Genomic DNA, 109,727 nt, shown 5'->3' with positions numbered 1-109,727 from the left:
CTTGCCAGCTTCATTGAAGAAGACGGTCCCTGGAGTGGCGCGGAGCCAATTGCTGTCGTCCAGGCAAACTTCGCCACCGGACAGAAGCAGGAATACACGTGAATGAAACTGCACGTGATCTGGGAAACGGCTATAGGGGGCCATTAAGGTCAGCCCGAGGCGCACGTCACTGCGTTCCTCAAGGCCACGAGGTCCGACAACGATCGCATGAGCGTGAGATTGCTCAAATCTGAGGCTTGCAAATGGGCCGGTCCGGCCGCTTCGCCAATTGAGCTGTTCTTTCAATTCCGCCAAGCCTCTCGCGCCGGCAGCAAATCGCGGCAGAGAGGCATGCAGATTAAAGAGTGCGCGCTCAAAATGCTCTGGTTTCAGCGGGGTGGCGGTATCGACGCGCCTGGCAGCACCTCGTTTTTCGAGTCTCTGGTATATCTTGCCCGCAATGTAACTTGCCATGACAGGAGCCTGGGACGACAAAAGGACGTCGCCAATTGCGTTGAGAACCTCCTGCAGAGCTCGGGGACGAAAACCTCCGCCAAGCACGGAGACCTGTCGTCGTATTGGCGCGCTGTCGTCATTGAGTAGCAGGTCCGCGCTCCGATTGAGTGGTGTCGAGACTTGCGGCATGTTTTTCTCCGCCGTGGATAAAACCGGACTGCGACTGAGGCAGCACGTTCATGGGTTGGATCGTCGCGGCTGTTAACACGAAAAAATAACTACGATCAAATTGAACTCTGCAGTTCCGGCAGGGCTTCGAAGAGATCGGCGACGAGTTCGTAGTCTGCGACCTGGAAGATCAGGGTCTCCTCGTCCTTGAGTTGCCTGAACTTCTTGGACGAGCCGAGTGCCCGGCCGCCCAAGATGATGATCTTTGACGAGGTCAGCTCCGGACGGTCGGAAGCCGACAGCGCGTCCTTGGAAGGTCGAAAGACCCGGATCGGAAATGGCCGGCATCGCCTCGACCGGGTCCGACCCGTTGGTCTCGGTAGCGGCGAGCCTGCACCGTCTGGATGGCGTTGCCGGTATAGATCGGCTGTTTGAAGGTGTCGGGCAAGCCTTGGCGCCCTTGCCGGCTACAGCACCGACGGCACTGCGTGAAGGTTGGCTGTCCGACATTTCGGACCGCTTTTCGTCAGAGGTCCTTGGCGATGCGCAACCCATCATAGATGGCAGCATGGGTGTTGCGAGCGGCCACAGCATCACCGATCCGGAAGAGTTGGAATCTCCCTTCAGGATTGCGCACAACTGCCTGGGGTTCGCCGGAGATCAATTGCTGTTGCGAAATTTCGCCGAGATTGGCGGAAAAGGGTTTTAGCTCGAAATAAAGTTCATCGAGCGGGATTGTCCCGTGGTTGATGACGACCTGGTCCACTGTGCGCTGCTTCGCGACACCGCCGTAGTCGCTGCCGACATGGGCAATGAGCTGATTGCCGTCCTTTTCGACCGCTTCAAGCCTGAAGGTCACGGTGAAGGTGACGTCGAGGTTCTGAAGCGACCGCATATAGGGCACCAGGTTCATCGCCATGACTTCCGGAGCGAAGGACCGGTCAGGTGTCATGATTTCCACCTTGGCGCCCGCCTTGGCAATGAACTCGGCAGCCTGCAGCCCTGCGTGGTCGCCCGCGTCGTCGAAGATAAGAACGTTGCTTCCTGGTTTCACGTCGCCTGAGATGATGTCCCAGGCCGAGACGACCAGTTCATTACCCGTGGAGAGGACGTCTGTATGCGGCATGCCACCGGTGGCGATGATCACCACGTCGGGCCTCTCCGTCTCCACCGTGTCGGCTTCCGCCCAGGTGTTGAAATGGAAGACCACCCCGTTCTTTTCGCACTGGTTCATCCGCCAGTCGATGATGCTGATCATTTCCCTGCGGCGCTCGCTTTGGGCCGTCAAGCGGATTTGGCCGCCGGGATCGTTGGCCGCCTCGAATACGACGACATCATGTCCGCGCTCGGCTGCAACCCTTGCAGCTTCAAGCCCTCCTGGGCCTGCGCCGATGACGAGAACTTTCTTACGAATATCCGCCTTTTTGACCACATGCGGCATAGTCAGCTCGCGACCGGTCGCGGCATTGTGGATGCAATAGGCCGCCCCACCCTGGTAAATGCGGTCCAAACAGTAGTTGGCGCCGACGCAGGGCCGGATGTCCTCTTCGCGCTTTTCCATGATTTTGCGAACGATATGCGGATCCGTCATATGAGCACGAGTCATACCGATCATATCGACCTTGCCCGACGCAATCGCATGGCGGGCGGTTGCAACATCCGGGATTTTGGCGGCGTGGAAGGTGGGGAAATCCGTCGCGGCGCGAATTTCACCTGCAAAATCGAGGTGCGGGGAGTTCGCCATTCCCTGGATCGGGATGACATCTGTGAGGCCGGCGTCGGTGTCGATATGACCGCGGATCACATTCAAGTAGTCAATGAGGCCGCTTTCCTTGAGGCGCTTGGAAATTTCGAGGCCGTCAGCCTTGCCGGTGCCGCCGGGAAGACATTCATCAGCAGTGTAGCGTATTCCTAGAATGAATTCCTCTCCGACCCGTTTGCGGATCGCTTTTAGAACATCCAGACAGAAGCGCATGCGATTGTCGAGCGAACCACCGTAGGGACCTTCGAGTTCGTTTGTCAGCGGGGACACGAACTGGTCAAGCAGGTGTCCATAGGCCTCCAGTTCGACTCCGTCCATGCCCCCGGCCTTCATGCGTTCTGCAGCGTCGGCAAAATCCTTGATGATGCGCTCGATGTCCCAATCTTCGATCTTCTTGGGGAAAGCCCGGTGCGAAGCCTCGCGCTGATGCGACGGTGCGACAATGGGAAGCCAGTCGCCCTTGTCCCAGCGCGTGCGACGGCCGAGGTGAGTGAGCTGGATCATGATCGCTGCTCCTTCTTCATGGACCGCATCGGTCATTGCCTTCAGCCACGGCACGATCTCATCCTTGTAGGCGAGCAGGTTGTTGAAAACGGGCGGACTGTCTTTCGAAACAGCCGCAGAGCCGGCCGTCATCGTCATGGCGACACCGCCCTTTGCCCTTTCCACGGTGTAGGCGAGATAGCGCTCCTTGGGCATACCATCTTCAGGGTATGCCGGCTCGTGCGACGTCACGATGATGCGGTTGCGAAGCTTCAGGTGCTTGAGCTGATACGGCTGAAGGAGAGGATCGTTCGACATCTGTCGGGCTCCGGACTAGTACGGTTGTGCCTAGACGCTAAGCGGAAATGTACACATGTGTCAACCAACAAAACACTTAAGTCGTTTTTGTTGACATATGTGTACATTTTTCTTGTGTCGGATTTTATTTTTTGTTAGGAGGTCAATCATGGAGCAGGCTTTGAACGATACCGGTTGGCGCGGATCGCAGGAGGGATGGCTGGAAGCGGCCTACGAATCTCTGCTGGAGTCGGGCGTTGATTCAGTGAAAATTCTCCCCCTGGCCAAGAAACTCAACCTTTCTCGGACGAGCTTCTATTGGTTCTTCAAGGATCGAGAAGAATTGCTTGTCGGCCTGATTGGGCGATGGCGAGAAAAAAACACAGGAAACATAATAAAGCAGAGTGAAGCCTACGCGGAATCACTTGCCGAGGCCATGCTTAACGTTTTTGACTGCTGGATCGATCAGAACTTGTTTGACTCCAAGTTCGAATTTGCAGTGCGCAGTTGGGCGCTGCAATCCGAAGAGATTCTTTTGGAAGTCCAGAAGGCAGATCAAGTTCGGCTTGAGGCGCTCAAGCGGATGTTCGTGCGCTTTGGATACGAGGAAACACCAGCCGACGTCCGAGCCCGGACGACCTATCTCGTTCAGATTGGCTACATCTCGATGCAGTCCCGCGAAGAGATCGCGGTACGAATGAAGCGTATTCCCGAATATATCGCGATCTACACCGGCCAGATCCCCCAGCAAAGAGAGCTTGACCGCTTCTTTGCCAGGCATGGCTATAAACCGAAATGAGAAGAAGCGGATGCAGGACTCAATCAGGATCGGCGTGATCGGTGGCGGAGGGTGGCTTGGGAAAGCCCTTGCCAGCGCGATCCTCAACAAGGACGTTGTTGAGCACAAGGCACTCACGCTCTCCTACCGGCATGAGAGGCCCGCGTCTTTTCCGAACGTTCCCTGCACGCAAGACAACCAGGAACTTGCGGATCGATCGGACGTGATCATCGTTTCTGTCCGTCCGGCCGATTGGCCCTCTCTATCGGTCGACGCCCACGGCAAACTCGTCATCTCTGTTATGGCGGGAATCCGCCTGCATCAGCTTGCGGCACATCATCAAACGAGCCGGGTTGTCCGCGCCATACCCAACGCCGCCGCTGAAGTTGGCCGATCCTATACGCCCTGGATTGCATCAGGTGGCATGGACGAGACCGATCGAAGCATCGCACGTCGCATCTTTCATGCTTTTGGCGTCGAAGACGAAGTGATTGGCGAAAGCGATATTGACTATTTGACTGGCTTGTCCGGGTCGGGGCCAGCGTTTCCGGCGCTGTTTGCCGCCGCGATGATGAAAGATGCCGTCGACCACGGTCTTCCCATAGATATCGCACGGCGCGCCGTGAACACGGTGCTGATAGGGGCCGGAGCTTTGCTCGAGCATCGAGATGAGTGTCCGAACAACGTCGTTAATTCGTTTCTCAATTATCGAGGCACGACCGCAGCGGCGATCGAGGCGATGCGCGCTTTTGGCCTGGAATCCGCCGTTTCGGAAGGACTTTCGGCAGCATCCAAAAAATCGGTGAGTATGGGAGACGTCTCCTGACGACCGCCTGCGCGAGCTAACGCAGCGCCCCGCTTCAAAAAAGCGCCGCTCAACAAAGGGAACGATAATGAACAAACTCCTTGCATCAACATGCCTGATGTTCGGCCTTCTCGGCGCAACATCGCTTGTCAGCGCCGCAGAATGTGGAAGCGTGACGATTGCCAGCATGAATTGGCAAAGCGCAGAGGTTCTTTCGAACCTCGACAAGATTATTCTGAATGAAGGCTATGGATGTAACGTTGACATCACCGTTGGTGACACGGTTCCGACCATCACTTCGATGGCGGAGAAGGGCCAGCCGGATATCGCGCCCGAAGCTTGGATCGACCTTCTGCCGGATGTCGTGAAGAAAGGAACGGAAGAGGGTCAGATCATTCAAGTCGGCTCCCCTCTTCCTGATGGCGGCGTTCAAGGCTGGTGGATACCGAAGTATCTTGCCGAGGCTCATCCCGACCTCAAGACAATCCCCGACATGCTGAAGCACCCCGAACTTGTCCCAGATGCGGAGGATTCGAAGAAGGGCGCGATTTTCAACGGGCCCCAGGGTTGGGGAGGAACGATCGTCACTTCGCAACTCTACAAGGCTTTCGACGCTGACAAGGCGGGTTTCACCCTTGTTGACACTGGTTCGGCCGCCGGCCTCGATGGGGCGATTGCAAAAGCCTATGAGCGCCAGCAGGGCTTTGCGACATATTACTGGGCTCCCACTGCGCTTCTGGGCAAGTATGAAATGGTAAAGCTTGATGCCGGTGTGCCCCATGATGCGCCCGAATGGAAGCGATGCAACACCGTGGCCGATTGCCCTGATCCGAAGCCGAATGCCTGGCCTGTCGACAAGGTCGTAACCCTTGTGGCGAAACCATTCTCGGAAAAGGTCGGTCCTGCAGTCATGAGCTATCTCGAAAAGCGCTCCTGGAGCAATGACACGGTCGGCAAGTTGATGGCCTGGATGACTGAAAATCAAGCGTCCGGCGAAGATGGCGCGAAACACTTCCTGAAAGAGAACAAGAACCTCTGGAGCAAGTGGGTCTCGCCTGAAGCAGCAAAGAAAATCGAAGCTTCTCTATAAGTCCTGTGTGCGGTGCGTATCCATGCGCACCGCATACGCTCGCCACGATCTGCGTAAGACAATGTTACGCCGCTCGGACTGGACGTCCGCGTGTCGAAGTGGGCGATGTTGGCGCCGTTTCAATGGCGCTTTTTGCGGTATGGAACGCTCTGCATCGAGTTCGAGCAAGCCGCAAGAAAGCGTGTGTCGCCAAGCGAAAGCCAGGGCCGGTTTCGAACCGACAACAAAGACCGATCCTTATGGTCCATGAACGCTGGTCGGAGCCAGCACCCTTGGGCTGCCGAAGTCTGTGATCACGTTCGGTGGTCTTCGGCCTCACAAAGAACACGTTGGGCCGATTGCAGGTCCGATGTCGCGAACCCTTCGGTAAACTTGTGATAGAGGGGCGCGAGCAGGTCATGAGCTTCGCCGCCCCGATTCTCCCCGATCTGTAGCCGGCCGAGACTTGTCGCCGCGCGCAACTCCCACAAGTCGGCGTGTTGCCCTCGGGCGACATCAATCGCGTGCCGGAGCCGTGCCTCCACCCTGGCTCGATCAACCATCGGCAACTGCAGCATCAGTTCGCCTGACAGCCGATGGAGCTCCGCCTCGAACCACCGCTCGCCAGTTTCGCGCACCCGACCCAGCGCGTCGGTCAGCAAATCCAACCCCGTCTTCGCTTTGCCGGCTCGGGTTTCAAGGTGCGCGAGCAAGCTTAGAAAAAATGGAACCAGGAATCTCGCTCCAGTCATCTGCCACGACCCCAAACCTTCTTGAACCTGAGTGATGGCCGCCTGTAACTCGCCTGTCTCTCCCAAGGTCCAGCCTCGAATGACCATTCCTGCCCCAAGAAAGTGTGGAGAGCCCTGCGCTCCCGCGAGTGTGATCAGTGAGTCTGCTCGGTCCCGTGCCTCTCGCCAGTCGCCGCGAAGCTGCGACAGGATGCAGCCATAAAGCAGGGCATAGCCGAGGGTGTTGCGGTGGGACAGTTCCCTTGCGTCCGTCAACGCCTCGTCGCTCTTCGTCTGGGCCTGAACGGGATAGCCAAGAGCGAACAGCGTCCATGATAGGACGGACGCCCCTGCTACCCGGGGGTCCTGGGCGAACAGGAAGGCGAGGGAGCGGTGTTGCTGCGGGTCATAAAGGGCGAGCGACCTCTCCAGATATTCGCGGGCGATGACCAACTCGCCGCGAAGGAATGCATCGGTTCCAGCGATGCGGTTGCCGACAGTTTCAGCCGATACATCCCCTTCTTCTCGGGCGCGAAGGAGCAGCTCCTCTCCTGCCTTTCGCCCCGCCTCCAACTCCGCGCGCACGACGTGGAAGGCCCAGTCCCCGTAGAGGACGGGCAAGAGCCGATTTGAGCCACCGAGCTGCCCGCATAATTCGCGCGCTCGCGCGTTGCTACGCCCGACCTCCGGCGCTGCCCAACCCTTGGCAATCATCAGGGCTACGCCAAGAGCGACTTGCAGCTCGAGTTCCTGCCGGCGCCGTGCAGCATCATCAGGTAGGGGTTCAAGCAGTTCCAGCCCTCTTGTCAGATGGGTAATCGCTTCCGCCGTTGCGGAGCGCGCAATCGCGGCTTGCCCGGCCCTGATCCAGTAACCGATCGCCAGTGCAGGCAGTCCCGCCTCCGAGTAGTGCTGGGCTAAAAGTTCTGGTTGCCCCTGGACGATCTCCGGGAATCCATGCTCGATCGCCCTGGCGATCCCGGCGTGCAAGCGCAGCCGTTTCGTCCGCACAAGCGTCGCATACGCCGCATCGCGTACAAGCGCGTGCTTGAAGCTGTAGGTCGCCTGCGAAGAAACCCCGTGGCGGAACACCAATCCCGACGCAATAAGGGCGGCCAGCGCATCCTCCACCTCGCTCTTCGGCAACGCCGCGGCTGCCACAAGCAACTCGTGTGAGAATTCTCGTCCGATTGCGGCTGCAAGCTGCGCTACCTCCCTAGCAGAGACGAGTCGGTCGAGCCGAGCCAAAAGCGACTCCTGAAGCGTGGCTGGAATTGGAATAGCTGACAGCGGACTGGCAAGAGAGTAATGGTCGCCCTCGTCCTTGAGCATGTTGGTCTCAATCACGGCCCGCGTCAGCTCTTCCAGGAACAGAGGCACGCCGTCTGTCTTTGCGATGATGTCATCCAGTACTTCGGCGGGCAGCTCCCTGCCACCGGTCAGCCTCTCGACCATAGCTGTGCCCTGCCGTCGGCTCAAACGACTAAGCGTCAGCGCAGTGACATGGGCATAGCCCAGCCACGGTGGCAGGAACTCAGGACGAAACGTGATAACCACCAGTACCCGCGAGCCCTGCACGCGGTCAATCACCCGATCGAGCAACTCCAGCGAGGTTGGATCCGCCCAATGAATGTCTTCATACACGGCCAAGACAGGCTGATGTGCCGCGAGCCCCATGAGTTGATCGACTAACACCTCCAGCGTCTGCTCCTTCTGCAGATGCGGATTCAACTCCGAGGGTGGATAGCGATCACCTGCTGGAATCGACAGCAGCGCCGCGAGCAAAGGGGCAACGCCGGCGACATCTTCAGTTGAAAGCGCGAGCAGCCCCTCGAGTTTGTCCAGTTTCACTTCGGAGGGATCGCCTGCAGCGAACCCGGCCGCCCGCTTCAGGAGGCCAATCACCGGATGAAGCGGGCTGCTCTGATAATACGGCGAGCAATAGTGATTGACTGTCGTATGCGGTTCGCTTTCCACTCGCCGCCGCAGGGCCCGGACAAGGCGCGACTTGCCGATGCCGGGCTCGCCCGCAAGCAGCACAACCTGGCCTTCGCCTTCCTTAATTGCTTCCCAGTGCTTCAGCAGGAGTCCAATCTCACGGTCGCGACCGACCAGCGGGGTCAGGGCCGACCCGTGCAAGGCTTCGAAACGGCTTTCCACAGCGCTTTCACCGAGCACGCGCCAAGCGCGTACGGAACCAGGGAAACCCTTCAGTGGTTGGAAACAAAGTTCGTCAAGATCAAAAAAAGCACCGATTAACTGCCTCGTACGGAATGCCACCACCACGGTTCCAGGTTCGGCCAGACTTTGCAGCCGCGCCGCTAGATTGGGCGTGTCGCCGACGACTGCCTCCTCACGTGCTACACCTTCACCAACCAGCTCACCGACAACCACCAGGCCGGTGGCGATGCCGACCCGAGCTTGAAGCATCCCACCATGCGGTGGTCGCAGATCCCGAACTGCCTCGACTGCCGCCAGCCCCGCCCGCACGGCCCGTTCGGCCTCATCCTCGTGAGCACGCGGATAACCGAAATATGCAAGGACTCCATCGCCCATATACTTTGCAACGTGCCCCTCGAACCGCGCAATTGCGCCCGCCACCGCCCTCTGATAGTGGCGCAGCAATTCGCTCATCTCCTCTGGGTCAAGCCGTAGCGAGAGCGCAGTCGACTCGACGAGGTCGACAAACATCACGGTGAGTTGGCGGCGTTCCGCTCCGGTGGCGACTGATCTATCGCCGGCTGGCCTGGATACCTGTTGAACGGTCTCGCGCAGCTTTGCAATCGAAGCGAGTAGTTTGCGGCGGTGCCCTACTGAAATGACTCCGAGCCCAATCAGGTCTTCGGCGGTAAGGTCCCGAAGTATTTCCGCGTCGATGTCATTTTGCCGGAACGCTTCCTCGTACTGTTCCAGGCCTTGATCGCGCAGCCAGGAACCGACCTTCATGGCTCCTCCTCCATCTGCTCGGACCACATGTCCTACAGCATACGCCAGAAGCCTTTGAGCGGCACGGAGAAACTATTTTGAGACGTTCGGATATATACGAAGGCGACCTGATGAGGCCAGAACCTGCTGTTGGTGGTATTTGCTTATGCCGGAAAAGTGCGCTTCATGTTTTTCAGGGAGCGCGGAGCTTGAGACATGCCGGTGGCGTCAGCTTCGAGCAGGCCTCATCGTGTCGTCATGCTCGCGACCAGATCGCTGAACCTCTCGCCTTGTATTCCGACATGTACCCGCAATAGGCGGCGAGCCTCCTGGCCGTTTCCGGCGAAAATTGCATCGACAATGGCGCAATGTTCGCAAAAGGACGTCGACAAGCGGTTTCGCACGCGTAGCTGAAGCCGCCGATAGGGGCGCAGACGCCGATGCAGTTGCAGGCACTGCTCCTCGAGGAATTCGCTGCGGCTTGCTGCGTAGATGGCCTTATGGAATTCCTCGTTGTCGTAATAATAGGCGTCGCTGTCGCCGGCCCCGGCCGATAGCTCACAGCGCCTGTGGGCGGCCGTGATTGCCGCACGGGATTCGTCGTCCAGCCGGCGGGCGGCGAGCGATCCAGCAAGACCTTCGAGCTCCGCCATGACCTCGAACATCTCGAAAATCCTGTGCGGCGCCGGATCGATGACGACCGCCCCGCGGCGCGGGCGAATCTCGATAAGTCCAATCGCATTGAGCTGCATCAGCGCTTCACGGACGGGTGTGCGCGATACACCGAAGCGGGTGGCGAGCACCATTTCATCGAGCCGTTCGCCTGGCGCGAACTCATTGGAAAGAATAGCATTTTCAATCTCGTCTCGCAGCCATCTTCCAACATTTTCAGACATGTCTTTCCACCTCATAATACCTAAACCAATTTCTTGTATACACGATCATTGACATTGTACGCGATATGCGCCAGTTTAAATACTATAGCTCGAAGTCTTTCAAATGAGAACCGTGGCGACCGGGTCGCTTTGCAGCCACGAAGCAGGAGGAGAACGGCATGCCTGGAACCTCATTTTTCAGCGACATGCTGCAAAACATCACCGATCGCGGCCGCAAGCTTTTGTTTGCGGATTCACGCAAGCCAACAGATGCAACAAAAGTCGATTTCGAAACGCTCTGCGAAATGCTGATGTCGAGCCGGGGCGAGGCGTCCGGTATGGCCATTGCTGCCGAGATCCTCGATCGGTGGAGCAAGCTCGATGCCGACGGCGTGCGGCAGTTTCTGCAGATGCTCTATGACAAGTTCGGGCCAGACACGGCCAAACTCGATCAGGCGATCAAAAACTATCTTGCGGAAAAGAACTCCGCGACGATCACGGCGCTCCATGAGGCAGCTGAACCGCGGCGCCAGGAACTCCTGCGTCGGTTGAACCAAGCGCCCAATGGTACGGCCAAGCTGGTCCAGATGCGTCAGCAACTTCTCGCTTTAACCGCGCAAGCGGACGAATATCGCGCCATCGACGCTGATTTCGTCCACCTGTTCGGCTCCTGGTTCAATCGCGGCTTTCTCACTCTTCGACCCATCGACTGGTCGACGCCGGCGCACATTCTCGAAAAGATCATCAAGTACGAAGCCGTGCACGAAATCGCCAGTTGGGAGGAGTTGCGCCGCCGACTGGCGCCAGCCGACCGTCGCTGCTTTGCCTTTTTCCATCCTCGCCTCGCCGACGAGCCGCTTGTCTTCGTCGAGGTTGCACTCACGCGGTCGGTACCAAACACCATCGCGGACGTGCTCGACGAAGGCAGAGAGCAGATCAACGCCGACGAGGCGACGACGGCTGTCTTTTATTCGATCTCCAATTGCCAGGACGGCCTGCGCGGAATTTCCTTCGGCAATTTTCTGATCAAGCAGGTCGTCGAGGACTTGCGGCGAGACCTGCCCGGATTGAAGAATTTTGTGACGCTGTCGCCCGTGCCAGGCTTTGCCCGCTGGCTTGCCAATCAGCGTGCCTCGACCGCCAGCCCCTTGCCGTCGGATGCCGATCAAAAGGCACTTGCGCGACTTGACGACCCGAAATGGGCAGACGACAAGGCCAAGGCGGCCGAGGTGGAGCGCGTATTGCTGCCTCTTGCGGCACGCTATTTTTTGATCGAACGCACGCCGCAGGGTCGCCTGCTTGATCCCGTCGCCCGTTTCCATCTCGGCAACGGAGCGCGATTGGAAAGATTGAATTTTCTCGGCGACCGCTCGGCCCGGGCAATGGCTCAGGCGCACGGCCTGATGGTCAACTATCTCTACAAGCTCGACGACATCGTAGCCAACCACGAGGCCCTGGCGCAGCGTGGCGAAGTTGCAGCCTCACCGGCTGTCAAAAATCTCCTCGACCGCAGCGGGGACGCCACAAAAGTCGTCAGGCTTCGCGGACTTTCACGCGAACCGTAAAACAGCAATGGAGGAGCGCGACATGAGCAACCATCTTTTCGACGCCATACGGGCCGCCGCACCCGGCAATGCGCCATTCATCCGCATCAATGGCGGACGGATTTGGACCTACGATGAGGCGCTCGATCTTTCAGGACGCATCGCCAGTGCGATCGACGCCCTCGGTATTCGTCCCGGCGATCGGGTTGCCGCGCAGGTGGAAAAGAGTGCCGAAGCCCTAATCCTCTACCTGGCCTGCCTTCGCTGTGGCGCCGTCTATCTGCCCCTGAATACAGCTTACACGCTCGCCGAACTCGACTACTTTATTGGTGATGCCGAGCCGCGCCTGGTTGTGGTCTCGCCGGCTCAGCGTCAGGCGGTGGCAACAATTGCAAAGGCTCATGGCGCAATCGTCGAAACGCTTGACGCCGACGGTACGGGCTCGTTGCTCGATCTTGCAAGGGACGAACCAGTCGATTTCGTGAATGCGTCATGTTCAGCAGATGATCTGGCAGCGATCCTTTACACCTCAGGAACCACGGGTCGCTCCAAGGGGGCGATGCTCACGCATGGAAATCTCCGTTCAAACGCCACGACCTTGCGCGATTGCTGGCGCGTGACTTCCGGCGACCGTCTGATCCACGCACTACCCATCTTCCACACGCACGGGCTGTTCGTTGCCACCAACGTCACGTTGCTTGCCGGTGCCTCGATGTTCCTGCTGTCGAAATTCGATGCAGACGAGGTCGTGGCGCTGATGCCGCAGGCTACCATGTTGATGGGTGTCCCGACCTTTTACGTGCGCCTCCTGCAGAGCCGTCGCCTCGACAAGCAGGCGGTCGCGAATATGCGCCTCTTCGTTTCTGGCTCGGCGCCGCTGCTTGCCGAAACGCATGTCGAGTTCGAAAAACGCACCGGTCATGCCATCCTTGAGCGCTACGGGATGACAGAAACCAACATGAATACGTCCAATCCCTATGACGGAGCGCGGATCGCCGGTACAGTCGGCTTTCCCCTTCCCGGAGTGACGGTGCGCGTTACAGATCCTGCCACCGGCGCCGGGCTGCCACCCGATGAAACCGGGATGATCGAAATCAAGGGGCCGAACGTCTTCAAGGGCTATTGGCGAATGCCGGAAAAGACGGCAGCCGAATTCACTTCCGACGGGTTCTTCATCAGCGGCGACCTCGGCAAGATCGACAAGGACGGCTATGTCCATATTGTCGGTCGTAGCAAGGACCTGGTGATTTCCGGCGGATACAACATCTACCCCAAGGAGGTCGAAGGCGAGATCGATCAACTCGATGGCGTCGCCGAAAGCGCCGTCATCGGAGTTCCACATCCTGACTTCGGAGAGGGCGTCACGGCCATCGTGGTGCGCAAAACCGATTCGGCGCTTGACGAAGGCGCCATTCTTCATGCGCTCCACGACCGGCTCGCTCGTTACAAGCAGCCCAAGCGCATTATCTTCGCCGAGGACTTGCCGCGCAATGCCATGGGCAAGGTCCAGAAGAACGTCCTTCGGAAGAAATACGCCGACCTTTACGCAAAAACCTGATCCGCCTGTGCGCCTTCTGGGAGGACGGCGCGCAGACATTTTCAATTGTTGCAACCGAAAAGCTGCCGGCGCGAGAGCGCCGGGAGGGAGGGGAATCATGAGCATCGAAATACTATCCATACTCTTGCTGATCGGCATGTTTGTCGTCGCAACGATCCAGCCAATCAACATGGGCGCACTTGCCTTTGCCTGCACGTTCGTACTCGGAACGCTCATGATCGGGATGAAAGCTACCGATATCTTCGCAGGCTTTCCAAGCGATCTGTTCCTGACCCTGGTCGCCGTCACCTACCTTTTTGCGATTGCGCAAATCAACGGCACCATCGACTGGCTTGTCGAATGTGCCGTCCGTCTGGTGCGAGGACATGTCGCATGGATTCCCTGGGTGATGTTCATGGTCGCAGCGATCATCACCGGCTTTGGAGCACTGGGGCCGGCAGCCGTGGCCATCCTTGCGCCGGTGGCGCTGAGCTTTGCCGTGCAATACAGGATCCACCCTGTGATGATGGGCCTGATGGTCATCCATGGCGCACAGGCCGGCGGCTTTTCGCCGATCAGTGTCTATGGCGGAATTACCAACCAGATCGTCGCAAAAGCGGGCCTGCCCTTGGCTCCGACGTCGCTGTTCCTCTCCAGCTTCTTCTTCAATCTGGCGATTGCCGTACTGGTGTTCTTCGTTTTTGGCGGTGCGCGAGTGATGAAGCAGCAATCGGTATTGTCCGGCCCCTTGCCCGAACTGCACCCTGAAGGCGTATCGGCATCGATCCGGGGCCATGGGGGTACGCCCGCAAAGCCGCTCAGAGAGCATGCCTATGGCACGGCCGCCGACACAGCTGCAACATTCCGCCTCACCAGCGAACGGATATCCACCCTGATCGGCTTGACGGCTCTTGGCATCGGTGCCCTGGTCTTCAAGTTCAACGTGGGTTTGGTCGCCATGACTGTCGCTGTCGCTCTGGCACTGCTGTCACCAAAAACTCAAAAGGCGGCAATCGACAAGGTGAGCTGGTCGACCGTGCTGCTGATTGCCGGCATCATTACCTATGTCGGCGTCATGGAAAAGGCCGGGACGGTCGACTATGTCGCGCACGGCATTTCAAGTCTGGGCATGCCGCTCTTGGTTGCGCTGCTGCTATGCTTCACAGGCGCCATCGTCTCGGCCTTTGCATCCTCGACAGCGCTCCTTGGTGCCATCATTCCCTTGGCGGTGCCATTCCTGCTGCAAGGTCATATCAGCGCCGTCGGCGTAGTAGCGGCAATCGCGATCTCGACAACGATCGTTGATACCAGCCCGTTTTCCACCAATGGCGCACTCGTCGTTGCCAACGCCCCGGATGACAAACGCGAGAAGGTGCTGCGTCAACTGCTGATTTACAGCGCCCTGATCGCGATCATCGGGCCTCTGGTTGCTTGGTTGGTCTTCGTCGTGCCTGGACTCGTCTGACGCAGCGCGCCGCAGCCGAAAGGAACCGCCTGCCGACGATGAAACGACCGGCGCCCGTCAGATCCCATGGGCGCCGGTAAAGCGTGCCTGGTGCATGACTACGGCCCAGCCGGCCGCAATTCGGCTGTGCAGCCCACGCCAACCGCAGCTACACGGAATGCGGCTCGGTCAGATCGCCGGATCGTCGAGGCATGTAGCGGAATACATAAGTCGTTAACGCAAGCAGCGGCCGGCTACTATGACGAGGCGGTCTCAAATGCCCCCATGTGCGCTCAGATCAAGATACGATCGAGTGCGTCTTTCACTCTTGGCATGTCGGCCGGCTGCAGGGGCAGGATTGGCCGTGGAGGCGCGGGGCGGCAAAGGCCAAGGATGTCAGCTATCGCATACATTACGCGGAAGCTGCCGAACTCCTTGAAGAGCCTCCATAAGGGTTGAAAGGCCTGATCGAGGCGCTTGACCTCGCAGACATCTCCTGCTTGGGCTGCACGCGTGAGAGCAACGGCTTCGGACGGCAACAAGCCTCCGATTACGCTGTACCAGGCGTCGCAGCCCGCCAGCAGTGCATCAGCTGCGCCCCAATCGCCACTGTAGCCGATTGCGAAACCGTCCGGTGTGGAGCTTCGCAAACGCGCAAGTTCAGCCTTAACATCCCCATCGGCGGGAAGCGGCATTTTCGCGGCGACAATGTTCGGTGCGCTCGCCAGACGGACGATCAGATCGTCGGTGAAGGTGAAGCGCGTGGTGCTCGGGTTGTTGTATATGCACAAGGGCAGCTCACCCGCGTCCGCAACCGCCAAAATATGCTGAAACACTTCCTCTTCCGTCAGGGGAGTATAGGACATGGGTGCCAACAGAAGACCATGCGCTCCCGCCTTCCTGGCATCACGGGCATGCGCCTGAGCCTCGTCGGTTCTCAACGCGCCGACACCGACGATGACAGGTATCTTCCCGCCAACGCACGCCATTGCCGCCTCAACGGCACGCTGCCGCTCGTGTCTCGAAAGAAAAGCGTAACCGCCGGTGCTTCCCAGCAGTCCGATCGAGTCGACGCGAGCCGCAGAAATGCGTTCGAGGAGGCGTGCAAGCGCAGCCGTGTCGACACATCCGAAGGCATCCGTGGGCGTGATGGAAAAGGCCGAGAGGCCAGCGAAGAGCTTCATGATGTTTCTCCCATACCTTACGTGCGCGCCAGTAGCAGCCGGAGACCGGCAACGCCGAAAAACAGGGCCAGTACTCCTTCGATCCAGCGCCTCGCCAGGCGGTACAAGCGCACCATGGGTGCGGTCGAGAAGATGACCGCATAGCCGCAAAAGATGGTCACGCTCAACACCGCGCAACCGCCAAGGATCGCTGCAAGGGTGTGCCATGACGAATTCGGGCCGAGACCCAGCGTTACCAAGGCGATCCACGCAAGGATCGATTTCGGATTGCTCAGATGCATGAGTAAGCCGCGCCGGTAGAGCTCGGTTCCCGACACTGCGGCGCCATTCGCCCCCTTGTGCGACACAGTCTGATCGCCCGAGGCAAGCGCGGCTTTGCCTGCCTTGAAGGCAAGATAAAGAAGATAAAGACCGCCGAAGATTTTGAGTACAATCAGCGCTTCCGCATAGCGGGTCAGGACTGCTGACACACCTGTTGCAGCCATCGCACCCCAGAAGATCGAGCCGCTGACCACGCCGGCAGCAAGTATGAGGGCTGCACGCCGGCCGTTATGCATCGCCACCCCCATGATGCGCATATTGCTGGGGCCCGGGCTTCCGGCGGCTATTACATAGGCGGTGTAGACAATCAGGAGATGGTGGAGTTCGGAAGACAAGCTGAGGCCCAATCACTGTTGGTTGTTAGGGAAGGTCGATCGAAGCGTAACGTGCAAATCGGGCGCCTGTCTCTATCTTTGGGCGAACGATCGAATTTTTTATGACGTCGCCGAAAGCAGATAGCGGGCGGTGCAATCCCGGCCTATGCGGACCTCGCGGCAGATCGGCGGCTACATTTCCCTCAACAGGTTAAAGGCAATCAGCCACATCGTAAAAGTAATGAGCGCTTCCAGAATTCGCCACGATGCCGGCTTCGAGAAGATCGGCCGTAGCCAGGTCGCACCGTAGCCCAGCGAAAAGAAGAACAGAAACGAGCCGGTTGCGGCTCCCGCCGCGAACGACACCTCGTATCCAGGAAACCGGGTCGAGATGGTGCCAAGCAGCACGACCGTATCGAGGTAGACGTGCGGGTTGAGCCAGGTAAGAGCAAGACAAGTCGCAAGGGTCGCTCGAAAATTCGGTAGAGCCGCCTCCTGCACCGTGAGCGCTCCCGACGAGCGAAAGGCAGAATAAAGGCTTTTTGCGCCATACCAGATCAAGAACGCCGCTCCTCCATAGCGCATTGCCGGATCGAGCCAGGGCAGCAACGCGCTGATCTGCCGGAAACTGGTCACCCCCAAGATAATGAGCAAGGCGTCCGACAGCCCACATGCGAGGCAGACGGCGAATACATGCTCGTTGCGCAGGCCCTGGCGCAGCACGAACGCGTTCTGCGCACCAATCGCAACTATCAGGCTGAGCCCCATCATGAGGCCGGTCCCAAAAACTGGAAAATTCAATTGAAACGCTCCCGAAATATCGAGACTTTCCGCTATCGCATCCCGTCAATTTAGTATAATTAATGCTGCTAATCCTGATTAAGCAAAACTAATGATCGATTACTCCGCTCTCCGCGCCGTTTCGGCGGTCGTTCAAACAGGCAGCTTCGAAAAGGCCGCAGGCATTCTCAACGTGACGCCCTCGGCCGTCTCGCAGCGGGTGAAACAGCTTGAGGAACGTCTTGGCATCGTCTTGGTCGCGCGCGGCACTCCCTGCACTGCAACGGAGAAGGGAGAATGGCTCTGCCGGCACATGGAGAATGTCGGAATGCTCGAAGCCGACCTGTTCAAGCATCTGCCCGCCCTCGTGGATCCGGCAAAACCCGAGCCGAGGGTGACGCTGCACATTGCGACGAATGCCGACAGTCTTGGAACATGGTTCCTGACCGCCATGTCAAGTTTCGCCAGACGCTCTGCGTATCTCTTCAATATTGCGATCGATGACGAGGATCATACCGCCGAATGGCTACGGCGTGGGCAGGTAGTCGCTGCCGTCACCAGCCTGGAGAAGCCGGTTCAGGGCTGCCGACGAATGTTTCTCGGCGCGCTCCGCTATCATGCAACGGCGAGCCCCGATTTCGCCGCCCGGCATTTTTCAAAGGGCGTAACGGCAGGGGCCATCGGCAATGCGCCCGCGTTGACCTTCAATCAAAAGGACCGGCTCCAGAGCCGTTGGATACGTCAGGTGCTCGCAGAAGACCTCAGCCCTCCGACCCATTGGCTGCCTTCGACGCAGGCGTTCGTCGAGGCCAGCCTTTCCGGCATGGGATGGGGCATGAATCCGGCCCACCTCGTGCGCGAGCACTTGGAGTCCGGGCGTCTCGTAGAACTGATTGCAGAAACGCCACTGGACGTTCCTCTATACTGGCAAATGAACCGTCATGCAGCAGATCGGCTGGTCGACTTGACGCGAGAAGTCACGACCGTAGCCAAGCATCATCTGCTGGGCTGAAACGCGCGCTAGTTTAAAATCGGGAACTTCGCGTCCAGAGGGATCGGAAGCGGCGAAAATTGTCCTTTCTAAGCCCGAGCGACTTGCGATTGGCTTTGTGCCAGTATCCACGCCCTGAAAGCATCCATGGCAGGTGTCGGCTCCTTGCTCTGAAGCCTGGTGAGCCAGTAGCTGCCGGTAGAAATCAAATAGGGAAAAGGCTGAACAATTGTGCCAGCTGCCAGTTGACGATCGAACATAAGCGGTGGCGCCAGGGCGACGCCAGCGCCCTGAATTGCGGCCTCCATCATCGAGAGCGAAGAATCGAACACCATTCCTCTTAGTGGCGAGGGCGGATTTTGAACCCCGGCGGCTGCAAACCATTTCGGCCATTCATCACTGCGATAGGACATCAACAGTGTGTGCCGCATCACTTCGTCCGGCGATGATAGCTGGGCTGCGATATCCGGATTGCACAAAACCGATAGGCGAGCCACGAAAAGCTCGCTTGCGTCCAGACCATGCCATGCGCCGGATCCGAAGCGGATTGCAAAATCAAGTCCTTCTGCCGCAATGTCGACACGATTGTTATTGGTCGAGAGCCGAAGATCGACGAAAGATGCGTGGCTGGCAAAGTCGGTGAGGCGTGGCAGCAGCCAGCCGACTGCAAAGGTTCCAACCGCCCCAACCGTCAGGACCTCTCGGGCCTGGCCGCCTTCGAAGCGGTCAAGCGCGCTTCCGATACGGTCGAAGACATCCCGCACGACCGGAAGCAGTGACAAACCTTCCTCGGTAATGAGCAAGCCGCGCGGAAGCCGGCGGAAAAGTGATACTTTCAACATCTCTTCGAGACGCTTTACCTGATGACTGACAGCTGCCTGCGTGACGCAGAGTTCAATTGCTGCTCGGGTGAAACTGAGGTGTCTGGCCGACGCCTCGAAAGCGCGAAGCGCGTTGAGCGGCAATCGAGATCGATCCATCGAAAACCCAAAAAATCTAATGCACAGTCGAATATCATCGTTTGCTGCAACAAAGCTAGGTCCCTACAGTCGCGCTAGCGAACCTGATGAAATCATCGAGGTGGCGTGTCGGTCTGCACCTCGTGAGGCCGACGCCGGTAGAGATTTTCAGTTGCACGCGGAAACCTTAGGGTCAACGCGGTGCGAAGGATTCGTATCCTGCGCGTCTTTCAATGGCAGGCAAAATCGCCTGCTGAGATAGGAGAATAGGTGGGCTTTTTATCCCAGACCGGCGGCGACGTTGCCATTCGAAAATATGCGGTCTTGCTCTTGTCGCAGCCTCCACAGCTCGGAACTTGCATCGATTTCGACGTCACCACATAAGATCACGTTTCCCGCCGATACCGGTCGAGATAGCCTGCGGTTGGCGGCGAGATAAAAAGGCACCGGGCTTTCGGCCGACATCGCCTGCGCCGGCACCATCCTGCCGGAAACGTTGGTAATCGAATGATGGTGGCCGCTTGCCGCAAGCAGCGTCCCCGCGGGCAGGTCGGCATCGGCATGCGCAACGAGGTCAATGACCGGCTTCGGCTCCTCGGCCCCGCTCGACACGCCCTTGAGACCAACCTCCAGGATGCTGCTTGCCGCCTCGATGCCCAGGAGGTGGCGTGGCAGGTAGAGCATTGCGGTGCGCCCCGACCTGCTGACCACGTGCCCCTTTTCAGCAAGCATGGCCCATGTCTGTGCATCGTTGCATTCGACGGTAACGAAGACGCCACCGGCGAAGCTGACTTCGCCAGGGCGCCGAAGGCAATGAAACACGTCAAGACTTGTCTTGCGAGTGAGCAGGCCACCCTCCTCCACCGGAGAGAAGAAGTCTGCCACTTCGCCGATCCGAGCGATGGGGGCGTGCAGGTCCAGCCGATCCACTGTGAAGCCGGTCGCATTGGCAACAAGAGTCAGTTCGCAAAGGTCGGGCACCGTCCTCTGGGGCAGCGCTGCGGCTGCTTGCGCCCTGCCCGCGGCAACATCTGCGGCAGCCAGGTCACCCAGCTCGAGCCAAGCGGCAAACTCCGGCACGCAGACCGACGTGCCGTTGCAGGTCAGCACGTTTTCGGCCGGATCATAGACGAAGTCGTATTCGCTGGATTTGCCGGCAGCGATGATGTTCAGACCGAGAACCTGGGCCCAGCTGATGAGCCCCATGAGAAGGCTTGGCTGGTCGCCATCGACAGGGGTTACCAGCACATTATTGCGGCGTGCCCGCGCAGCGAGACCAGGGCCTACCACGCTGTCGACCTCCTTTGAAACGAGCGCCACATGCTTGCTGGCATCGATGGCAAGGCGCGCATGCCGCGCGCCGGCTTCTGGATGGCCAGTCGCCTCGACAACCACGCTAAACGGCAGACCAAGCACTGTCTCAAGGTTGTCCGTCGCGATGAACAGATGCTCGGCCCAGGCAGCCGCGGCCTCCTCTTTTGTCCGGCAAAGGGCGATTTCATCGGCAGGTACCCCGATCGAATGGAGTGCAGCCACTGCAGTCTTCGAGGAAAGATCGACCGCGACACGCGTGCTGACGAGCGGCGTTCTGCGGCTCTGGGCAAGGAAGCTGCGCCCGAAGGCGCCGGTGCCGACGATGCAGCATTCAACGGGGGCGGCGCCTTTGGCAAAGTAGCTATGGTAGTTCATGATCACTCCAACCTCGTAAGAAATAGCGGCGGCCGGCCCTAGTGGGCCGAGCCTGCCGCACCCCGTCGCCGCAACCGGGAGAGCAGTTTGACGGCCTGGGGAATGACGACGAGCGCCAGCGCCAGCGTGGTGATGGTCCCGACAAGCGGATTAGAGAAGAAGACGCCAAGGGAGCCGTCCGAGATGATCATCGATTGATGGAAGGCATTTTCAGCCTTATGGCCAAGCACCATGGCAAGCACCAGCGGGGCAATGGGGAATTCAAGCTTGTTGAAGACGAAGCCTAGGACGCCGAAGACGAGCACCAGCCAAAGGTCGAACGTCTCGCTGGAGACGGTATAAGCGCCCACGAAGCAGATCGCGACGATGACTGGCCCGATGATCGAAAACGGAATGCGCAGGAGCGCTGCAAACATCGGTACCGTGGCAAGGACTAAAATTACGCCGACGATGTTCGACACATACATGCTGGCGATCAAGCCCCAGACGAAATCGGGCTTCGTTGTGAAGAGCATCGGTCCGGGCGTGAGGCCCCAGATCATCAGTCCTCCCATCATTACGGCAGCAGTCGCCGAACTCGGCAAGCCGAGCGCCAGCATTGGCAGCATCGCGCAAGTTCCCGCCGAATGATCGGCCGTTTCTGGCGCAACGATCCCTTCGGCACGCCCGCTGCCAAAGGCCTGGCCCGGCTTGGAGCACTGCCGTGCGATGCCATAGCTCATGAATGACGCCGCAGTTGGCCCCCCCGGAGTAATCCCCATCCAGATCCCGACCGCGCAGGAGCGGATGACTGTGGTGAGGTATCTGGGCAGTTCAGCGATGGTGCGGAGCACGTCGCGCAGATCGATCCTTGACGAGAGGCCGCGAAATTTGTGGCCGTCCTGGACCGTCGCGAGGATTTCGCCAATCCCGAAAAGTCCGATGACGACCACAAGGAAGCTGATGCCGCCAATGAGCACGTCGAGCCCGAATGTCAGACGAAGCGATCCGGTGACGGTATCCATGCCAACTGTCGAGAAGAGAAGACCAAGTCCCAACGAAACCACCGTTTTCAACGGAGCAGCGCTGCCCATCCCGACGAAAGCGCAGAAGGCAAGGAAATAGACGGCGAAATATTCCGGTGCGCCGAATCGCAAGGCGAAGCCAGCTGCCCACGAAGACAGCAGCGTAATGACAACAACCCCGGCAAGCGCACCGATGCCCGCCGACATGAAGGCAAGTGTCAGCGCGCGCGTGGGCTGGCCTGCGCGGGCCATCGGATAGCCATCAAACGTCGTGGCGACCGAACTCGGCTCACCGGGAATGTTGAAGAGGATGGAGGTCGTCGCCCCCCCGAAGAGGGCACCCCAGTACATCGACGCGAGCAGGATGATGGCCGACACCGGATCCATCGAGAACGTCAGCGGAATGAGCAACGACACGCCATTCGGCGCACCAAGGCCCGGCAGTACGCCGACGATCAAGCCAAGCATCACGCCCACCACCATGAGCATGATGTGGTAGGGCGTCAAAGCGATCTGGAATCCGTCCAGCAGCAGCCCAAAATTTCCCATCCAAGCCTCCCTGTCGTTCAGTAAACGCCGAACATGTTTTCGAGCGGGCCTTTGTGCAGCGGGATCTGGAAGACGATCTCGAAAATTAGATAAAGTGCCACCGCAAATCCCAGGCCAAGAAACACGGCTGCAAAGGGATGATATCTGCCCTGTCTCCACGCGACGTAGAAGAGATAGAGCGCGCTGCCGACGTAAAGCCCAAGCTGGATGGCAACGACCACGAAGATCGCCATCGGCAAGAAAAACGAGGCCAGACGTCTGACCTGTTCGGCCTCCAGGAAGATCTCTTGGCGCTTTTGTCCGTGTCGTCGGAGCGCAAGAAGCGTCTGCGCGGCGGAGGCGACGCTCGCCAGGAGCACGATCAGCCCGACATAAAAGGGAAAATAACCAGGTTGCGGACCAGAGCTTTCCCAACCCACTCCAAGATCGAGCGAGCCCGTCGCAGCAAGAAGTCCGATCCCTGCGGTCAGTGTTGCGGCAACCAGCTCCATGTGGATGCGTCTAATGTGCATTTGCTATCCTCCCTATGAGAAAGAACCGGTCCGGCGGCGCCCGCCGGACCGATCCTCTCACTGGACGAGCCAGCCTTCGGTCTTGAAGACCTTGACGGCATTCGTCTCGCTGGTCGCGATGAAGTCGCCGAGCGCCTTGCCGGTCAGGAAATCACCGGTCTGCGACGTCTTGCGCACATACTCTTTCCATTCGGAGGTTTCGCTCACCTTGCGAAGGACCTCGGTGTAGTAGGCGAGTGCATCCTCCGGAACATCGGCTGCAGTCCAGACAGTGCGCGGCATCTTGTAGGATTTAATCGGAATCCCAGCCTCGATGCAGGTCGGAATATCCTGCCAGCCCTTGCCGTCATGGATCGGCTCGCTTCTTGCCATTTGCGTGGACGAGAAGACACAGAGAGGTTTCACGGCACCGGCCTGCCACTGGCCGACATTCTCGTTCGGGTTGTTGACGTTTGCAGCCACGTGACCACCGGCCAGTTGCACGCCGACTTCGCCGCCGCCGTTGAACGGCACGTATTTGAAACTCGCGCCGGTCTGCTGTTCAATCAGGGCGACAAGCGTCTCGTCCGTATCCTTGGACTGGCTGCCGGCAAAGGCAATCGTTCCAGGCTTTGCCTTGGCCGCCTCAACAAGGTCCGTAGGCTTCCCATATGGGGAATCGGACTTTACCCAGATCAGGAATTCGTCAAACGCAAGAGCTGCAACGGGCGTCAGATCCTCGGTCGAGTAGGCCATCTTCGCTACATGGGGCAGCAGATAGGCGTTGTTCGTTCCGAAATAGAGCTTGTTTGCGTCGCCCTTGTTCTGCCTTGCATAGAGAAACGCTTCCGCGCCGCTGCCGCCACCCTTGTTCAGGACGACCATCGACTGATCCATCAACTTGTACTTCGTAATGATGGACTGGATGGTGCGAGCGAAATTGTCAGTGCCGCCGCCGGCACCCGAGGCGACGACGAACTCGACCGGGCGGTTCGGCTCGAATGCGAATGCCTGAGTAGCCGTGCTTAGCGCGGCCAGGATAGTGCATGCAATGGAAAAAGGCTTCTTCATCATTACTCCTCCTTTGTACTCATCCGGCACGAACCCTCCTCCGTGCCGGGCGATGCTGCAGATTTCTGAAGTCAGGCCGCAGCAGACAGTGCTGCAGCCCTCCTGGCCATGCGCGCCGCCAGAAGCAGCGCCTCGCGGCTGGCGCCTACATCGGCGATGCCCTTTCCAGCAATGTCATAGGCCGTGCCATGGGCCGGCGTGCACAGCGGGAACGGCAGGCCCCCTATCATTGTCACCCCTTTGTCGAAACCGATCAGTTTCATCGCGATCTGACCCTGATCGTGATACATGGTCAGGACGGCGTGGAACTCTTCCTTGAGTGCGCGCAGAAAGACGGTATCGGCAGGGAACGGGCCCGCGACGTCGAGGCCAGCCTTTTGCGCGGCTGCCACGGCCGGCTCGATGATCTCAATCTCTTCCATCCCGAAGTTGCCGCCGTCACCAGCATGCGGGTTGAGGCCCGCGACGATGATTCTCGGATTTTCGTGACCGGCGCTTTTCAGGCATGCCTGCGTCAGCGCCAGCTCGGCGACAATCCCCTCCACCGACAGAGCTGACGCAACCTCGGCGAGAGGTATGTGCGAAGTCACGCGTGCGTTCCAGACGCGCTCGAGAACATTGAATTCACGCGCCTTGCCAGTGAAACCGATGACGTCGGCAACGAAACGGATTTCGTCGTCGTAGCCCGAATAAGCGTAACGCATCGCCTTCTTGTTGAAGGGGGTAAAGCAGACGGCGTGCGCCCGGCCGCTGTCAGCAAGCTTTAATGCAGTGCGGAAGTTCGATGTGGCGAAAATGCCGCCTGCAAGTGTCGCCTCGCCGCGTACCACGTCGGCGGGATTGAGATGAGCAAGGTCGATGAAGACGTGGCGATCCTTACCCGCCTGCTCGAAACTGTCGAGCGGCGCGCTGGCAAGGCTCAAATCGAGCCCCGCTTGCTTGGCTCCGTCCTCGAGAATACGGCGGTCGCCGATCACGACAAGGTGCGCCGCCTCGCGAATTTCCGGAAGCGCAATGATGCGCGCGGTGAGTTCGGGGCTGATGCCGGCCGGATCACCCATCGCAAGGGCGATTACTGGACGCGTTTCGGTGGCGCCGTCTTTGATCATGAACCTCTCCACATGTTTCTCCTCGAAGAAGCAGATACACCGGTTCGGCATTCAATATCAAGAGCTCTGCATGCTGTATGCAGAATATTTCGTTGACTTGATCACTGCGGAGTCATTAGGTGGCTTCAGCACCCTCATATGGAGAATCAAGGTGGCTCGGATGAACTCAGTCAAGGTGGATGCGGGTGATGTCAGCAGCGTTGCGCCGCTGCAACGGACAGCCTTGCACGACACGCTTGTGAACCACCTGCGCGACATGATCATCGAGGGTAATCTCGCACCGGGAAGCCGCATCCATGAAGGCCAGCTCGGTGAGCAGCTTGGCGTTTCAAGAACGCCGTTGCGTGAGGCGATAAAGTATCTGGCGAGCGAAGGCCTTGTCGAACTCGTCCCCAGTCGCGGAGCAGTCGTGAAGCGATTCAGCCCCAAGGATGTCGAAGACATGCTGACAGTGTTGCAATCAATGGAGGAGCTAGCCGGGCGGCTCGCATGCGAGGTCGGCTCCGCCGAGGAGATCGCACATGTTCGCGCCCTTCATGATGAAATGCTGGACAAATACAGGTCGGGCGACCGGCTGAACTACTACAAGCTCAACCAGGCAATCCATACGTCAATCGTCCAGATGGCGCATAATGCAACGCTCTCGAACATGCATACGACGTTGCAAACGAGGCTGAAGCGCATCCGTTTCGTCGGCCACGAAGGCCCTGAGAAATGGGCTGCCGCAGTTGCCGAGCACGAAGAGATGATCCTCGCCCTGGAACAGCGCAACAAGCCGGCATTGTCAGAGGCGCTTGGGCGGCATCTGAAAAATGCGTGGGAGCGCGTCAAGGACGGTGTGTGAGGCCGTTATGCCGGCGCTCAAAGTCTGCTGCTGTGGCGCCCACGCGGCAGTCAGCTGACCTTTTGGGCGGCCCGATGCGCTGGAAGTGTGACGACGAAGCAGGCGCCGCCATCCGAGGGGGAAACATAGCGGACTGCACCGCCATGGCGCTCGGCGATCTGGCGCACCAGCGCCAACCCCAGGCCCCAGCCGCCCGTGGCCTCGCTTCGCCCCGGGGGGCGGTAAAATGGTTCGAAAACACGGGCGCTCTCGCCGTCGGGTATGCCCGGGCCCTGGTCGCGGATCCTCAGTTCCACCGTACCGTCTAACAGCTCAACACTGGCCGTTACAGGAGAAACGCCGTGGCGCAACGCGTTCTGCATAAGATTACGCACGAGTCTGCCGAGCAGGCGCGCATCACCTATGACAGTCGCGGGCGTGCCAAAGACCTCGATGCCGTGGCGCGCGCCTTCTTCCGAGACCAGAGCCAAGAGGTCGATCACCTCAAGCGCATCTAGCCTTTCGATATGGTCGAGCCTGCTCGCCAGCAGGATCTCCTCGACGAGCGTGTCCAGTTCGGCGAGGTTGCGCACGATCTCATCCTTGCGGTTCTCGTCCGGCGCCTGCTCATAGAGATCGAGCGCCATGCGAAGCCGGGCAAGCGGCGAGCGCAATTCGTGACTGGCATTGGCAAGCAGAGCGCGGTTTGACTTGATTAGCCGCTCGACATGATCAGCCGCCTTGTTGAAGCTCTTCGCGACCGCCGCGACCTCATCGCTGCCGTCTGCGGGTACACGCGCCACGAAGTCGCCCCTCCCCCAGGCATCCACGCCCCTGCGCAACCGCTCCAATCGGCTGGTCAGGTGGCGTACCACCGGGTAGGCGGCGAGCCCAATGACGCCAGCGATCAACACCAGATAGGCTAGCGGATTGCGTCCGGGCGGTCGCAAAGGCCGCGCCATGCGCGCCGCCACCGTGCGACCGTCGGGCAATTCGGTCATCATTGTGTGAAAGCTGCCTCTGCCGTGGCGCCAGCGCCCCTCGAGAACGTCGCGCGGAAATGCCTGGCCGGCATTCGCGATCAGCCTGCCGCGCGGATCGTAAAGTGCTATGTCGGCGTCGAATGCGCGTGAGAACTTCTCCAACATCGCCTCGGTCGACTGCAGGTCCATCTCGGGCGGAATAAGTGCGGCGACGAACCGCGCGCGTTGGCTCTGCCAGCTGGACTCCTCCTCTCCCTGTCCCAGCCACACGAAGGCCGCACTGGCAAGCGCGACCGCTGCAAGGCTCGCGAGCAGCGTCAGATAGATTTTTAGGAACAGCCGGCTGCGCATCGCTATCTCTCTTCGTCCTGGAAACGGGCGAAGACATAGCCGGCGCCGCGCACGGTTATGATGCGTCTTGGATGCTTGGGATCGATTTCGATCGCCGCCCTGATGCGCGATATATGGACGTCGATCGAGCGGTCGAACGCCTCCAACTCCTCTCCCTTGACCGTGTCCATCAACCGTTCGCGCGACAGCGTGCGCCCGGCATTTTCGGCCAACGCCACAAGCAGGTCGAACTGGTAGCTGGTCAGGACACATTCGTCGCCGTCGATCCTGACCGAGCGGGATCCCGGATCGATCTCCAGCCGTCCGAAGCGCAGGACGCGTGAAACCGCTGCGCTCCCGTTTCGGCGGCGCAGGATCGCCTTCAGACGCGCCAGCAATTCGCGCGGATTGAAAGGCTTGGGCAGGTAGTCGTCGGCTCCAAGCTCCAGCCCGACGATACGATCTGTCTCTTCACCCTTGGCCGTGAGCATCAAGATCGGCACGTCCGAAACCGCGCGCATGCGCCGGCACGTCTCGAAGCCGTCAAGGTCCGGCAGCATGACATCGAGGATCACGACGTCCGGCATCCGGCGGCCAAGGTCGGTGAGGCCCGCCGCGGCCGTCGCCGCGGCGTGGACGGTGTAACCGTTGCCGGAGAGATAGTCGGCGAGCATGGCGGAGAGGCGCGTATCGTCGTCAACAATCAAGACCCGTTCCGCCATTATCTGCCCTCCGTTCAATCGCTCGGCCCACTTAGCCTTACCACCGGCCGTGGCCCCTGCGCTCTTTCAAATGCTCGACGAGCTTAACGCGTTGTTCCGGCGTCAAAACTGCAGCGGCGTCGAGCAGAGCAGTCGTCATCTTGCGCGAGGCCTCGTCGATGGCCGCAATACGCTCGCTGCGCAGCTTCTCGGCCGCGGCCCGGTCTATAGTCGGAGCCCCAAGGAGTTCGATAACCTGCGCACGCGTCTCGCGGAAGTCCCGGAAAACCGGCCCGATCTCATCGCGAGCCTTGTCGATGATCTCCCAAAGCTTGTCTTCCTGCTCGGATGTCGCATCGAGTTCGTCAAGCACGGAGCCTAGTCGGTGTTCCATAAAGCCGCCGCCTCCCATATGTGCTTGCATCATGTGGCCGCCCATGCCGAAGCCGAAAACATCGCTCCGCGCGGCTGCAAAACCGGCCGCGCCCACGACAGCGACGGCTACCAGGCCGCCAATCGCGGCGCGCCGCCCCCATCCTTTCGAGGCTGGCTCGCTGAAAGTCAGGTCCGCCAGGTTCTTGTCCTCATTTTCCATCGTTAGTCTCCCTTCACTCCGCAGCACCTGCTGCAGTGAAGGAACGCTAACAGGGCAGTGTTTCGAGTTTTCTCGATAAATGTAAAGCAATGTAAAGCCGGGGCCGCTCGGTCTCGAAAAGGCTGGGATGCATCAATGCTTCTCAGTCGGCCGTCATGGCGCCCAGTAAAAATTTCTGGGCCCAAACAGACAGTTACAGCGTCAAAACGTTAAAGTATGCCGAAGTGTATTTTCGAGAAAGAAACATTAGACTACAGTCATACTCGCTGGGGTCAACAGCAGGTAAAAGTAGTATTTTTGGGAGGAAATAGAATGTCACACAAAGTGGCCTTGAAGAAACGCGTTCTGACTTCAAACGATCTAGACATGCTGGACGGTTTGCTCAAGGAATGGTGCGACAGTCGCCACTACGACATTTTGAACTTGGAGGCCCAAGAGGCGGCAAGGGAGTTGGTGATGTGGTTTGAGTTTGGCGTCGATAAACCCCATCAACTTCGGGAATTGCTTGCAACGCGTTAATCGATAATGCCCGTCTGGTAAGCGCCAGATGGGCACATCAATCCGGGGTTTCGCCACGGCATAAAAGCCTGAGCTGCCTGCGGCGTATTTTTTAGTTTCCAGCCCGCAGATGCTGCCTTTAGTCGGCAGGTCCCGTCAGCCTTCAGCCCTTGATCTGACTCAACAGGCGTCTTCCATGCTGCTTTCCAGGCGAAGCGGGAGAGTTTGCCACGGCGATCTGTTCAATCAAGGAAGCGTTTGGCTTCATGGATGATCCTGCAAGATCGGCGGCCGAGATCGTCGTCTTCGGAACCTACACGTCTTCTGCGGCATTAGGAGCATTTGCCGTGATTGTTTCAAGGGAGGCCAAGACGTCAGGAAAGAAGAAGAGCGTTCGCACCAGCGCCGCTCCCGTTCGGCAACATCGCCCTCGCCCGAAGCGAGGGGCCCGCTTCCGCGTGTTCCAAAAAGCCAATCGCCAAGCCACACAGATCGCCTGGCTCGTCGTTGTCACCTTCGTTGCCGCCATCGCACTGCATGCTTTGTTGACCTGATCAACATTGGTCGCACTCTCTGATGAGTCCATGTGAGCGCATTTGCGAAGTCGGACCAGGTGGCAAGTCCTTCTGATATTGCTCGTTGGTACACGCAAATCCCGCTTGGATGCCGCGGCAAAGGAATAGCGCCTCGCGCAAATGCTTGGCAGACCGTTCTCGGATAGATGATGGAGATCCGAAGATTTAGTCGGATCAGCTCATGCGACAAGCGCGGACGAATTCCCCATTCCGGCAGTTCGGGGCTTCTTGTACAAGAAGGTCAGACTCCTCCAACTGGCGAATTTATGGCAGTATTAGCGACGCCTTAAATGAAAGGGAGGAAACACTCGTGTCTCTGATAACGAAACTGCCAGCGGGCCAAACTGTCCTTGAGTTCGAGGGGCACAAGTTCTGGGTTGATATTACGGAGAAACCGAAATTCGAAATGAGGGTTGGCATGGTCCCAGAAGGTGACGATCCAGAACTGGTAGTGAAACTTATGGCCGCTCTCGAAGAAGGAAGTAAATGGAAGAAGAATAAAGACGGTTCTTGGAAGTGTGTCGATGAAAGAGGGTCGGCAACTGATGGCATGCACAGAACGAAGCACTGAAAGAGGAGACCATCCGGCTTGGCGAGATGGGCGTTCGAAAATTGCGCCCCGGCCAGAAAATCTGCAGCATCAGGGTGATGATGTCGGCGAATTTTCGCCATTGCCTAATGCATCAGAACCACTGCATGGCGTCGTTCCTTCGATTGATGATGCGCATTCTTTTGGCGAAACGTCGCGAGGCATTCGAATGTCGCCTATTCATAGCTCCCGGGCGGTAGGCTTAACCGACCGCCGATGATCGCGATCAGCTAACCCGGAAAGGTCACCGGACAAATTGAAGAGCTGCTGCGCAATCAGGCGAACGAATGACGCCCCCTGGTTGCGCCGTTTTCTTGGCGATCCGCCATGACGCGTGATATCCATGAATGTTGAAATTCCGAACTTTGTTCTAATTTGATCGAGATGACGAGAACGAGATTCCATGCGAGGCGACCAGCAAAAGGAGATGGCTTCCTGGTTGCAGTCACTGGAGCCTGTCCAACCAAGGCACATGATCGGGCTTTGGAAAGGCGTTGGCATCCCCTCGGGTCATCCCCTGGATGGCGTCCTCGAAAATTTGCACTGGTTCGGAAAGCGTTTTTATGCCGATATGCGGGCGGATGCTTTGCTCTTCCAACGGCGGTCTGGAAGGCTTGTGGCGATCGATCCCAGCTATATCCCCATCGGGCTCGCCATCAAGGCGGCACCATTGGGACGAACGGCTCTTGCAAGGATCCTGTTTCTGCATCTTCAGGAGTCGTTGCGTGCAAAAGATACAACGGCTTCGATAACGCTCCGAACACTCGAACAGGTCGAGAGCGCGGCAATGATCTACGACAAGCAGCCCATCGTGGACCACTTCCGGCTTGCAGGCCATGGCGACCTGGTAGGGATGATGTGCGTGCGCGAGGACCCACGTCGGTATTTCTTCAGGCTTCGAAGAGTGAAGGAAATAGGCACGTAGGGAATGGCTTGGGCTGCGCCGCCCGGAACATTTTTCGGGCTCCGATCGTTGGCAGGACGAGCAGCAAATCGGAGGATCATATGAGCAATCTTTATAACGATAGCGCCCCCCCGGTCTCGGGCGAGCTAGCAAAAAGCGTCCTGACAGCGTTCTTTGACTCTCAAAGCGAAGCGGAGGATGCCGTCGAGCGCCTGAAAGAAGCAGGCGTCACCGACGTCCGGCTGATGCCGGGCTACGAAGCCGATGCCGAAAAGGCCACAGTCGAAGGCTACGATCGCGGACGGTTCTGGTATCGACTTGAAGGCTGGCTTCTTCCGGACGAGGACCGTGCCGTTTATGCCGAAGGACTTCGCCGCGGTGGCTTCCTGGTGTCCGCTTCGGTGGACGAGGCCACATACGAGACGGCCCACGACATACTCGACGATGAAGGAGCAATCGACATGGACGAGCGCGCCGACCTTTGGCGCAGCGAGGGCTGGGACGTCATGCAGCCGAATCGGAACGAGCTGGGAGATGCCGACCGCGACCAGGCGGCCTTCGGCTCTCGCGACGATGTGTTCGAACCCGACGCCGCCGCAAGGTCTCGCACGAGCGCAGGTCGGTACATGAGAGGCGGCGGATCGACGCCTTCGCGCGTACGCGCCTATAAGCTCGATGAGGAAGTTCCCGTGGACGAACATCTGGACAGCGACATCCTGCCGACCGGTCATCAGCAAACGGTTGCCGAGGGGCAGGATCCTGCCGAGCGCGAACTTCGTCAGAGCCAGGACCTGGGCGGGCTGCGTCAGGAGCAGACCTTCCCGCGCAGCCGATAAATTCGGGCTCTTGACGCTGTCGGCGCAGATCGATGCTACACAGGGAGCCGGACGTTTGTGCCGTCTCCCCCACATTTTTTGAGCTGGCCGCTTGACGCTCACTGCGGGAATATCGGCATGGGCGGCAACGGCTAAAGGCGTCGCGACTCCTTGCCGATTTTGGCAGCTGCATCCGCTCGTCGATGACGCCGACGACATCGACGGAAATCTCATTCGTCCGAGGAGAATGCAAATGAAGAGCAAGGAACTTGCCGAAAGTGATCCATGGCGCGAGCGCAACTTTGTGCTCGTCCTCGAGGATGGCGAAGAGGCCTTCGAAGCAATAACGCGCTTTGCCGAAGAGCAAAAGATCGGCGGCGCGTCGCTAACCGCTATCGGAGCCTTCAGTAGCGCCACGCTTGGCTTCTTCGAGTTCGCGACGAAGAATTATAAGGAAATCCCGGTTGAGGAACAGACCGAGGTCCTAAGTGCCATTGGCGACATTGCTACCGGCGACGACGGCAAGGCCAGCCTGCATATGCATGTCGTCCTCGGCCTGCCAGACGGAGCCACCCGAGGCGGCCATCTTATCAAGGGCGCGGTTCATCCTACACTGGAGATCATCATACGCGAAGGCGCAGCCGGCTTCCGCCGCAGAAAGCGCGAAGACCTCGGAATCGCCCTTATAGACCTGTAGACGATGGTCTGGAACAGGTGGTCATCGACGAGTAGATCGGCGCTCGCTCGGTCGATGTTCGGCGATCATGCATCTCTTGTGCTGAAAGGCGGCACCTGGCGGCACGCAGGGCTCTGGCTTACCAGGATCGAATTGCGCCCACAACGGCTGGCTGCTGCCAAGCCAGTCTGACATCAATAAAGACTGTTCCGATCAATTGCATGGCCTTGTAGAGCAACGGCGTGGAAACGACGACGGTGGCCCGGAGGTATCTGGACAACGCCTGCCGCAACTCACCCGAAAGCTTTCGCTCAAACGTCTCGATGCCCTCGCCATCATGATCATCGTTGCCTGAAAGCATTACTTGCCTGTCCTTCCACAAAAGGGGTTCGTCGCTAAATCCCTGGAGACCAGCCAGCTGCCCTGAATAAACCCAATCGGACCAAAGTCTTGAGTGCTTCGGGCCAATGGTCTGAGGGAGGGAACTGCTGCTGGGTGCGGTCGTTTGCTCCCCTGTGAGGCTGCCAAGACAGCCATGGAAATGGAGAAGAAAATGTTTAGCAAAATCTTCATCTCTACCACCGCGATCGCCCTCATGTCGGGTGCTGCCCTTGCAGGGTCTTCGACGGTTAACGGCGCGGTTGGCGGTGCAGCCACAGGCGCAATCGTCGGCGGTCCGGCCGGCGCCGCAGTCGGTGGCGCAGCAGGTGCGGTCGTCGGGACGCTGCTCGATCCGCCGCCGAAGGTTGTGACCTATGTGCGTGAAGCGCCTCCTCCGGCAGACACCGTCGTCATCAAGGAGAAGGTCGTCGTCGGGCAACCTCTGCCTGAGGCCGTCGCAATCACGCCGGTGCCCGATGATCCTAAATACGCCTATACGGTGGTCAACGACCAGCGTGTGATTGTGGAGCCCTCCTCGCGGAAGGTCATACAGATCGTTAACTGACGACAAGGTTGGACCCGCATGCGCATCCAACCTGCAGACTCGAAACCAACTAGACACCACAAGGACGCCGTGCTGCGCTGCCCTGAGGCGCAGCGCGGCCTCGGCTGGGAGTTAAAGCTATGAACCGCAAAATCCTACCTGCCCTGCTCGCCTCGCTCGCGCTTGGCGCTTCGCCAATTGGTCTGCTTTCAACATCCGCGCAGGATGCCACCCCGATATTGCCCAAGAAAGGCGCGGCGCAAGGCGAGCAGCCGCAATCCGGAACATCGCAGCAGCCGTCAGACACAGAATCGCCAAGCACTGGCTCGGGTCAAGAAGCTCCGTCCGGAGGATCGGGCAACGCCACAACCGAGCAACCCGATAGCGGAGGAACGGGAACGTCCGGCTCGGCTTCACAAAGCACTGATAAGCCTGCCACTCAACAGCAAGACACAACGAAACCTGCCGGGGAATCCACTTCTCAGCAGGCGCCTGCAACCGAAAGCGAAAGCGGAAAGAGCTCGACTCAGAGCTCCGGCGAAACAACTTCGCCTGATGGAAAAGCCCCATCCGACAAGCCGTCCGACGCCACCGGATCGGGCGAGACTGGCACGACGGGGGCAAGCCCGTCGACGGAAACGTCCGGCCAATCCACTTCCACGGCCACTGAGACCGATGTCAATATCTCTGTCGAACAGAAAACCGAAATCCAGCAGGTCGTGAAGGAAGTCAATGTCGAGCCGGTTCGCGAGGTCGACTTCACTGTTGAGGTTGGCACAGCCATACCAAAGACGATCCGACTTGAGCCGCTGCCGCCGCGGATCGTCAAGATCGTCCCGCAATACGAAGGCTACCGCTTCTTCATACTGGCAGATGGCAGGATCGTCATCGTCGAACCATCGACGTTCAAGATCGTCTACATCATCGCCTGAACGGCACCGACGTCCCCCGGCGGCAAAGCCCGCCGGGGGACGAGAGAAGACCTTGTTGACGCTCGTTCGCTGTTACGGGAAAAGGCGATCGATTTAGCCCGCTCTACTTGTGCAAGAACCATCCCATCCAGCGAAGTAGATACGGCAACGCGCCGAAAAACATCGTGATTACGATCAAGGCTGTAAAGATCACCATGCGCGGGATGAACGGCACCGGTTCCAGAACGGGGAACAGGAACCATATGTAGAAGGATGCGATGGGAAAGATGCCCATCCAGATCACGATCGCCATGCGCCAGCGCGGCGGCTGGTTGTTAACCGTCAGTCCCGTCGTCGAGAACCAAAGATCGGCCGTGTTGAATGTCCGGTATTCTGGAGTGTGTGCGCAGACCTCGTTGATGCGTTCGTGCCATTCATGGGCAGCCCGGGACTGCCGCCAGGTATCAAGATCAGCCTGCGACGCGAAGGTCTGAACGACATGGAACTCCTCGCCCTCGACACGTGGAGGGATGAGCGTGGAGAACAGATAACCCTTGGCGCGCGAGCAGGCCTCGAGCATGCCCCTTGCGAGTTCCTCATAGTCTTTCTCCCGGCCGGGATCGGCCCGACGGTGCATGATGCGTGTCACCTGTTCCATGTCACGCACACTCCGTACCGACTGACACCTTAATGCCAAGGATGAAGGTATCGAGATGGGGAAAACATTCTGCGAATTTCGGATTGCCGCAATGCTTCATGGTGACCTCGGTGAGGAGCTTGAGACCGGCGCAGAATTCAAAGACTTCGGCTTCGGGAACCTCGTTGCGCCTTTCCTTCTTTGTGATCTTCGTCAGGTCGTCGTGGGTGTTGAATTTGCATTCGTACACTGTTTCTCCGACGGGATTTTCTCGCTGGCCGGAAAGATGCTTGAGCGTCAGATGGTATGTGTGCGGCAAGGCCGAGTCTCCGTTCGCGAAATAGGTTGATAAAGTCACCTACTTACGAACGATTGACATTGTCAACCTTTTCCGACATTCCCTGCTTATGAGCGAAGAAATCACCAACCTGCTGAGCGAAATTTCCAGGCAATTCCGGATGCAACTGCGCGCGGCGGCCATCGACGGCGAAGAGCCGACGCCGTTTCAGAGCGAGGTCGTGGCCATTGTCGGCCGCAACAGCGGTATCGGAACGCTCGCGTTGGCGCAGCTTTCCGGGCGCGACAAGGCCCAAATAACGAGGATTGTCGCCGAGCTGGAAACGCTGGGACTTGTCAGACGCGAACGCTCAACGCGGGATCGCCGGTTGTCATTGCTGACGTTGACCAATGCCGGAGATGACCTGTTTCGACAGATAAGCGCGAGACGGACTGCACTCTCCGCCACCATGCTGGGCCCGCTCACTCTTGGAGAGCGCGAGCAACTGCTAGTGATGTTGCTGAAGATGCGGTCTGCTCTCAAAAGCAGTGCCGAGAGCGATGACGAGACGACGGGCGTCGTCGGGTCGAGCCACTCTCGAAGCGCGCGCCCCTTGTGAAAACCACGTTCCCGTCATCGGCTGCCCTAACACACTTCGCCTTAGTGCAGCACAGCCGTCGGCAGGCGAACGATGCTCGTAATCGTCTCGAGCAGTTCAGCGAACTGGTCGAGGACCATTCCAAAATTCTTGTCATCCATCCGCGCTATCTCCGGGATCGTGTCGTAGGTGCGTGCGACGAGGTCGCCGAGGCCCGTGCTGTTGGAAAGCGGGCTGTTGGAAAAGTTGCTGCTTCGCACCGCATGCAATTCGTCCACAATCCGGCGAACCAGACGCTCGCGATCTTTGATTGACAGGCTCAACAGTTCTTTCCGCGCATCGCGAATTTCGGTGATGATATCGTGGGACATGAGCCTCCCCGACGTAACAGTGGCGGCAGCGCGCCTTGCCTGTAAACGCACTGTAGCAGCTCCTTGGCGACAGGACGTCGGACCTTGGTCTGATCGCTCCCTTCACTTGAGACCTAAGTCCCCGATACCCACGTCATTTACCCGCAGACGCACTTCAAGTCGCAGTCGCGTAGCATCTGTAGGCGTTTTCATTGCGACGTCATGCCCGTCCTATGGAGGTCTCACCGATCTTCTGGCGCACGCTAAAGAATGGTCTCAAGGAACGCGGATAATGGCGTGCAAGCGCATCACGGTACGCGGTTCCATCGTCGGCACACGGCAGGACCTGGAGGAGGCATTGGCCTTTGCAGGCGACGGCAAGGTTTCGGCCCATTTCGCTTGGGACAAGCTCGAAAACATCAACGCCATTTTCCATCGCACGGAACAGGGCAAGATCAACGGCCGTATCGTCATCGATCTGACGGCCTGATCACCTGATAGACCACCGGCGGGGTCCTACACTGAAGCGGCAGGCCTAGAGGTGCGCCGTTCATCCGCAATTAAAGGACGACGAGGCGCGCCATCGCACCGCGCAGCGTCCGCCGCCGGTATCGCATTCGACCAGGACCCCAAGCGGCTTGCGTTCGGCGAAATGCGCTGAAAGGCCTTCTGGCAATTGATGCCTATGGCCCGGGCGGCGACCTGAGCTGCGGCAGGCGTTGGGGACTTTGTGCGTCTTGAATGCACACGCAAAGGCAGGTCGTGTGCATCCATGTAGGATTGCACCCGGCTGATGTTTACCGTCATTCGGTCTTCATCGGCGATCGGCCGCGGCGTCGAAAGATCAGAAATCCCGTCGTCCACCTCGGCGACAGCGGCAAACCGGTTTTCCCGCATCTATGCGGATCCACGTTCATTTCCATGAGGGTGGGCCACCATCGGCCAGATGTTTCTCGGTGCCCGGCGATAGGGCGTCTTGGCCGGATTGTTAGGATATGGCGTCCCCGCGGAACAATAGAGGATTTCGGTGGCAATCTTCGAAAACGACGCGAAGAAGTGGTTCGTAGATTTGATGACCAGGATCTTCTTCTTGGTCGGATCAATGCCCATGACTGTAAAAAGGCTGGCATCAAAGCTCTGGGCACGCGTTGAGTTCAAGATGATGTCGAGGCCGTTGAGAACCACATGAGCAGCATCGCCGAAGGGTGCGAGGCTCTCGCCGAACTGCATTTCGGCATCTCTCACGAGCTTGACGACCGTCACTGTTCCATCGATCGGATTTCCGGTGCCGGGCGCCGATTTCGCACCGAATCGAAGCGGAATCTCAGCGCCCTCCCCTGCCGCAAAACAGATCTGCACAGCCATCGGGTCCCAGATCGTGCCGATCGCCGTATCCGTTGCCCCATGGCTCAGCAATTCTTCGAGAATGACGGTTGCATCACCTGCGGTACCGCCGCCCGGATTGTCCCAGATATCGGCGATGACAACCGGCCAGGCGGTGGCAGCCAGAGCGCGCGCGACCGCTTCCTTCTCGTTTATCTGAGGTGCCATGAAAGTTCCGCGCTTGCCAAACAGTTCAAGGCCCAGGTCGCGGGCAAGCGCTGCTCCCTTTTCCGGCTTGTCATCCGTCACCACCAGCATCTTCGTTCCCATTTCGGGAACGTCACCGACCATGAAGCCGTGGACAACGGAAATCGACAGGACATCAGGGTCGTCCCTTTCGATCTCGATGATCTTGTCGACGAAGGAGCGCATCGGTTGGCGCGACGTGGGGAAGACGTCGATCATTCGGCAATCGAAGACGGAAACGACAGGTTTTACCCTGCCTTCAAGCGTATCGACGGCGATGCGCCACAGATCTTCGGCGCGCTCGACGAAATCCGTGTGCGGGAATTCCTTGAAGTAGACGGCAAAGTCGAGGGCCGCCACGCGCTTTGCGGTCAGATGGCTGTGCGGGTCGAGCTCGGCGCAGACGAGAATATCAGGTCCCACGATCTCGCGGATGCGCGCAAGAATGTCGCCTTCGGTATCTTCGTATCCGGCCGCCACCATGGCTCCGTGCAGCCCGAGGACGACCGCGTCAACCGGCATCGCGGCACGCAGCTGAGCAAGTATCTCGTCGCGCAAATCTTCATAGGTGGAACGGTTGACGAGCCCGGCCGGATCCGCCCAGGTTGCCGTCCCTTCAATCAGGTCCCAGCCCTTTGCCGCGGCCACACGCCTGCCGACGGTGATCGGGGCAGTGCAAAGCGTCGGCGTTTCTGGGTGCTGTCCCGGTGGTGCGTAAAGCGAAGCCTCGAAAGCCCGCCGGTCGACACAAATTGGTGAGAAGGTGTTGGTCTCGGTCGCCAGAGCTGCTGTGAAAATGCGCAAGAGATTGGCCTTTACGTTTTCGACACCGCCTCAACCCATCGGATTCGGCAGATAGCCGGTGAACCCCGAGATCTTCCAGCGCCCCTCGTGAAGCCGGCAGTAATAGAGCGTCTGCCACTGCATGACATCGCGGCTGCCGTCGGTCTTGGCAATGCCGCCATCGAACTTCTTGCGCACCAGCGCCATACCGCCTTCGATTTCGATATCCTCGAGCGTCGTCGTAGCGAAAATTGCAGTGCGGGCGTCTTCCGCAAGACTTTCCTTGGCAAACGCCCTGGCCTGCCGCAGCCACTCGTCGCGATAGGCGGCAAGGCTCGGAAAGGCAAGCCGCCATTTGTCCGGGCTCAACTGCTTGCGACCATCGATCCCGATGAAACCATCTTCCACGAAGTCGTTTTCAACCATCGACCAATCGCCAGCCAAGAACGCCTCGATGTCGCGCGAAACGAGCATTTCCCAGATGGAGTGCCGGGCTGCGTCGGACGACGGGAAGGGATTCTTGAAAGGATCGCGCATGCTCGCCCTTATTTAAATTCTTTTCATAAATCGCGTTTTTCTCTGGCCAAATTCCGCTTTCTATGGTCACTTGTCAACTTATCAAGAAAATAATTTGCAAGGATCCGGAATGCACATGAAGCGCTATGGCACTGTTCAAACCGGCGCCGGCGGCAAGTCCCTGCCGTTTGCGCGCGCCGTCGAAGCCGATGGCTGGCTCTATGTTTCCGGTCAGGTTGCAATGCAAAACGGCGAGATCGTCGAGGGCAACATCATCGCTCAGACGCATAAGACAATTGCCAATGTGCTAGCGATCCTCGAAGAGGCCGGCTACGGCGTCGAGGATGTCGTGCGCGTCGGCGTCTGGCTCGACGACCCCCGCGATTTTTGGACCTTCAACAAGGTCTATCAGGAGTATTTCGGCGAGCATCCCCCGGCACGCGCCTGCGTGCAATCTTCAATGATGGTGGATTGCAAGGTGGAGATCGACTGCGTCGCCTATAAAAAGAAAGACCAGTAGCGGCGACATCACCGGGAGGATCGGTTGGATATCTTTTCCACATTGCAGGAAGACAAGGGTCGCCTCTCTCCATCGGAGAACCGCATTGCCGAAATCATCGTCAACGATTTCGAATTTGCCGTGAACGCCTCCATCATCGAGCTGGCGGAAAAAGCCGAGGTTTCGCCGCCGACCGTTACGCGCTTCTGCCGCCGGCTCGGCTGCGAAAGTTTCTCTGACTTCAAGGTACAACTCGCCCGCACGGCCCATATTGGCGTCCGCTATCTGAAGCCCGAGTCCAAAAGCAGCGATCCCGCCGACGTGGCGCAGGACATCATCACCAAGGCCCAGAACGCGCTGTTCCTCCTGCACCGCTCGCTTGACATCGCCTCAATCGGACGCGCCGCCGACCGGATCGCCAAGGCGGATATGATTTATGCCTTTGGTTCAGGTGGCAATTCCTCAATGATCGCCGACGAGTTCCAAAACCGCCTCTTCCGCCTGGGCCTGCGCATCACGGCAAGCTCGGACCACAGCATGCAGCTGATGATGGCGGCGGCAGCGCGCGCGGGCGACGTGGTGATCGGCTCGTCCTTTTCGGGGCGCAATGCCGAACTTGTTCGCGCTTTCGGGCTGGCGCGCGAAGCCAAAGTCACGACAATTGCACTGACGCAGACCGCAAGCCCGGTGGCAACGGCGGCCGAGATCGTCGTGCCGGTCGATCTGCCCGAAGGAAACAATATATTCCGCCCCACCTCGACGCGCATCGCCTATATCGCAACCGTCGACATCATCGCGAGCCTTGTCGCCTATGCCATCCAGCCAAAGGCGGCGGCAACGCTAAGGCGCATCAAGCAACAATTGGTCGCCCACCGCGATGGCGACGACCGTCAGCTCCTCGGAGACTGAGGACGTGCAAAGGGAAGGATGAAGCATGACGCAATCGGTCGCTATCGTGACGGGAGCTGCTGGAGACATCGGCGCTGCGATCGCCGCCAGGCTCGCCGACGACCATGACATCGTCCTGCTTGCCGACATCGACCTTGATGCGGCTGCGGCCGTTGCCGCCACGCTTGGTCCGCAAAGCCGTTTTATTGCGGCCGGGTGCGACGTCACCAGCGAGGAGAGCGTTTTTCGTCTTGCAACGCATTGCGCCGAACTCGGACAGTTGCAGACGCTCGTCAACAATGCCGGCGCGGCACGCGCTGTCAGCCTTCGTGATACCACGCCTGCCATCTGGCGCATGGATAATGCCCTCAACCTCGAAGCTGCATTCTTATGCTTTCGCGCTGTCGAGGACATGCTGAAGGTCTCCAAAGGCTCGGTCATCAACATCGCCTCCGTCAACGGCATCAACGTTTTCGGTCATCCAGCCTATAGCGTGGCGAAGGCGGGGCTTCTCCACTTCACCCGGTTGGTGGCCGTCGAATATGGCAAGTTCGGCATCCGCTCCAATGCTGTCGCCCCCGGCACGGTCAGGACCCGGGCCTGGGAAGAGCGCGCGGCCGCCAATCCCAACGTCTTCGAGGAGGCACGGCGATGGTATCCGCTCGAGCGGGTCGTCGAACCCAAGGATGTTGCCAATGCCGTTGCCTTTTTGGCCGGACCGCAGGCGGCAGCCATCAGCGGGGTTTGCCTGCCCGTGGATTGCGGCTTGACGGCGGGCCAGGCCGAGCTCGCCCGCACGTTCTCGCAATCCGACCATTACTGAAATCCATAATCAAAAGAGAGGAACAGGACATGAAACCGGTTTACTATCGCTTGGAAAACAGCTGGACCCCAAAGGGCGGGCCAAACGGCCAGTTCACCTTCACACTGTTCAACCTCTCCGAAAGCCCGCTTTCCGGTTTCAAGCTCGTCTTTACGTCCCTGACGCGAGTGAGCGACCCTGAAGCCTGTCAGAACGCCCAGTTCCTAAGGCGCAACGCGAACTTCCATGAATTCTCGCCGCCGCCGGGATTCCTTCTTGCGCCCGGCCAGAGCTGGATCTTCACGGTAGCCGGTCTTCATCGCAAGGCGCAGCACTGCACGGACGGAGCAAAATCCGCCTATCTGACATTGGCCGACGGCACACATGCCGACGTGGCCGTCTCCGATCTGCTTCTCGAAGGCAGCCCGAGCGAGCCGCCGCCGGTGCTGGTGCCGGAGGGCCGCCTTGATCTTCCCTTCGCGCTCCAGCCATGGCCGGCAGAGATTGATGCAATGCCTGGCGACAGCTTTCCTGTCGTGCTTTATCCGCAAGGCGCAAGCTGCGACGAGCTGCTTTCGATTTCAATGGTGATTTCCCTTTCGCGCCGGCTCTTTGAAAGTGACCATTCCGTCTTCAGCCTGTCACCATCGGCGCAGGGCCGACCGCTGGTCTTCGACCGCCAGGCCCGGCTCGATGCGGAGAGTTACCGGCTAACCTTTGCCTCTGACAAGGTCACGCTTTCCTATTGCGATGCGGCCGGGCGCCAGTATGGGCTGACCTCGCTTGCGCAGTTGCTCAACGGGGCGCGCACGACCAAGGGCAGGTTCCGTTTTCCGGTCTCCGGCAGCATCTCCGACAAGCCGCGTTACAGCTGGCGCGGCTGCCATCTCGACGTGTCGCGTCAGTTTTATCCGGTTGCCGACGTCAAGCGGCTGATCGATATCCTTGCCTGGTTCAAACTCAATATCTTTCATTGGCACCTGACCGACGACGAGGCGTGGCGGTTGGAGATCAAAGCCTATCCGCAGCTGACCACCACCGGCGTCCTGCGTGGTCCGGACGAGCCGCTGCTGCCCCAGCTCGGTAATGGCGCTGAGCCCGTCGGCGGTTTTTACTCGCAAGACGATATCCGCGACATCGTCGCCCATGCCCAGGCATTGAATGTCGAAGTCGTGCCGGAGATCGATATTCCCGGCCACAATGCCGCAACGCTGGCCGCTCTCGCGGAACTCACCGATGGTCAGGAGGCACCGGACAGCTACCACTCCGTTCAGGGCTATCCGAACAACGCGTTGAACCCGGCCGTGCCGTTCACCTACGAATTCCTGGAGAAGGTCTTTGACGAGATGGTCGAGCTCTTCCCCTCCTCCTACATTCATGTGGGCGGCGACGAAGTGGCGAACGGTTCATGGCTTGCCTCTCCGCTGGCAAAGAAGCTGATGGCCGAGGAAGGCATTTCCGGTACCTTCGGCCTGCAATCCTATTTCCTGAAACGAATTAAGGACATGCTCACAACGCGCGGACGCAAGCTTGCCGGCTGGAACGAGGTGGCCCATGGGGGCGGCGTCGCGGCGAAAGACACGCTCTTGATGGCCTGGGAAAATCCTCAGGTCGGAATCGACCTCGCAAGGGAGGGCTACGACGTCGTCATGACGCCGGGACAGGCCTATTATCTCGACATGGTGCAGGCAGAAGCCTTCCAGGAGCCGGGGGCGAGCTGGGCAGGCACGGTGCCGCCGGCACATACCTATGCCTATGAAGCGGAAGGGGATTTCCCCGAAGATCTCAAGGACAAAATGAAGGGCGTACAAGCCTGCATCTGGTCCGAACACTTTCTGTCGCGCGGCTACTTCAACCGCCTGGTCTTTCCGCGCCTTCCGGCGATCGCCGAAGCGGCGTGGACCCCGAAGGCCAAGAAGGACTGGAATCGCTTTGCGGCCATCGTCCCTCTAAGCCCGGCACTCTAGGCCCCAAACTCCAGGACGGTAGCGATGCGGATTGCGGTCGGCGGAATTCACACGGAATGCAGCACATATTCGCCGGTGCTGATGGCAATGGAGGATTTTCGCGTCATGCGCGCGGCAGATCTCCTCGGTTCTGACTATTTCAACTTTCTGAACACGGAAGGGGTCGATCACCTCCCGCTTCTCCATGCGCGTGCCATCCCCGGCGGACCGGTGTCGCATGGCGCCTACGAGGGGTTCAAGACGGAGTTCCTCGATCGCCTGCAGGCGGCCATGCCGCTTGACGGTCTCTATCTCGCCATGCACGGCGCAATGAACGTCGAGGGCGTGGATGACGCCGAAGGCGACTGGATATCGGCGGCCCGGGCTGTCGTCGGCCCGCACTGCATCGTCGCCGCGAGCTACGATCTGCATGGCAATGTCAGCCAGAAGATCGTCGACCAGCTCGATATCTTCGCGGCCTACCGCACGGCGCCGCATGTCGACGTGCGCGAAACCATGGTGCGCGCCTGGTCTATGCTCGTCGACGCGCTTACGAGCGGGAGCCGCCCGGGCGTGGCCTGGGCGCCGGTGCCTGTCCTGTGGCCAGGCGAGCGGACTTCGACTGAGGATGAGCCGGCAAAGGGCCTCTATCTGCGGCTTGCCGACTTCGACCGCCGCCACGACATTCTCGATGCCAATCTGATGATCGGCTATGTCTGGGCCGACGAGCCGCGGGCGACGGCCTGTGCCGTGGTGACGGCATCGGACAAAGCTGCTGGCGCAAAAGCCGCACAGGAGATCGCGCTTTCCTATTGGAATGCCCGAAAGGACTTTCGTTTCGGACCGATCACCGGTCCGCTCGACGACATGCTTGATATCGCGGCAGCTACGAAGACTGCGCCGGTCGTTCTTGCAGATTCGGGGGACAATCCGACCGGCGGCGGTGTGGGCGACCGGGCCGATGTCCTGAGCGCTGCTCTTTCCCGCAAGTTCGAAAACACGCTCTTTGCCGGCATCACCGACCGGCCGGCGGTCGAGGCCTGCTTTGCCGCAGGCAAGGGAGCGATCGTGCCTCTCTCAATCGGCGGCAGCCTCGATCCGGCGAGCGTTCCCGTTCGCGTTGAGGCCGAGGTGATCCTGCTCGACGATCCAGGCTCCGGGGCCGAACGCCAGGCGGTGATCCGCACCCGTGGTGTGACGGTGGTGCTTGCCGCCCGCAGGCGTCCCTATCACAACATCGCAGATTTCGCGTGCCTTGGGCTCGATCCCAGATCGGTTCAGCTGCTTGTCGTGAAATCCGGCTATCTTTCGCCCGAGCTTGCGCCGATTGCCAATCCGAACCTCATGGCACTGACTGCGGGCGTCGTAAACCAGGACATCGAAAGTCTAGCCAGCCATCGCCGAACCCGGCCGATCTTCCCGTTCGACCGCAATTTCGTCTACCAACCGCAGGCGCGACTCTCGGCGCGCTGGCAGGATTGACATTTTGCGTCAACAAATCGCCTGGCACGGCCAGAACGCAGGCCGCCCGACCGCCAGATCATTCCTTTCGCTGATAGCCGCATGAACCGCTTTCTTCCCGATGTCCTTCGCAGTCCGGCAATTCGCGTCAGCATGATTGCCATTTTCTTGTTCGGGTTTGCGGGAGCGACAACATCGCCCTATCAATCCGTCGTCGGCATTCGCGAGCTGGGATTGAGCAACGGTCTTTATTCAGCCCTGATCTTTGCGGCCGCGGCGGTCAATGTCCTGGTCAGCATCCTGCTTGGCAACCTTGCCGACCGTCTCGGCGAATATCGTTCGATGATGCTGGTGGCCGCCAGTTTTGGCATTTTCGGCTATGGCGCGATATATTTCCTTCCGACCCAGACGAGCTTCATCACCTGCTCGCTTCTGTTGCTACCAATCAATGGTTCGCTCAACTCCCTGCTTTTTGCCAATGTCCGGGCCGCCACCGCCGGAATGCCCAAAAGCGAGGTCAACACCGTCAACTCAGGCGTCCGGGCTATGATTTCGCTGTCGTGGGTGCTGGTACCTGGCATGACAGGCGCCCTGCTTTCCGCGTCGACGAGCATGCTTCCCGCCTATCTTTTCGCCTGTCTCTCCTGCGTATTATGTTTTGCCCTGATCAGCGCATTCCTGCCGCCCCAGAAGGGCACGGACAATGCAGCGACGCATCACCTCTCTCATCTTGCAGCTCTCGCCGAAGTGGTTTCGCCGAAGATTTTCACGCCCCTGATTGCCGTTGCACTCATCACGAGCACGCTCCATGTCAACGGTGCGATCCTGCCCTTGATCGTCACCGGAGCGGTTCACGGGACAGTCAGCGATGTCGGCGTTCTCGTCGGTATCGTTGCCTTCCTCGAGATCATCTTCATCATCGTCTGGGCGCGACTTCTTAGGCAGATGGGGCAGGTTGCAGCACTGGTCACCGGCACCATCATATATGCCACCTACCTGTTGCTGCTCGGCCTTGCTTCAGAGCCCTGGCATGCTTACGCCCTGACGATCATCAGCGGTATCGGCGCTGCAGCGCTGATCAGCATCCCCATCACCTACCTTCAGGACCTCATTGAAGAGCGGCCAGGTCTCGGCAGCGCCCTGATATCCGTCAACATTTTCCTCAGCGCCGGCGTGAGCGCACTCGTCTTCGCCATCGGCAGTTCCACCACGACCTATTCCGGGACCTCCATTATTGGTGCGCTCTTCGGTCTCGTCGGAATTGGGCTTCTGATTTACCGCAGCACCAGGCTGAGGGCTGTTTGATAGAGGACTTACCGCCCGATGAAGAAGGACGGGCGCCTACGCCAAGCATGATGCGAGGCCGCTCCCCCACCAGTCGCCTTGACCTGATTGACAGCAAAGCAAGGCGCTTGAACCACCGGAGCAGGATTGGCAAGCTTCCGTTTTTGCGGGATTTTCATCCTGATCGGCCAGGATCGAGGATCTTGACGCGGCATGGCCATGTCGGGGCATCGAGCCGGGTCCCCGACAAGGAGGGTGGTCCTGGCTCCTACTTCATTGCGGAACTGTCCTCCTTTTCAAGAGCGATGTAAGCCGCTGCCGTCCATGAGAATCCGAGCCCACCGCATCCTTCGCCGGTTGTCGGATCGAAATATTCGGCAAAGCCTTCGGTCTCGATCGCGCTGATCGTCGATTGGCGCAGTTCCTCTGCAAGTCCTGCGTGGCCGTTGCGGTATAATCCCTTGATCAGGAGCCAGTTGATGATCGCCCAGGCCGGACCGCGCCAATAGCGCTTAGCCTCGAAACTCGCGGAAGTGGGTTCGGTCGTCGGGAAGACGACTTTCATCCCCTTGCACCATCTGCGCATTTCGGCGGCCGCAGCGCCGGCCGTCGCCTCGTCAAGGTCGAGCGCAAGAAGAGGAATGAAGCCGGCCTGCGTGGCTGCCGCGACATCCTCACCGGCCAGCAGATCCCGCGAGACGAAACGCGAAAGACGAGGACGCCACTGCGTCTTCAGGGCCTGCCGGGTGCGCTCGTTCAGCGCTGCAATCTCATCGGATTCGCCTCCGCGCCCGAGGACACCTGCCAGATAATGCAGATCTTCTCCGGCCTTCAGCAGGATCGCGCTGGTCTGGATATCGGCGATCTTGAACGTGGTTTTTTGCCACTGCTGGACCGGGTCCCAGCCACAGGCCGCAAAGCTATCCAGGAGATGGATGAAGCGGCCATAGTCCTCGTCGCGCGGGCGCATTTGCGGGTTTACGTGCCCAATGTCCTTTCGCACGACTGGCGTTTCGGTTGTCGTCGGAACACGCGCCAAGGCAGTGTCCCAGGCGGGCGAGTTGTCGCTGCCGCTTTCCCAGGGATGCAACAGGGCGACGAGACCGGTGCCTTCCGGATCACGAGCGCGGTACCACCACCGGTGCCACTTCAAGGCGACTGCGTAGAGTTTAAGCGTTCGATCGCTTGCGTCAGAGCCGGCGGCGACCGCCGTTTCGTAGATCTTTCGAAGAGCCATCGCGAAGACCGGCGGTTGCGTGATGCCGGAGGTCGGGATGACATGGTTCGTGCGCCAGACGTCAGGGCCGGGGAAATAGCTGTCGCTCGGCTGATGAAACACGATGTGTGGGATCATCCCATCGACCCATTGTCCCTCGGCCAGACGTTCGAGTTCACGATAGGCGCGATCTATGTCGTAGGTGGCAAACCCCATGGCCACGAAGGCCGAATCCCAGTTCCACTGAAAAGGATAAAGCCGGTCGGTCGGTACCGTATAGCCGCCGCGGTCATTCGCCGCCAGGATCGCCTTGGCTTCATCGATGTATTTCGTCATGCCATTACTCCAGATATTCGTCAGGCAGCGGCCGCCAGGTAGGCCTTGCCGCTATCGGGTGCGAGCCAGGAAATGCGCGCGGGATCAGGTTTCAAGCCGATGACGTCGCCGCTTGCGACCTTTTCGGTGGCCGGCAGGATGACGCGAACAGGCTGGTTTTCGATCAATCCCGTCAGAAGAAGATGCGATCCCATCGGTTCGGCGACGCGAACGCGCATTTGAAATCCTTCCGACGCTTGCGCAAGCGCCACGGCTTCCCCGCGCAGCCCGAGGATGATTTCGGGTCCGGATTCCGGCGGCACCGGAAAACGCTCGCTGCCCACGATCACGTGCCCGCCGGTCACTGGCATGTGGATGAAATTCATTGGCGGATTGCCGATGAAGCCGCCGACGAACCGCGTGGCGGGGTGGTTGTAGATGTCGACGGGATCGCCAACCTGCTCGATCTCGCCGTCGTGCATGACGGCAATCCGGTCCGAAAGACCCATCGCCTCCGTCTGGTCGTGCGTCACATAAATCGTCGTCGTGCCGGAGGACTGCAGGACCGTCTTGAGTTCGGTTCGCATTTCCAGGCGCAGCAGCGCATCGAGATTGGAAAGCGGCTCATCCATCAACAGGACCTTCGGCTCGACAGCGAGGGCCCGAGCAACGGCAACCCGCTGGCGCTGGCCGCCCGACAGCTTGTTCGGGTAGCGGTCGAGATAGGGCTCGATATGCAGAAGAGCTGCTGCTTTCTGGACCTGCTGGCTGACGCGCGCCTCATCGGCCTTTTGCATCCTGAGGCCGAAGGCGACATTTTCAAACACCGTCATATGTGGGAAGACAGCGTAGTTCTGAAAGACCATGGCAAGGCCGCGGTCCTTCGGCTGAAGCCCGGCCACCGAGCGGTCACCGATCCGAATGTCGCCGGCGCTTTCGGATTCAAGACCGGCGATGATGCGCAGCAGCGTCGTCTTTCCGCAGCCAGAGGGGCCGAGAAGGGAAACGAACTCCCCGTCGTTGACTGTCAGCGAGACGTCCTTCAGCGCCTGGAAGGCTCCGAAGTTCTTCCGGATGCGGTCGATGACGATGTTGGCCATGAAACTGTTCCCGTTACTTGGATGGGTGGATGACCGTCACTTGGATGAAATGCCCCAGATCGCGAAGAGATAGCGCCTGACAGCGAAGATGAAGACCACGGAGGGCAGAATGAGCATGAGGCCGCCCGCAAAGCGGTAATGCATCGGGCTTTCCGCCAGAACGGTCAGCAGATAGGCCGTCAGCGTCCGGTTTCTGACGGTGAGCACGGACGCGGCGAAAACCTCGTTCCAGGAGATGACGAAGGCAAAGACGGCAGTCGCGGCGATACCTGGAAGGGCGAGCGGAGCGACGATCTTGAAGAATGCCTGGATGCGCGAGCAGCCGAAGACCCATGCCGCTTCCTCAAGTTCCCTCGGAACGCCAAGAAAGATGCCTTGCGTCACCAGCACGGCGAAAGGCAGGGCAAGGACGGTATGGACGAGCCCGACGCCCGTTACCGTATCATAAAGGCCGAGACGGATGTAGGAAACGGTCAGCGGCAGCGCAAGAATTGCCAAAGGAAAGGCGCGGGTCAAAAGGACCATGAGCCGGAAGGAATCCTTGCCGTGAAAATTATAGCGTGCGAGCGCATAGCCGGCGGGCGTTCCGAGAAGCAGGGATAGGGCAACCGTGATCGCTGCGGCCCCGAGTGAGTTCAGGAAGGAACCGAGAACGCCTTCCGTCCTCAGAAAAAGCAGGAAGGGCTCGAAGGAAAGGCCTGTCGGCAGACCGGTCTTCGGCCAGAGGTAAACGGCGCTGCGTCCGCCGAAGGCGCCGAGCGCGATTAGATAGATCGGCACCAGCACCCAGGCGCAAAGCGCGCCGATCCCGCTCCAGAGCAGAATGCGGCGGGACGAAACGAAATTTGCGGCGCGGGTCGTGCTCATGGAAGACGCTCCGGATCGACCTTGATGGCCTTTAGGTAGAACATGGTGGCCGCAAGCGAGATGAGCATGATGAGAACCGCGTAGGCTGCAGCAACTCCATAATTCTGGTTCTGGTTCTGCCAATTGTAGGCCTCTCCGACGAGCACCGGGAAATTACGGCCGCCAAGAGCATAGACAACGGCAAAAACCTCGAAGGCCAAGACGGTGCGCAGGATGAGCGCCGACTGCAGCGCCGGCCGGATGAGCGGCAAGGTGATGCGGAAGAAGCGCGTCCACGGGCCTGCGCCGAAGATTTCTGCCGCTTCCCGGTATTCCTTCGGCACCTGGTTGAGACCGGCAACAATGACGACCATGACGATCGCTGTTCCTCGCCATATTTCGGCGGCGGCTATGCCGAGAAAAAGTGCGAACGGCGTCTGGTAGGAAAGCCAGCTCGCCTGCCGTTCGATGATGCCCAGGCCGTAAAGGAAGGAATTGAGATAACCGCTGTTCTGCAGGATCGACAACCAGACGAGACCGGCTGCAAGATCGGAAATGGCAAGCGGAATGGTCCAGATCCACAGGATCGTTTCCCGGCCCGCTGCCACTTTCGCGACCATCGTTCCCATGGCGAGAGCAATGACGATCTGCACCGGCACAACGGCAAGCGTCAGAAGAAACGTGTTTTGTACCGAGCGCGTAAAGTTGAGGTCACCCACCATACGCTGGACATTGGCAAACGAGGGCGTGCCATTGTCGGAGACGGCAAGCCAGATCGTCTGCAAAAGCGGCACGACGAAAAGCAGCGCCAGGAACGCCACCGAGGGCAAGATCAGCAGATAGGGGATCCAGGTGCGGTTGTTCGGCATTGGCTTTCGCTTTGCGGCTCATCTGGAAGCGGCCCGGGCGCTAGCGCCGGGGCCGAAAGCTCATTCGACAGGGCAGGCTCCGTCGCTTTTGGTGTCGGGCGCCCAGCACGGGGCCTTGGTATCGGACATCAGCTTTGCAAGCGTTGCGCCCTGCGCCTTCAGGACGTCGCCGACGGCTTCGTTTTGGAGGATGATCCGCTGGAAGCTGTCCATATAGACCTTGTTGAACTCGCCCCCCTTGTCGCCAAGGCCGACGGGAAGTAGCGAAATCAGCGCGTCCGGCGCGGCCTGGGTTGCGTTGACGGCAGCCGCGAGCAGACCTACACCGGGATCGATGTCGGAGGGCAGCTTGGCGTCAAGTGTCGGAAAGAACCCCACCTTCTGCGCTGTCAGCAATTGCGTGTCGAGGGTGGTCAGGTGTTCGATGACGGCGATCGCGCCTGCCTTGTCTGGGGCTCCCTTCGGAACGGCGAGGCCCGCGACAACGGGCATGTAACCGCGGCCTTTAGGCCCGGCCGGAGCAGGGAAGACGACATACTGATCGGGCTCGGAGGAGATCGCCTCCTTGAGGCGGGCAACGTGATCCCAGGCGACCATGACCTCGCCGGCAAGCAGAGGCTCCTGCATGAAGTCGTAGTTCGTGGAGTTCGGATTGACCACCGACCAGAGCTCCTTCAGCTTCTCCCAGCCGGCCGCAGCGTCAGCACTTTTAAACGGCCGTACGACGCCGCCTGTGAAGGAGGGATAGAAGTAGCCCTGGAAGAAGCGGGACATCAGTCCCTTTGGCCCGGCAGGAAAGCCGATCTGCGGCTGGCCGGTCGCTTCCTGCATCTTCTTTCCCCATTCAGTCAGTTGATCGTAGGTGAGCTTGTTCACATCCGCGCCTTGGGGAAGATATTGCAGGGCTTCCTTCCTGGCGGCCATGACATAGGTCGCCTGCATCCAGGGGATATATTGCTGGCTGGACTTGCCAAGCTTGCCGAGACCAAGCAGAGGTTGCGGCATGCCTTTGGATGCGAGCGTCTTGGCGATGTCGTCGAGGGGCTCAAGGCCGTCCTTGTCGGCAAGCGGCGACAGCTCGCCGTGCAAAGCGCCGACAAGGCTGATCGTGTGCGTTCCAGCCTGGCGCTCGGCCTCCATGCGAACCGCAAATTGCGGCGGCTCCTCGACCACGTAGTCGACCGGGTTCTGGACGCCCTTGAGCAGTTCTTCGCGAACCACGGTCGCTTCTGCGATCGGGCGAAGTTGCGTTGACAGGAACACCGTGTCGGCAAGCACCGGCGTTACGGCCAGAAAGACGGTCGATGCCAGAATTCCAAGTGACGCTAGACGTTTCATTTTCTCCTCCTCTTTGGTTCTTCTCTATGCATTTGGCGGTGCCCGCCGGTGGCTCTCGCGGTCGACGAATTCGATCGGGTGCAGTTCCTGAAGTTCTTCCGAAGGCTCGCCGGCAATGGCGCGAAGCAGCAGCGAGGCAAAGCTGCGGCCAAGATTGTCGCCCGCCATGCGCATCGTGGAAAGCGGTGGGCTGGTATAGGCAGCGGTTGGTAGATCGTCATGGCCGACGATGCTGATCGTCTCGCCGCCGTCAATTTCACGAAGCGCCCGCAGGGCCCCAATCGCCATTTCGTCTGTCGCGCAGACGATGGCAGTTGGTCGACGCGGATGACGCAGTAATTCCAGCGCCGCCAAGTATCCACCCTGCTCGGTCGGCGCACCTTCGGCACAAAGTTCGCTCGAAAGGCCACTTTCTTCCATGGCTGCCTGCCAGCCCATGCAGCGGACGTGGGCAAAATAATAGTCCTGGGGACCGGCAATATGAGCGATCCGACGATGACCGTCGGCATGAAAGCGAAGGCTTGCCGCCTGAAACCCAGCAAAGCCGTCGCCGTCGAGATAGGGATGCGGCACCACCGACTCGGTCCGGCCGTTGGTGACGAACGGAATGCCTCGCGCCTGAAGGAACTCCACCCGCTCGTCCCTGCGTTTCGTGCGCACGAGCAGCATGGCATCGACCCTTTGCCCGTCGACGAAGCGGCGGCACATGTCGAGCTCGCTCTCGCCGCGCGGCACAGGGGCAATCACAAGGTTGAGGCCGGCGGTCGCAAGATGTTCTGCGCAGCCCGAGAGCATATCGAGAAAATGCGGCGGACCGATCTGGCCCGGATCGCTCGGCAGTGTCACGGCGACAAGTTCGGCGCGCTGTCTGCGAAGGCGTCGTGCAGAAGCATTGGGGCGATAACCGGTGAGCGCTGCTGCTTCCCGCACGCGCTCTCGGGTTGCCGGCGAGACGTCCGCATAGCCGTCGAGCGCGCGCGAAACCGTCGTGATCGAAAGGCCGAGCGACTGGGCCAACTGCTTCAGATTGGACACCCTGTACCTCCCACACATGAGTTCAATATGAACCAAAACGTTTTGGGTATCAAGCCAAAACGTTTTGGAGAATGGTGACTGGCAGTGCTGAGTGGGCCGGCAAGTTCGTGGACCCATCGCTCAAACGGATGGGGACCGAGGCGCATTGCCTGCCGCGGCCAAGCAGACATGGAAAACCCGGACGCTGGCGTCGAGGAAGAGGTTGATGTCGAGGAAAATGCTCGCATTCCCGCTCCGCAAGCGGCTTGCTACCCTTTTGCAGATCGCCGGGCCGCACCTTTAGGACGGTGCGAGGAAGCTGCACATCCGGCCAATCGCTCGAGGTTTGCAACAAACGCTCCAGGTCGACGTTAGGTGTATTAAAGTCAACTCTGAGGCGACCATGGTCTACAAGCGGTACGGTTTAGAGGAGAATTCTGACGGCACGTGGCATGTCATCGACTACCACGAGGGAAGAACGGCAGAGATGCACGGGACGATTCTCAATCGGTTGCCTCATGACGTCGCGACTGACCTGATGATCATCCTTAATGCAGAAGAAAAAAGAAGGGCCGAGGCCGGGCACCAGCACCCAAAGACGCACCTCATGGCAAGTGGGCGCTATAGCCGTCGCAAGAACCTCGACAACTATTGGGCGGTTGTCGATGCAGTGACCGGCCAGGCGGTCGTAATCGATGGAGTGGTCATGGATATGCTCACCGAAGAGGATGCCGAAGAATTGGTCGAGCGTCTGAACCTCAAGGATGAAGAAGGCAAACCCTTTAGTCGTCCCTGATATTGCCGCTGAACAGCCAATCATGAAAGCCCAGAGGGGAACCTTACGGCGCTAGGTTCAGGACCTAATAACTCCCATTGATGAAGCGGTTGATGACCGGCGAGTCGTCAGTGGCATCGTCTATGTGATCCGCAATTGACTGCAGTGGAAGGACTCGCCGACTGGCTACGGTCCGCATAAGACGCTCTATAACCGCTTCATCCACTGGAGCCGGATGGGTGTTCGACCGCATCTTCGCCGGGCTCGCCGGCAAAGGTCTGAGACCCGAGGCGTATCATGATCGACGCGACGCATCTGAGGGCCTACCACACCGCGGAGAGCCCCTTAAAAAACGATCTTCCCTATCCGTATGGGGTGAACGGTCTGAACTCGAAGCTTCACATCGTTTGTGACGGCGAAAGGCAGGGCCGAGCATCCTGCTCCTGTGGGAAGGCCAGATGAGCGACCACAAGGGCGTCGGTATCGTGCTCGGCGCGCTCCCACCGGCCTCTCAGCCGATCGCCGATCGCGGCAATGACAGCGCCTGGTTCCGAGAGGAACTCGAAGCCAGGGGCATCGAAGCGTGCATCCCGTCGAGCCGAAGCCGAAAAAGTTCCATACGCCTACGACACCGCCCTCTATCGTCAACGCTACAAGGTCGAGAACCTGTTTGCAAAGCTCAAGGACTGGCAGCGCATCGCCACCCGCTACGACAGATGCGCCCACACCATCTGCATCGCAGCCGCCGTCATCTTCTGGCTCTGATCAATGAGCCCTGAGCCTAAACCTTGCCCAGATGCTTCGGCCAGAATTCCTGGTGGACTTCGGCGGCTTCGTCTTCGAGGTTCGTCGGGCCAACCACGGTGACGGCACGCGCACCGGTCTGCAACACCGCCCGGCTAGGCACGTTCAACCCGATCCCAGCAATCTCGCCAAGCCGCGTTTCGGAGCACGCAAACACCATCCGCCCGATACCCGACCAGTAGATCGCCCCGGAGCACATCGCGCACGGCTCAGTGCTGGTGTAGAGCGTGCAGTCAGCGAGAAAAGCAGGGTCGTAATGCTGCGCCGCCTGTTTAACCAGGTTCATCTCGGCGTGATTTGTCATATCGTGGCCGGTGAAGACGCTATTTTCGGCGCGTAGGATGACTTCGCCGTCCTTTACCAGTACCGAGCCAAACGGTTCGTCGCCGTTTGCCATCGCCGATTTCGAGAGCGCAATCGCCTCGCGCAGAAACGGCTCGTGATTTTCCATGAGAACCCCCAAGAGCTAGAGCGGGATGATCTTCCCTCGGATCGAAGGGATTTCCAAGGATTGCAAATCAGATTGAAGATCGGTGATCTGCATCGCTGCAACCGTCATCTTCTGGTTTCAAGCAGTGAGTCCTGAGCTTTACTCAAAAATGGCAGGCAAGCCGCCCCGTTTGAATTGCCGAGAAAGACGTCCTGCTTCAGCGTGATTAAAAGCTGCCTGTGGCGACGAGTGGAACAAGCTGGTCGTTCGGATGTTCGTCATTTTCAAACATCAGGATTCTGCCGCCATGCGAGTTTTTCCCGCCATCGCCCTTACTTGTGCCACCTGTCTTTTTTCGAACGCGTCCGCTTCTGAAGAAGACTTCTTGAAGTCGATCGAAGGGCAGTGGACGGGCGGTGGAGCGGTCCTGACAAAGCTCGGCGGAAGCAAGGTTGATGTCTCGTGCAAAATGCAATCCGATGCCAATTTGTCCAGCTTCTCGATGAACGGCTCGTGCCGAGCATTCGCCGTTGTCACGCGCAGCTTTACCGCCAAAGTCAAGGCGTCTGGAGAAGCATATTCCGGTATTTATGTCGGAGCGTCTGGCAAACCGTCCAAACTCGTGGGCAGCCGAGACGGGAATACGATTAAACTGGATGTTACCTGGGCCAACAAGATCTATGGGGATCGCCAAGCGAAGATGACGATCGAGAAGGTGGGCGAGGACGGTCTTCGAATTCGAACGATCGACCGAGATCCGGCATCTGGGAAGTCGATTGTCACCACTCAACTGGAATTGCGGCGACGTTGAGCCTCCACCTTTGCCGAGAGACACTGTGACGGCTGGTGTCGTTTCTTGGCCGTCTAAAGTGAGCAGCGCGGGGTCATTGGTCCAAGCTCCACACTGCCGGCCGGCGTATGGATCTACAGCAGGCAAATCCAAGACGGGCCGGGCATAGTATCAGCCGGCAATCTCGTAAGATGGCGTCAAAGGTCAGCGCTGGTCAGCCGATGCCCTGATGAAATCGATGAATGCACGCAGCGGCGCGGGCACGAGGCGCCGTCCGGAATAATAGAGAAACGGCCCAGTGAAGGCCTGCCACCAGGGTTCGAGGATCGGTTCGAGGGCGCCGCTACTGAAATAGGGCCTGAGCCAGTCCTCGAACAGCCCCACAATGCCGACGCCGGCTATCGCCGCATCAACGGCAAGATCGACGGCTCCGCCAATCCCTACCGTCAAAGGACCTTCCGGATCGACCCGCACGACCTCGCCTTCGCGTTCGAACTCCCACGGCGTCATCATCGCACCGCTCGTAAAGCGACCGCGTAGACAGGCATGGCGCAGCAGGTCGACAGGATGATCGGGGCGCCCATGGCGATCAAGATAAGCCGGAGAAGCAGCGGTGGCGAACCGCTGGACACGAGGTCCGATCGGCACCGCGATCATATCCTGCTCCAGCCGCTCCTCGTAGCGGATACCGGCATCGCATCCGGCCGCCAATACGTCGACGAAGCTTTCCTCGGCGATCACCTCCAGCCGGATCCCAGGATAGGCTGCAAGAAATGGCGGAACGATGTTGGGCAGCACCAGCCGCGCCGCGCTGACCGGCACGTTCAGGCGCAACGAACCCGCAGGCCGCTCGCGAAAGCCGTTCACGACGTCGAGAGCAGACTCCACCTCGCTCAGCGCCGGGCCGAGCCGCTCCAGCAGGCCATGACCAGCTTCGGTCAACACGACGCTGCGTGTCGTTCGGTTGAGCAGCCTGACGCCGAGCCGCGCCTCAAGGCGGCGGACCGCCTCGCTCAAGCCCGACGCGCTTGCTTTGCCTGCGCGCGCTGCGTCGCGAAAGCCCTTGGCGCGCGCCACCGCCACGAAAGCACTCAGATCGCCTAGATCGACACTCACTGTTCGCTTCTCCGTACAGCCTGTGCGGATTGTATCCGGTTATCGCACGGATGACCAACGACTATCTAAGCCCCGTCAGAAAGGGGAAGAAACATGACCAGTACCGAAAACCAATCCGAAACCTACGTCCTCGGCGACCGCACCGTGCGGCGCATCGGCTATGGCGCCATGCAACTTGCAGGGCCTGGCGTGTTCGGTCCGCCCAAAAATCGTGACGCGGCATTGGCCGTGTTGCGCGAGGCGGTCGAGCGCGGGGTCAATCACATCGATACCAGCGACTTTTACGGTCCACACGTGACCAACCAGCTGATCCGCGAAGCACTCGCGCCCTATGGCGACGGTCTCGTCATCGTCACCAAGATCGGCGCTCGGCGCGGCGAGAATGGATCATGGCTCCCGGCCCTGTCGCCGCAAGAACTGACCCAGGCCGTGCATGACAATTTGCGAAACCTCGGTCTCGACACGCTGGATGTCGTCAACCTTCGGATCATGTTCGACCCCCATGGCCCGGCCGAGGGATCAATCGAGGCGCCGCTCACCGCCTTGGCCGAACTCCAGCGACAGGGCCTGGTGCGACATATAGGGCTTAGCAACGTCACCGTCAGTCAAGTCGTAGAAGGGCGCCGGATCGCCAAAGTCGTTTGCGTGCAGAACCAATACAATCTAGCGCATCGGAGGGACGAGGCGCTGATTGACAATCTTGCCGGCGACGGCATCGCCTATGTGCCGTTTTTTCCGCTCGGCGGGTTCAATCGGCTGCAGTCGTCTATCTTGTCCGACGCCGCTCAACGCCTCGGCGCCACGCCATTGCAGGTGGCTCTGGCCTGGCTTCTTCGTCGGGCACCGAACCTCCTACTGATTCCTGGTACCTCTTCGGTTGCGCATCTGCGAGAGAACCTCGCGGTGGCGGAACTCGATCTGCCGAATGATGCGCTTGATGCACTCAACGGCATTGCACTGAGCGTCAGTTCTATCTGAAGAGCCGGCGATTGACTTGTTTCGCAACAGCGCGGTGCAGCCGACGGCAATCGGGTAGAAAGCTGACAGCGCAATCGGAAAACGGCCGTTTCCATTTCAAACTGATCTCATGCGCTCACCGAATTGCGTTCGAGGCAACACTGCCGACTTCACGCCGTCACGCCGTCGACACGGGAGGTAATTGAAGTAATCACCATATGTCAGTGAGGAAGGAGCGCGTCAGTCCGGCTCCACTGGCCGGATCGTATCGACCGAGACGTCGCCATCAAGGATGCCGCGCGCGACGTCGGTACGATCACGGTCGATCTCGATTACGGTGTAAAGCTTGTCGTCCCGAAAAGCGCTCGCATTCGCTGTCGTCACGTCTTCTGCGGGCGCTGCATCGACCTCCATGAAGTCCAGCTCTCGACTGGCCGCCATGATCCGTGCATCGCCTGGCGTCCTCGCCGCCACTACGACAACTCCATGTCCTGGAGAGTTGGCCCATCTTGGATCATTTGGCGCGGCGATCGGCTCGAGACGGTAGATGTTGAGTGGCTCGTCTGCGCTGCCGGGCGCGCTCTGCGCGGCCGCGTCAGCAATTTGCGCCTGGCTTTCGACCGAGCGACCAAACGTGGTCGGGCTGATTGCAGTGTTGATCTCGTCGGTACCTGTCTTCGAAATGTTCGACATTGCGTCCTCCATGACTGAGAACAACGATCGCGGCACCCAACAGTTCCGCACTCCCGAACTCGCAGAACCGGGCCGGCAGAGCGCTCAAGGTGATCCTTAGCTCCCAGGCAAGACCACGTATGCAAAGGCAATAGGAGCGTGCAGGTCCCCGGCCCATGAGCGTCTATTGGCCCTCGTAAGATGGCGCTTTCAAATGGACCGCCCGAGGTCTGGCTACGGGGCTAATGTTCAACGCGTCACGTAGACGTCTTCGTCCCGCAGAACGTGTGTCGTGCCGACGGCGCCGCCGATCCAAGCCGCAATAGCACCTAGGGCTAGAGCGATGAATGCCAGGATCGCTCCCGCCGAGAACGCTGTCGCTGCGGTTTCAGCGGCCTCGGTCGCCTGCTGCTTCGCCTCAGCAACGGCGTCCTTGTACTGCTGCTCGTACTGAGCGACCTGCTGCTTGGCCTGGTCGACAGGAATGTTCTGAGCTCGGGCGATGGCGTCAGCAGCGCGATTGCGTGCTTCTTCTGCTTTGGCTTGGTCGCCCGTCAGAACTGCGCGCACGGAGGCGACTGCGGCATCGCGAAGCGCTGCTGGATCGTTGCCGCCACTTGCCTCTCGGATGCTCTGCTCGACGCCGGCCATTGGATCGGTGGCCCTCGCAAGTGCAGGAGCTGCTGTCGTGGCGGCCGTGGCCACTGTGGATCCGGCACTGGAGACGATGCCGCCCAAACCAGAGAAGACGCCACCGACGAGCGCGCCCACCGATGTGGTCAAAAGATAGACGACGACCAGCGTCGTGACAGCCCACGACGTGACGCCATGGAGAGATCCCGTTGAACGGAGCGGGCGTCCGGACAACCGGCTGGCAATGTAGCCGCCGGCGAAGGAGGCGATCAGGCCGCTGACCACGAACCAGATTGCCGTACTGACCGAGAGCGTTGTCGCACTGGGATTATCGCTCGAATCCGGATCGATGACGGCAGCGCCGAGACCGGCACCCAGGAGGTTGAGCAGGAGCTGAACCACAAGTGCCACTACGACGCCGGCGAACACGGCGCCCCAGGAGACCTTGTTGACGGCTGCGTTGAGATAGGGGTTATCGTCGCGCGTATGAATGTGCGCCACGGAAGAAGCGGGTTCGGTCATAGGAGTCTTCCTTTTTTCACGAGTTCGTGAAGTGGCAATCAAACTCTCAGATGTGCCCATTGTTCCAGCTGGCTGAACGTCATTGGAAAAGAGTGGATGCCAATCCCGCGTCCTTTGCTTGCAGCATCCGATAGGTTCGCACCGCACCGGTGCTTCCTTCAACCCTCTCCAACAAAAAGAACCGGCGGAGACCGCTCTGTCTTGATGCCGTTCGCCCGAATGCGCACGGTGCCGTCTTTAAGCACCACCGTCATGACACTTGCCCTCAGAACGATCTTTCCGTTCGACCGCTTGTCCAACACGGCCTTGAGAAGGCGCGGATGAAACTCGTCGATGGAGCAGGGATTTCGAAGACCAGTTATCTCCAGCTCGACCTTCGCCCGGAATTCGACAACAGCTTGGCGCAGAGCAACCGATCTGCAACGTCCAAACATGCCCTCTGGTTGTCGAAAAGCCGAGCACGCTGGTGCCGCCGTCGATGACGACGACAGGTTCGTCGGGGCTCGCCGATCTTCTTTATTTCACGATGGTTCTTATCGTCGCCATGGCTTCGAGTGTGCGATGGACCGGGCATTTGTCGGCAATTTCAGCAATCTTGCCGCGAAGCTTCTCGGAGACCTCGCCTTCGATGGAAATGACGCGCTCGAAACGATCAATCCTGCCGCTACCGCTGCGTTCCGCTTCGGTGCAGTCCGCGCAGTCGTTGACATGAATCTTGGCATGCGAGACGTCAACGCCGATGCGCCCGAGCGGTAGCTTTTTGTGATCGGCATAGATGCGCAGCGTCATCGAGGTGCAGGCGCCAAGCGCCATCGACAGGAAATCATAGGGCGACGGCCCGGAATCGAGCCCACCCAGACTTTCCGGTTCATCTGCGAAAAGCCGGTGGCTGCCCGCCTGAACCGAATTCTGAAACTTGCCTTCGCCCGTTTCCGTCACGCGGACATGTTCGATTACGCCGGTGCCCTGCGGCGTGTCGGCAGCAAGATAACGCGTCAGCCATCCCGATATAACTCGTCCGGCGAAGGTTGCGTCCTCAGGGTCGGTGAGCAGGTGATCGGCCGTGTCCAGTGAGATGAAGCTCTTGGGATGTCTGGCCGAAAGGAAGATTTCGTTGGCGTTTTCTATTCCGACCGTCCCATCCAGCGGCGCGTGAAGGATGAGGAGCGGCTTTTTCAGACCCGCAACCGCATCCTTGAGACGGTGTGCTCGCGCATCCTCGACAAATTGCTTTTTGAGAAGGAACTTTCGCCCGGCGAGATCGACTTCGGCCGCACCACTTTTTTCGATTGCCTCCAGGCTCGTCCCGAGATTCTTCAACACGTGACCAACATCGGCTGGCGCACCGATCGTGGCAACGGCGCGCACTTCAGGTATGTTCCTGGCGACGGCCAGCACCGCTGCGCCACCGAGCGAGTGGCCAATCAGCACAGACGGTGCCCGATAGTGCTTTCGGAGATAGTCGGCCGCCGCAAGCAAGTCGGCAACATTGGAGGAGAAATTTGTCGAGGCAAATTCGCCTTCGCTCGATCCCAAACCGGTGAAATCAAAACGCATGACAGCGATTCCTTCGCGCGCAAGCTCCGCTGCGATGCGGCGAGCTGCGGCCAAATCCTTGGAGCAGGTGAAGCAATGCGCAAAAAGTGCGTAAGCGCGTAAAGGCCCGTTCGGCATGTCGAGGCGGGCGGCTAAAGTGGCGCCAGAATGACCGGCAAATTGAAGCCGTTGCGTGTTGAAGGCCATAGGATTGCTCCGTCGCTGTGGGAAAATGAGCATTTTACATCAGCGATGGAGACCGACTACCTCGATGTTCGCTCAGAGCCCCATCTTAGCCTGGATGTTTGTGTCAGCGCCGCGCCGGCACTGCCGGCGCACCTTGGTAGCGGCGTCCAGATTGCACAAAAGGCTCCTGCTATGCGCCGGCGGATCGGCCGGATTCTTCAGGATTTCGAATGACCGCCAATCTGTGCGACCAGGCGACAGTCGGTCGCCTATTCGGCCGCCGCGCGCGCCGGCAACACCCAGTTGGGGCGCGGGAAATGGCAGGTGTAGCCATTTGGATAGTGCTGCAGGTAATCCTGGTGCTCCGGCTCCGCCTGCCAGAAGTCTCCGACAGGCTCCACTTCGGTGACAACCTTGCCCGGCCACAGGCCGGAAGCCTCGACGTCTGCGATGGTGTCCTCGGCTATCCGCTTCTGCTCGTCGTCAGCGTAGTAGATCGCCGACCGATACGAGGCGCCGACATCGTTGCCCTGCCGGTTTCTTGTCGTCGGATCATGGATCTGAAAGAAAAACTCCAGAATTCGCCTGTAGCTGATCGCCTCGGGATCGAAGATGATCTCGATGCCTTCGGCGTGGGTACCGTGATTTCGGTAGGTCGCGTTCGCCACATCGCCGCCGGTATAGCCCACGCGGGTCTGAATGACCCCGGGAAGCTTGCGGATCAAGTCCTGCATGCCCCAGAAGCAACCACCAGCCAAAACAGCTCTCTCGGTCATTTAGATATCCTCCACCTGGTTGAGATATGCACCATAGCCCGCTGCCTCCATTTCGTCGCGCGCAATGAAGCGCAGGGCGGCGGAATTGATGCAGTAACGCAGGCCACCGCGATCCTCAGGGCCGTCGGGAAACACATGGCCGAGGTGACTGTCGCCATGTATCGAACGCACCTCGGTGCGGATCATACCATGCGAGTCATCCCGCAACTCGTTGACATTTGCCGCCACGATCGGCTTGGTGAAGCTCGGCCAGCCGCAGCCGGAATCGAACTTGTCGGCCGAGGCAAACAGCGGTTCGCCGGAGACGATGTCGACATAGATGCCTGGCCTTTTGTTGTCATTATATTCCCCGGTGAAGGAGCGTTCGGTGCCGTTCTGCTGGGTCACCCGATACTGTTCGGGTGTGAGCCTGCTGACCGCTTCGTCGGTCTTTGTATAGGTCATTGCCCTGTCTCCGTTCTGGATCAGAATATGGCGAGGCCCAAGGGGGATTTTCAATATCAAGTGGGTTTAGATTCCACAGCCGCGCGATGCGCCGGTTTTTTACGCCCCGTTGTGCGATGCCGAAAGCTGCGCGATCTTGAGGATCTCGGCTCTGCCGGAACCCGTGACCAGCACATACAAGTTCGCGCTCCAATGATATCGCTTGAACCGGGAGGGTCGGCCATGCTCTGCACGAGACGGTTGCTCACCGCACGACCAGCGCCGCCCTGGCCGAGCGCGCCAAATCCTGCTGTTGAAAATTGGCTCTATTGAGCCCTGTTCATCGCTCTCAGGCCGGAACGCCATCGCCAATGTTTGTGCCATTTCGGCGCGAGAATTTAAGGATCAGCCTGTCGTGCAGGCCAGCGCGATGGCGTCTGCGACCTCGCTGCACCGATCAGAAAGATTGCCCGTTGCGACCCTGATATGATTGCTGGGCAGGATCGAGAACTTAGCGCCGGGGTGCACCGCGATCCCTCTCGCCGCCAAGGTGACCATCGCAAAGGGCTCCGACGAAACCGGAACCCAGGCGCAGAGGCCTTCTCCGTCGTCCAACTCGACGTGGCGCTCGCGCAGCGCATTCGTCAGTTCATCGTGGCGCTGCTGATAGATATTGCGTGCGCGGGCAAGAATTTCGTCGGTTCTAGGATCGCGTAGCAGCCACGCCGCTGCCGATTGCAGAATCCGGCTGGTCCAGCCGGCGCTGAAACTCCGATAGGATTGAATCTGCTCGACGATCGCCCGGGAACTCGACAGCACGGCAAGACGCAGGTCCGGACCCAGCGTCTTCGAATAGGAAAGGATGTGTATGACGCGGTCAGGATAGCGCCCTCCCAAGGAATGCTTGGTTGCGCCGGAAATGTCGGCCACGCCATCATCTTCGATGATCAGCGTATCGCTGCCCGCCAAAATATTTCCCAGAGCTTCCAGGCGTGCCTTGCTGACGCTTTGGCCGGTCACGGAGTGAAGCCGCGGCTGAAACAGAAATGCTACAGGGCGATATTTCATGGCCGCTTCGAGCGCCGACGGCAGGGGACCGTCCTTGTCGCACTGAACTGGCAGGATACGCACACCCAGATCCTCCAGGATGTCGAGAAGGCGCATGGCCGTCGGATTTTCGATTGCGACTGAAGCGCCAGGCATCACCAATGCATGCAACAGCGTGTAGACGGCGTTGTAGCCGCCGTTTGTTGCAAGGAAGGCCTCCGGCTCGTAGGGCCAGTCGCGCCGCACGGCCGCTTCGAGCTCCGGCAGTATATGGCTGCGTTCGTAGCTGTTGAGGCTTTCCGCCGAGGCGCCGTATGTCAGAGCGTCTGCTAGGGGCGGTAGCAGGCCTACATCGGGGACCGCCGCCGTAAGGTCGAGCACACCCTCGCCGTAGTTGCCGGAGCTCGCAAGCCTCTCTGGCTTGGCAACGAACCGATCGCCGCTGATCCAGGTGCCGTTGCGGCCCCGCCCGCTGATGATCTTCTGGCGGCGCAGTTCGCTCCAGGCCTCAGAAATCGTCGCTGGGCTGACGCCAAGCGCGAAGGCAAGGTCGCGGATCGCAGGCAGCTTGGTTCCGACGGGAAGCGCGCCTGCACGGATTAAGGCGCTGGTTTCCAACGCAATTCCGCGAATGGAGGTATCGCTTAATTTTTCGGCAAACCAATCGGCATTTCGTGTTTCGCTCATATCTGCACCACGATTAAATGTTCAATAACGTAATAACATTTGATCGCAGCAAACTGAACATTTAATTACGAGCGGAAATGTCTTTTTTTGAGAGCGAAATGCATGACTGTAACGATAAGGCTGGCCCTGCGCGACTGGGACTACATGACCCCGCTGGTGTTGGGGGAGGTCTCTTCACCCCGTCTCGACGTGCAGATCGAAAGGGTTGGCACGCTCATCTCCCATATCGGAAAGGACGACGCTCCCGACGCGGCGGAAATGTCCTTCAGCCGATATGCCCAGCTTCGCGCCGACGGCGACGAGACTGTGATCGGCATCCCGAACTTCATCATGCGCGGCTTTCGCCATCGCTGCATCATCACGACGAAGGAGAGCCCGATCACGCAACTGCGCCAGCTTGCCGGAAAGCGGATCGGTGTGACGGGATGGCGCGATTCTGGAAACACCTGGACGCGCGCAGCCTTGCGACGTGAGGGTGTCGGCGTCGAGGATGCGATGTGGTTTGCCGGTCGGTTGACGGAAGCCCACCCGATTGCTGATCGTCTCGATGGCTTTGGTCGCCCGGGACGCATCGAGGCAGCACCTGGAGAGCGGCCGATGGTCGAACTCCTGAAAGACGGTGGGCTGGATGCGGTTTTCACACCCTTCATGCCTGAGGGCTTTTTCGATAAAGATTCGCCGTTCCGCCAGGTGCTTGCAGATTTTCGCCATGCCGAGCGCCGGTATTTCGAGGACGTCGGCTATGTACCGGGAATGCATCTCATCGGCGTCAAGTCGACGGTAGCGGCGCAACACCCATGGCTCCTCGAAGAACTCAGCAGCTTGATCGATGAATCCAAGCGCGTCTGGACCACGAAGCGCCGCAAATATGCCGACACCACGCCGTGGATGCTCGATGAGCTTTTGAAGGTCTCGGCAGATCTGCCGCCGGACTGGGACGAAAGCGGCCTTGATGCCAACCGTGCGATGATTGCCGATTTTGCCCGCGAACTGTACGCGCAGGACATCCTGCCGCGAGCACTCACGCCGGTAGAGCTTTTTCCGATGCAGACGTCCTCGGATCGCTCGCAGCTTGCCGCAGCCGCAACCTGAACCTGTTTCCATACAAACCAAAAGGGGAATAAGAAATGCCATTGAAATTTTTCACCTCCCTCGCCCTGGCGAGCACCCTGCTCTCTGGAATGGCCATGGCCGATGATGCGGACCTTCCGAAACTCAACGTCAACGAGGAACTGCGGGCAAAGCTACCCGAGGAGATCAAGACCGCCGGCAAGATCATCTCGGTCAACAACGGCTCCTTTCCCCCCTACGAGATCGTCACCGGAACGAAGATGGAAGGAGCGAGCGCCGACCTTACGGACGCGCTCGGCCAAGTGCTCGGCGTTACGATCGAGCACGCAACGGTGGGTGGTCTGCCGGCACTCCTCGCCGGCGTCAATTCCGGCCGCTATCAATTCGCCTTCGGTCCTGTCGGCGACTTCAAGAGCCGCGAAGAGGCTAATGACTTCGTCGACTGGGTGCAGGAATTCGTCGTCTTTGCTGTGCACAAGGGCAATCCGAACGGGATAACCTCGCTCGACACCGCTTGCGGACAGCGCATCGCAGTCATGGCTGGCGGATCGGCTGAGAAGGTCATCAAGGTCCAGGCCGAAAAGTGCAAGTCCGACGGCAAGGACGCGATCGAGGTGCAATCCTTTACCGACCAGCCGAGCTCGATCCTCGCCGTCAGATCCAAGCGCTCGGACGCGTTCTTCTCCTCTCAGGCGCCCCTCACCTATTTCGTGTCGCAGTCCAATGGTCAGCTCGAGCTCACCGGCGTCGGCCAGAAGAACGGCTTTGAAGATCTCTATCAGGGCGCCGTCGTGCCGAAGGGATCGCCCCTCGGCCCTGTGCTGCGCGATGGCATGAAAATTCTGATGGAGAACGGCACCTATGCGGCGATCATGAAGAAATGGGGTCTTGAGAACAACATGATTAAAGAGCCGGGCATCAATCTCGGCGGGATGTTGCCAAAATGAGTGCAAGCGACCATAAATCCGCATCGCCTTCGGGCGGTGCCGATCCCCGCGACGTCGTCAACGCGCATAAGCCGTTTCGCACCGATCGCCTCGTCCTTTGGGCCCTGACAGTGGGCATCGCGGCCAATTTTGCCTGGATCGTCGCAAACAACGAGAATTTCGGCTGGCCGGTCGTCGCACAATATTTCTTTGACCCGACGGTCATCAGCGGCCTCTACGTCTCGCTGGGACTGACTGTTGTTGCCATGCTGATCGGCATAGCACTTGGTCTGCTGCTTGCCATTGCACGGTTGTCGAGCGACCGGCTCGCCCATTCTCTTGCCGGTCTCTACATCTGGTTCTTCCGCGGCACGCCGCTCCTGGTGCAGCTTATATTCTGGTACAATCTGTCGACGCTCTTTCCATCAATTTCAATCACCGTGCCCTTCGGACCGACATTGGCCAGTTGGGACACCAATTCTGTCATCACGCCGATGACGGCAGCAATCGTCGGCCTGGCGCTCAACGAGGCGGCCTACATGGCCGAGATCATCCGCGGCGGCCTTCTGTCGGTCGATAGGGGCCAGGCGGAAACGGCGGAAGCCTTTGGCATGACGCGGGCACGCGCGCTGCGCAGGATCATCATACCGCAAGCGATGCGCTCCATCGTTCCGCCAACCGGCAACCAACTCATCAGCATGATCAAGGCGACCTCTCTCGTCAGCGTGATCGCCATGGCCGACCTGCTCTATTCGGTCCAGTCGATCTATAACCGCACCTTCGAGATCATTCCGATGCTGCTCGTCGCGGTGGTCTGGTACCTGCTGATCACCTCGATCCTCAACATCGGCCAAGGCTATATCGAACGCTACTACAGCAGAGGCGACAGACGCTCCTCCAGCGCACCGAAGCCTGCCGGACAGGCAGGCACGCCGATCGTATCGGATAGCCCCTCACCCGTCATCGCACAGGAGGCGAGCCATTGAACGCCCTTGCAACTGTCGGACCTCTCGTTCACGCACGCAATGTTCACAAGTCCTACGACCAGTTTGAAGTCTTAAAGGGCATCGACCTTGACGTCGCCCCTGGCGAGGTCGTGGTTATCCTCGGGCCTTCCGGCTCGGGCAAATCGACCTTCCTGCGCTGCATCAATCATCTCGAGTCCATCAATCAGGGCTCAATCATGGTCGATGGAGAACAGATCGGTTATCGATTGCGAAAGGACCGGCTTGAGAAGCTCTCCAAAAATGCTATCGCTGCGCAAAGGCGCAAGATCGGCATGGTTTTCCAGCAGTTCAATCTCTATCCACACATGACCGCACTCGAAAACATTATCGAAGCGCCGGTTGGCATCCACGGCGAAAGCCGCAAGGCCGCAATGGAAAATGCGCTGATGCTTCTGGAGCGCGTCGGCCTCTCGGAAAAAGCCGACAGTTACCCGCGCCAGCTTTCCGGCGGCCAGCAGCAGCGCGTGGCGATTGCACGTGCTCTGGCGATCAAGCCGAAGCTGATGCTGTTCGACGAGCCAACCTCCGCACTCGATCCCGAGCTCGTCGGCGAGGTTCTTGCAACCATGCGGGACCTGGCAAGCCAGGGACTGACCATGATCGTCGTCACTCACGAGATTGGCTTTGCGCGCGAAGCGGCCGACCGCGTCATTTTCATGGATGGCGGCAAAGTCGTCGAACACGGCAAGCCCGAAGAGGTCCTCGGCAATCCGCAGCATCAACGCACGAGAAGTTTTCTCGCGCGCTTCATCTAGCCGGCAATCTTTACGCTGCGCACTCCGTCGCGCCGCCAAACCGCGACGGACGATACTGTTCATTCTAGCTATTGGAACCAATTGATGACACGCGACAAGGGCTTTGCCCGCATCTGCGACTTCGAGCCGCTCAAGGAAGAGCTTGTAGCGACCCGCCGGCATCTTCACGCCAATCCGGAACTATCATTCGAAGAGGTCGAGACTGCACGCTTCGTCGCTGATAAACTGGGCTCCTGGGGCTACGAAGTTTTCCGAAATGTCGGCGGCCACGGTGTCGTCGCTCGTCTTCAGATGGGCAGCAGTCCGCGCAGTATTGCGATCCGCGCCGACATGGATGCTCTTCCAATCCAGGAAGAAACGAGCCTGCCTTACGCCAGCCGGGCTGCCGGCAAGATGCATGCATGCGGTCACGACGGTCACACGACGATGCTGCTTGGGGCTGCGGAGTATCTGGCGCGCACCCGCCGTTTTGACGGGACGGTCAACCTGATCTTCCAGCCCGCCGAGGAAGCAGGCAGCGCAAGCGGTGCTGAGGCGATGATCGCTGACGGATTGTTTGAACGCTTTCCATGCGATGCGATTTTCGGGTTGCACAATCATCCCGGCGCGCCCGAAGGCACCTGGCTTTTGCGTTCCGGTCCATTGATGGCAGCTGCCGACACGGTAAAAATCACCATCAAGGGAAAGGGTGGCCACGCCTCCAGGCCGCATCTGACGGTGGACCCGGTGCTCATTGCATGCAATCTCGTCGTCTCACTGCAGTCGGTCGTTTCGCGCAGCATCGATCCGACACAAACCGCAGTCGTCACCGTCGGCTCCATCCATGCCGGTGAGGCCTCGAATGTCATTCCCGACATCGCAACCCTTCTGCTCAGCGTCCGGTCCTTCGAACCGGCGATCAGGGACATTCTGGAGGCGAGAATCCGTAACCTGGCAGCGAGTGTCGCGGAAGGCTATGGCGCCAGGGCCGAGATCGACTATGGCCGCGGCCACCCAGTCGTCATCAACTCCGAGAAGGAAACCGAATTTGCCCGCCGTATTGCGGAGGAACTCGTTGGCCCGGACCAGGTCTTAGCGTGCCCACTGATCCCGGGAAGCGAGGATTTTTCCCATTTTCTCGAACACAAGCCGGGTTGCTTCCTGCGCCTTGGCAACGGTCTGAACTCTGAGATCCTGCATAGCTCGAAATTCAACTTTGCAGACGAGAACCTGACTGTTGGTGCCGCCATGTGGGCGCGGCTGACAGAGAAATTCTTGGACTAGATTTACCCGACACAATCGCAAGCATCGGCGCGCCGTTAACCTTGGCAATAAAGATTGTATTCAGTCTTTTTTGGTAATTTTCCATTAGCCATCAACGTCAGCCGGTCCCGGCGGCATGGGATGGCGTCGGCGGCAGTTGTTTTGCGTACGGGTTCTTATGCGTCTATCGAATGTGACTGCAATCTTTCTTGCCTGCCTGACATTGTCCGGTTGCGCTGCCAATTCTCGTCCTGGGACCGTTCAGGCCGGGCTGCCATCTGAGGAGACGACGGGCTCGGTTGCCCAATCAGCCGTCCCCGTCCCTGCCGCCAATGTGGGCGACCTTGGCCGGCAGGACAACCCACCGCCGCAGACCTTGGCCTGGGCAGGATCGGTGCCGCAGCCGCAAGCGTTCGCACCAGCTTCAAGAACCGTTGGCGCGCCCATCCCGTCAGAACGGCCCATTGCGATGCTGGCGCCGGACAAGCCTCAGACAAGGGCTCCGCAGACGCGCTCGCAGATTTACAGCTACGGTTTTCGCGACGCCAAGCCGATCAATTTCGGGTCCATTTCACCAAGAAAACTTGCCGTACACGGCGTCGACGTGTCGCGATGGCAGGCAGAGATCGATTGGGAACGGCTGAGGCGGCAAGGTGCGAACTTCGCCTATATCAAGGCGACCGACGGGGGCGACCATCTCGACCCGATGTTCAGGAAGAACTGGCGCAGGGCCAAGGAGGCTGGCTTGAAGCGCGGCGCCTATCATTTCTTCTACTGGTGCCGGACGGCCGGCGAGCAGGCGGACTGGTTCATCCGCAATGTTCCGAAGGAAGCAGGTGCTCTTCCGCCGGTTATCGACGTCGAGTGGAACGGTGAATCGAGCTGCAAGCGGCGGCCTTCGCGCGAACGGGTGCTGGAAAAAATGCAAGTCTTCATGGACAAGCTCGAGCGACACTATGGCCAGCGTCCGATCATCTACACGGCTCCAGACTTCTACCGCGACAACCTGAAGGGCGCATTTCTCGATTATCCCTTTTGGCTGCGCTCGGTCGCCGCCCATCCCTCCAAGGTGTACCCAAAGCGCAAGTGGGTCTTCTGGCAGTATTCTGGTTCCGGTCTCTCGCACGGCGTCGATGGCCGGATCGACCTCAACGTCTTCCATGGTGATGAAGACGATTGGCACGACTGGGTGGCGTCACGGTAGCGCCGAGGGCGGCGATGGTCGGGAGATTGCAGAAGATGGCGTGACTTTGCCCGCAGTCGTAGCGCTCCGGCATCTGAGGTCAAGATTATGGAAGCAGTTTTCGAGCGCGTCGATATCGGCGCGTGAGCCTACGCCGACCCGCGCGATATCTTGTGACAATTGCCACCTAATTTCGTATTGTTCTAATGTGGTGGAGAGCTTCTTGACTTCGTTGCGGGTTCGGCCTTGCGGCGTGCACGCTTTCTTGATCAGGCAAGGGCGATCACAATGAGACAGCTCAGTGAAGAGGGTCGACGGACCTTGGAGGGGATTGCTCAGCGGTACGGGGTCAGCCTTGGCGCGGTCGAGCACCTTCTGATGGCGATTATCGCCGGGCAGGCGACACAGGCTCAGTTCAACCATCCTGATCTCGGTGGCATGGGGCAATGGTCACAGGGCGGCATGATCATGGTCGGCGACATGTTCAACCATGCTCTGAAGGCGAACGTGGCGGGGATTTGTTCCGAGCTTGCCGCCCTGGTTCGCAGTACGGATTTGCTGGACCTACAGAGGTCGGACCAGTCCCAATACCAAGGTCAGGGCGGCGTCAGTCTATTCGTGCCTGGGGAGTTGTCGGCCGGCAACTGGTGGCCCGAGGAGTTCGGGCACCCTGCCTCGACCGGGGCGCAGAATAACCTGCGCTATGCCTTCTTCCCGACAACCAGACGACTGGCGATCGATGTTGGTGGCCGGTTAACGGTCTACGACACGAAAGACCATCGCATTGGCGGCTTCTCGCAACAGCAAAGCAGCGACCAGACGCTGAGCTTCACCTCTCAGCATGGGCTCGTGAAGATTTCGGAACTGGATGTGGTCGATCAGGACGGCAAGGAACCGGCAAGCACGTCTGCTATCGGACCATATGCCGCCGCCGTTGCGCCATCGATTTTCGCATCGTCCGCGCAGGAAGCCGCCGTGCCACAACAACCGGCGCCTCCAGCGCCGGAGCTTCGTCGGTCCGATGAGGACATCTTCGGCAAGATTGAACGCCTCGCGGCACTTCGTGAAAAGGGAATTCTCACAGATCAGGAATTCGAGGTGAAGAAATCGGAGTTGCTCAGTCGACTATAGCACCCGACGAACAGGGCTTGCCGGACGCAGATCAGTAGATGGCTTCCATCGAGCTCGGATAATCACAATGAAAGCACTCACTGCCCCACCCTCCCCGGTGAAATAAGTTCAAATGTTTTTCCGCGTTTCGGGGGCCAGCAATCCGTAGTCTGAGTGCCAACCTTTGCACACAGATCTGAGCCGGAGTTGCGACCACATCAGCGACGCAGACACGGCGCGGCACCACCTCCACTGCAAATATTTCTGGCTACACGTGCTGCGTAATCAGCGTTACTGACGGAAAATATGTGCGGTAGCGGCCAAGGTCGCGGGTGACCACTAACCGCTGCTGGCCCCTATGAGAAAGTCAGGCAATACGCCAGTCTTTGATGCTCCGGCGCGGCGGGCAACCAGTAGAACGAGCCGTTCATCATCAATTTCCATGCAGCAAACCAGGCAGAACCGAAGCGGCGATAGGCGCGCCTCGGTTGGCGGGAAGCTTTCTTCCGCGCAGAAAGCGCAAGACACCTTCAAGCGGTGCGGCGGAAGCCACCGCGCACGTGCCACTTTGCGTCGCCGTCGCTGCTTCACCCTTTGAAATCAGTAGAGGTAAGCGCAGCAAGGTCGGATCCGCTAGCGAGGTCCCTTTGGTACGAATGCGTTTGACTATTCCCCGTTAATGGCGCGTCATCTTTTTGCGGTCTTTTGACCACACGGCCATTCGATGTTCCTCATCGTAGCCACGCTCAAGGAGGCTAACATGCCAACCATCGAAGCGCTCCGTTCTTATCGTGAAAACACGGTTCGCCTGATCCGGGAAACCAACTTCCGCTCGTTAGCGACATACTTTGCGGTTCTTGTCGCAATGTTCATCTCGGTCGCCGTCCTGGGGCATTTGCTGCTCAGGACGTGAGCTATTTGGCGTGTGTCTCACGATGCGTGACAGGAGCGACCAGGAAAGGATAGCGCTATGCAGAAATCCAAGGAAGAACAAGTAAAAGCCCGCGCTTACGCTATATGGGAAAGGGAGGGCTGCCCTGAAGGAAAAGACCGCGAAAATTGGGAGCTCGCCATAAAGGAGATGGAAGGGCAATCCCCTCCGCAAGTGGAAAAGGACCCTTGGCGGACGCCGCAAGACGACGCGACTGGTTAACTGCGCTTTCGCGTAGTCGCGAGGCGTCTCGCCGATAGGCGATTGTAACGTTTGTGTTCGGTCCGCTTGCTAAAGCACTGGCTTCTACGATGATCCCACAACGAGGGACAGACATGATAGAAAACCCTGAAAGCGCGCTTATTGCGAATGTGTTACGTTTCTGTCGCGTGCGGGTGCAAAGCTGCGATGCTGGAAATGATCGGGCGGTTGGAGAGTACGTGCCTGTCACCTGACGAAATCCATCTCGTGGTTGGGTGCATACGAAGACTACGTCATGTTCTTAGCCTAAGTCTAAATCGGCATCCCACTCACAGTTACCTGAGTCGCCAGGCAGTTCGGCGCGTACTTTGGGGTCGCGTCCCCTTCTCAGTGCGCGGCAAACAGGTTCTGTCGCTCATTGGATTTGAATGTGGCTTTAATGGGTCGAGCCAGATGGCTGCGCCGGAAGCCCTTGGATCGCAAAGCGAGAGAAACGCGGAGCTCCGAGCGTAACAGCCTCTTTGTTAGGCTTACCGAAGTGCCGTTCGAGCTGGATAGTCAGTTCGGCTGGACTGGTCGTTCCCTCTTGAAACAGGCCAATCAGAAGCCGGGCTGCGATGGGGAAGGGTCGAGGCTGATCAAAGAGAACATCGTCCGTATAGCCAGCATCCTTCAGCACGCCCTGAAGTAAGTTGAGGTCGTCGCTCGTCATATATTTAATGGTGAGCGCGACGAACAGCCCACGGCTTTCAGCGTTGACGGCATCGCAACAGCACCCTTTGTCAGAGCTTCTGCTTTGCCCGCTTCGGCATGAAGTAGGTGCGGATATTGACAAGTGCTTCGGCGACGTCCGCAGCATCCTGGCGGGTTGCTTTGTGTTTTGCGTCGCCGAGCTTGCGGATGGGCGCGATGATGTCGCCAGTGACGGCATGACCTCGAAGGACGGGCTGCCAAAGCCTCGGCGCGTATTGTGTTCCCAGCAGAAAGCAGAGGTCCCAATCGAATGGATCAAAGGTCTGGTCATCGATCCTGGTGAACCTGGGCCGGTGGTCTTTCGGCGTTTCGGCAAGGCTTGCGGAGATGCGGTTATACTCCGCAACGATCGTCTGCACGGCCCGATGTTCTGTTGTTTCCATCGGCAGGTTCAGGGCATCCGGGCCAGTCAGCTCCGGGATCCATTGACGCGGGTCGATGAACCTTGGGCCGATGATGAGGGCCGTAAGATAGCCATCGAGACCGCTCATTGACCAAATCGGCGATGCTGGACGACGTCCCCTGATAAACGCCTCGAACGCCTCATCATCAAGCTTCGGTCGTGCGGTCGTCATGCCCTGGCTGTTGTGCGTCATGCCGCCCGTCGCTCCTGCTCTGTCATCGCCTCGCGCTCAGCCTTCCAGTTCCACGGCAGGAGACTTTCCATCTCGCTGGCTTTCACTTTGCCCGCGACGATGCGTTCCAGCACATCGGCAAGCCAGACCTCGGGGTCCACACCATTCAGTTTACAGGTGTTGACGAGCGATGCCAGGACCGCGAAGGTCTTGCCACCCCGCTCGCTGCCCACAAACAACGAGTTCTTTCTCGTCAGGGCCACGGATTTCATCGAACGCTCGACCACGTTGGAGTCCACTTCGATCCGGCCATCCTCCAGGAAAGCTGCCAGTCCGCTCCAGTGGTTGAGCGTGTAGGTGACGGCCTTGCCAAGCGCCGATTTCGACGACACCTCGTCGCTCAATTCGGTGATCTGGGCCTTCAGTTCTCTCATGACAGGAGCTGCCTCGCGGCGCCTCACTACGAGCCGGGTATCGGCACTTTCGCCGCGCAGTCTCGCTTCGATGCGATAGATCTCGGCAATCCTGGCAAGGATCGACAGAGCCTCCGAGGAGCCGGTGAGCTTGACGACATCGACGAACTTGCGCCGGGCATGGGCAAGGCAGAAGGCCAGCCGCATGGGAGCGACATTGCTCTTCCCCCGGCGCTTGGCCATGGTTTTATAGGCTTGGTACCCATCAACTTGAAGCACGCCGGTAAACGACGACAATTGCCCCTCGACTTCGCGAGCGCCGCGGCTTTCGGCAAAGATATAGGCAACGGCCGGCGGCGCCGGACCATTCCACGGCCGGTCGTCGATTGCCTGGGCCCATAACTGGCACACCTTGGTTCGCTTGCGCCCCGGATCGAGCCGCGGAAGCGGCGTCTCGTCACAGAACACCCTCGGCTGGGAGCGGATGAAGGCGGTGAGCGCATCGTAGAGAAGTTCAAGCCACCAGGCGACCCGCGTGACCCAGGCGCCGAGGGTGCCGCGATCGATGATCACGCCGCAGGAGGCAAGCATCTGCGCTTGGCGATGGAGCGGCAGATGCCAGGCGAACTTCGAAACGGCGACATGAGCGGCAAAGGCGGTGGTCACCATGCCGCCATCCATCACGCGCGCCGGCGCGGGCGCTTGCACAATGACGCTCTCGCAGGCCCGGCATGCATAGCGCGGACGGATCGTCCGTTTGACCCGGACAACCGCGGGCACGATGTCGAGCGCCTCGCTGACATCCGTGCCGATGCAATGAAGCTCGAATGAGCAGCAGGGGCAGACTTTGCTCTCCGGTTCGATGATCTCGTCATAACGCGGAAGGTGTTTGGGCAAACGGCCGATATTGCGAGCTGGCGATCGCCGTGCCTGCGTCTTGTCCTCGGCGACGGGCGCGACATCGTCATTGGCAGCAACGGGAATGTCGCCGAGATCGCCAAGGTCGAGCATTGCCTGCGTCGGATCGATGATCGTCATCTTCTCCGATTTCGTCCCGAAGAGCTGGCGCTCAAGGAAGGCCACGCGCGCTTTGAGATCGGCATTCTCTTCATCGAGCGAGAGAATGATCCGGGTCAATTGCGCAGCATCCTGGGGCAAGGGATCGGGTCGAAGCGGCATGGCAGACCCTACCATATGAGCCTGAATCTTCAAGCAAAACCAATAGGATCAGCCTGCTTTCGTCGGCCTTTTTACCGGGTTTCGCTTGACCCGCGTCCAGTCAATTCCGGCCAGCAATAGCGAGAACTCTTGGCTACTCATCTGCATCGCGCCATCGCGGACCGGTGGCCAAACGAACTTCCCGCCTTCCAACCATTTCGTCGCCAGGATCATGCCTGATCCGTCCCAATAAATGCAGCGAAGTCGATCGCAACGCTTGGCGCGGAACACGAACACGTCGCCGCAGTAAGGATCGGCCGCAAGCGCTGACGCCACCAAGGCCACCAAGCCATTCATGCCGCGCCGGAAGTCGACAGGCTGCGTCGCCACCATGATCTTCACGCCATTTGGCGAAACTCCGATCACCGGCGCCCTCGCAACGCCGCTACTACCGCCTGCGCCAACTCGGGCGCCACTGCGCCGATAACGCTCAGCCGCGCCCCGGCAATCTCGATCTCAATCCGACCGGCGGCGACGTGGGCGACATCCGACGGCGATTCCTGGCGTGACGTTCGATCGCCAACCACCGTCACCGGCACGAACATCGCCTGCTGCGCGCAGGCCTTCGCGGTTCGTTGAGAGGTCAGCCCAGCGTCCCGACGCCAGACGTTCAGCAAGCCGCGATTGACGCCCCAGCGCCGGGCAACGGCCGAGATGTTCACGTCAGGTTCCGCGCTTTCCGCCAGGATCTGCGCCTTCTCCTCGTCAGTCCAATTCCGCCGCTGCCGCCGACCGGTGATCACCTCGATCCGACGATACTTTCCCTCATGCCTGGCTTCATGCATGCCTTCATCCATGACTTCAAGCATGGCATCAGCGCGATCTCCAACCATTCCATTCCGCTCCTATCGATGAAGGAGCTTATCTCGCGGGCTCTACCAACAAAGAAAAGGTGGGCTGTTCGTCGCGCTCACATTTAATGGATGTTTCGGAAGACATGACATCCTCCTTTCGGTCGGGGCAAAGGGTCTCACGACCCTCAAACAGCAGCGCCCGTAATGATTACTGCTGGAGGCTAGACCATGCGCCCTCGGAATAGACAAAGCAAACAATAACTTTCAAGGATGCTCATATATGACGACAGCATCAAGTCTTCCTCCACGGACGACATGCCCGACTCCTCGGCGCGGTTCGGTGGCAAGTCATGAAGAGCTGCGTTCCCTACTTGGATGATCTTCGCCCGCTGGCGATCGTGCGGCTTGCTGGTCCTTCAGCAGCGCGGCATCGATTTCCGCTCGCGTGACTTGCAAATGCTGCCTCTTGAGCGAAGGCGTTTCAATTGACGGAATTTCCAGATGAGCGGCTAATATCCTGTATGCGGCAAAGGACAGTTCCTCGATCCGTTCTTCGTCCACCGTTAGCCGGTATGTACCGGCTGCCAGTGGCATAACAAGAGATTGAATGAGAAACGAATGATCGAACCTGATCTCGGTTTCAGTTGTTTTGTTCATGGCAGACTCGGTCTGGTTTGATGCAGAGGCGACAGGGTTTGCCGCGCAGCCAGGAGATCTTTCCGTCCCGGTCAGCTTTCTCTTCATGCGTTTATAGCCTTAGCCCTGACGCGATCTGGGCCGGATCGGGCAGCTCTTTGGTCGGTGCGCCAGTCACCTTCGATTCTCCGCAGCTTTCGAGGCTGCCGCCGAACGCGCGCTGGTTGCGCCGCCTTCGTTCTCCCACGACGCCAGTGCATCCGGGTCTGAGCTTTGCCTACGCCGAAAGGAGGGCGGGTAGCTTTTCGAGGGGATCGTGCCGGCCTCAATGCGGCGGATGATCTCGACCTCCTCGTGACGCTCCGGGCCCTCGTCGGCTTCCATGTCAGATGTCGCATAATTGGCTCGCTTCAGAATTCGCTGCAGCGTCGAGCCCTCGATAGCTGCAGTTTCATCGACGTAGAGGATGGTTACCACAGCCAGCCCCCTGAAATCAGAAACAGGATGAAGGCGAAGCTGAGCGCGACCAGGATTCTGATTGCGACGTGTTCAAAGGAATAGTGATGATGGAACATGGAAGACATCACGTCCTCCTTTGATTGGGGCGAAGGATTTTAACCCTTTTGCGGCAGCGCCCGCTTCAAATGCTGCCGACAGAAATACTGTGCGCTCTGATTAGGATTTAAACAAGGCATTTCGCCGCAATTAAAATAAGAACATTCCACAAGTTCCTATGATGTGGTACTTACATTGGAAAATTATTGCGAGGAGACGCGTCAATGAAAGCTATTTTTCCAGACATGACCGGACGACAAGTAGCGATATTTCTGATCGAGACGTCGCTCGTGATGGCAGGACTGGTCGTCATCCTTATCGTAGGGATACCCCTGCTTTAGAGTGACAGTCGCTCACGGCTTGGACGCCGCCATGCGAAGGCAGATTAGGATAATTCAGCGGCTGGCGAGGTCTACCGGAGAAGCAATCGCCCGAACGTTAAGAAGGAGTCGCAGCTTCACAAAGCCCCGGAATACGCTTTGACGCAGCACCAGGGCGTGACGCCGGCTTCCATTCAGCTGCTCTTTACTCCAACCGCGAACATGCCCGCTGGCTTTTAGCGCCGCCCTCGTCGGCGACGGCAGTCTATGTACATACCCTGAATACTCACTGAACCGCGCATTCCCACGGAGCCGACGGGTCCTGGGACTGGGCTGAACCAGGCGTCGGCATCTCGAGTCTGGTCACGAATCTTGTTTCGAGCTGACCCAAAATGGGCTCGGACCTGGAGAACATGCCGTATTCACGCACCAGCAATGGGGCGAAACTCCACAAGTGCCGACCGGTCAGAACCGTGTTCTTAAAGTCGATGAGCCGTCTCGGTAGCTCGATCCTTGCGGCGCACCTCCAAAGTTTTGTTGACTCTGATCACGATGAGAACATAATAGGAACAAACAGTGGAGCGACCGCCCATTGCAACAAATTGAGTAAGGGGAGAACGATCATGCCCCGGCAGCCGATCAAGAGAGAACTGGAACAAGGCACCTATTGGACGCCACCTTGCGAAGTCGCCATTACTGAAGCGCATCCACGATTGCTCAACGCGCTAAAAACCGGCTCGGGATTGGATCGCAAACGCCTCTTCGTGGCAGGCGCCTACGATATGGCCTTCAGTTCGCCGATGGGTCAGTTCGAGGTCGCCATAGATTGCGAAAGCGGGCTTTCCTGCGGCGTCTTCAGAACCATGCGTAACTCGGAAGATGTCTCGGGAAAACCTGTGTGGTTTACCTCTGACGGCGATCCTGACAACGCGGTCGAGACGGTTCTTCGCAGCGCTAAGGCGGAAGGGCTAGTTCCCTGATGCGGCTTGTCAATCGCGTCTGGCTAAGAATACGATTTGCCTCTGGTTCGACAAGGACGCCGAGGCTGCTGCTCGCTTTTACTCTGAGATCTTTCCCGACAGCATGGTGAGTGCCGTACACCGCGCATCCGGTAACTATCCGTCCGGCAAAAAGGGCGATGTGTTGACGGTCGAATTCACAGTTGCGGGGATTCCTTGTCTCGGTCTGAACGGGGGACCGACCTTCAAGCACAACGAAGCCTTCTCGGTCCAGATCGCCACCGACGACCAGGAGGAGACCGACGCTACTGGAATGCCATCGTCGGAAATGGCGGCGAGGAGAGCGCGTGCGGCTGGTGCAAAGACAAGGGGGCTTTCCTGGCAAATCACTCCCCGCGGATTGACTGAAGCGCTTGCGGCTGGCGGTGACGAAGCAAAGCGAGCGTTTGAGGCCATGATGACGATGAAAAAAATCAACGTCGCCGCAATCGAGGCGGCGCGGCGTGGTTGACGCTCGGTGGCGTCCTGTGGCCGCCAGATCGAGGGGCAGGCTGGCCTTTTCTTTCTCCCGAAACGGTCACCGCAGGAACTGTCGAGATTGATGCGCAGCACTCCATCCGACGCGGTGGTGTTTTGGCCCGAAAACACGTTTCTGCGCTGGAGAACAGAAGACGCTCGCCCAGCGATGAGGCTGGCGCAATCGTCTCAACAATCCTGCTCACCGGGCGCGTCTATCTTGGGTCATACCTGTCAGGCCGGCCGCGGCTCGTGGAAGCGGCACCAGCCATAAGGGCTGATTTCACCTGCAACGATCTCACATGCATTGGGCTCCAGGAAATGGGTGCACCCGCCGCATCGTCGTCCCTTATTCGGCGAATTCTGGTAGCGCGCCACAGACTTCGGCGTCGTTCCGGCCCCGCGTGCGGCAGGCTGGCGCGTCATGCAAGAACCAAGCGCAGCTGCACCACCAACCGCGACGCCGGCCATCGCCGCTTTCAAGAACTTCCGTCGGGATACGGCCTGGCTTGAGCGGCCTTGCGCCGGGATTTTCCCCTTATTCATGATCTTGCCTCCCTGTTACCTATGCTGTCAACGTTGTCGAACAGCGGTCAAATCGACTTCAGGTACTCGATCAGATCGCTCTTCTCCTCATCGGTGAGGCCGAGTTTGAGGTGGCGCTCGTAGTGCCTGACGACGTCCTGAAGCGCCGCGATCTGGCCGTCGTCCGTTTCGGAAATCTGCAGCATCTCGGTGAATGCGGTCAGGTCCGGTGCGAGCGCGACGATTGCGCCAATGTTCAGGTCGCGATTGGGCCGGCCGTCCAGTCTCGCCCCGAGGCCTGGTGCGTAGGCATCGTCGACGGTCGAGTGGGACACGGCGCATTGAATTCCTATCGAGGTAAGGGTCTTGCCATCGGCGGCAAAGAAGCCGGTCACGCCCGACAACGGCGTTGGCTTTGAGCAGGACAAGGGTGCTGGCTGGATCGGCAAGATGTGCCTTGCCTCTATTCAGCGCTCCGGCTACGTCTTTCGGGATAGCGTTTACGTCGACTTTCAGGCCTAGCTCGAGCGCCCTTTTCGGGCTGAGACCAGGTCCTTTGCCGCCCAGCTTTTCGCCAGCAATCGCCTCATGAAGCTTCAGCCTACCTCCCCAAAAATCCTCGCTGCCGAACGTATCGTAGCGAAACGTCTCTCGGCCCTCCTCCAGATAGCGTCTCGCCTGCTCCGCCGCAGCCGCGTCGAATTCTTTCCCCCGCATCTCGCCTTTCCCGCTCACTTGAGCAGCGGCTGGGAGCAAAGTCGAAGAGAGAAGAACCGGGAAGTTTACCACGTAAAGGAAGCTTCGAGACATGTCACGCCCCCCGCGGTCGACAACCCGACCAGCGACATCCGGTCTCCGACAAAAGAAAAACTCACTATACATTAAACGTATCTAATATACAAAGCTTCACCTCACTTGCGGCGGCATTTCGGTAAGGCTCGGGAATTGCGCGAAGGCTAGAAAGTGATTGCGCGTGGTCAGGACAACCGTCTGCGATGGGATCCGCAGGGCAGCCTCCAACCTGAGTGATCCCAGGATCCGCGGGGCAAGGTTCGCGGGAACATTTACGTTCTTTCTCCTATTTAGCGGGTGTAGGTTTTTGGAGAAGGTTGGCCATGAATGTCAGCGATGAAAGAACCATTCCGTTATGGGCGCAGATCGACGTTGCGCCTGATGCCGTTCCGCTCCCCCACGACGACCACTCCGATGTCGTCGTTGTCGGCTCCGGAATTGCCGGCTTGTCCGTGGCCTACGAGCTCGCTCTCGCTGGGAAGAAAGTGACAGTCATCGATCGCGGCCAGATCGGAGGCGGCATGACTGCCCGCACGACCGCGCATCTTACATCGGTATGCGATGACTATTTTTCCGAACTCATTGGTCTGCGGGGGCGTGAGCTGGCGCGGCTCTTCCATGAGAGTCAATCTGCCGCGATCAATCGCATTGAGGAGATTCAGCAGACAGAGGCGATCGCGTGCGATTTCAGACGTGTCGACGGGTTCCTTTTCCCGTCGACTTCAGCGCAGGAAGCTGAGCTCGAGCGAGAACTCGAGGCCGCATTGCAACTCGGCGTCGCGGTCGAAAGAACCGCCGGCTTGCCGTTTGCGGGGTTCTCCGCGGCACCCGCCCTTCGCTATGCCCGTCAGGCGACATTCCACCCGCTCAAATATCTGCGCGGGCTGGCCGACGGCGTTCGCGCTCGCGGTGGCGGCGTCTATCGGGACACAATAGTCGAAAAGGTTGAGGAAAAAGACGGCGGTGTCCGCGTGGCAACAGCCTCGGGCTTTGTCGCCACTGGAAAATGGGCTGTTGTGGCGACCAATTCGCCAATCAATGACCGTGTCGCCCTCCACACCAAGCAATCGCCCTACCGAACCTATGCAATGTCGTTCGAAATCGGGCGCGGTTTGGTCCCAGATGGGCTCTATTGGGATACTGAAGACCCTTACCATTACGTGCGTCTGCAGCCGGGGGACGGCGAAACGGACTTTCTCATCGTCGGCGGTGAAGACCATAAGACTGGCGCGGCTAACGACGGCAACGAGCGGTTCGCGGCCTTGACGTCCTGGATCAGAGGTCTAGTGCCCGATCTTGGCATCGAGACCCATCGGTGGTCCGGGCAGGTGATGGAGACCATCGACTACGCAGGTTTTATTGGTCGCAATCCAGGCAACGAGCGGGTGTTCGTGGTGACTGGTGATTCCGGCGAAGGCATGACACATGGAGTCGTGGGTGCTCTGCTGATCCGAGATCTAATTCTCAATGGCAACAGCCGCTGGCGGGAACTCTACGAGCCATCCCGCAAGACTTCAAAGGCGATTGGCGATTACCTCGTCGAAAACGCAACGGCGATCAAGAATTTCGCAGAGTATATCGCGCCTGGAGAAATCGATTCTCTTGACAAGCTGCGGCCGGGAGAAGGTGCCATCGTCCGCGTGGGCCTCAGCAAGATCGCCGCCTTCCGGGACGAAGATGGCACGCTTTACAAACGTTCGGCGTCTTGCACGCATATAGGCTGCCACTTGCACTGGAACTCCCTCGAGCGCTGCTGGGATTGCCCTTGCCACGGTTCGCAATTTGCCGCCGATGGTACTGCTCTGAACGGCCCGGCTGTGTCTCCCTTGGCTAATGTCCAGTAGATCCTTACAGAGCTCAGACGGATTTCATTCTCGAGATGCGGGACGCCACGTCGTTGATCTGTACACGATGTGCAACAGGATCGGGTTCCAGGTGAATTCCCACGTCATTGTGGCGACAGAGCAAATGATTCAAATTGGCTCGGGATCGACCACTCCGCTCGGTCGCCGAGAGCTATGCATGAAAGTCCGAGCGACAAGCTCACCTGGCGCAGGCGCAGGTCTTGCGGCTCGGGCAATTGGTAGTCTGTTCCGTCCGTCGCCCAGCCTCATTGTTTGGCAAGGTCCGGGTATCGAAACGGTGCTTCTTTTCCGCCGGACATGCCTCTTACATGAAACTGTCGCGCCGGCCAGAATCTGGCTGTCGCTGGCGATCGGTGGGGGCACTAGCTTCTCTAGGAGATGGCAAGAATCTCGAGTTCTTGGTCACCTAAATTGACGATGTCTCCAATAGCTTTGCCCATTATAGACCTTCCTACAGGGCATGCGAAGGATATCGATCCGGACTTAGGATCCGCTTCATCTTCTCCAACAAGGCGATATTTCTGCACGCGGCCGTCGTCGCGGCGGAACGTTACCGTGCTCCCGAATGCGACAATGTCAAATGAAATAGGTTCAGGGACAACCTGCGCAGTACGAATTCTCTCGCTAAAGTAACGCATGTCACGCAAGGGGATTGCTGCCTGCCGCCGCCGTTCATTCACGTCTTCGATTGTACTTGCGGCATCGTAGGCTTCTCGGGCTTCTTGGTGCTGCAATTCCAAAGCCTTCAATCCCGCGGCTGTAACCAGGTTCGGGTGAGGTGAAATCGGACGGTCGGGCAGCAGTATTTCCGAAGCCGTTTCAGCGCTTTCTTCCTTTGTGAACGCGGTGCTCAATCTTGGGCTCCGTTTAGACAATAGACTGGCCAACGACATCGACGATCCGTCACGTGCGCAGCTCGATTTTTATTGCGATTTTTCGATGGTCGCGTACAGATAAGATACCTCTATCCCAATCCGACGACGAGAGGATTTTTGCAGGATTGTCACATTCCTCCTTGCGCCGCCAGGAATGGACATTTCACCGTCAACAGCGAAGCTTTCTGGATAGTAGGAGGCTCATTACCGGATCATCGCTCCGGCCCGCGCCTTTGTGATCCAGATTGAAGCCAAAAGCTCTATCCTGGAGGGATCGCCCAAGGCAACCAGTGCCTCCCGTATCAAGGGCTCAGCCGTCATTTTGCAGAGCGGAGTTCTCCCGAACTAGCTTTCCGAGTGAACCCATCCTTCCAGAGTACCGAGATCGCTGCTCGATACCTTTTCATCGTGCGTTGAATGACGATTTCTCCGAATCCAGCCGCCTCAAGGATGCTGCGAATGTGTTCGGGGTCAGCAAAGCTGATAGCGCTTCGTCGACGGTGGCCTGTATTCCAGCTGCGGAGGGCGGAAGGTGATCCAGTTCGTTGTCCTGAAGCCGGCGCCAGCAGCTAAACGCCAGCGCCTGACGGCTTCAGAATTCGGCGGAAGTTGGGCGAAGGCTTCAACCGGGACATTACACCAAATCGCGAGAACACGGCATCCACGCTCTCAGAAATCCAGAAACTGGGGATCTGCCTGGATCAACCGCGCCTGTGTGCAAGAGGGCCACGTCCACACCGATCACCCGCCCTTCAATTCCGACCCGCTCGGCAAGTTGGAGAAGGGTCTGGCCAGCTCCGCATCCAATATTCAAGAACCGTGTCTCCTGAACTCAGACCCAGGGCTTCTATGGCCCTCAGCCCCAAGGAGAAAGCTGAAGGTCGATTAACTCATACGCCTCGCCCACGCCTTCGCGTGGCGGAGACCTGGGGACGAAACGTTAGCTGAATCTGGACCCACCCAGCATCGCCAATCTATAGCGGGCGAGAACGGCTGGGTCAGCCCCACCTTATGCGATATTCAGCAGTCGCAGAGATGCCGGCCGCTACGGCCAGTTGTGCTGGCACTACCGCGAGTGCCTGCATGGTGGGGACCTCAAATAAGACCAAAGTCCAGCGACTTTCAGGCTTCGGTCCAATATTCTTTGCGGCAAGCTTGATCCATGTTGTGGGCAGCCTGACGCGCACGGATTCGGTAAGCCGCGCGAAGGGTTAAGGGCTTTCCCGGTCCGCCGCCGGGAAGGCCCCTTTTTTGTAGGAACGCGAGCACCTCCTGGCTCGGCCTTGGCTTCTGGACTTCCATGAACGCTCGGGCTATCTGCTGACTGTCGTTCGAAGAATTGAATTTAGGAAGCAACCAAAATGATGAAAAGAATCGTTCTTGTCAGTGTATTAGTAGGTACCTTGGCATCCTGCACTGCGACCGAACAAGGAACTGCGATCGGCGCCGGATCGGGCGCCATCATCGGTGGTGTCGTCTCCAATAGTTGGGGTGGTGCTGCCGTTGGTGCAGTGGCAGGCGGGCTTGTCGGTGCTTTGATCGGACGCTCGACGGAACACCGTGGCTACTGCATCTATCGTGATCGCTATGGTCGCCGCTACGAGGCCCGTTGCCGTTAAAGCGGACAAGCCGTCCGAGATACTTCCTGGTCTGACAAGAAAATAGCCGCCTCCTTTCTAACACAAGGGGACGGTTTTCCGTTCGGCGGAACGTCCCGGCCCCCGATGCCGGCAAGGAAGGTGGTCTCCTGTTTCCCCCTGCTCCTCTCAAACAGAGCTTGAGCCAACTGCCACGGCAGCCGACACAGTGTCTCAATCAGGCCAAGCAGCGGCAATGCGACGATGAAGTAGGTGAATTACAAAGCGTCGGGATGCCGTCACCCAGACTCCACGCGCTTATCTCAATCGGCTCACACCGATTGGATCACAGGCGCTGCTTTTTCCCCGCGCTCTTGCCGTCGGAGCTTTTCGAGCGTTCCTCAAAGCGTTCCGCCCCCTTTGCAAGGTCAGAACCCTTTTCGGCTTCGATTTTCTTTTCCTCCTTTGCAGTGCTCTTTCTCAGTCCGCGTGCGGCTTGCCTACCTTTTTCTGTCGGGGCTTGTTCGATACCCATTGTGTTTCCTCCGCGTCTTGCTGCCGTAAGTTCAACGGTTAAATTCGGACTTCGTTCCGCCGCTCCTTGGCCACCGTCTGCGACCGCGCCAAGAGCGACGCTGGAGAACTGATCCTGGGATTCGAAAACTCTAGGCACCTAAAATGGCCCTGAATTTTGACAACGGGCGGCGTGGAACATCCAGCGCTTCCAGGTGATCAGCTCTAGACGCCCGCTCGCAGGATCGGCATTTCGTTGAAGGACCGAAGATCTTTGGAGTTGGCGGTTCAGCGAAGCGCTGCAAGATCGATAGGATCAACCAAAAGGCGTACTAAGAAGAACCAAAAGGCAACCGAAGGCGAACTAAAAGGGATAGCTTTCTAGTCCGTGCTAAACTGGCTTAATGTCACAACATTCCCGGCGACACTTTGAGCCGAGCAAGGGCATAAGCTTGGCTGCATCCGCTATGTGTTGCGAGGGGGCGTCATTCTGGCGTCTTCGTTAGGCGTGCTGACCGTCTAACGCTACCCCAGGGGACGGTGACAGGCAAAGGGGCAGACATGGCAGACATTCCATCTACCAGCGTTGGTGGCGTCACTCTTCGCAAGGACTGGATATCGGTCATATCCATTTTATTCGTAGCAGGATCTATCGCCTTTTCCTTATGGGGGCATGGCAGCAACGAACCGGGGGAGGGTAACGCGGTCCTATCGATCGCGCCTAAGACGTCGATAAGCGCGCCATGATGGGTGCCGCGGAAGCCAAGATGGAAATCCAGGAGTTCGCCTGCGCATCGGCGATTTGGTATTCACCTTCCCAGGTTGTCGGCAAGCGAAATGAAATCGCAGTCGGTGATGAATGGAATGCCAGAGAGCCACTCGTGCGTATATTCGGCACCGGAGCACATGATGGCGTCGAGGGGGAGTGGACCTTTGCACGAGTTTTTGCGATCTCGTTGCCGTGCCGTGTGCCTAGGGCGATCCCAGGCATCCGGGGCCTCAGCCCATCTTACAGACGCTGGGCGAGAGTTTTTCGGATTGGCCGGCTCCAGATCAAACTGGTAGCTCGGCCGACGAGAGATCGGCCCATCGGCTGGAGTGGCCGAGAGAGAATGCGACTATCGCGCACGGGGGCTCACGGTCGAAGAGTGCGCGCACTGGTGATCGGGCGTTCCCAATAACGCCGCAACCGCTGCTTCATCCACTGATGAGATGGATTGTCGAGTGCGTAGTAGCATGCGATCCCAACAGCCATACACACAATGAAGACGATGGCGAAAACGCTCAGCTGCTGACTAAGCGATGCGTCCCTCGCCTCAAATCCGGCTTTGTCAAGGATATACCTGCAGTAAGCAATGGTGATGACATGCGAGAGATAGAGTGCATAGGACGCATCGCCGATATAACGAAGAAACTCGATCTTGCGTTGTCTCCCGTTGCGCTCGCACGAAAGTGCGCCAACCAACAGGAGTGCTGCGGGTAATCCCCACAGCAAGACTCTTTTGGATCCGCTCGCCGGCGCTCCCAACCAGAACGACAGCGCGACACCTGCTAATCCCAATGCGATAAGAAGCATGTGCGCGTTTTTCGGCAGAGCCCTGCCGGAGTGGTGCCAGACGCCGATGAATATGCCCGCAAAAAACTCCAACAGTAATGGCGAGGCGACAACTTTTAGCGAAGCGACTTCGCTGGAGAGCAACCGCGCCAGCATCAAAGTTCCCAGGGTTATTGTGAGGTAGATTAGACGGCGCCCTTCCTTTAGCACCAAACCATACGCGAAAATGAGATAGAAATACATTTCCATGTTGAGCGTCCATCCGACGGCGAGTGCTGGTCCGTCAACGCCGTCCCGGGCGGAATAAGGAATAAAAAGCAGCGATTTCGCAACCTCAGAGACCGTCGGGGACGCCTGATCAAATGAGCCTGGAGACAAACGCGCCCCAACCACAAAAATTATAGTGAAGAGCCAGTAGAGCGGGACGATCTTAATAAATCGATGCGCAAGGAACTCGACAGGCCTCATAAGTTTCCCGGCCGTAACCGACCACATAATGAAGCCGCTGACCACGAAGAACAAATCGACACCAGCCGCAAGCGGACGCCATTGCCAGCCGAAGATGAAACCAATGTGATAGACTGCGACCGCCGTTGCGGCAAACGCTCTGAGATATTGAACCGGATAGATCGTGTTCCCTCGTCTGCCGAGCCTCGCGTTGCTCATTATCCCCCTCCTTCCGAAATTCGTCGTTCGTTGGCAGCCTTCACACGTCGATCTGCCGCCAATCCACCAGCTCAGCTTTCGCAGTCTTCACCCACTTCCTGCCGTTTTGAGGAGGTTGTGGGATGAAAGAAGTCTGCGCATCAAATGGCCAATACGGACGCTTGGGGCGGTTCGATATCGCAGCCATCCATATCGTTTGTGGATCGGCTCTCTTAGAAAGAATGCGCCTGCGAAAACGCCAAAGCCCCGAAATGATTGTCGCGATGGATAGATTTTTTCAGGAGTGGTGCCGGAACATTGTTTTCCAGCTGCGGCGCCCGCCGCCAGCGAAATATGTCGACTGCAGTCGACCGGGTGTTTTGCATGAGTTGCCAAAGGAATTGAGATCGGACTGCCAGAGCTACGTTCGTGCACCAGCTGGTGCCGTCCGGATAGCGGCAGAAGGAAAATAAAGAGCGCCGCAACCGCGACAATCAGCCTGAAAGTTCTTCTTCTTAAGCTGAGTCTCAACTTGTCACACCGCACATTCTGCACTCTACAAACAGGAAATAGAATGGTAGCGAATCCTGGGCTTCCTTATAACTCGTCTAAAGTAACTACTTGGCACTGACCTGCCTCTTATAAATTCGGTCAGCCAATCATGCGAAAATAGGTCAACCGGCACTCTCAGGGGACAAACGCGGCCCAGGTGCCGTGGCTTCGGCGAACATGAGAAGGAGACGGCGAAGCCGAGTCCACTGTATGGGCAGCGCGGTGTTGCCTGGTGAGTTGTGTTTGTGCAGCTCGCTACACCCCGGGCGCATTACCATCGCCTTCCTTGTCACATGGGCTTAGATGTCGGCTATAGGGAAAGTTCGTGCTTACGAGAAGTGGGGTAGCACTTTGACACCTCATCGCATGCGATCACTTGCAAGATTGGCGAATTACCGCACTTTCCAACGCTGCTGGGCCCCAGGCCTGGTGTCGGTTCTCCCGTCACCTTGGGCGACAATGAGGCCACGCAGCCTCGATACAATCTGAATGCGAGGCTCCACTGGAACGGGCGGGACTTCATTCGAAGGGAAACTGGCGAGATTGAGGGCGCAAGTGATAACATTAGCGTCTTGTGATATTGTGCCGAGCTGTTGTCGGTGGCCGAATTCACGAGAACCCTGCGTCATGATGACAATGACGATTATATTACTCACTGGGTCGTTTGCTGTGGGGTGGGCTCGGCTTGGCGACATAGGCCATCCCGAACAATTTCCGCGCGACGTCCAAGGAGAAGCGGGCAATGCGGAAAGCGACGTGTCAAATGTCTTGGGTCGTATCGGCTGGGAGATCGCGGATATTGGAAAGGAGTTGGATCGCGTTCGGTCGGAGGCCCAAGTCTTGACCGCAGCTGCGGCATTGGAGCAATGGATCATCGTATCGCGAAATACCGCGCGCTCCAGCGCGGTGATGCCAATGCCGGCGGCGATTCGCCGAGCGCTCGGAAACTTTTACGACGAGCAGATCTATGACATGGTGACTTACAAAATTGGTGCTAGCGCCCCCCTGAACATCGCTGACCTGGCCATTCGATACAGCAATGCAGACGCGGTTACTTTGATCGACACCATCATTTTCAGAGATGAAGCTGGAGCAAACGATCCTGGATTATGGGTTCATGAGCTTACGCATGTTCAGCAGTTTCGGGACTGGGGAACGCGTAGTTTTTCCATACGATATTTGAGAGACTGGAAATCTGTTGAGGACGAAGCATACGCCGCCACTGACCGATTCGATACGATGAAAAAAAGGACAAAGCCACGAACGCGCTCGCCAGCGAGCCGACGCCCACTGTACCTCAAGCCATAGAGCCTCGGGCCAAATGCAGTCGGTTGTAGAATAGGACGCACGGTATGCGTGGGAACTTCAGGGCTGATCGGTGCCCAGATGCCTGAAGCTCTGAAATCCGAAGGGCGCTCGACCCTTCCGGGGAGCGCCCTTCGCCGACCCGGATAGCGTCGAACGCGCGACAAGATCGCTGCAGGATGCCATCACATTTGGGTGGTAGCCTCCATATGGGTCGTCAGAAGAAGAATTCAATGGGCGCCCAATCAGGTTAGTGCATGTTCTCGCGCGCATGACAGTAGCGCGAGCCCCTTGTGGACATGAGGGCTGCTCTGGCATGTGCAATGGCTTGCGACAGGGGCAGCATCTACTCGGCTTACGCCATTAACACGCCGCGAGCGAAGGCACTCACCTGCCCCGCAGGCCCCTGCAAGCGTGACGATCCGCTCTCTCGCAAGAAGCTTATGCCGCTTCAGGAATTCGGGCAATGACCTTGATCTCGAAATCAAAACCGGCGAGCCAGTTCACACCGATTGCGGTCCAGTTGGGATAAGGCGGATTGCTGAAGATCTTGTTCTTGACGCCCATGATGGTCGCGAACTGGTTTTCGGGATCTGTGTGGAACGTGGTCACATCGATAATGTCGTCGAAGGTGCAGCTTGCCGCTTTCAGTGTTGCCTTCAGGTTGTCGAAGGCCAGTTCGACCTGACGCTCGAAATCAGGTTCGGGGGTCCCGTCGGATTGACTGCCGACCTGGCCGGAGACGAAAAGGAGGTCGCCGGAACGGATCGCGGCCGAATAGCCGTGTGCTTGGTAAAGTGCATGCCTATTGGCAGGAAAAATTGCTTCGCGTTGCGTCATTTGTTGATCTCTCTTTCATCCTGGTGAGTGGGGCACACAATGAGCAAAACTGCTTGGGGAACTTCCCAGGGTCTTCCATCATTGATATACGCCATGTATGTTAAATACCAAACATACGCATCGTATGTCAATGAGTATACGTCACGTATGTGAAAGCAGGAGAATTTATGGCAAAACGACGCGTCGAGATGATGGAGGAGACCCGCGCAAAGCTGGTTGCGGCCGCGCGAAAGGCATTTGCCGAAAAAGGTTATGCTGCCGCCTCAATGGACGAGCTTACCGCAGAGGTCGGCCTCACCCGGGGAGCGCTTTATCACAACTTCGGAGACAAGCGTGGACTTCTGGCTGCAGTGGTCAACCAGATAGATGCTGAAATGGCCTTCCGGGCACAGGAGATCGGCGGCCGAGCGGGAAACGCCTGGGAAGGATTACTCATTGAGGGTACGGCCTATATCGAAATGGCGCTCGATCCCGAAGTACAGCGGATCGTTCTGCTCGACGGGCCAGCGGTCCTCGGAGATCCATCGCAATGGCCCAGCCAGAGCAGCTGCTTGCAGGCAACAAAGCAGACAGTAAAGCGACTGATCGCGCAAGGCGTTTTGAAGCCAGTGGACGCAGAGGCGGCCGCACGGCTGCTGAATGGTGCCGCGCTCAATGCAGCCCTGTGGATTGCGGCCAGCGAAGATCCGAAAGATGTCTTTCCGAAAGCGGCTCAGGCATTCCGTTATCTCGCCACAGGTCTGCTTGCAGGCTGACGTGATCTCCTCGACGCTCACGGGATGTCGCGACCGTGTGCCTGCCCGCCCGCATGCTCTGTATGGCCATGCTCAATGCGACAGCAACGTCGGGAAGCGCACTGTGGAGTGGCAACGCAACGCTCCTTCGTCACCGGTTCGATCTCGTGACGCAGCACGGCTGATTTTTTGCGACCTCTGTCGGATCGGTGTCTCCTCCAACGTCCTTTGAATGCGACGACCAATCGAGAATGGAGAATGGAGATGCTGATTGTCGCGGGCCCGCCGAAGCATTTTGCTTCCCATCCCATACACTTTTCAACGCCGTGACGCCGCCTGTTTGAAACTGGAGGAAATCAACATGATGAAACTATACGGACTAGGTCCGACGCGCTCGCTTCGCGCACTTTGGGCCCTTCAAGAGCTTGATGTGGAATTCGAGTTTGTGCCCGTCAATCTCCTGGCTGGCGAAAATCGTCGCCCGGACTTCCTGCGCCTCAATCCCGCCGGAAAACTCCCAGTGCTGGTTGACGGTGACCTTGTACTTACAGAATCCGCCGCGATCGTCATGTACTTAGCAGAGAAATATGGTGCCGAAGGCCTTATGCCCGCCGACCTAAGGGAGCGGGCGCGGGCCTATCGATGGTCTATGTTTGCAATCACCGAACTTGAACAACCGCTGTGGCGGATCGCCAAGCACACCTTCCTATATCCCGAAGACAAACGACTGCCAGAGGATATAGCTCTCGCAAGAGAAGAGTTTATGGCGATGGCAGCAATACTTGAGCGTCACATGGACGGGCGTGAGTTCATCGTCGGTGACAAAATAACCATCGCTGATTGCGTCACCGCCTATGTTGTGGACTGGGGCAATGAAAATGGGCTGGTTGACGGCTGTCCAAATCTCAAGGCTTATCTTGAGCGGATGTACGCGCGACCCAAGGCGCCGCAGCGGATTGCTGAAGCCATCGCAAAGCTCCAACCTGCTGCCTGATCGTGGCGATGCCTGCATGTACCAATCTAGGCGTAATCGTCACAGCGACTAGGTGATCCCGGCGAGATCGTCTTCCTGCGTTCGCATGCCTGGCTCGGACCGAGCGCGCAGAACATCTCGCTTGGGCGGCGTGAATGCAGCCAGCGAGAGGAGCGTTTCGATTTCGGCCGCAAGTCCGCACGCGCTGATCGAGCATCTGTACTAGATCGATCGGAGAGCCTCTTCCGATTTCGGCGGCGTAGGCAGGAGGACGCGCAAAACAGATCACCTCTGTTTTAACCGGATACGACGAGGGCTCGTCCAAAAGGTTCAAAAATGGCGAGCCCTGTCGCACCGCGTGCGGCGGGCGCTCATCCCAATTCCCGCGGCACTCGGAATCACGGCCTTTGTGCCCCCTTCGAAAAGATGACAAAGTTAACACGAGGGTAAACTAGTTAAAAGGATCAGTACGGTGGCGCACCTTCAGCGCAGTGCCGCCGAATTTTTCAGAAGCCAGATGCCTGTCCGTCAGGGTATCAACAATCTCCAATGCCGGCTTCATGAAGGCGATTGAGGGCAGAGTTTCAGCAATGACGGCGACCTTGCGCGTCTCCATGTCGACAATCGACCAACTGCCGACTTGGTCGCGTCGGGCGTAATATTGCGAGCTTGTTCGAAATTATCACCTTAATCGCTTTTTTCAGCAAGCTGAGTGGCGCGCACGTCGATGTCTTCATCGCTGTCGGCCCTGGCAATTAGCCGCACCAGGCTTTGTTCGTTGGTAACACCATGCTGATAGAAATAGATGATCTGGCTTGCGAGTTGGTCGCGCTCATCATCGCTCGTTATGTGATGGGTAGTAGAGATGTGATCGAAGACTCTCTGGCAAATTTCAATATCGCCGTTCTGCAAAGGCGTTTCACGGGCAGAGAAATGGTCTCTGGTCATGGTTGGTTCCTCAACACTCCCTAAGAAGCCAACAGAAACCCCGCCAAAGCGGGGGCAATTACCTCACGAAATTATTGCGACAAGGGCTCGTCTAGAGAGGGGTCGAAGGCGAGCCCAAGCCATCATTTTTAGTGCCCAAGGGATGATCCCTTAGCACTAGGGGCACGTCCGCTTCAGCGACTGGAGGAGGCTGAAATGGCGTGCGAAGATCAACGCGCATGGGAACGAAAAGTTCCAGGGTAATGAGCCGGCCCTGAACGGAGGCGCCCCCTCGATGCCCCGGCGACCGCCGAACAGTCAGCACCAAGAGCATCCGCAGATGGCCGAGCACCCGCCCGCACTCGTCATATTGAAAAAACAGGTGGCGAAGGGCCGCCTGACGCGCGCCCGTCAAATATCGGTCGCGAAAGGAGATGTCAGCCACCTGCGAAAAGCCGTTCGATCTTCTCCCAGTCCCTTGCAATCCTGCGCCGGCGCATCCGCCTTTTCAGCCAGGAGACAAGGCAGCGTGTTTCGCCGCCGCCGAAAGAGTACGACCTTCCTGCCGAGATTGCAGTACCGCTACTCCAAAATAGTCCTCGGCCTGCACTCGTGGTCGGGTAACACGCTCGACAGGGCATGCAATACTGGCAGTCTTATCTCACCGTCGAGCGTGGTTAAAGGTCGACACCAGTACGACGTCACTGGATTGACGCGTTCAGCGCCCCATCCGCAAAATCTGTCTTGCCAGATCAATGAAGGCGCGCAGCTTCGGCTGGGTTTGAGCGCGCCGCGGAAAGTAGAGGAAAAGACCAGGCGTCGTCGGCAGGTACCGCTCAAGCACACGAACAACCCGGCCGGCGCGCAGTTCGGCTTCTACGGCGATATCGGCGACATAGGCCAGGCCAAGGCCGGCCCGTGCCCAGGAGACGAGCAGCGCACCGTCGTTGACGACCAGGCTACCCGGCGGCTCGACGGAGAAGTTCCGGCCGTCGCGTTCGAATTCCCACCTGTAGAGCGCGCCCGAATTCGGAAAGCGATACCGAATTGCCTCATGGCCGGCAAGATCCAGTGGTGCCTCCGGTCGGCCGCGAGCGGCGAGGTATTCGGGGCTCGCCACCACCGCCCAGGTAATGTCCCGTGAAAGACGCACCGCGACCATATCTCTCTCGACATACTCGCCGATGCGGATGCCGGCATCGAAACCGCGTGCGGACAGATCGACTGTTGCATCCTCGACCGCCACCTCGACTGCGACCCTTGGATATGCGCGCCTCATCGCCGGAACGACAGGCTCTATAACCAACGCCACCGCCATGCGCGGCACTGTGAGGCGCAACAATCCCGATGGTTCGCGCACTGAGGCGACGTCCTCGACAGCTGCGATGATTTCGGCGGCTGCAGGAGCGGTGCGGGCTAGCAAAGTCGCGCCGGCCTCCGTCAGCCCGACGCGCCGTGTCGTGCGGATGAACAAGGTCGTCTCAAGCTTTTCTTCGAGGGATTTCACTGCCTGGCTTACGGCAGCCGGGGATACACCGAGTCGCGCAGCCGCTGCGGTGAAACTGCCCGCCGCCGCCGCGGCAAGGAAAGCAGAGAGGCCGTTAAATGGATCCGATCGCAGGCTCATGCGCTGATTATTAACCCATGCTTTAAAATGCTGAAAGTAGATCGGGGTTTTTCCTCGCTATTTCCTCGGTTAGGCTTTGCCCGTCAACGGTAGAGGAGAGAGGACATGACCGACGCAATGATATCCGACACAATGGCTGTGCCACGCCGGGATATTCTCGCCGGCATGCTAGTTGCTGGCGCAACGGTTGGCGCGGGGTTCGCCGCTAAACCGGCAGCAGCGCAGCCTCCTGGTGTCCTTCAGGGAAAGGTCGCAATCATTACCGGGGGAACATCCGGCATCGGCGCGGTGACAGCCGCCGTCCTCGCTCGGGCCGGAGCCAAGGTTGCCTTCAACGGCCGGCGAGAGGCGCTCGGACGCGAAGTGGAGGCACGGATTCGCGCCACGGGCGGCGAGGTCGTCTATGTCAAATCGGACGTGCGCGACGCCCATCAGGTCGAGCGTTTCGTGGCTGAAACAGTCGAGCGCTACGGCCGCCTCGACATTGCCTTCAACAATGCTGGTATCGACCGGCCACCAGCGCCAATCGCCGACACCGATATTCTCGGTTTCGATGATCAGATTGCGACGAACCTGCGCGGTGTCTTCGTCGCAATGAAATACGAGCTGCCGCACCTCGTCCGCTCCGAAGGAGCGATGATCAACATGGCCTCGATCGGCGGTCGCCACGCCTTTCCAGACATCGTTGCCTACGGAGCTTCAAAGGCTGCCGTCATCCACATGACTCGCGCCGCCGCACAGGAGTACGGACGGCACGTACGCATCAACGCCATTGCGCCCGGCGCAATCGAGACGCCGATGCTCGAGCGGGTGCGGCGCGACTGGAAAGTGACGACCGAACAACTTGTTGGCCCCTACCCTATGCGGCGCGCCGGCACGCCGGAGGAGGTTGCTTCCCTGGTCGTTTTCCTCGCCAGCGGTGCCAGTTCATACATAAGCGGGCACGTCATCGGGATCGATGGCGGCGATCTTTCTTAACCTTCTGAGCTGAAAAAGCGTACCGCGGCAACCCCACTTCATATGCCGCCACCAGTGCCTGCGCTGTTCCAGCGGCAGATTATCGGCCAGCCGAACAACACCCGCGAATTGCCGTAACAGGACGTCTTGTTCGGCGGTCGGACGTGCGTGTAGCGGAAAGTGCTGCGGTCCAAGGTGCGCAACCGTGGAATATCGCAACCGGCAGGCATGTCAGCGGCAAGCGGCTCAAGGCCGCTCTCGCGTTCCTTCCCCGGCCGGAATACCGGCGTATCCCGCGAGGTTGAAGGATTCCGTCTGGCGTCAACCCGCGCCAGCTGTGCATGGTCGCGGTGCCTTCACAATCCCCCCGGCCTTCGCCGGAGCAGTCGCACTGCAATTTTATCTCCTGGGGTCGAGGAAAGTGACAGGACCCGTAGTGCTTGCCGTGGTGGCTGTGGCTCTCGTCTCTGGCCCTTCAGCGGCTGGTTGTCGCGCAACAGATCCTTCAAAATTTGACTTCAGCCGATTGTGGCAGCAGCCCACTCGCATCGGCACGAAGGAGGCCGGTGCGATGACGCACAGCCTCTTTCAATTGCGAAATCGCAGAAGCCGTCTATTGCGCGGCTTCCTCGATCAACCCGGCGACGAATTGCGGCTTCGAGATCATCACGACATGGGAAGCACCCGCGACCACGACTGTGTGCTTGGAGCCTGCCCGCTCCGCCATGAATCCAAGCGCCCTTGCCGGGATATTCTTGTCACCGTCGCCATAGATGAACCATGAAGGCAAGTCTTTCCAGGCGGGCTCGCCGGATTTCTCGGTCAGTGCCGCCTCGGCGATGGGGCGCTGTCCCGCCGCCATAAGAGCGGCCTGTTCCGACGGTACGTCGTGAGCAAACTGCTGGTGGAACTTTGCCTTGTCGATGTAAAGGTCTACGCCGCCATCAGGCAACTTGACGGGGGCCGCGATCGCTTGACCAAGGGTGCCACCGGGAAATTTGCCAGCCAGGTCGGCTGCCGCTTCTCCAGCTTCCGGTGCGAAAGCTGCGACATAGACGAGCGACTTGACGTTGTCTTGGCCCCTTGCCGCGTTCGAGATCACTTGCCCGCCATAGGAGTGGCCGACGAGAACGACGGGACCCTCGATACTGCGGACGACGTTTGAGACATATGCGGCATCACTGGAAACACCGCGCAGTGGGTTGGCCGCGGCGACGACAGGATAGCCGTCCTTTTCAAGAATTTGAATGACGCCGTTCCAGCTGGAAGAGTCGGCAAATGCGCCATGCACGAGGACGACGGTGGGCTTGGCCGGCTGTGCGGCAACGGCACCTGCGAAAAGAGCACCAATAACGGCGACAGCGGCTGCAAACCTGGGCATGTCATTTCCTTTCTATCGTAGATTGTTTGTCGGGATGGCTCTATCGTTTCGAAGCGATGCTCGGCTTTTAAGCGAGAGACCTCGCATTAGAACTCGGCTAGATCTATTGTGCACAATTTTATGGGACACGATCTAAATATATCGGCCGGGTGTGATAGTCAATGGCTTGCGAATAGATCGTGCGAAAATGTTCAGGAGGAAAAATGCCCTGAACGCCAATAGCTGAATGCTTTTTTAGCTTTTCGGCGGGACGCGCCTTCAACAAGCTCTATCGGTACCTGTATTGCCGATCTCGGTCCTGCCGACCTTCACTAACCGGTTTTGGTCTCGCTCCTGTGCCGCGACGGACGCACCGTCAAGGAAGTCGGCGCGGCCGAAGGTCGGGCGCTTAAGCCGCGCCCCGGTCTGGAAGTGCAGAAGTTATGGCGACAGTTGCCGAAAGCTCACTGGTGGGCACGATAAAGGTACAAGGCGCTTCTAAGTCTGATTGCCGTATGAACCCTGGCTTGCGTCTCCTGACGGCCCTTGATTGCTAAGAAGAAGCTGTTCCATGCCGCACTTTTGAATAACGGCCGATTCGGAACACTTTCCTTTCGTTTGGCTCTCTCTAGTTGTTATCTTGCTAACCAAAGCGAAACTTGGTTGAAAAAATTAGCTTCAGCGTGTTAGCAATGTCTCGACAGCCTGAGGTGGGAACGAGCTGCGTCTATGAACGGTCAAGCTGATGATTTTGTTTCTTATTACGGGAATAGCCTGAGACTGGTAAGATGCTCTGCAAAAGTTGCACAGGCCTACAGGATCGTAGCCGCCGCAGATGCGACTCTTTGGCAGGTATATCCAGAACTGCTGGACCCCGACCGTAGATCGCGTGTCGAGGCCGTGCTTGCCGGCGGAATCCCGTGCAACATTGCGATCGAACCTGGCGGGTCCCAGGACGGGCGAAATCTTCTCCTTTTCAGCACGGAACGGGGACTGGGCATCATCGAGACGCGAAACCCGATGGCTCGTTCGAAGGCGCTGAATGGAGATGCAGACCGAGCTTTGCTTCTTCATCAGGCTACGCACGATGCATTGACGGGACTGGCCAACCGTCGCCAGTTCAGCAGCGACCTTCAGGCGAATCTCCCTGCGCTTGCAGGGCACAAACTTGCATTGATGCAGATCGATCTCGATGACTTCAAGCCGGTCAACGACACCCTTGGCCATGGCGCCGGCGATGTCGTGCTCAAGATGACGGCGGAACGAATCCAAGCCGTGCTTCGCGACGGTGAGACCGCCTACAGGCTCGCGGGCGATGAATTCGCCGTTATCCAATCCTGTGACGACCAGCCCGCTGAAGCAGAGCGTCTGGCCGAATCCTTGGTCCGGGCGTTCAAGGATCCGTTTAGCATCGACGGAATCAGTGTTTTTGTGGGCGCAAGCGTAGGAATTGCCATTGCCCCGATTGACGGCAACGACGGCGAACAATTGATGAAGGCCGCCGACATTGCGCTCTACGCGGCGAAGAATGACGGACGCGGCCGCGCGAGAACGTTCAACCGCTCGATGATGATTATGCTGGAACAGCGTGAGATGCTGAGGCGCAGCTTACGTGTAGCCCTCCAGGAACAACAATTCTTCATAGAGTATCAGCCGCTCGTCGAGATTGTGGATGGAATCATAGGATTCGAGGCCCTCCTGCGCTGGCGTCATCCTTATGCCGGCGTTGTTCCGCCCAGTCTTTTCATACCCATGGCCGAAGCCGACGGCCTGATGGGCGATATTGGAGCGTGGGTGCTCGAACAGGCTTGCCGTGAGGCGGCGACCTGGCCCTCGCATTTTATTGTTTCGGTCAATCTTTCTCCGGCAGAATTCCTGCGCGCCGGTTTCACAGATCGAATAACTCGGATCCTCGACGAGGTCGGACTTCCGGCCGATAGGCTGGAGCTCGAAATAACCGAAACCGTCTTGCTGGAGCGCACGACCAACAACCTCGACACGCTCCACACCCTTGAGGTCTTAGGTACCCGCATCGCGCTCGACGACTTTGGCACTCGCTATTCCTCTCTGAACTACCTACAGAACTTCCCGTTCGACACGATCAAGATCGACAAGCACTTCATCAACGATGTTGAAACGAACCCGAAGAGCCAGACGATCGTGCGTTTCATCATCGGGCTTGCGCATGGATTGGGGATGCGAGTTACGGCAGAAGGCGTCGAGACAACCGGTCAAGCGGATTGGCTTATCAAAAAAAAATGCGACCGACTGCAAGGAAACTTTTTGGGCGCCCCGATGTCCGCCGAAGCGATTGGCGATTTTCTGCGTCAATCGTCGTTCGAGATGCTTTAAGATCTTCCAAGATAACACAGGCGTTGCGCATACCTTCGATTCGTGAGGGAATGCCGCGAGAACACCGAAAATTGCGGTATATCCGCGCCACCCGCACCAACCCCGGTACGAACCTCTCGTGACGAGGGCCCCGAATTACAACATTGGTCAGAATTCATGGACCTCGCTCGACCAGCGGCCGTTACGATCGCAGTTTTGTCAGTCACGGATCTCGATCCAAACTGGCGCGTGATCGCTTGCGTGCGGTAGCGATCGGATAGACTTGTCGACGCCGGCAGCCACCAGATCGTCGGCCAACGATGCGCTTAGTAGAAAGTGATCGATGCGAAGGCCAGCATCCCGAGCGAAGGCGTTGCGGAAATACTTCCAGAATGTGTAGATGCGTTGATCCGGATAAAGATGCCGGATCGCATCGGTCCAGCCCTGCGAAACAAGATCAGCGTAGGCCGCCCTCACCTCAGGCCGGAACAAAGCGTCCTCTCGCCATCTCTCAGGGGCGTAGACGTCGATATCGCTCGGCATGACGTTGAAATCACCAATCAGTGCGCTTGGAACGTCCAGTTCCAGAAGCTCGGCAGCGTAGCTTGTAAGGCGCTCGAACCAGCGAAGTTTATAGTCGAATTTCGGGCCTGGCGCCGGGTTGCCGTTGGGAAGATAGATGCATCCGATCACCATGCCGTTGATGACTGCCTCGATATACCGGCTATGCGTGTCGTCAGGATCACCTGGCAATCCACTCCTGGTTTTTACAGGCTCTTTTCCTTTCGCCAGGATGGCGACACCGTTCCAGCTCTTCTGGCCATGCCAGATGGCACCGTATCCCGCCTTCTCAAGCGCACGTTGTGGGAATTTCTCATCAGGCGCTTTCAGCTCCTGCAGGCATACAACATCCGGCGCGGTTTCCTTCAGCCAACGCAGGATAACATCGAGTCGGCCATTTATACCGTTGACGTTGAAGGTGGCGATTTTCACGGCCAATCAAAGCCTGGTGCGGCGGTTGGTTGGTCACATGCGCGGGCCTTGTCCTTCGCCTCTTCATGGCAATCGGCAGAAACCAAGCCGCCGACGGCAACGTTCCCCTCAAAACGTCCCTTCTCGTTGCGCCGCAAGTAGCGTTTCCCGGCGTTGGCATCGATCAGCTTGCACTTGATCATGTCATTTCATCCTCCCAGGCTGCCGTCCCACTAACAACGTATGTCGCGATAATGAGGATGCATTGAATCTAACGCGTTTCTTCCGCCTGAAAAGTGCAAGATTGAACGCCCAAGGCTCTGAAAATTGAGTAGGTGATTGGCATGCTTCCAGAAATATTGCGCTCGGTCGAATGGATGGGGCCGAGCATAGTTTGCGGTCGCACTTCGGGCGAATTGCCAAGCATCACAGGACTCTTCTTGCACCGTTCGCGAAATCGTTGTGTCCGCGAAGGTGATGCGTCCCATGTCAGGCCCTCGGTCGGGCGAATAGAGAGCAAAGGGGAATCGTGTGAAGCTGCAAGAATGGGTGGGAGCGTTACCCAAAAGAGGTAATTCGTTTTGGCCGGCCTTCGTGGTAGGAAAAACTATCGCGGCAGTTGTATTAAGTCGTCGCGGCTTGGACGGGTCGCATCGCCGGATGCGGCCTGTCTCGTTTTCAACCCCACCTGCGGGCGGCTAATGAAGCTCCGCATGAACTCCTCGGGCCACGGACTGCTCCGCCGTTTCCACCCTAAGCGGATCGCACATCTTGGCCCCGGCCGTGCACGTGCTCACAGTGTTAACGACGTTGAGGAATCGTGACTCGACTCATCCCTGAACCCGGTGGTTCTATTTGACAGCAGGCTGGGGAGTTATCGATGGGATATGAGTGGGATGACGCCCGCGAGCGTCGGGCTTACGCTATCAAGGTCGTCTCGGTCGTGCTGGTGTCAGCTGTGACGGCAGGAGTTCCGATTTGGATCGTTGCAAAAGCCATGGGGCTTTGAAAGCGCCGCGGTCAATCTTCAGAGGCAGGGCTCGGTGATACCGCCGTGACGTTTGCCGGGTTCCTTGCCTGTCGCGGCGGTATCGGCCGTAACAAGCTGCGCGATGACGGGATCGGGATCGTGGGCCGCGCTCCAAATCTGTGTCGCCAGCCTTCAATCCTCGGATTCAAACAAAAATTGAGCGAGCCGGAGTGTTCAATTGCCGGTCGCGGGGCAGCTTTTTGAGATGCTCCTGCCTGTCAACTCCCTGCGCGCTCACCTGCGCGAGGTTGCCGCGTGCCGATCTCCTAACTCGGAACCTACGGAACCTTGGGTCGTTTCATCAACGCATCCGAGGAGCTCAAGCGATGACTAAGACGGCAAATACGACCAACTCGAACCTCGAAAAGGATCCTGAAGATTGGATCAGTGGCGATGAGCCTATGACAGCAGCCCAGCAATCCTATCTGAAGACGTTGTCCGAGCAGGCAAACACCCCGGAGATATTCTCCGTGAAATTGACAAAAGCGGAAGCCTCGAAACGGATCGACGCGCTCCGTTCGCAACTTGGCCTCGCAGACCGATGAGACTTTCAGGCACCGCATTTTGTGCCCTTGATCTTTCGGCCTCGGTGCTCGGTAGCCTATTGCGGCATTGCTTGCATTCGATGCCCGTGTCTCCCGTTGGCATATCACAACGGTCGTGCCAGGAGCCGGATCCATCGCGGCATCATTGCATTGCGCCTTGCACCGACATACGAGCGAGAGGCGGTTCCCGATGAAGAGCGTCAGACGTTGCTCAACGGCAAATTGGCGCGTTTAATGGAAATCCTGAGAATTACGAGTGAGCCCTGACATGTGCGGACGCGTATTCATCAAAACCAACCTTGAAAGCATGATGAACGCCTTTGCTTTCGCCGATAGAAGAAGCGTGCTCGGTCTGGCCAACCAGTTCCCGCGATATAACGGCGCCCCTTCCCTCGACTATCCGATCATCATCAGGGAAATGGTGCGCGAACCGGATGTCATGGGACCGGTGTTCGTCAGCGCCGGGTGGGGCTTGATCCCTGGATGGATGAAACCGGGAGGACGGCCGCAGGTCAATGTCCGCTCGGAAGGCATCGCCAGGAACAGCAGATTCAAGGTTGCCTATCAAGCTCGCCGCTGTCTTGTTCCAATCGACGGCTTCTTCGAATGGAAGGACATCTTGGGCACGGGCAAGAACAAGCAGCCATATGCCGTCGCCATGAAGTCGGGCGCGCCCTTCGCACTTGCCGGCATCTGGGAAACCTGGCGCAATGCGGCCGACCTCGATGTTCGCACCTTCGCGATCATCACCTGCCCGGCGAATACCATGATGGCTGCGATCCACGACCGCATGCCGGTCATTCTGCATCCAGAGGACTACGAGCGCTGGCTGTCGCCGGAGCCGGAGCCTGGTGATCTGATGAAGTCGTTCCCCTCCGAGCTGATGACCATGTGGCCGATCGGTAAAGCCGTAGGCTCACCGAGGAACGATACGCCGGACATTCTCGAGAAGATCAATCTTGATCCACAACCGCCGATTTTGTGAGGCATGCTACGGCGTGGCGCCTTTCTTCAACGAAACATGGCGTTGGACTCGACAAAGAGAAATATCCGGCACGGGTCTTACGCAACGTAAGATTGCTGCGATTGCAATCGTACTGTTCTACGCGTTCGCGGAGCAGAACCCTTCGTCTTGGCCGGACGAGCCAGCGCCCGAAGAGTAATTAATTAAGCGCTTGCTAATTTTATGATGTTGAAGCAACCTCGAAGGTTCGCCCCGTTTCGTGAGCTCCGCTGCCTTCAGCGAAGGGAGGTTCTATGTCTTCCAACATCCATTACATGCCATACGGCTGCCGCGCGGAACAAGACGGCAAATGGACGGTATTCGACACCGTCACCGGCTATCCCGCCATGATAGGATGCAAGCAGTTGACTGATCTGACCGAAAAAAATGCCACCGACTTGATGGAGATCCTCAATCGGAACACTGTCGGGTCCAAATGGCATCGCCTTCCCAGATATGCCATCCAAGGGCTGCCATCACGGATGAGCGGCAGCGACCCCGACCAGAAGACGCGTTCGCCGTCACCCAGGCATCGGTAATCGCTTTACGCAACGCTCGATGCCGTCTCGCCACCGCGACCGACTGACCAGCAAGTCAAAAGACCGCGACCAGATCAGACCTTCCATTCTTTTCAAGATGTCGAACCCATGGCAATGCAGTGCGGCAGCAGCCGAGACATCTGTTGGCACCGGCTGGGCTGCCTGGCGGTCGTGCGCTGCGCAAAGCCGCTTCGCTTCCCGTTCATGTCCGATGATGAGGAGCGCTGCGGGAACTCATTGCGGTCAGGCTCGATCCCTTCATAGTCCGCGCCCCGCCAGGGATGCCAGACGCTTCTCCACTTGCATCGCGCTGTGGTCCTTCGTTAACCTGCTTTTCTGGAGAGGGCGAGATATGAGTAACAGACGTTGGGATCACCCCGTAATGATTGTCTGCAGGAGAACCGGTCAGCTCACGACCATCGCATCCACATCCGAGGCGCTGGAGGTTCTCGCGAATTCTTGGCCGGTGGCGGAGGGAAAGGCATTCATGGCCGCGTTACTGATCTGCTCAGACGTCGAAGCCGGAATTCGGGAACCTCATGAAGCCCGCGCAAGCTTCATCGCCGCTGCGAAAGAAGCAGGTGTCCCGTTCGATACGATGCGCGGTTAGAAAAGAGATGCGCAATGAAGTCCCGTTGACCCGGCATTCGATCGCATCAGTCGGTGCTGTTCGCCGATAGGTTCAACGACTTGGTGGTCATGAGGACAGACGAGCGGTTTTGTTCCCATTAGAAAGAGCCTTGCGTTTCGCCTCAGGTCGAACAGAAAGGCCGCTGCCGTTAAGTCGGCAATTGCTTCGACCGGTGTGCCTTACGCCCGGCGCGCGCCGCGGCAGACAAAGAGCCCGCCACAGACATATCGAATTCATGATGGTTCAGGCCATCCAAGGTTTTGGAACTTCGCTCATGGCCAGCCCTCGCCAAAAGGTTGAGCCAACGCCCGACTAGGACCAAAGTCCCGCCAAAATTCAGACTTCGGTCCAATATCATCCACCTCAAGCTTAATGCATGTTTTGAATGACCCGAAGTGCGCATTACGCGCGCCAAAGGTTAGGGCTCTCCTCGTGCAGCCAGGGAGGGCCCTTATTGGTACTGCGTACTCCAAGTGTCGCAATGCATCGAAGGCAGCCGCGGCACAAGGTACGGCCAGGGCTCGCCTTAGCCCACCCATCCGAAGGCGAGCCCTCGTCGTATCTCATCGGTCAACCGAGCAGGAGAAAGAAAGCGGCCCAGAACATAGCTGACAGTTCGGCCGCCACCAAGAACCCAATCGTTTGCTCGCGCATCCCGTCCTCCCCCAGGTTGGGCCGCCGCACATCAAATGACGAACCCTCCTACCCGAAAATCGCCTGCTAAGCCGTATCAGGAACGCGTGTTTACCGGTCTTGGCAGCGACGCGATATCATAAAATATCAGGATCCTGGACGCCCTTTCTTGGTCCGTTAGCCGAAATCGCGCGACGGCAACAAACAGCGATAAGGATTTGTTGTGTTGGCCTTTGATCGCCCTGTAGAAATAGCGCGAGCTGGGTGCGGACCTTAACGGCTGGCACTGGTGTGGCGTGTTGTGGGACAAAGCCCGCAACAAGCGCTCTTACAGGGACGTTCCATATCCGGCGTCGTTCACGTCGTCGAATTGGCGTCCAACGCTCAGTCGAAAACGCTCAACGTAAAAGGGCTCATACCGCGCGTTTGCGTGTGTTCGGGCTTGGAAGGGCGAAACCCAGAAAGCTTACGACTATTTGGACGCCACTTTTTCTTGAGCTGTGCATGATCGAGCAAATGCTGAAGGACTTCCTGGCAACATGGTCGCTCGACTGAAAAGCCAAAGCCTGCGCGGTGTCGGCCGACAGCGTACGAAGACGGCGAGGTCTGATCCAGCACCCATGCGTGCGTTCTGCGGCCGGGAGATATCAGGCTCGGAACAGCAGCCGGCATTAGCTCCTCAACATTCTGCCGCTTGAAAGTGGAGTGCTCCGGGAGAAAAGAGTATCCTAGCTGCGATTGCGGCGATACCGCCTTATAGAGCGACGCTTGAAATCACCCAGCCGTTGGAAGCCGCTTGCACGTCATTCTCGTCTGGCGCCGAGCGGGCGGCGTGGCAGGGATCTTCAATCGGAGGGCCCGCATGCGAATAGGACCGTCGTCATTTCCGATCGCGAAGGAGCGATCAAGGCTGGCCAGGGAGGTCGCATCATGTTTTTCGACAGCAAAGAAATGTCCCTCGATCGTCGGCACGTGGTTTACGGCGCCGCCGCCGCCTTTAGCGCCATCGTGGCCGCACTGACGGGCGGTGGTAACCCGGCGCAGGCCCAAACCTACCGGGTCGACGAGGGAAAGGAGTTGGCGCCGGGTGTGCGGGCCGTGGAGCTCGGAAAAGGGGCCGCGATGATCCCCGGCTACAAGACAGTCTCACTCGTCGATCTCGTGTTTCAGCCGCGGTCGAACCTGCCTGTCGGCAGCATGCCCAATGCTATGATCTGCCACGTCACCGAAGGGGAACTAATGGTTCTGCAAGACGGCAAGGAGTTCCAGGCCAAGAAGAACCACGTGTGGACCTGTGCCGAGGGCACGAACGAAGGCGCTCGCAATGACGGAAGCGCACTCGCAATCATGCGGATTGCCAACCTGCTGACGGTATGACGCAACGGGGGTGCAAAGGAGGCCTCGATGCTGATGCGAAGATACGACGCCTTCGCCTGACTTGCCGGCGCCACGCTTTGCTCGGGTGTCAATAGATCGGCGCAGTACGCTTTCCTTTAATCGCTCGAGCGCTCGACTTTCCGTCGGGCCGCCTTGATGTCGCCATCACTTGGCCGGTGGAGCCCTTGGATCATGCAGGTGAGCGGTATTGCTGCGACGCCGAATAGAACGAGGTGAGCATAGGCCTTCTTTCGGCCAGTGGAATCGAGCGCATATTCAAACTACTCTGTTGTGTCGTCGCAGCGTTGTTCGCGAATGGCGTCAAGTCTTTTCAAGAAGGGACCGAAAGCCTCGTCTGTGTCTGAAGGCACCGCAAATGTCGGCAGCGTTTGCAACTGCCGAACAAGAGCTTTGTCAGTTTCGTACCGCAGATACTGCAGTACGGCCGCTTCGTCTGGTTGAGATGTCATCCGCCCGAAACGGAAAACCGCAGCGATTGTTCCGCCAAAGATGGAAATTATATTACTAAATGTCACGAGGTCATTCGGCACGCCGCTGTTAGTGCGAACTCGCGCTTTCAATTCCACCCTTTTGGCTGGGCATGGAAGGTCAGAACCCGGAGCCCAAGTCGACGCGCGATCCGGCGCGCTGATGGAGCTTCGCAGATGGTCCGTGCGGTTTCGCCTTTTAGCCCGCTGGCAGACAGCGCAGGCGTCGACGCTTTGGCTCGTCCTATGCCGGATTTACAGATCAATCAGCCGTTGGGCGGTGAACTTGTCCGTGACAAGCATGTCGATGACGCCAATGCGAAGTGCGCCGGCGATGGCGGCGGTCTTCTTAGACCCACCGGCTAAGGCAATCACGCGATCCACACGTTCAAGGTCTTCGAGCGGGATACCAATAACGCGGTCGTCGAGTGGCGTCTTAACTGCCTTACCGTTCTTGTCGAAGAACCGGAGCGAGATATCGCCAACGGCTCCCGCTTCAGCCAGGTCGGAGAGCTCCCGCGACGAAAAAATGTTTCCCGATCGCGCAAGGAGTTCGGACGGCTCGACCGCTCCAATTCCGACAATTGCAAGTGTTATGCTGCCGAACAGGTCCATCGTCTCACGGACGAACGGATCGGCCTGCATGAGCAGCTTGGCCTCTCGCGAGGTCGTCACGCCTTGCACCGGAAGCAGCTTCGGCTCCGCTCCGGTCAGACGCGCCAGTCGGGTAGTCAGCTGAGTGGCATGGGTCTGCACCGAGGGATCGCCCATGCCCCCGAGCGTCTGGACAACGTACTTCGCCTGGGCGCTCTTTTGAGGGTGAATGTTTTCGACCATCTTGAAAATGGTCTGACTCCAGCTCGAAACTCCGATGATCTCGCCAGGGGCAAGGGTGACCTCCAGGAGATGGGCGGCCGCTTCCCCAATCCGCGCCATGACCGCGCCGTCTCGATCCTCGCTACATTCGACGACGACGGCTTCGGGTAGTCCGTATTTCTCCCTGAGTGCGCCCTCAAGGTCACTGTAAGTACCGGCAGGAGGAATGACGCTGGTCCGAACGATATCTTCGGCCTCGGCACGTTTCAGCATTCGCGAGACCGTGGCCTGTGATAAGCGAAGATGTTGCGCAATCTCAGCCTGCCGTCGCCCCTCGATGTGGTACATCTGGGCCACTCTTGACATGAGGCGGAGTTCGTTGAGGCGAGCCATGGCTGATCCCGGTGGGAATTTTTATTCACCTTTAGCCATTGTTTGACGCGACGTCGAGCGGGCGAGAGCATCATTCCAGGTATTCAGCAGCGCCTGCCGGTCAACAGGTTGCGGAGCAATGACCCGCGTGGTTCTGGGTAACCCCGCGATGACGTCGAGATCACGCCACAAGCCAAGCGACAGTCCCGCCAAATATGCCGCGCCAAGGGCCGACGCCTCGGGAGCCTCGCATTGGATGACGGCGTGCTCGACAAGATCCGACACGCACTGCATCAGAAAGCGGTTCTGGCTTGGTCCGCCGTCGACATAAAGGGCGCCGAGTTCGCCACCACTTTGTGCTCGCATGGCCGCGACCACATCGTGGGCCTGAAACGCGATTGAATCGGTTACCGAACGTGCCATCTGCGCACGTGTTGTATTGAAATTGATCTGAGAGAAAAGGGCGCGAGCGTCAGAGTTCCAGTAGGGTGCGCCCAGTCCTACGAAGGCTGGCACGAAACCCGGTCCGCCTGCTTCGGCGGTCGCCGCAAGGTCGATCAGTGCAGCGACGTCCGGAAGGCCGAGAATGCCCGCCATCCATGGGAGGCTCGCCGCAGAAACAAGGATGTTGCCTTCGAAAGCGAAAGTCGGCGTTCCGTCGATGCGCCAGGCGACAGTGGTCGTCACACCGTTGCGTGGCGCAATGAACCGAGGAAGGGTTGTCATCACCGACGACCCCGTTCCAAAGGTTATCTTTCCATCACCAGGTTTGAACGCTCCATGGCCGAACAGGGCTGCATGGCTGTCGCCGATCGCGGCCCTGATAGGGGTGCCGTCCGGTACGCCCTTCAGCCCCTTTGTTGTCCCGAAATCGGCCGAGCTGTCGAGCACCTCCGGCAGGAGTGCCGTATCGACATCGAAAATTTCGCAAAGTTCCTTACTCCATGTCTGCTCCTCAAGGTCGAATAATTGGCTCCTGGAGGCGTTCGAGGCATCGCATACGTACCGGCGTCCGCCGGTCATGCAGTGCACGAGCCAACTGTCGATCGTTCCCAGCCGCACTGGTCGGCCCTTCGGCACACGATCCAGAAGCCATCGGAACTTCGAACCTGGGAACATTGGGTCGAGGGGTAGGCCGGTGAGCGCCTGCACGCGATCCAGATGTCCTTCGACAAGGAGACGTTTGCAATCAGGTGCCGTGCGCCTGCATTGCCAACTGAGCACAGGTCCCAGGGCCTCTCCCGTCTCAGCATCCCAAACAGTGACCGACTCGCGCTGATTGGAAATTGCAAGGGCCGCAATGGTCACGTCCGGGACCGCATCCAGGCAGATTTCGATCGCCTCGCAAACAGACGTGTAGAGACGGTTCGGTTGTTGTTCGACCCACCCCGGCTTCGGATATGAAATCCCCACAGCCGCCGAGCCTCGTGCGAGGACTTCTCCCTTTTCGGAAACCAGAACGGCCTTTGAATTGGTCGTGCCCTGATCGATCGCCAAAATAGCGAGCATCGTATCCTCCACAGATTAAAAGACCCGGGGCAGCGGACGGCCCGGCTCGATCGTATGCGACCGGCTTATTTGCGTTTCATAAGCGCCTGGGCGGCATCCGCGATTGCCGGCGGGGCCATGCCGAATTCATCGAGAAGGAACTCAGCCGAACCGGTCGGGGCATAGATGCCCGGAACGCCCAGGCGCTTCATCGGAACGGGCGCATTGTCGACCACCACCTCGGCAACCGCGGAGCCAAGCCCGCCGAAAATCGAATGTTCTTCTGCCGTAACGATCGCTCCGGTTTCCTTGGCAGCGGCAATGATGGCATCCTCATCTATGGGACGTACCGTGGCGAAGTTGAGGACCCTTGCCCGAATGCCACGTTGCGCGAGGATTTCGGCAGCCTTGAG

At 58.7% G+C, this 109,727-nt stretch carries 114 protein-coding genes and 5 pseudogenes (2 of these 119 only partly in view); 56 read left to right on the top strand and 63 right to left on the bottom strand.

The annotated features are described in order from the left end of the window. The 3 genes and pseudogenes from AM571_RS27625 to AM571_RS27620 all read right to left on the bottom strand — a co-directional run. Positions 1-453: the 5' portion of a dimethylsulfonioproprionate lyase family protein gene (locus AM571_RS27625; protein ID WP_237358647.1), read on the bottom strand. Its footprint begins 72 nt before the window's first position; 453 of the gene's 525 nt are visible here — the first part of the coding sequence; the start codon lies at positions 451-453; its stop codon lies beyond the left edge, outside the window. A 266-nt stretch (positions 454-719) separates the two neighbouring features. Continuing rightward, a pseudogene (locus tag AM571_RS35950) lies at positions 720-1,045 on the bottom strand (hypothetical protein); the annotation flags it as partial. Positions 1,046-1,129: 84 nt separating this feature from the next. Continuing rightward, positions 1,130-3,166 carry an NADH:flavin oxidoreductase gene (locus AM571_RS27620; RefSeq protein WP_074064201.1) on the bottom strand — a complete coding sequence of 679 codons (2,037 nt, stop codon included), beginning with the start codon at positions 3,164-3,166 and terminating at the stop codon, positions 1,130-1,132. Positions 3,167-3,314: 148 nt separating this feature from the next. Here AM571_RS27620 and AM571_RS27615 point away from each other — a divergent pair, with 148 nt between their 5' ends. The 3 genes from AM571_RS27615 (at position 3,315) to AM571_RS27605 (ending at position 5,818) form a co-directional block, all read left to right on the top strand. After that, entirely contained in the window at positions 3,315-3,944 is a 630-nt protein-coding gene (locus AM571_RS27615) for a TetR/AcrR family transcriptional regulator (protein WP_074064200.1), read from the top strand. A gap of 10 nt (positions 3,945-3,954) precedes the next feature. Next, positions 3,955-4,749, top strand: coding sequence for a pyrroline-5-carboxylate reductase family protein (locus AM571_RS27610; protein ID WP_074064199.1), 795 nt, complete (start codon positions 3,955-3,957; stop codon positions 4,747-4,749). Between the two features lie 67 nt (positions 4,750-4,816). After that, positions 4,817-5,818 carry an ABC transporter substrate-binding protein gene (locus tag AM571_RS27605; RefSeq protein ID WP_074064198.1) on the top strand — a complete coding sequence of 334 codons (1,002 nt, stop codon included), beginning with the start codon at positions 4,817-4,819 and terminating at the stop codon, positions 5,816-5,818. 293 nt (positions 5,819-6,111) lie between these two features. Here the strand turns inward: AM571_RS27605 and AM571_RS27600 are convergent, their stop codons facing one another. Next, entirely contained in the window at positions 6,112-9,474 is a 3,363-nt protein-coding gene (locus AM571_RS27600) for an AAA family ATPase (protein WP_074064197.1), read from the bottom strand. A 224-nt stretch (positions 9,475-9,698) separates the two neighbouring features. Then, a complete protein-coding gene (locus AM571_RS27595; protein ID WP_074064196.1) occupies positions 9,699-10,349 on the bottom strand; it encodes a GntR family transcriptional regulator in 651 nt (216 codons plus the stop codon). Positions 10,350-10,507: 158 nt separating this feature from the next. On the opposite strand from AM571_RS27595, the gene AM571_RS27590 reads away from it, so the two are divergent. The 3 genes from AM571_RS27590 (at position 10,508) to AM571_RS27580 (ending at position 14,874) form a co-directional block, all read left to right on the top strand. Continuing rightward, entirely contained in the window at positions 10,508-11,893 is a 1,386-nt protein-coding gene (locus tag AM571_RS27590) for a malonyl-CoA decarboxylase (protein WP_074064195.1), read from the top strand. A gap of 22 nt (positions 11,894-11,915) precedes the next feature. Then, positions 11,916-13,430: a malonate--CoA ligase gene (locus AM571_RS27585; RefSeq protein ID WP_074064194.1), complete on the top strand. Its 1,515-nt coding sequence runs from the start codon at positions 11,916-11,918 to the stop codon at positions 13,428-13,430. 97 nt (positions 13,431-13,527) lie between these two features. Beyond that, on the top strand, positions 13,528-14,874 hold the full coding sequence (locus AM571_RS27580; protein WP_074064193.1) for an SLC13 family permease: 1,347 nt from the start codon (positions 13,528-13,530) through the stop codon (positions 14,872-14,874). Positions 14,875-15,146: 272 nt separating this feature from the next. Here the strand turns inward: AM571_RS27580 and AM571_RS27575 are convergent, their stop codons facing one another. The 3 genes from AM571_RS27575 to AM571_RS27565 all read right to left on the bottom strand — a co-directional run bounded on the left by AM571_RS27575 (position 15,147) and on the right by AM571_RS27565 (position 17,473). Beyond that, entirely contained in the window at positions 15,147-16,037 is an 891-nt protein-coding gene (locus AM571_RS27575; protein WP_074064192.1) for a dihydrodipicolinate synthase family protein, read from the bottom strand. Between the two features lie 17 nt (positions 16,038-16,054). Beyond that, positions 16,055-16,693 carry a LysE family translocator gene (locus AM571_RS27570; RefSeq protein ID WP_074065608.1) on the bottom strand — a complete coding sequence of 213 codons (639 nt, stop codon included), beginning with the start codon at positions 16,691-16,693 and terminating at the stop codon, positions 16,055-16,057. Positions 16,694-16,864: 171 nt separating this feature from the next. Continuing rightward, positions 16,865-17,473: a LysE/ArgO family amino acid transporter gene (locus tag AM571_RS27565; protein WP_074064191.1), complete on the bottom strand. Its 609-nt coding sequence runs from the start codon at positions 17,471-17,473 to the stop codon at positions 16,865-16,867. A gap of 91 nt (positions 17,474-17,564) precedes the next feature. On the opposite strand from AM571_RS27565, the gene AM571_RS27560 reads away from it, so the two are divergent. Then, entirely contained in the window at positions 17,565-18,464 is a 900-nt protein-coding gene (locus tag AM571_RS27560) for a LysR family transcriptional regulator ArgP (RefSeq protein ID WP_074064190.1), read from the top strand. 68 nt (positions 18,465-18,532) lie between these two features. Here AM571_RS27560 and AM571_RS27555 read toward each other — a convergent pair whose 3' ends face one another. From AM571_RS27555 to AM571_RS27530, 6 genes are all read right to left on the bottom strand, one after another. Further along, positions 18,533-19,423, bottom strand: coding sequence for a LysR family transcriptional regulator (locus tag AM571_RS27555; RefSeq protein ID WP_074064189.1), 891 nt, complete (start codon positions 19,421-19,423; stop codon positions 18,533-18,535). Positions 19,424-19,681: 258 nt separating this feature from the next. Next, positions 19,682-21,091 (bottom strand): NAD(P)H-dependent oxidoreductase, encoded by a 1,410-nt coding sequence (locus tag AM571_RS27550; RefSeq protein ID WP_074064188.1) that lies wholly within the window; start codon positions 21,089-21,091, stop codon positions 19,682-19,684. Positions 21,092-21,129: 38 nt separating this feature from the next. Then, the gene (locus AM571_RS27545) at positions 21,130-22,644 is read right to left on the bottom strand and encodes a tripartite tricarboxylate transporter permease (protein ID WP_074064187.1); all 1,515 of its coding nucleotides are present in this window, start codon (positions 22,642-22,644) and stop codon (positions 21,130-21,132) included. A gap of 17 nt (positions 22,645-22,661) precedes the next feature. Then, positions 22,662-23,156: a tripartite tricarboxylate transporter TctB family protein gene (locus AM571_RS27540; protein ID WP_074064186.1), complete on the bottom strand. Its 495-nt coding sequence runs from the start codon at positions 23,154-23,156 to the stop codon at positions 22,662-22,664. Between the two features lie 57 nt (positions 23,157-23,213). Continuing rightward, positions 23,214-24,206: a Bug family tripartite tricarboxylate transporter substrate binding protein gene (locus AM571_RS27535; protein WP_237358646.1), complete on the bottom strand. Its 993-nt coding sequence runs from the start codon at positions 24,204-24,206 to the stop codon at positions 23,214-23,216. 71 nt (positions 24,207-24,277) lie between these two features. Further along, the gene (locus AM571_RS27530) at positions 24,278-25,315 is read right to left on the bottom strand and encodes a 4-hydroxythreonine-4-phosphate dehydrogenase PdxA (protein WP_074064185.1); all 1,038 of its coding nucleotides are present in this window, start codon (positions 25,313-25,315) and stop codon (positions 24,278-24,280) included. Between the two features lie 160 nt (positions 25,316-25,475). Here AM571_RS27530 and AM571_RS27525 point away from each other — a divergent pair, with 160 nt between their 5' ends. After that, positions 25,476-26,159: a GntR family transcriptional regulator gene (locus AM571_RS27525; RefSeq protein WP_074065606.1), complete on the top strand. Its 684-nt coding sequence runs from the start codon at positions 25,476-25,478 to the stop codon at positions 26,157-26,159. Between the two features lie 50 nt (positions 26,160-26,209). On the opposite strand, the gene AM571_RS27520 is transcribed toward AM571_RS27525, so the two are convergent. Genes AM571_RS27520 through AM571_RS27510 form a run of 3 tightly spaced genes read right to left on the bottom strand, consistent with a single transcriptional unit; the run spans position 26,210 to position 28,747 of the window. Then, a complete protein-coding gene (locus AM571_RS27520; protein WP_074064184.1) occupies positions 26,210-27,472 on the bottom strand; it encodes a sensor histidine kinase in 1,263 nt (420 codons plus the stop codon). Positions 27,473-27,474: 2 nt separating this feature from the next. Further along, the gene (locus AM571_RS27515; RefSeq protein ID WP_074064183.1) at positions 27,475-28,173 is read right to left on the bottom strand and encodes a response regulator; all 699 of its coding nucleotides are present in this window, start codon (positions 28,171-28,173) and stop codon (positions 27,475-27,477) included. Positions 28,174-28,210: 37 nt separating this feature from the next. Continuing rightward, positions 28,211-28,747: a Spy/CpxP family protein refolding chaperone gene (locus AM571_RS27510; protein ID WP_074064182.1), complete on the bottom strand. Its 537-nt coding sequence runs from the start codon at positions 28,745-28,747 to the stop codon at positions 28,211-28,213. Positions 28,748-29,059: 312 nt separating this feature from the next. Here AM571_RS27510 and AM571_RS27505 point away from each other — a divergent pair, with 312 nt between their 5' ends. From AM571_RS27505 to AM571_RS27480, 6 genes are all read left to right on the top strand, one after another. Continuing rightward, the gene (locus AM571_RS27505) at positions 29,060-29,266 is read left to right on the top strand and encodes a hypothetical protein (protein WP_074064181.1); all 207 of its coding nucleotides are present in this window, start codon (positions 29,060-29,062) and stop codon (positions 29,264-29,266) included. Between the two features lie 245 nt (positions 29,267-29,511). After that, positions 29,512-29,799: a hypothetical protein gene (locus AM571_RS27500; RefSeq protein WP_074064180.1), complete on the top strand. Its 288-nt coding sequence runs from the start codon at positions 29,512-29,514 to the stop codon at positions 29,797-29,799. A 331-nt stretch (positions 29,800-30,130) separates the two neighbouring features. Further along, positions 30,131-30,391 (top strand): hypothetical protein, encoded by a 261-nt coding sequence (locus tag AM571_RS27495; protein ID WP_074064179.1) that lies wholly within the window; start codon positions 30,131-30,133, stop codon positions 30,389-30,391. A gap of 445 nt (positions 30,392-30,836) precedes the next feature. Beyond that, entirely contained in the window at positions 30,837-31,334 is a 498-nt protein-coding gene (locus tag AM571_RS27490) for a GXWXG domain-containing protein (RefSeq protein WP_335727743.1), read from the top strand. Between the two features lie 80 nt (positions 31,335-31,414). Next, complete coding sequence (locus AM571_RS27485) at positions 31,415-32,149, top strand: hypothetical protein (RefSeq protein ID WP_074064177.1); 735 nt, start codon at positions 31,415-31,417, stop codon at positions 32,147-32,149. A gap of 232 nt (positions 32,150-32,381) precedes the next feature. After that, a complete protein-coding gene (locus AM571_RS27480) occupies positions 32,382-32,825 on the top strand; it encodes a PPC domain-containing DNA-binding protein (RefSeq protein ID WP_074064176.1) in 444 nt (147 codons plus the stop codon). A 118-nt stretch (positions 32,826-32,943) separates the two neighbouring features. On the opposite strand, the gene AM571_RS27475 is transcribed toward AM571_RS27480, so the two are convergent. Then, entirely contained in the window at positions 32,944-33,165 is a 222-nt protein-coding gene (locus AM571_RS27475) for a hypothetical protein (protein ID WP_074064175.1), read from the bottom strand. Positions 33,166-33,357: 192 nt separating this feature from the next. On the opposite strand from AM571_RS27475, the gene AM571_RS27470 reads away from it, so the two are divergent. Both AM571_RS27470 and AM571_RS27465 read left to right on the top strand, forming a co-directional pair. Next, positions 33,358-33,750 carry a DUF1236 domain-containing protein gene (locus AM571_RS27470; protein ID WP_074064174.1) on the top strand — a complete coding sequence of 131 codons (393 nt, stop codon included), beginning with the start codon at positions 33,358-33,360 and terminating at the stop codon, positions 33,748-33,750. A 119-nt stretch (positions 33,751-33,869) separates the two neighbouring features. Continuing rightward, a complete protein-coding gene (locus tag AM571_RS27465; RefSeq protein WP_074064173.1) occupies positions 33,870-34,661 on the top strand; it encodes a DUF1236 domain-containing protein in 792 nt (263 codons plus the stop codon). A 103-nt stretch (positions 34,662-34,764) separates the two neighbouring features. On the opposite strand, the gene AM571_RS27460 is transcribed toward AM571_RS27465, so the two are convergent. Beyond that, a complete protein-coding gene (locus AM571_RS27460; protein WP_074064172.1) occupies positions 34,765-35,298 on the bottom strand; it encodes an antibiotic biosynthesis monooxygenase in 534 nt (177 codons plus the stop codon). Position 35,299: 1 nt separating this feature from the next. Then, on the bottom strand, positions 35,300-35,596 hold the full coding sequence (locus tag AM571_RS27455) for a DUF3861 family protein (protein WP_196776383.1): 297 nt from the start codon (positions 35,594-35,596) through the stop codon (positions 35,300-35,302). An 88-nt stretch (positions 35,597-35,684) separates the two neighbouring features. Here AM571_RS27455 and AM571_RS27450 point away from each other — a divergent pair, with 88 nt between their 5' ends. Continuing rightward, positions 35,685-36,173, top strand: a complete 489-nt coding sequence (locus AM571_RS27450; RefSeq protein ID WP_074064170.1) for a MarR family winged helix-turn-helix transcriptional regulator — start codon at positions 35,685-35,687, stop codon at positions 36,171-36,173. 41 nt (positions 36,174-36,214) lie between these two features. On the opposite strand, the gene AM571_RS27445 is transcribed toward AM571_RS27450, so the two are convergent. Further along, positions 36,215-36,523 carry a hypothetical protein gene (locus tag AM571_RS27445; RefSeq protein WP_074064169.1) on the bottom strand — a complete coding sequence of 103 codons (309 nt, stop codon included), beginning with the start codon at positions 36,521-36,523 and terminating at the stop codon, positions 36,215-36,217. 280 nt (positions 36,524-36,803) lie between these two features. Between AM571_RS27445 and AM571_RS27440 the strand changes: the two are divergent. Further along, positions 36,804-36,992: pseudogene (locus AM571_RS27440) on the top strand (zinc-dependent alcohol dehydrogenase); the annotation flags it as partial. 93 nt (positions 36,993-37,085) lie between these two features. On the opposite strand, the pseudogene AM571_RS37815 reads toward AM571_RS27440, so the two are convergent. From AM571_RS37815 to AM571_RS27425, 3 genes and pseudogenes are all read right to left on the bottom strand, one after another. Next, positions 37,086-37,399: pseudogene (locus AM571_RS37815) on the bottom strand (D-TA family PLP-dependent enzyme); the annotation flags it as partial. Then, the gene (locus tag AM571_RS27430) at positions 37,400-38,875 is read right to left on the bottom strand and encodes a M81 family metallopeptidase (RefSeq protein WP_074064167.1); all 1,476 of its coding nucleotides are present in this window, start codon (positions 38,873-38,875) and stop codon (positions 37,400-37,402) included. 30 nt (positions 38,876-38,905) lie between these two features. Further along, positions 38,906-39,391, bottom strand: a complete 486-nt coding sequence (locus AM571_RS27425; RefSeq protein ID WP_074064166.1) for a hypothetical protein — start codon at positions 39,389-39,391, stop codon at positions 38,906-38,908. Positions 39,392-39,500: 109 nt separating this feature from the next. On the opposite strand from AM571_RS27425, the gene AM571_RS27420 reads away from it, so the two are divergent. Genes AM571_RS27420 through AM571_RS27395 form a run of 6 tightly spaced genes read left to right on the top strand, consistent with a single transcriptional unit; the run spans position 39,501 to position 46,271 of the window. Continuing rightward, complete coding sequence (locus AM571_RS27420; protein ID WP_074064165.1) at positions 39,501-39,890, top strand: RidA family protein; 390 nt, start codon at positions 39,501-39,503, stop codon at positions 39,888-39,890. Between the two features lie 24 nt (positions 39,891-39,914). After that, a complete protein-coding gene (locus tag AM571_RS27415; protein WP_074064164.1) occupies positions 39,915-40,778 on the top strand; it encodes a MurR/RpiR family transcriptional regulator in 864 nt (287 codons plus the stop codon). Between the two features lie 25 nt (positions 40,779-40,803). Continuing rightward, positions 40,804-41,580, top strand: coding sequence for an SDR family oxidoreductase (locus tag AM571_RS27410; protein WP_074064163.1), 777 nt, complete (start codon positions 40,804-40,806; stop codon positions 41,578-41,580). Positions 41,581-41,609: 29 nt separating this feature from the next. Continuing rightward, the gene (locus tag AM571_RS27405; RefSeq protein WP_074064162.1) at positions 41,610-43,526 is read left to right on the top strand and encodes a beta-N-acetylhexosaminidase; all 1,917 of its coding nucleotides are present in this window, start codon (positions 41,610-41,612) and stop codon (positions 43,524-43,526) included. A 24-nt stretch (positions 43,527-43,550) separates the two neighbouring features. Next, the gene (locus tag AM571_RS27400) at positions 43,551-44,987 is read left to right on the top strand and encodes a M81 family metallopeptidase (RefSeq protein WP_074064161.1); all 1,437 of its coding nucleotides are present in this window, start codon (positions 43,551-43,553) and stop codon (positions 44,985-44,987) included. 21 nt (positions 44,988-45,008) lie between these two features. After that, positions 45,009-46,271 (top strand): MFS transporter, encoded by a 1,263-nt coding sequence (locus tag AM571_RS27395; RefSeq protein ID WP_335727748.1) that lies wholly within the window; start codon positions 45,009-45,011, stop codon positions 46,269-46,271. A gap of 247 nt (positions 46,272-46,518) precedes the next feature. On the opposite strand, the gene AM571_RS27390 is transcribed toward AM571_RS27395, so the two are convergent. From AM571_RS27390 to AM571_RS27365, 6 genes are read right to left on the bottom strand one after another with little or no spacing between them, the layout of a single operon-like run. Continuing rightward, complete coding sequence (locus AM571_RS27390; RefSeq protein ID WP_074064159.1) at positions 46,519-47,802, bottom strand: MGH1-like glycoside hydrolase domain-containing protein; 1,284 nt, start codon at positions 47,800-47,802, stop codon at positions 46,519-46,521. Positions 47,803-47,822: 20 nt separating this feature from the next. Further along, the gene (locus tag AM571_RS27385) at positions 47,823-48,881 is read right to left on the bottom strand and encodes an ABC transporter ATP-binding protein (RefSeq protein ID WP_074064158.1); all 1,059 of its coding nucleotides are present in this window, start codon (positions 48,879-48,881) and stop codon (positions 47,823-47,825) included. 36 nt (positions 48,882-48,917) lie between these two features. Next, a complete protein-coding gene (locus AM571_RS27380; protein ID WP_074064157.1) occupies positions 48,918-49,748 on the bottom strand; it encodes a carbohydrate ABC transporter permease in 831 nt (276 codons plus the stop codon). Further along, the gene (locus AM571_RS27375) at positions 49,745-50,596 is read right to left on the bottom strand and encodes a carbohydrate ABC transporter permease (RefSeq protein ID WP_074064156.1); all 852 of its coding nucleotides are present in this window, start codon (positions 50,594-50,596) and stop codon (positions 49,745-49,747) included. Before AM571_RS27375 ends, AM571_RS27380 begins: the two co-directional genes overlap by 4 nt. Positions 50,597-50,656: 60 nt before the next feature. Beyond that, a complete protein-coding gene (locus AM571_RS27370; protein WP_074064155.1) occupies positions 50,657-51,934 on the bottom strand; it encodes an ABC transporter substrate-binding protein in 1,278 nt (425 codons plus the stop codon). A gap of 24 nt (positions 51,935-51,958) precedes the next feature. Beyond that, positions 51,959-52,969 carry a LacI family DNA-binding transcriptional regulator gene (locus AM571_RS27365; protein WP_074064154.1) on the bottom strand — a complete coding sequence of 337 codons (1,011 nt, stop codon included), beginning with the start codon at positions 52,967-52,969 and terminating at the stop codon, positions 51,959-51,961. A gap of 382 nt (positions 52,970-53,351) precedes the next feature. Here AM571_RS27365 and AM571_RS38285 point away from each other — a divergent pair, with 382 nt between their 5' ends. After that, positions 53,352-53,744, top strand: a complete 393-nt coding sequence (locus AM571_RS38285; protein ID WP_335727742.1) for a hypothetical protein — start codon at positions 53,352-53,354, stop codon at positions 53,742-53,744. A 513-nt stretch (positions 53,745-54,257) separates the two neighbouring features. Continuing rightward, positions 54,258-54,488: a transposase gene (locus AM571_RS27345; RefSeq protein WP_081377222.1), complete on the top strand. Its 231-nt coding sequence runs from the start codon at positions 54,258-54,260 to the stop codon at positions 54,486-54,488. Positions 54,489-54,504: 16 nt separating this feature from the next. On the opposite strand, the gene AM571_RS27340 is transcribed toward AM571_RS27345, so the two are convergent. Next, entirely contained in the window at positions 54,505-54,978 is a 474-nt protein-coding gene (locus AM571_RS27340) for a nucleoside deaminase (RefSeq protein WP_074064152.1), read from the bottom strand. 250 nt (positions 54,979-55,228) lie between these two features. On the opposite strand from AM571_RS27340, the gene AM571_RS27335 reads away from it, so the two are divergent. After that, complete coding sequence (locus AM571_RS27335) at positions 55,229-55,768, top strand: hypothetical protein (RefSeq protein ID WP_335727741.1); 540 nt, start codon at positions 55,229-55,231, stop codon at positions 55,766-55,768. A 183-nt stretch (positions 55,769-55,951) separates the two neighbouring features. Here AM571_RS27335 and AM571_RS27330 read toward each other — a convergent pair whose 3' ends face one another. After that, positions 55,952-56,863: a LysR family transcriptional regulator gene (locus tag AM571_RS27330; protein WP_074064151.1), complete on the bottom strand. Its 912-nt coding sequence runs from the start codon at positions 56,861-56,863 to the stop codon at positions 55,952-55,954. Positions 56,864-56,956: 93 nt separating this feature from the next. Between AM571_RS27330 and AM571_RS27325 the strand changes: the two genes are divergently transcribed. Next, positions 56,957-57,841: an aldo/keto reductase family oxidoreductase gene (locus AM571_RS27325; RefSeq protein WP_074064150.1), complete on the top strand. Its 885-nt coding sequence runs from the start codon at positions 56,957-56,959 to the stop codon at positions 57,839-57,841. A 219-nt stretch (positions 57,842-58,060) separates the two neighbouring features. On the opposite strand, the gene AM571_RS27320 is transcribed toward AM571_RS27325, so the two are convergent. From AM571_RS27320 to AM571_RS27305, 4 genes are all read right to left on the bottom strand, one after another. Next, positions 58,061-58,513: a hypothetical protein gene (locus tag AM571_RS27320; RefSeq protein ID WP_074064149.1), complete on the bottom strand. Its 453-nt coding sequence runs from the start codon at positions 58,511-58,513 to the stop codon at positions 58,061-58,063. A gap of 228 nt (positions 58,514-58,741) precedes the next feature. After that, complete coding sequence (locus AM571_RS27315; protein ID WP_074064148.1) at positions 58,742-59,647, bottom strand: PhnA-like protein; 906 nt, start codon at positions 59,645-59,647, stop codon at positions 58,742-58,744. A gap of 158 nt (positions 59,648-59,805) precedes the next feature. Then, complete coding sequence (locus AM571_RS27310) at positions 59,806-60,081, bottom strand: hypothetical protein (protein WP_074064147.1); 276 nt, start codon at positions 60,079-60,081, stop codon at positions 59,806-59,808. An 82-nt stretch (positions 60,082-60,163) separates the two neighbouring features. Further along, positions 60,164-61,390: a bifunctional alpha/beta hydrolase/OsmC family protein gene (locus tag AM571_RS27305; RefSeq protein ID WP_074064146.1), complete on the bottom strand. Its 1,227-nt coding sequence runs from the start codon at positions 61,388-61,390 to the stop codon at positions 60,164-60,166. On the opposite strand from AM571_RS27305, the gene AM571_RS36650 reads away from it, so the two are divergent. Then, positions 61,352-61,603 carry a hypothetical protein gene (locus AM571_RS36650; RefSeq protein WP_155774546.1) on the top strand — a complete coding sequence of 84 codons (252 nt, stop codon included), beginning with the start codon at positions 61,352-61,354 and terminating at the stop codon, positions 61,601-61,603. The genes AM571_RS27305 and AM571_RS36650 overlap by 39 nt on opposite strands. A 35-nt stretch (positions 61,604-61,638) precedes the next feature. Here the strand turns inward: AM571_RS36650 and msrA are convergent, their stop codons facing one another. The 3 genes from msrA to AM571_RS27290 all read right to left on the bottom strand — a co-directional run bounded on the left by msrA (position 61,639) and on the right by AM571_RS27290 (position 64,302). Further along, complete coding sequence (gene msrA / locus AM571_RS27300; RefSeq protein WP_074064145.1) at positions 61,639-62,145, bottom strand: peptide-methionine (S)-S-oxide reductase MsrA; 507 nt, start codon at positions 62,143-62,145, stop codon at positions 61,639-61,641. Further along, the gene (gene msrB, locus AM571_RS27295; protein ID WP_074064144.1) at positions 62,146-62,589 is read right to left on the bottom strand and encodes a peptide-methionine (R)-S-oxide reductase MsrB; all 444 of its coding nucleotides are present in this window, start codon (positions 62,587-62,589) and stop codon (positions 62,146-62,148) included. 384 nt (positions 62,590-62,973) lie between these two features. Continuing rightward, positions 62,974-64,302 (bottom strand): PLP-dependent aminotransferase family protein, encoded by a 1,329-nt coding sequence (locus AM571_RS27290; RefSeq protein WP_074064143.1) that lies wholly within the window; start codon positions 64,300-64,302, stop codon positions 62,974-62,976. Positions 64,303-64,404: 102 nt separating this feature from the next. Between AM571_RS27290 and AM571_RS27285 the strand changes: the two genes are divergently transcribed. The 6 genes from AM571_RS27285 (at position 64,405) to AM571_RS27260 (ending at position 70,507) form a co-directional block, all read left to right on the top strand. Beyond that, positions 64,405-65,394, top strand: a complete 990-nt coding sequence (locus AM571_RS27285; RefSeq protein WP_074064142.1) for a nitrate ABC transporter substrate-binding protein — start codon at positions 64,405-64,407, stop codon at positions 65,392-65,394. 35 nt (positions 65,395-65,429) lie between these two features. Beyond that, complete coding sequence (locus AM571_RS27280) at positions 65,430-66,320, top strand: ABC transporter substrate-binding protein (protein ID WP_074064141.1); 891 nt, start codon at positions 65,430-65,432, stop codon at positions 66,318-66,320. After that, complete coding sequence (locus AM571_RS27275) at positions 66,317-67,285, top strand: amino acid ABC transporter permease (RefSeq protein ID WP_074064140.1); 969 nt, start codon at positions 66,317-66,319, stop codon at positions 67,283-67,285. The genes AM571_RS27280 and AM571_RS27275 overlap by 4 nt, the downstream gene beginning before the upstream one ends. Continuing rightward, a complete protein-coding gene (locus AM571_RS27270) occupies positions 67,282-68,061 on the top strand; it encodes an amino acid ABC transporter ATP-binding protein (protein ID WP_074064139.1) in 780 nt (259 codons plus the stop codon). Before AM571_RS27275 ends, AM571_RS27270 begins: the two co-directional genes overlap by 4 nt. 84 nt (positions 68,062-68,145) lie before the next feature. Next, positions 68,146-69,324 (top strand): M20 aminoacylase family protein, encoded by a 1,179-nt coding sequence (locus tag AM571_RS27265; protein WP_074064138.1) that lies wholly within the window; start codon positions 68,146-68,148, stop codon positions 69,322-69,324. A 157-nt stretch (positions 69,325-69,481) separates the two neighbouring features. Beyond that, positions 69,482-70,507: a GH25 family lysozyme gene (locus AM571_RS27260; protein ID WP_074064137.1), complete on the top strand. Its 1,026-nt coding sequence runs from the start codon at positions 69,482-69,484 to the stop codon at positions 70,505-70,507. On the opposite strand, the gene AM571_RS37810 is transcribed toward AM571_RS27260, so the two are convergent. After that, on the bottom strand, positions 70,499-70,909 hold the full coding sequence (locus tag AM571_RS37810) for a hypothetical protein (protein ID WP_237358701.1): 411 nt from the start codon (positions 70,907-70,909) through the stop codon (positions 70,499-70,501). The genes AM571_RS27260 and AM571_RS37810 overlap by 9 nt on opposite strands. 39 nt (positions 70,910-70,948) lie before the next feature. Here AM571_RS37810 and AM571_RS27255 point away from each other — a divergent pair, with 39 nt between their 5' ends. Continuing rightward, positions 70,949-71,617, top strand: coding sequence for an SHOCT domain-containing protein (locus AM571_RS27255; RefSeq protein WP_335727740.1), 669 nt, complete (start codon positions 70,949-70,951; stop codon positions 71,615-71,617). 247 nt (positions 71,618-71,864) lie between these two features. On the opposite strand, the pseudogene AM571_RS37805 reads toward AM571_RS27255, so the two are convergent. Next, positions 71,865-72,001, bottom strand: a pseudogene (locus AM571_RS37805) (DNA-binding protein); the annotation flags it as partial. A gap of 355 nt (positions 72,002-72,356) precedes the next feature. Here AM571_RS37805 and AM571_RS27250 point away from each other — a divergent pair. After that, positions 72,357-72,509, top strand: coding sequence for a hypothetical protein (locus tag AM571_RS27250; protein ID WP_155774545.1), 153 nt, complete (start codon positions 72,357-72,359; stop codon positions 72,507-72,509). Positions 72,510-72,566: 57 nt separating this feature from the next. Then, complete coding sequence (locus AM571_RS38565) at positions 72,567-72,749, top strand: DUF2934 domain-containing protein (protein WP_074064134.1); 183 nt, start codon at positions 72,567-72,569, stop codon at positions 72,747-72,749. Positions 72,750-73,510: 761 nt separating this feature from the next. On the opposite strand, the gene AM571_RS27235 is transcribed toward AM571_RS38565, so the two are convergent. The 6 genes from AM571_RS27235 to AM571_RS27210 all read right to left on the bottom strand — a co-directional run bounded on the left by AM571_RS27235 (position 73,511) and on the right by AM571_RS27210 (position 77,594). Next, positions 73,511-74,077, bottom strand: a complete 567-nt coding sequence (locus AM571_RS27235) for a UPF0149 family protein (protein WP_064697834.1) — start codon at positions 74,075-74,077, stop codon at positions 73,511-73,513. Then, positions 74,074-75,648, bottom strand: coding sequence for an IS66 family transposase (gene tnpC / locus AM571_RS27230; protein ID WP_074061610.1), 1,575 nt, complete (start codon positions 75,646-75,648; stop codon positions 74,074-74,076). Before tnpC ends, AM571_RS27235 begins: the two co-directional genes overlap by 4 nt. A 48-nt stretch (positions 75,649-75,696) precedes the next feature. Continuing rightward, positions 75,697-76,053, bottom strand: coding sequence for an IS66 family insertion sequence element accessory protein TnpB (gene tnpB / locus AM571_RS27225; protein WP_064697832.1), 357 nt, complete (start codon positions 76,051-76,053; stop codon positions 75,697-75,699). After that, positions 76,050-76,520, bottom strand: coding sequence for an IS66-like element accessory protein TnpA (gene tnpA, locus AM571_RS27220; protein ID WP_074061609.1), 471 nt, complete (start codon positions 76,518-76,520; stop codon positions 76,050-76,052). Before tnpA ends, tnpB begins: the two co-directional genes overlap by 4 nt. A 309-nt stretch (positions 76,521-76,829) precedes the next feature. Continuing rightward, entirely contained in the window at positions 76,830-77,225 is a 396-nt protein-coding gene (locus tag AM571_RS27215) for a hypothetical protein (protein WP_335727739.1), read from the bottom strand. A 66-nt stretch (positions 77,226-77,291) separates the two neighbouring features. Continuing rightward, positions 77,292-77,594 (bottom strand): hypothetical protein, encoded by a 303-nt coding sequence (locus AM571_RS27210; RefSeq protein ID WP_074064132.1) that lies wholly within the window; start codon positions 77,592-77,594, stop codon positions 77,292-77,294. Positions 77,595-78,615: 1,021 nt separating this feature from the next. Here AM571_RS27210 and AM571_RS27205 point away from each other — a divergent pair. The 3 genes and pseudogenes from AM571_RS27205 to AM571_RS37795 all read left to right on the top strand — a co-directional run bounded on the left by AM571_RS27205 (position 78,616) and on the right by AM571_RS37795 (position 79,359). Beyond that, positions 78,616-78,972: a hypothetical protein gene (locus AM571_RS27205; protein ID WP_074064131.1), complete on the top strand. Its 357-nt coding sequence runs from the start codon at positions 78,616-78,618 to the stop codon at positions 78,970-78,972. A gap of 19 nt (positions 78,973-78,991) precedes the next feature. Further along, a pseudogene (locus AM571_RS37800) lies at positions 78,992-79,282 on the top strand (VOC family protein); the annotation flags it as partial. Then, positions 79,270-79,359: a VOC family protein gene (locus AM571_RS37795; RefSeq protein ID WP_237358680.1), complete on the top strand. Its 90-nt coding sequence runs from the start codon at positions 79,270-79,272 to the stop codon at positions 79,357-79,359. The pseudogene AM571_RS37800 and the gene AM571_RS37795, both read left to right, overlap by 13 nt. 342 nt (positions 79,360-79,701) lie before the next feature. Here the strand turns inward: AM571_RS37795 and AM571_RS27195 are convergent, their stop codons facing one another. Together AM571_RS27195 and AM571_RS38560 are read right to left on the bottom strand one after the other, a co-directional pair. Further along, positions 79,702-80,013 carry a twin-arginine translocation signal domain-containing protein gene (locus AM571_RS27195; protein WP_074064130.1) on the bottom strand — a complete coding sequence of 104 codons (312 nt, stop codon included), beginning with the start codon at positions 80,011-80,013 and terminating at the stop codon, positions 79,702-79,704. Between the two features lie 47 nt (positions 80,014-80,060). Further along, positions 80,061-80,327 carry a hypothetical protein gene (locus tag AM571_RS38560; RefSeq protein ID WP_245521242.1) on the bottom strand — a complete coding sequence of 89 codons (267 nt, stop codon included), beginning with the start codon at positions 80,325-80,327 and terminating at the stop codon, positions 80,061-80,063. 31 nt (positions 80,328-80,358) lie between these two features. On the opposite strand from AM571_RS38560, the gene AM571_RS38555 reads away from it, so the two are divergent. After that, on the top strand, positions 80,359-80,514 hold the full coding sequence (locus AM571_RS38555) for a hypothetical protein (RefSeq protein WP_245521243.1): 156 nt from the start codon (positions 80,359-80,361) through the stop codon (positions 80,512-80,514). Positions 80,515-81,107: 593 nt separating this feature from the next. Then, positions 81,108-82,628, top strand: coding sequence for an FAD-dependent oxidoreductase (locus tag AM571_RS27185; protein ID WP_074064129.1), 1,521 nt, complete (start codon positions 81,108-81,110; stop codon positions 82,626-82,628). A 392-nt stretch (positions 82,629-83,020) separates the two neighbouring features. On the opposite strand, the gene greA is transcribed toward AM571_RS27185, so the two are convergent. Next, the gene (gene greA / locus AM571_RS27180; RefSeq protein ID WP_074064128.1) at positions 83,021-83,503 is read right to left on the bottom strand and encodes a transcription elongation factor GreA; all 483 of its coding nucleotides are present in this window, start codon (positions 83,501-83,503) and stop codon (positions 83,021-83,023) included. A 1,382-nt stretch (positions 83,504-84,885) separates the two neighbouring features. On the opposite strand from greA, the gene AM571_RS27175 reads away from it, so the two are divergent. After that, a complete protein-coding gene (locus AM571_RS27175; protein WP_074064127.1) occupies positions 84,886-85,143 on the top strand; it encodes a YMGG-like glycine zipper-containing protein in 258 nt (85 codons plus the stop codon). A gap of 304 nt (positions 85,144-85,447) precedes the next feature. On the opposite strand, the gene AM571_RS27170 is transcribed toward AM571_RS27175, so the two are convergent. Both AM571_RS27170 and AM571_RS27160 read right to left on the bottom strand, forming a co-directional pair. Continuing rightward, entirely contained in the window at positions 85,448-85,636 is a 189-nt protein-coding gene (locus AM571_RS27170) for a hypothetical protein (protein ID WP_074064126.1), read from the bottom strand. Positions 85,637-86,749: 1,113 nt separating this feature from the next. Beyond that, positions 86,750-87,835, bottom strand: a complete 1,086-nt coding sequence (locus AM571_RS27160) for an acyltransferase family protein (protein ID WP_074064124.1) — start codon at positions 87,833-87,835, stop codon at positions 86,750-86,752. A gap of 122 nt (positions 87,836-87,957) precedes the next feature. Here AM571_RS27160 and AM571_RS36645 point away from each other — a divergent pair, with 122 nt between their 5' ends. Both AM571_RS36645 and AM571_RS27155 read left to right on the top strand, forming a co-directional pair. Continuing rightward, positions 87,958-88,287: a hypothetical protein gene (locus AM571_RS36645; RefSeq protein ID WP_132548964.1), complete on the top strand. Its 330-nt coding sequence runs from the start codon at positions 87,958-87,960 to the stop codon at positions 88,285-88,287. 706 nt (positions 88,288-88,993) lie between these two features. Next, the gene (locus AM571_RS27155; protein WP_074064123.1) at positions 88,994-89,674 is read left to right on the top strand and encodes an eCIS core domain-containing protein; all 681 of its coding nucleotides are present in this window, start codon (positions 88,994-88,996) and stop codon (positions 89,672-89,674) included. A 438-nt stretch (positions 89,675-90,112) separates the two neighbouring features. Here the strand turns inward: AM571_RS27155 and AM571_RS27150 are convergent, their stop codons facing one another. Further along, on the bottom strand, positions 90,113-90,511 hold the full coding sequence (locus AM571_RS27150) for a RidA family protein (RefSeq protein ID WP_074064122.1): 399 nt from the start codon (positions 90,509-90,511) through the stop codon (positions 90,113-90,115). Between the two features lie 167 nt (positions 90,512-90,678). Here AM571_RS27150 and AM571_RS27145 point away from each other — a divergent pair, with 167 nt between their 5' ends. Next, positions 90,679-91,266 carry a TetR/AcrR family transcriptional regulator gene (locus tag AM571_RS27145; protein WP_074064121.1) on the top strand — a complete coding sequence of 196 codons (588 nt, stop codon included), beginning with the start codon at positions 90,679-90,681 and terminating at the stop codon, positions 91,264-91,266. A 340-nt stretch (positions 91,267-91,606) separates the two neighbouring features. After that, positions 91,607-92,239 carry a glutathione S-transferase family protein gene (locus AM571_RS27140; protein ID WP_081377219.1) on the top strand — a complete coding sequence of 211 codons (633 nt, stop codon included), beginning with the start codon at positions 91,607-91,609 and terminating at the stop codon, positions 92,237-92,239. A gap of 430 nt (positions 92,240-92,669) precedes the next feature. On the opposite strand, the gene AM571_RS36640 is transcribed toward AM571_RS27140, so the two are convergent. The 3 genes from AM571_RS36640 to AM571_RS27125 all read right to left on the bottom strand — a co-directional run bounded on the left by AM571_RS36640 (position 92,670) and on the right by AM571_RS27125 (position 94,772). Next, the gene (locus tag AM571_RS36640) at positions 92,670-92,834 is read right to left on the bottom strand and encodes a hypothetical protein (protein ID WP_155774544.1); all 165 of its coding nucleotides are present in this window, start codon (positions 92,832-92,834) and stop codon (positions 92,670-92,672) included. 71 nt (positions 92,835-92,905) lie between these two features. Further along, entirely contained in the window at positions 92,906-93,166 is a 261-nt protein-coding gene (locus tag AM571_RS27135; protein WP_074064120.1) for a hypothetical protein, read from the bottom strand. A 697-nt stretch (positions 93,167-93,863) separates the two neighbouring features. Continuing rightward, positions 93,864-94,772 carry a LysR family transcriptional regulator gene (locus AM571_RS27125; RefSeq protein ID WP_074064118.1) on the bottom strand — a complete coding sequence of 303 codons (909 nt, stop codon included), beginning with the start codon at positions 94,770-94,772 and terminating at the stop codon, positions 93,864-93,866. Between the two features lie 105 nt (positions 94,773-94,877). Here AM571_RS27125 and AM571_RS27120 point away from each other — a divergent pair, with 105 nt between their 5' ends. Further along, positions 94,878-95,750 (top strand): SDR family NAD(P)-dependent oxidoreductase, encoded by an 873-nt coding sequence (locus tag AM571_RS27120; protein WP_081377218.1) that lies wholly within the window; start codon positions 94,878-94,880, stop codon positions 95,748-95,750. Here the strand turns inward: AM571_RS27120 and AM571_RS38550 are convergent. Together AM571_RS38550 and AM571_RS27110 are read right to left on the bottom strand one after the other, a co-directional pair. Then, positions 95,700-95,948: a helix-turn-helix domain-containing protein gene (locus tag AM571_RS38550; RefSeq protein WP_074064117.1), complete on the bottom strand. Its 249-nt coding sequence runs from the start codon at positions 95,946-95,948 to the stop codon at positions 95,700-95,702. The genes AM571_RS27120 and AM571_RS38550 overlap by 51 nt on opposite strands. A gap of 394 nt (positions 95,949-96,342) precedes the next feature. Continuing rightward, positions 96,343-97,110, bottom strand: a complete 768-nt coding sequence (locus AM571_RS27110) for an alpha/beta fold hydrolase (protein WP_074064116.1) — start codon at positions 97,108-97,110, stop codon at positions 96,343-96,345. Positions 97,111-97,818: 708 nt separating this feature from the next. Here AM571_RS27110 and AM571_RS27105 point away from each other — a divergent pair. Beyond that, entirely contained in the window at positions 97,819-99,441 is a 1,623-nt protein-coding gene (locus tag AM571_RS27105; protein ID WP_074064115.1) for a putative bifunctional diguanylate cyclase/phosphodiesterase, read from the top strand. Between the two features lie 198 nt (positions 99,442-99,639). On the opposite strand, the gene xth is transcribed toward AM571_RS27105, so the two are convergent. Both xth and AM571_RS27095 read right to left on the bottom strand, forming a co-directional pair. Then, complete coding sequence (gene xth, locus AM571_RS27100) at positions 99,640-100,413, bottom strand: exodeoxyribonuclease III (RefSeq protein ID WP_074065600.1); 774 nt, start codon at positions 100,411-100,413, stop codon at positions 99,640-99,642. Beyond that, positions 100,410-100,595 carry a hypothetical protein gene (locus AM571_RS27095; RefSeq protein ID WP_074064114.1) on the bottom strand — a complete coding sequence of 62 codons (186 nt, stop codon included), beginning with the start codon at positions 100,593-100,595 and terminating at the stop codon, positions 100,410-100,412. Before AM571_RS27095 ends, xth begins: the two co-directional genes overlap by 4 nt. A 677-nt stretch (positions 100,596-101,272) precedes the next feature. Here AM571_RS27095 and AM571_RS38075 point away from each other — a divergent pair. From AM571_RS38075 to AM571_RS27070, 6 genes are all read left to right on the top strand, one after another. Next, positions 101,273-101,401, top strand: coding sequence for a hypothetical protein (locus AM571_RS38075; protein WP_257788709.1), 129 nt, complete (start codon positions 101,273-101,275; stop codon positions 101,399-101,401). A 347-nt stretch (positions 101,402-101,748) separates the two neighbouring features. Next, positions 101,749-101,967, top strand: coding sequence for a DUF3072 domain-containing protein (locus AM571_RS27090; RefSeq protein ID WP_074064113.1), 219 nt, complete (start codon positions 101,749-101,751; stop codon positions 101,965-101,967). A 268-nt stretch (positions 101,968-102,235) separates the two neighbouring features. Next, a complete protein-coding gene (locus AM571_RS27085) occupies positions 102,236-102,952 on the top strand; it encodes an SOS response-associated peptidase (RefSeq protein WP_074064112.1) in 717 nt (238 codons plus the stop codon). Between the two features lie 272 nt (positions 102,953-103,224). Beyond that, entirely contained in the window at positions 103,225-103,509 is a 285-nt protein-coding gene (locus tag AM571_RS27080; protein ID WP_074064111.1) for a hypothetical protein, read from the top strand. A 352-nt stretch (positions 103,510-103,861) separates the two neighbouring features. Next, positions 103,862-104,119: a DUF982 domain-containing protein gene (locus AM571_RS27075; RefSeq protein WP_074064110.1), complete on the top strand. Its 258-nt coding sequence runs from the start codon at positions 103,862-103,864 to the stop codon at positions 104,117-104,119. A 1,584-nt stretch (positions 104,120-105,703) separates the two neighbouring features. After that, the gene (locus tag AM571_RS27070) at positions 105,704-106,150 is read left to right on the top strand and encodes a hypothetical protein (protein WP_237358645.1); all 447 of its coding nucleotides are present in this window, start codon (positions 105,704-105,706) and stop codon (positions 106,148-106,150) included. Positions 106,151-106,893: 743 nt separating this feature from the next. Here the strand turns inward: AM571_RS27070 and AM571_RS27060 are convergent. The 3 genes from AM571_RS27060 to AM571_RS27050 form a co-directional block, all read right to left on the bottom strand. Beyond that, positions 106,894-107,847: a sugar-binding transcriptional regulator gene (locus AM571_RS27060; RefSeq protein ID WP_074064108.1), complete on the bottom strand. Its 954-nt coding sequence runs from the start codon at positions 107,845-107,847 to the stop codon at positions 106,894-106,896. 21 nt (positions 107,848-107,868) lie between these two features. Continuing rightward, entirely contained in the window at positions 107,869-109,335 is a 1,467-nt protein-coding gene (locus AM571_RS27055; RefSeq protein WP_074064107.1) for an FGGY family carbohydrate kinase, read from the bottom strand. A gap of 65 nt (positions 109,336-109,400) precedes the next feature. Next, positions 109,401-109,727, bottom strand: partial view of a transketolase family protein gene (locus AM571_RS27050; RefSeq protein WP_074064106.1) — the 3' end only. It continues 630 nt past the right edge of the window; the window shows 327 of its 957 coding nt (coding positions 631-957); the start codon falls outside the window, past its right edge; it ends in the stop codon at positions 109,401-109,403.

The sequence above is a fragment of the Rhizobium etli 8C-3 genome, from assembly GCF_001908375.1.
Taxonomy (GTDB): Bacteria; Pseudomonadota; Alphaproteobacteria; order Rhizobiales; family Rhizobiaceae; genus Rhizobium; species Rhizobium etli_B.
This window is presented reverse-complemented; position numbering and strand designations above follow the sequence as displayed.

Excerpts from the sequence above, each read along its gene's own strand:
- AM571_RS27445 (WP_074064169.1), bottom strand. The coding sequence starts at position 36,523 with ATGTCCCACGATATCATCACCGAAATTCGCGATGCGCGGAAAGAACTG.
- msrB (WP_074064144.1), bottom strand. The coding sequence starts at position 62,589 with ATGACCTATACAAAGACCGACGAAGCGGTCAGCAGGCTCACACCCGAA.
- AM571_RS27310 (WP_074064147.1), bottom strand. The coding sequence starts at position 60,081 with ATGTTTGGACGTTGCAGATCGGTTGCTCTGCGCCAAGCTGTTGTCGAA.
- AM571_RS27390 (WP_074064159.1), bottom strand. The coding sequence starts at position 47,802 with ATGACGAAATACATCGATGAAGCCAAGGCGATCCTGGCGGCGAATGAC.
- AM571_RS27125 (WP_074064118.1), bottom strand. The coding sequence starts at position 94,772 with ATGAGCCTGCGATCGGATCCATTTAACGGCCTCTCTGCTTTCCTTGCC.
- AM571_RS27370 (WP_074064155.1), bottom strand. The coding sequence starts at position 51,934 with ATGAAACGTCTAGCGTCACTTGGAATTCTGGCATCGACCGTCTTTCTG.
- AM571_RS27535 (WP_237358646.1), bottom strand. The coding sequence starts at position 24,206 with ATGAAGAAGCCTTTTTCCATTGCATGCACTATCCTGGCCGCGCTAAGC.
- AM571_RS27285 (WP_074064142.1), top strand. The coding sequence starts at position 64,405 with ATGACTGTAACGATAAGGCTGGCCCTGCGCGACTGGGACTACATGACC.
- AM571_RS27510 (WP_074064182.1), bottom strand. The coding sequence starts at position 28,747 with ATGGAAAATGAGGACAAGAACCTGGCGGACCTGACTTTCAGCGAGCCA.
- AM571_RS27175 (WP_074064127.1), top strand. The coding sequence starts at position 84,886 with ATGATGAAAAGAATCGTTCTTGTCAGTGTATTAGTAGGTACCTTGGCA.
- AM571_RS27335 (WP_335727741.1), top strand. The coding sequence starts at position 55,229 with ATGTTCGTCATTTTCAAACATCAGGATTCTGCCGCCATGCGAGTTTTT.
- AM571_RS27550 (WP_074064188.1), bottom strand. The coding sequence starts at position 21,091 with ATGAACTACCATAGCTACTTTGCCAAAGGCGCCGCCCCCGTTGAATGC.
- AM571_RS27465 (WP_074064173.1), top strand. The coding sequence starts at position 33,870 with ATGAACCGCAAAATCCTACCTGCCCTGCTCGCCTCGCTCGCGCTTGGC.
- AM571_RS27505 (WP_074064181.1), top strand. The coding sequence starts at position 29,060 with ATGTCACACAAAGTGGCCTTGAAGAAACGCGTTCTGACTTCAAACGAT.
- AM571_RS38075 (WP_257788709.1), top strand. The coding sequence starts at position 101,273 with ATGGGATATGAGTGGGATGACGCCCGCGAGCGTCGGGCTTACGCTATC.
- AM571_RS27475 (WP_074064175.1), bottom strand. The coding sequence starts at position 33,165 with ATGCTTTCAGGCAACGATGATCATGATGGCGAGGGCATCGAGACGTTT.
- AM571_RS27080 (WP_074064111.1), top strand. The coding sequence starts at position 103,225 with ATGTCTTCCAACATCCATTACATGCCATACGGCTGCCGCGCGGAACAA.
- AM571_RS27340 (WP_074064152.1), bottom strand. The coding sequence starts at position 54,978 with ATGGAAAATCACGAGCCGTTTCTGCGCGAGGCGATTGCGCTCTCGAAA.
- AM571_RS27075 (WP_074064110.1), top strand. The coding sequence starts at position 103,862 with ATGAGTAACAGACGTTGGGATCACCCCGTAATGATTGTCTGCAGGAGA.
- AM571_RS27280 (WP_074064141.1), top strand. The coding sequence starts at position 65,430 with ATGCCATTGAAATTTTTCACCTCCCTCGCCCTGGCGAGCACCCTGCTC.
- AM571_RS27500 (WP_074064180.1), top strand. The coding sequence starts at position 29,512 with ATGGATGATCCTGCAAGATCGGCGGCCGAGATCGTCGTCTTCGGAACC.
- AM571_RS27215 (WP_335727739.1), bottom strand. The coding sequence starts at position 77,225 with ATGAAGAGAAAGCTGACCGGGACGGAAAGATCTCCTGGCTGCGCGGCA.
- AM571_RS36640 (WP_155774544.1), bottom strand. The coding sequence starts at position 92,834 with ATGGAGACGCGCAAGGTCGCCGTCATTGCTGAAACTCTGCCCTCAATC.
- AM571_RS27385 (WP_074064158.1), bottom strand. The coding sequence starts at position 48,881 with ATGGCCAACATCGTCATCGACCGCATCCGGAAGAACTTCGGAGCCTTC.
- AM571_RS27070 (WP_237358645.1), top strand. The coding sequence starts at position 105,704 with ATGTTTTTCGACAGCAAAGAAATGTCCCTCGATCGTCGGCACGTGGTT.
- AM571_RS36650 (WP_155774546.1), top strand. The coding sequence starts at position 61,352 with ATGACCGGCAAATTGAAGCCGTTGCGTGTTGAAGGCCATAGGATTGCT.
- msrA (WP_074064145.1), bottom strand. The coding sequence starts at position 62,145 with ATGACCGAGAGAGCTGTTTTGGCTGGTGGTTGCTTCTGGGGCATGCAG.
- AM571_RS27325 (WP_074064150.1), top strand. The coding sequence starts at position 56,957 with ATGACCAGTACCGAAAACCAATCCGAAACCTACGTCCTCGGCGACCGC.
- AM571_RS27540 (WP_074064186.1), bottom strand. The coding sequence starts at position 23,156 with ATGCACATTAGACGCATCCACATGGAGCTGGTTGCCGCAACACTGACC.
- AM571_RS27140 (WP_081377219.1), top strand. The coding sequence starts at position 91,607 with ATGATGAAACTATACGGACTAGGTCCGACGCGCTCGCTTCGCGCACTT.
- AM571_RS27420 (WP_074064165.1), top strand. The coding sequence starts at position 39,501 with ATGCACATGAAGCGCTATGGCACTGTTCAAACCGGCGCCGGCGGCAAG.
- AM571_RS27580 (WP_074064193.1), top strand. The coding sequence starts at position 13,528 with ATGAGCATCGAAATACTATCCATACTCTTGCTGATCGGCATGTTTGTC.
- AM571_RS37810 (WP_237358701.1), bottom strand. The coding sequence starts at position 70,909 with ATGGTTGAACTGAGCCTGTGTCGCCTGCCCGGCGATAATCGCCATCAG.
- AM571_RS27375 (WP_074064156.1), bottom strand. The coding sequence starts at position 50,596 with ATGCCGAACAACCGCACCTGGATCCCCTATCTGCTGATCTTGCCCTCG.
- AM571_RS27520 (WP_074064184.1), bottom strand. The coding sequence starts at position 27,472 with ATGCGCAGCCGGCTGTTCCTAAAAATCTATCTGACGCTGCTCGCGAGC.
- AM571_RS27055 (WP_074064107.1), bottom strand. The coding sequence starts at position 109,335 with ATGCTCGCTATTTTGGCGATCGATCAGGGCACGACCAATTCAAAGGCC.
- AM571_RS27095 (WP_074064114.1), bottom strand. The coding sequence starts at position 100,595 with ATGATCAAGTGCAAGCTGATCGATGCCAACGCCGGGAAACGCTACTTG.
- AM571_RS27560 (WP_074064190.1), top strand. The coding sequence starts at position 17,565 with ATGATCGATTACTCCGCTCTCCGCGCCGTTTCGGCGGTCGTTCAAACA.
- AM571_RS27515 (WP_074064183.1), bottom strand. The coding sequence starts at position 28,173 with ATGGCGGAACGGGTCTTGATTGTTGACGACGATACGCGCCTCTCCGCC.
- AM571_RS27120 (WP_081377218.1), top strand. The coding sequence starts at position 94,878 with ATGACCGACGCAATGATATCCGACACAATGGCTGTGCCACGCCGGGAT.
- AM571_RS27105 (WP_074064115.1), top strand. The coding sequence starts at position 97,819 with ATGAACGGTCAAGCTGATGATTTTGTTTCTTATTACGGGAATAGCCTG.
- AM571_RS27380 (WP_074064157.1), bottom strand. The coding sequence starts at position 49,748 with ATGAGCACGACCCGCGCCGCAAATTTCGTTTCGTCCCGCCGCATTCTG.
- AM571_RS27275 (WP_074064140.1), top strand. The coding sequence starts at position 66,317 with ATGAGTGCAAGCGACCATAAATCCGCATCGCCTTCGGGCGGTGCCGAT.
- AM571_RS27315 (WP_074064148.1), bottom strand. The coding sequence starts at position 59,647 with ATGACCGAACCCGCTTCTTCCGTGGCGCACATTCATACGCGCGACGAT.
- AM571_RS27590 (WP_074064195.1), top strand. The coding sequence starts at position 10,508 with ATGCCTGGAACCTCATTTTTCAGCGACATGCTGCAAAACATCACCGAT.
- AM571_RS27110 (WP_074064116.1), bottom strand. The coding sequence starts at position 97,110 with ATGCCCAGGTTTGCAGCCGCTGTCGCCGTTATTGGTGCTCTTTTCGCA.
- AM571_RS27060 (WP_074064108.1), bottom strand. The coding sequence starts at position 107,847 with ATGGCTCGCCTCAACGAACTCCGCCTCATGTCAAGAGTGGCCCAGATG.
- AM571_RS38285 (WP_335727742.1), top strand. The coding sequence starts at position 53,352 with ATGGTCTACAAGCGGTACGGTTTAGAGGAGAATTCTGACGGCACGTGG.
- AM571_RS27155 (WP_074064123.1), top strand. The coding sequence starts at position 88,994 with ATGATGACAATGACGATTATATTACTCACTGGGTCGTTTGCTGTGGGG.
- AM571_RS27400 (WP_074064161.1), top strand. The coding sequence starts at position 43,551 with ATGCGGATTGCGGTCGGCGGAATTCACACGGAATGCAGCACATATTCG.
- AM571_RS27615 (WP_074064200.1), top strand. The coding sequence starts at position 3,315 with ATGGAGCAGGCTTTGAACGATACCGGTTGGCGCGGATCGCAGGAGGGA.
- AM571_RS27195 (WP_074064130.1), bottom strand. The coding sequence starts at position 80,013 with ATGAATAAGGGGAAAATCCCGGCGCAAGGCCGCTCAAGCCAGGCCGTA.
- AM571_RS27235 (WP_064697834.1), bottom strand. The coding sequence starts at position 74,077 with ATGACGCACAACAGCCAGGGCATGACGACCGCACGACCGAAGCTTGAT.
- AM571_RS27605 (WP_074064198.1), top strand. The coding sequence starts at position 4,817 with ATGAACAAACTCCTTGCATCAACATGCCTGATGTTCGGCCTTCTCGGC.
- AM571_RS27085 (WP_074064112.1), top strand. The coding sequence starts at position 102,236 with ATGTGCGGACGCGTATTCATCAAAACCAACCTTGAAAGCATGATGAAC.
- AM571_RS27090 (WP_074064113.1), top strand. The coding sequence starts at position 101,749 with ATGACTAAGACGGCAAATACGACCAACTCGAACCTCGAAAAGGATCCT.
- tnpA (WP_074061609.1), bottom strand. The coding sequence starts at position 76,520 with ATGGTTGGAGATCGCGCTGATGCCATGCTTGAAGTCATGGATGAAGGC.
- AM571_RS27425 (WP_074064166.1), bottom strand. The coding sequence starts at position 39,391 with ATGCGCGATCCTTTCAAGAATCCCTTCCCGTCGTCCGACGCAGCCCGG.
- AM571_RS27250 (WP_155774545.1), top strand. The coding sequence starts at position 72,357 with ATGCCAACCATCGAAGCGCTCCGTTCTTATCGTGAAAACACGGTTCGC.
- AM571_RS27290 (WP_074064143.1), bottom strand. The coding sequence starts at position 64,302 with ATGAGCGAAACACGAAATGCCGATTGGTTTGCCGAAAAATTAAGCGAT.
- AM571_RS27410 (WP_074064163.1), top strand. The coding sequence starts at position 40,804 with ATGACGCAATCGGTCGCTATCGTGACGGGAGCTGCTGGAGACATCGGC.
- AM571_RS27485 (WP_074064177.1), top strand. The coding sequence starts at position 31,415 with ATGAGCAATCTTTATAACGATAGCGCCCCCCCGGTCTCGGGCGAGCTA.
- AM571_RS38565 (WP_074064134.1), top strand. The coding sequence starts at position 72,567 with ATGCAGAAATCCAAGGAAGAACAAGTAAAAGCCCGCGCTTACGCTATA.
- AM571_RS27405 (WP_074064162.1), top strand. The coding sequence starts at position 41,610 with ATGAAACCGGTTTACTATCGCTTGGAAAACAGCTGGACCCCAAAGGGC.
- AM571_RS27555 (WP_074064189.1), bottom strand. The coding sequence starts at position 19,423 with ATGGATCGATCTCGATTGCCGCTCAACGCGCTTCGCGCTTTCGAGGCG.
- tnpC (WP_074061610.1), bottom strand. The coding sequence starts at position 75,648 with ATGCCGCTTCGACCCGATCCCTTGCCCCAGGATGCTGCGCAATTGACC.
- AM571_RS27135 (WP_074064120.1), bottom strand. The coding sequence starts at position 93,166 with ATGACCAGAGACCATTTCTCTGCCCGTGAAACGCCTTTGCAGAACGGC.
- AM571_RS27470 (WP_074064174.1), top strand. The coding sequence starts at position 33,358 with ATGTTTAGCAAAATCTTCATCTCTACCACCGCGATCGCCCTCATGTCG.
- AM571_RS27620 (WP_074064201.1), bottom strand. The coding sequence starts at position 3,166 with ATGTCGAACGATCCTCTCCTTCAGCCGTATCAGCTCAAGCACCTGAAG.
- AM571_RS27185 (WP_074064129.1), top strand. The coding sequence starts at position 81,108 with ATGAATGTCAGCGATGAAAGAACCATTCCGTTATGGGCGCAGATCGAC.
- AM571_RS27345 (WP_081377222.1), top strand. The coding sequence starts at position 54,258 with ATGACAGCGCCTGGTTCCGAGAGGAACTCGAAGCCAGGGGCATCGAAG.
- AM571_RS27160 (WP_074064124.1), bottom strand. The coding sequence starts at position 87,835 with ATGAGCAACGCGAGGCTCGGCAGACGAGGGAACACGATCTATCCGGTT.
- AM571_RS27490 (WP_335727743.1), top strand. The coding sequence starts at position 30,837 with ATGGCTTCCTGGTTGCAGTCACTGGAGCCTGTCCAACCAAGGCACATG.
- AM571_RS27320 (WP_074064149.1), bottom strand. The coding sequence starts at position 58,513 with ATGTCGAACATTTCGAAGACAGGTACCGACGAGATCAACACTGCAATC.
- AM571_RS36645 (WP_132548964.1), top strand. The coding sequence starts at position 87,958 with ATGAAAGAAGTCTGCGCATCAAATGGCCAATACGGACGCTTGGGGCGG.
- AM571_RS27480 (WP_074064176.1), top strand. The coding sequence starts at position 32,382 with ATGAAGAGCAAGGAACTTGCCGAAAGTGATCCATGGCGCGAGCGCAAC.
- AM571_RS27260 (WP_074064137.1), top strand. The coding sequence starts at position 69,482 with ATGCGTCTATCGAATGTGACTGCAATCTTTCTTGCCTGCCTGACATTG.
- AM571_RS27600 (WP_074064197.1), bottom strand. The coding sequence starts at position 9,474 with ATGAAGGTCGGTTCCTGGCTGCGCGATCAAGGCCTGGAACAGTACGAG.
- AM571_RS27610 (WP_074064199.1), top strand. The coding sequence starts at position 3,955 with ATGCAGGACTCAATCAGGATCGGCGTGATCGGTGGCGGAGGGTGGCTT.
- AM571_RS27525 (WP_074065606.1), top strand. The coding sequence starts at position 25,476 with ATGAACTCAGTCAAGGTGGATGCGGGTGATGTCAGCAGCGTTGCGCCG.
- AM571_RS27595 (WP_074064196.1), bottom strand. The coding sequence starts at position 10,349 with ATGTCTGAAAATGTTGGAAGATGGCTGCGAGACGAGATTGAAAATGCT.
- AM571_RS27145 (WP_074064121.1), top strand. The coding sequence starts at position 90,679 with ATGGCAAAACGACGCGTCGAGATGATGGAGGAGACCCGCGCAAAGCTG.
- AM571_RS27255 (WP_335727740.1), top strand. The coding sequence starts at position 70,949 with ATGATCATGGTCGGCGACATGTTCAACCATGCTCTGAAGGCGAACGTG.
- AM571_RS27545 (WP_074064187.1), bottom strand. The coding sequence starts at position 22,644 with ATGGGAAATTTTGGGCTGCTGCTGGACGGATTCCAGATCGCTTTGACG.
- AM571_RS27205 (WP_074064131.1), top strand. The coding sequence starts at position 78,616 with ATGCCCCGGCAGCCGATCAAGAGAGAACTGGAACAAGGCACCTATTGG.
- AM571_RS27265 (WP_074064138.1), top strand. The coding sequence starts at position 68,146 with ATGACACGCGACAAGGGCTTTGCCCGCATCTGCGACTTCGAGCCGCTC.
- AM571_RS27450 (WP_074064170.1), top strand. The coding sequence starts at position 35,685 with ATGAGCGAAGAAATCACCAACCTGCTGAGCGAAATTTCCAGGCAATTC.
- AM571_RS27575 (WP_074064192.1), bottom strand. The coding sequence starts at position 16,037 with ATGAAGCTCTTCGCTGGCCTCTCGGCCTTTTCCATCACGCCCACGGAT.
- AM571_RS27585 (WP_074064194.1), top strand. The coding sequence starts at position 11,916 with ATGAGCAACCATCTTTTCGACGCCATACGGGCCGCCGCACCCGGCAAT.
- AM571_RS27460 (WP_074064172.1), bottom strand. The coding sequence starts at position 35,298 with ATGGAACAGGTGACACGCATCATGCACCGTCGGGCCGATCCCGGCCGG.
- AM571_RS27530 (WP_074064185.1), bottom strand. The coding sequence starts at position 25,315 with ATGATCAAAGACGGCGCCACCGAAACGCGTCCAGTAATCGCCCTTGCG.
- AM571_RS27150 (WP_074064122.1), bottom strand. The coding sequence starts at position 90,511 with ATGACGCAACGCGAAGCAATTTTTCCTGCCAATAGGCATGCACTTTAC.
- AM571_RS27170 (WP_074064126.1), bottom strand. The coding sequence starts at position 85,636 with ATGGGTATCGAACAAGCCCCGACAGAAAAAGGTAGGCAAGCCGCACGC.
- AM571_RS27305 (WP_074064146.1), bottom strand. The coding sequence starts at position 61,390 with ATGGCCTTCAACACGCAACGGCTTCAATTTGCCGGTCATTCTGGCGCC.